This is a genomic window from Tissierella sp. P1, assembly GCF_002266425.1.
Classification (GTDB): Bacteria; Bacillota; Clostridia; order Tissierellales; family Tissierellaceae; genus Tissierella; species Tissierella carlieri.
Map to the genome: position 1 here is coordinate 1 of NZ_NPMN01000016.1, position 103,710 is coordinate 103,710.

General features: G+C 29.5%; 100 protein-coding genes, 1 other RNA gene and 3 pseudogenes. 86 read left to right on the forward strand and 18 right to left on the reverse strand.

Translation table 11 applies throughout. From position 1 onward, the window contains the following. Window positions 1–31: 31 nt before the first annotated feature. Complete coding sequence (locus CIW83_RS24900; RefSeq protein WP_339785766.1) at window positions 32–766, reverse strand: glycine/sarcosine/betaine reductase selenoprotein B family protein; 735 nt, start codon at window positions 764–766, stop codon at window positions 32–34. Window positions 767–972: 206 nt separating this feature from the next. Between CIW83_RS24900 and vanR the strand changes: the two are divergent. From vanR to CIW83_RS12255, 8 genes and pseudogenes are all read left to right on the forward strand, one after another. Next, a pseudogene (gene vanR, locus CIW83_RS12225) lies at window positions 973–1,658 on the forward strand (VanR-ABDEGLN family response regulator transcription factor). Beyond that, a complete protein-coding gene (locus CIW83_RS12230; protein WP_094901568.1) occupies window positions 1,648–2,790 on the forward strand; it encodes a cell wall metabolism sensor histidine kinase WalK in 1,143 nt (380 codons plus the stop codon). Before vanR ends, CIW83_RS12230 begins: the two are co-directional and overlap by 11 nt. Window positions 2,791–2,926: 136 nt before the next feature. Beyond that, window positions 2,927–5,914 carry an insulinase family protein gene (locus tag CIW83_RS12235; protein WP_094901570.1) on the forward strand — a complete coding sequence of 996 codons (2,988 nt, stop codon included), beginning with the start codon at window positions 2,927–2,929 and terminating at the stop codon, window positions 5,912–5,914. Window positions 5,915–6,104: 190 nt separating this feature from the next. Then, window positions 6,105–6,524, forward strand: a complete 420-nt coding sequence (locus tag CIW83_RS24400; protein ID WP_094901572.1) for an N-acetylmuramoyl-L-alanine amidase — start codon at window positions 6,105–6,107, stop codon at window positions 6,522–6,524. Beyond that, window positions 6,520–6,786 carry an N-acetylmuramoyl-L-alanine amidase gene (locus CIW83_RS24405; RefSeq protein ID WP_255374409.1) on the forward strand — a complete coding sequence of 89 codons (267 nt, stop codon included), beginning with the start codon at window positions 6,520–6,522 and terminating at the stop codon, window positions 6,784–6,786. Before CIW83_RS24400 ends, CIW83_RS24405 begins: the two co-directional genes overlap by 5 nt. Window positions 6,787–7,026: 240 nt before the next feature. Then, complete coding sequence (locus CIW83_RS23735) at window positions 7,027–7,692, forward strand: DUF1538 domain-containing protein (protein WP_235601323.1); 666 nt, start codon at window positions 7,027–7,029, stop codon at window positions 7,690–7,692. Beyond that, window positions 7,692–8,498 carry a DUF1538 domain-containing protein gene (locus tag CIW83_RS23740; protein WP_235601310.1) on the forward strand — a complete coding sequence of 269 codons (807 nt, stop codon included), beginning with the start codon at window positions 7,692–7,694 and terminating at the stop codon, window positions 8,496–8,498. Before CIW83_RS23735 ends, CIW83_RS23740 begins: the two co-directional genes overlap by 1 nt. Window position 8,499: 1 nt before the next feature. Then, complete coding sequence (locus CIW83_RS12255; RefSeq protein WP_235601311.1) at window positions 8,500–9,186, forward strand: P-II family nitrogen regulator; 687 nt, start codon at window positions 8,500–8,502, stop codon at window positions 9,184–9,186. A gap of 52 nt (window positions 9,187–9,238) precedes the next feature. On the opposite strand, the gene CIW83_RS12260 is transcribed toward CIW83_RS12255, so the two are convergent. Next, window positions 9,239–9,547 carry a hypothetical protein gene (locus CIW83_RS12260; protein ID WP_094901576.1) on the reverse strand — a complete coding sequence of 103 codons (309 nt, stop codon included), beginning with the start codon at window positions 9,545–9,547 and terminating at the stop codon, window positions 9,239–9,241. 152 nt (window positions 9,548–9,699) lie between these two features. Here CIW83_RS12260 and CIW83_RS12265 point away from each other — a divergent pair, with 152 nt between their 5' ends. The 6 genes from CIW83_RS12265 to CIW83_RS12285 all read left to right on the forward strand — a co-directional run bounded on the left by CIW83_RS12265 (window position 9,700) and on the right by CIW83_RS12285 (window position 16,992). Next, window positions 9,700–10,461, forward strand: a complete 762-nt coding sequence (locus CIW83_RS12265; RefSeq protein WP_094901578.1) for a MerR family transcriptional regulator — start codon at window positions 9,700–9,702, stop codon at window positions 10,459–10,461. A gap of 169 nt (window positions 10,462–10,630) precedes the next feature. Beyond that, window positions 10,631–11,335, forward strand: a complete 705-nt coding sequence (locus tag CIW83_RS12270; RefSeq protein WP_094901580.1) for an ABC transporter ATP-binding protein — start codon at window positions 10,631–10,633, stop codon at window positions 11,333–11,335. Next, on the forward strand, window positions 11,335–12,219 hold the full coding sequence (locus CIW83_RS23020; protein ID WP_201259852.1) for an ABC transporter permease: 885 nt from the start codon (window positions 11,335–11,337) through the stop codon (window positions 12,217–12,219). The genes CIW83_RS12270 and CIW83_RS23020 overlap by 1 nt, the downstream gene beginning before the upstream one ends. After that, window positions 12,158–14,542, forward strand: coding sequence for an ABC transporter permease (locus CIW83_RS12275; RefSeq protein WP_201259853.1), 2,385 nt, complete (start codon window positions 12,158–12,160; stop codon window positions 14,540–14,542). The genes CIW83_RS23020 and CIW83_RS12275 overlap by 62 nt, the downstream gene beginning before the upstream one ends. 110 nt (window positions 14,543–14,652) lie before the next feature. Continuing rightward, window positions 14,653–15,420, forward strand: coding sequence for an Mrp/NBP35 family ATP-binding protein (locus CIW83_RS12280; RefSeq protein ID WP_235601312.1), 768 nt, complete (start codon window positions 14,653–14,655; stop codon window positions 15,418–15,420). Between the two features lie 201 nt (window positions 15,421–15,621). Continuing rightward, on the forward strand, window positions 15,622–16,992 hold the full coding sequence (locus CIW83_RS12285; RefSeq protein ID WP_094901584.1) for a sodium-dependent transporter: 1,371 nt from the start codon (window positions 15,622–15,624) through the stop codon (window positions 16,990–16,992). Window positions 16,993–17,052: 60 nt separating this feature from the next. Here CIW83_RS12285 and CIW83_RS12290 read toward each other — a convergent pair whose 3' ends face one another. Next, window positions 17,053–17,937 carry a LysR family transcriptional regulator gene (locus tag CIW83_RS12290; RefSeq protein WP_094901586.1) on the reverse strand — a complete coding sequence of 295 codons (885 nt, stop codon included), beginning with the start codon at window positions 17,935–17,937 and terminating at the stop codon, window positions 17,053–17,055. A 110-nt stretch (window positions 17,938–18,047) separates the two neighbouring features. Between CIW83_RS12290 and CIW83_RS12295 the strand changes: the two genes are divergently transcribed. The 4 genes from CIW83_RS12295 to CIW83_RS12310 all read left to right on the forward strand — a co-directional run bounded on the left by CIW83_RS12295 (window position 18,048) and on the right by CIW83_RS12310 (window position 21,949). After that, entirely contained in the window at window positions 18,048–19,064 is a 1,017-nt protein-coding gene (locus CIW83_RS12295; RefSeq protein ID WP_094901588.1) for a YeiH family protein, read from the forward strand. Window positions 19,065–19,179: 115 nt separating this feature from the next. Continuing rightward, window positions 19,180–19,455 carry a hypothetical protein gene (locus CIW83_RS12300; protein ID WP_094901590.1) on the forward strand — a complete coding sequence of 92 codons (276 nt, stop codon included), beginning with the start codon at window positions 19,180–19,182 and terminating at the stop codon, window positions 19,453–19,455. Window positions 19,456–19,611: 156 nt separating this feature from the next. Further along, complete coding sequence (locus CIW83_RS12305) at window positions 19,612–20,964, forward strand: MATE family efflux transporter (protein WP_094901592.1); 1,353 nt, start codon at window positions 19,612–19,614, stop codon at window positions 20,962–20,964. A gap of 232 nt (window positions 20,965–21,196) precedes the next feature. Beyond that, window positions 21,197–21,949, forward strand: a complete 753-nt coding sequence (locus CIW83_RS12310; RefSeq protein WP_094901594.1) for an acyl-[acyl-carrier-protein] thioesterase — start codon at window positions 21,197–21,199, stop codon at window positions 21,947–21,949. Between the two features lie 27 nt (window positions 21,950–21,976). On the opposite strand, the gene CIW83_RS12315 is transcribed toward CIW83_RS12310, so the two are convergent. Beyond that, a complete protein-coding gene (locus CIW83_RS12315; RefSeq protein WP_094901596.1) occupies window positions 21,977–22,474 on the reverse strand; it encodes a hypothetical protein in 498 nt (165 codons plus the stop codon). A gap of 230 nt (window positions 22,475–22,704) precedes the next feature. Here CIW83_RS12315 and CIW83_RS12320 point away from each other — a divergent pair, with 230 nt between their 5' ends. The 23 genes and pseudogenes from CIW83_RS12320 (at window position 22,705) to CIW83_RS12425 (ending at window position 43,742) form a co-directional block, all read left to right on the forward strand. Beyond that, window positions 22,705–23,148, forward strand: a complete 444-nt coding sequence (locus CIW83_RS12320; protein WP_235601313.1) for a methylglyoxal synthase — start codon at window positions 22,705–22,707, stop codon at window positions 23,146–23,148. A 241-nt stretch (window positions 23,149–23,389) separates the two neighbouring features. Continuing rightward, a complete protein-coding gene (locus CIW83_RS12325) occupies window positions 23,390–23,587 on the forward strand; it encodes a cold-shock protein (protein ID WP_094901600.1) in 198 nt (65 codons plus the stop codon). A gap of 126 nt (window positions 23,588–23,713) precedes the next feature. Then, entirely contained in the window at window positions 23,714–24,463 is a 750-nt protein-coding gene (locus CIW83_RS12330; RefSeq protein WP_094901602.1) for a peptidylprolyl isomerase, read from the forward strand. A 573-nt stretch (window positions 24,464–25,036) separates the two neighbouring features. Further along, window positions 25,037–26,206: a bis-aminopropyl spermidine synthase family protein gene (locus CIW83_RS12335; RefSeq protein WP_201259854.1), complete on the forward strand. Its 1,170-nt coding sequence runs from the start codon at window positions 25,037–25,039 to the stop codon at window positions 26,204–26,206. A 295-nt stretch (window positions 26,207–26,501) separates the two neighbouring features. Continuing rightward, complete coding sequence (locus tag CIW83_RS12340) at window positions 26,502–27,485, forward strand: RnfABCDGE type electron transport complex subunit D (protein WP_235601314.1); 984 nt, start codon at window positions 26,502–26,504, stop codon at window positions 27,483–27,485. After that, on the forward strand, window positions 27,482–28,087 hold the full coding sequence (locus CIW83_RS12345) for an FMN-binding protein (protein WP_094901604.1): 606 nt from the start codon (window positions 27,482–27,484) through the stop codon (window positions 28,085–28,087). Before CIW83_RS12340 ends, CIW83_RS12345 begins: the two co-directional genes overlap by 4 nt. Window positions 28,088–28,090: 3 nt before the next feature. Next, window positions 28,091–28,729, forward strand: coding sequence for an NADH:ubiquinone reductase (Na(+)-transporting) subunit D (locus CIW83_RS12350; protein ID WP_235601315.1), 639 nt, complete (start codon window positions 28,091–28,093; stop codon window positions 28,727–28,729). Beyond that, a complete protein-coding gene (locus tag CIW83_RS12355; protein WP_235601316.1) occupies window positions 28,726–29,316 on the forward strand; it encodes an NADH:ubiquinone reductase (Na(+)-transporting) subunit E in 591 nt (196 codons plus the stop codon). Before CIW83_RS12350 ends, CIW83_RS12355 begins: the two co-directional genes overlap by 4 nt. Before the next feature lie 14 nt (window positions 29,317–29,330). Next, window positions 29,331–30,434: an NADH:ubiquinone reductase (Na(+)-transporting) subunit F gene (locus CIW83_RS12360; protein ID WP_094901606.1), complete on the forward strand. Its 1,104-nt coding sequence runs from the start codon at window positions 29,331–29,333 to the stop codon at window positions 30,432–30,434. A gap of 106 nt (window positions 30,435–30,540) precedes the next feature. Continuing rightward, window positions 30,541–31,887: a GTP pyrophosphokinase family protein gene (locus CIW83_RS12365; protein WP_094901608.1), complete on the forward strand. Its 1,347-nt coding sequence runs from the start codon at window positions 30,541–30,543 to the stop codon at window positions 31,885–31,887. A gap of 74 nt (window positions 31,888–31,961) precedes the next feature. After that, a complete protein-coding gene (locus CIW83_RS12370) occupies window positions 31,962–33,728 on the forward strand; it encodes a DUF4153 domain-containing protein (RefSeq protein WP_094901610.1) in 1,767 nt (588 codons plus the stop codon). A gap of 54 nt (window positions 33,729–33,782) precedes the next feature. Beyond that, complete coding sequence (locus CIW83_RS12375; RefSeq protein ID WP_094901612.1) at window positions 33,783–34,274, forward strand: ferritin family protein; 492 nt, start codon at window positions 33,783–33,785, stop codon at window positions 34,272–34,274. 153 nt (window positions 34,275–34,427) lie between these two features. After that, window positions 34,428–34,854, forward strand: a pseudogene (msrA, locus tag CIW83_RS12380) (peptide-methionine (S)-S-oxide reductase MsrA). Window positions 34,855–34,902: 48 nt separating this feature from the next. After that, a complete protein-coding gene (locus CIW83_RS12385) occupies window positions 34,903–35,778 on the forward strand; it encodes a radical SAM/SPASM domain-containing protein (RefSeq protein WP_094901725.1) in 876 nt (291 codons plus the stop codon). A gap of 112 nt (window positions 35,779–35,890) precedes the next feature. After that, window positions 35,891–38,218, forward strand: a complete 2,328-nt coding sequence (locus tag CIW83_RS12390) for an anaerobic ribonucleoside triphosphate reductase (protein WP_094901614.1) — start codon at window positions 35,891–35,893, stop codon at window positions 38,216–38,218. Between the two features lie 11 nt (window positions 38,219–38,229). Continuing rightward, window positions 38,230–38,697 (forward strand): anaerobic ribonucleoside-triphosphate reductase activating protein, encoded by a 468-nt coding sequence (gene nrdG, locus CIW83_RS12395; RefSeq protein WP_094901616.1) that lies wholly within the window; start codon window positions 38,230–38,232, stop codon window positions 38,695–38,697. A gap of 116 nt (window positions 38,698–38,813) precedes the next feature. After that, a complete protein-coding gene (locus tag CIW83_RS12400; RefSeq protein WP_094901618.1) occupies window positions 38,814–39,311 on the forward strand; it encodes a GAF domain-containing protein in 498 nt (165 codons plus the stop codon). Window positions 39,312–39,420: 109 nt separating this feature from the next. Beyond that, window positions 39,421–40,644 carry a beta-Ala-His dipeptidase gene (gene pepD / locus CIW83_RS12405; protein ID WP_369819396.1) on the forward strand — a complete coding sequence of 408 codons (1,224 nt, stop codon included), beginning with the start codon at window positions 39,421–39,423 and terminating at the stop codon, window positions 40,642–40,644. Beyond that, window positions 40,590–40,874 carry a M20/M25/M40 family metallo-hydrolase gene (locus tag CIW83_RS24905; RefSeq protein WP_369819397.1) on the forward strand — a complete coding sequence of 95 codons (285 nt, stop codon included), beginning with the start codon at window positions 40,590–40,592 and terminating at the stop codon, window positions 40,872–40,874. The genes pepD and CIW83_RS24905 overlap by 55 nt, the downstream gene beginning before the upstream one ends. Before the next feature lie 87 nt (window positions 40,875–40,961). Beyond that, complete coding sequence (locus CIW83_RS12410; RefSeq protein ID WP_094901620.1) at window positions 40,962–41,372, forward strand: DUF1292 domain-containing protein; 411 nt, start codon at window positions 40,962–40,964, stop codon at window positions 41,370–41,372. Window positions 41,373–41,434: 62 nt separating this feature from the next. After that, window positions 41,435–42,256 (forward strand): Cof-type HAD-IIB family hydrolase, encoded by an 822-nt coding sequence (locus CIW83_RS12415; RefSeq protein ID WP_094901621.1) that lies wholly within the window; start codon window positions 41,435–41,437, stop codon window positions 42,254–42,256. Window positions 42,257–42,272: 16 nt separating this feature from the next. Then, window positions 42,273–43,226, forward strand: coding sequence for a TIGR01212 family radical SAM protein (locus CIW83_RS12420; RefSeq protein ID WP_094901623.1), 954 nt, complete (start codon window positions 42,273–42,275; stop codon window positions 43,224–43,226). Between the two features lie 81 nt (window positions 43,227–43,307). After that, on the forward strand, window positions 43,308–43,742 hold the full coding sequence (locus CIW83_RS12425; RefSeq protein WP_094901625.1) for a hypothetical protein: 435 nt from the start codon (window positions 43,308–43,310) through the stop codon (window positions 43,740–43,742). A 47-nt stretch (window positions 43,743–43,789) separates the two neighbouring features. On the opposite strand, the gene CIW83_RS12430 is transcribed toward CIW83_RS12425, so the two are convergent. Further along, on the reverse strand, window positions 43,790–43,960 hold the full coding sequence (locus tag CIW83_RS12430) for a DUF1540 domain-containing protein (RefSeq protein ID WP_094901627.1): 171 nt from the start codon (window positions 43,958–43,960) through the stop codon (window positions 43,790–43,792). A 131-nt stretch (window positions 43,961–44,091) separates the two neighbouring features. Between CIW83_RS12430 and CIW83_RS12435 the strand changes: the two genes are divergently transcribed. Next, a complete protein-coding gene (locus CIW83_RS12435; RefSeq protein WP_094901727.1) occupies window positions 44,092–44,826 on the forward strand; it encodes a pseudouridine synthase in 735 nt (244 codons plus the stop codon). A 35-nt stretch (window positions 44,827–44,861) separates the two neighbouring features. Next, window positions 44,862–45,416, forward strand: a complete 555-nt coding sequence (locus tag CIW83_RS12440; RefSeq protein ID WP_235601317.1) for a DUF6648 family protein — start codon at window positions 44,862–44,864, stop codon at window positions 45,414–45,416. Window positions 45,417–45,497: 81 nt separating this feature from the next. Here CIW83_RS12440 and CIW83_RS12445 read toward each other — a convergent pair whose 3' ends face one another. Then, a complete protein-coding gene (locus CIW83_RS12445; RefSeq protein ID WP_094901629.1) occupies window positions 45,498–46,085 on the reverse strand; it encodes an endolytic transglycosylase MltG in 588 nt (195 codons plus the stop codon). A gap of 102 nt (window positions 46,086–46,187) precedes the next feature. Between CIW83_RS12445 and CIW83_RS12450 the strand changes: the two genes are divergently transcribed. The 7 genes from CIW83_RS12450 to CIW83_RS12480 all read left to right on the forward strand — a co-directional run bounded on the left by CIW83_RS12450 (window position 46,188) and on the right by CIW83_RS12480 (window position 53,982). After that, window positions 46,188–47,156: an RluA family pseudouridine synthase gene (locus CIW83_RS12450; protein ID WP_094901631.1), complete on the forward strand. Its 969-nt coding sequence runs from the start codon at window positions 46,188–46,190 to the stop codon at window positions 47,154–47,156. 17 nt (window positions 47,157–47,173) lie between these two features. Further along, on the forward strand, window positions 47,174–48,838 hold the full coding sequence (locus tag CIW83_RS12455) for a nucleoside kinase (RefSeq protein WP_094901633.1): 1,665 nt from the start codon (window positions 47,174–47,176) through the stop codon (window positions 48,836–48,838). A 14-nt stretch (window positions 48,839–48,852) separates the two neighbouring features. After that, complete coding sequence (glsA, locus tag CIW83_RS12460) at window positions 48,853–49,767, forward strand: glutaminase A (RefSeq protein ID WP_094901635.1); 915 nt, start codon at window positions 48,853–48,855, stop codon at window positions 49,765–49,767. A 115-nt stretch (window positions 49,768–49,882) separates the two neighbouring features. Continuing rightward, the gene (gene nagZ, locus CIW83_RS12465; protein ID WP_094901637.1) at window positions 49,883–51,109 is read left to right on the forward strand and encodes a beta-N-acetylhexosaminidase; all 1,227 of its coding nucleotides are present in this window, start codon (window positions 49,883–49,885) and stop codon (window positions 51,107–51,109) included. Window positions 51,110–51,131: 22 nt separating this feature from the next. Continuing rightward, window positions 51,132–51,953, forward strand: a complete 822-nt coding sequence (locus CIW83_RS12470; protein WP_094901639.1) for an alpha/beta hydrolase — start codon at window positions 51,132–51,134, stop codon at window positions 51,951–51,953. A gap of 4 nt (window positions 51,954–51,957) precedes the next feature. After that, entirely contained in the window at window positions 51,958–52,161 is a 204-nt protein-coding gene (locus tag CIW83_RS12475; protein ID WP_094901641.1) for a hypothetical protein, read from the forward strand. A 12-nt stretch (window positions 52,162–52,173) separates the two neighbouring features. Next, a complete protein-coding gene (locus CIW83_RS12480) occupies window positions 52,174–53,982 on the forward strand; it encodes a hypothetical protein (RefSeq protein WP_094901643.1) in 1,809 nt (602 codons plus the stop codon). A gap of 3 nt (window positions 53,983–53,985) precedes the next feature. On the opposite strand, the gene CIW83_RS12485 is transcribed toward CIW83_RS12480, so the two are convergent. Continuing rightward, window positions 53,986–55,128, reverse strand: coding sequence for an MFS transporter (locus CIW83_RS12485; protein WP_094901645.1), 1,143 nt, complete (start codon window positions 55,126–55,128; stop codon window positions 53,986–53,988). Window positions 55,129–55,253: 125 nt separating this feature from the next. On the opposite strand from CIW83_RS12485, the gene CIW83_RS12490 reads away from it, so the two are divergent. The 7 genes from CIW83_RS12490 (at window position 55,254) to CIW83_RS12520 (ending at window position 62,468) form a co-directional block, all read left to right on the forward strand. Continuing rightward, window positions 55,254–56,984: an ABC transporter ATP-binding protein gene (locus CIW83_RS12490; protein WP_094901647.1), complete on the forward strand. Its 1,731-nt coding sequence runs from the start codon at window positions 55,254–55,256 to the stop codon at window positions 56,982–56,984. Between the two features lie 60 nt (window positions 56,985–57,044). Continuing rightward, window positions 57,045–57,362: a hypothetical protein gene (locus CIW83_RS12495; protein ID WP_094901649.1), complete on the forward strand. Its 318-nt coding sequence runs from the start codon at window positions 57,045–57,047 to the stop codon at window positions 57,360–57,362. A 336-nt stretch (window positions 57,363–57,698) separates the two neighbouring features. After that, complete coding sequence (locus CIW83_RS12500; RefSeq protein ID WP_094901651.1) at window positions 57,699–58,490, forward strand: polysaccharide deacetylase family protein; 792 nt, start codon at window positions 57,699–57,701, stop codon at window positions 58,488–58,490. A gap of 20 nt (window positions 58,491–58,510) precedes the next feature. Further along, a complete protein-coding gene (locus tag CIW83_RS12505; protein ID WP_094901653.1) occupies window positions 58,511–59,206 on the forward strand; it encodes a response regulator transcription factor in 696 nt (231 codons plus the stop codon). Window positions 59,207–59,250: 44 nt separating this feature from the next. Beyond that, window positions 59,251–60,648, forward strand: a complete 1,398-nt coding sequence (locus CIW83_RS12510; protein WP_094901655.1) for a cell wall metabolism sensor histidine kinase WalK — start codon at window positions 59,251–59,253, stop codon at window positions 60,646–60,648. Then, the gene (locus CIW83_RS12515; RefSeq protein ID WP_094901657.1) at window positions 60,648–62,150 is read left to right on the forward strand and encodes a hypothetical protein; all 1,503 of its coding nucleotides are present in this window, start codon (window positions 60,648–60,650) and stop codon (window positions 62,148–62,150) included. Before CIW83_RS12510 ends, CIW83_RS12515 begins: the two co-directional genes overlap by 1 nt. A gap of 21 nt (window positions 62,151–62,171) precedes the next feature. After that, on the forward strand, window positions 62,172–62,468 hold the full coding sequence (locus CIW83_RS12520) for a hypothetical protein (protein ID WP_094901659.1): 297 nt from the start codon (window positions 62,172–62,174) through the stop codon (window positions 62,466–62,468). Between the two features lie 2 nt (window positions 62,469–62,470). Here CIW83_RS12520 and CIW83_RS12525 read toward each other — a convergent pair whose 3' ends face one another. The 4 genes from CIW83_RS12525 to CIW83_RS12540 all read right to left on the reverse strand — a co-directional run bounded on the left by CIW83_RS12525 (window position 62,471) and on the right by CIW83_RS12540 (window position 64,532). Beyond that, window positions 62,471–63,034, reverse strand: a complete 564-nt coding sequence (locus CIW83_RS12525; protein ID WP_201259855.1) for a glycerol-3-phosphate responsive antiterminator — start codon at window positions 63,032–63,034, stop codon at window positions 62,471–62,473. Between the two features lie 37 nt (window positions 63,035–63,071). Further along, window positions 63,072–63,317 carry a GIY-YIG nuclease family protein gene (locus CIW83_RS12530; protein ID WP_094901662.1) on the reverse strand — a complete coding sequence of 82 codons (246 nt, stop codon included), beginning with the start codon at window positions 63,315–63,317 and terminating at the stop codon, window positions 63,072–63,074. A gap of 10 nt (window positions 63,318–63,327) precedes the next feature. Beyond that, the gene (locus CIW83_RS12535) at window positions 63,328–63,945 is read right to left on the reverse strand and encodes a regulatory protein RecX (protein WP_094901664.1); all 618 of its coding nucleotides are present in this window, start codon (window positions 63,943–63,945) and stop codon (window positions 63,328–63,330) included. A 194-nt stretch (window positions 63,946–64,139) separates the two neighbouring features. Then, on the reverse strand, window positions 64,140–64,532 hold the full coding sequence (locus CIW83_RS12540) for a PspC domain-containing protein (RefSeq protein WP_094901666.1): 393 nt from the start codon (window positions 64,530–64,532) through the stop codon (window positions 64,140–64,142). Between the two features lie 183 nt (window positions 64,533–64,715). Between CIW83_RS12540 and CIW83_RS12545 the strand changes: the two genes are divergently transcribed. The 10 genes and pseudogenes from CIW83_RS12545 (at window position 64,716) to CIW83_RS12575 (ending at window position 74,507) form a co-directional block, all read left to right on the forward strand. Continuing rightward, the gene (locus tag CIW83_RS12545) at window positions 64,716–65,144 is read left to right on the forward strand and encodes an FHA domain-containing protein (RefSeq protein WP_094901668.1); all 429 of its coding nucleotides are present in this window, start codon (window positions 64,716–64,718) and stop codon (window positions 65,142–65,144) included. Between the two features lie 12 nt (window positions 65,145–65,156). Continuing rightward, window positions 65,157–66,404, forward strand: coding sequence for an FtsW/RodA/SpoVE family cell cycle protein (locus CIW83_RS12550; RefSeq protein WP_094901670.1), 1,248 nt, complete (start codon window positions 65,157–65,159; stop codon window positions 66,402–66,404). After that, complete coding sequence (locus CIW83_RS23745; protein WP_235601318.1) at window positions 66,388–66,933, forward strand: hypothetical protein; 546 nt, start codon at window positions 66,388–66,390, stop codon at window positions 66,931–66,933. Before CIW83_RS12550 ends, CIW83_RS23745 begins: the two co-directional genes overlap by 17 nt. Then, window positions 66,897–67,793, forward strand: coding sequence for a penicillin-binding protein 2 (locus tag CIW83_RS23750; protein ID WP_235601319.1), 897 nt, complete (start codon window positions 66,897–66,899; stop codon window positions 67,791–67,793). Before CIW83_RS23745 ends, CIW83_RS23750 begins: the two co-directional genes overlap by 37 nt. A 14-nt stretch (window positions 67,794–67,807) precedes the next feature. Next, window positions 67,808–68,803 (forward strand): M3 family metallopeptidase, encoded by a 996-nt coding sequence (locus CIW83_RS23755; RefSeq protein ID WP_235601320.1) that lies wholly within the window; start codon window positions 67,808–67,810, stop codon window positions 68,801–68,803. 20 nt (window positions 68,804–68,823) lie between these two features. Continuing rightward, window positions 68,824–69,123 (forward strand): M3 family metallopeptidase, encoded by a 300-nt coding sequence (locus CIW83_RS24410; RefSeq protein ID WP_255374408.1) that lies wholly within the window; start codon window positions 68,824–68,826, stop codon window positions 69,121–69,123. A gap of 10 nt (window positions 69,124–69,133) precedes the next feature. Further along, window positions 69,134–69,610: pseudogene (locus tag CIW83_RS24415) on the forward strand (M3 family metallopeptidase); the annotation flags it as partial. Window positions 69,611–69,990: 380 nt separating this feature from the next. Beyond that, the gene (locus CIW83_RS12565; protein ID WP_094901672.1) at window positions 69,991–70,716 is read left to right on the forward strand and encodes a 4'-phosphopantetheinyl transferase family protein; all 726 of its coding nucleotides are present in this window, start codon (window positions 69,991–69,993) and stop codon (window positions 70,714–70,716) included. Window positions 70,717–70,737: 21 nt separating this feature from the next. Continuing rightward, window positions 70,738–71,445 carry an ABC transporter ATP-binding protein gene (locus CIW83_RS12570; RefSeq protein ID WP_094901674.1) on the forward strand — a complete coding sequence of 236 codons (708 nt, stop codon included), beginning with the start codon at window positions 70,738–70,740 and terminating at the stop codon, window positions 71,443–71,445. Then, window positions 71,439–74,507, forward strand: coding sequence for an ABC transporter permease (locus tag CIW83_RS12575; protein ID WP_094901676.1), 3,069 nt, complete (start codon window positions 71,439–71,441; stop codon window positions 74,505–74,507). The genes CIW83_RS12570 and CIW83_RS12575 overlap by 7 nt, the downstream gene beginning before the upstream one ends. Before the next feature lie 265 nt (window positions 74,508–74,772). Here the strand turns inward: CIW83_RS12575 and CIW83_RS12580 are convergent, their stop codons facing one another. Continuing rightward, on the reverse strand, window positions 74,773–75,576 hold the full coding sequence (locus tag CIW83_RS12580) for an NAD(+)/NADH kinase (protein WP_094901731.1): 804 nt from the start codon (window positions 75,574–75,576) through the stop codon (window positions 74,773–74,775). A 112-nt stretch (window positions 75,577–75,688) separates the two neighbouring features. Between CIW83_RS12580 and CIW83_RS12585 the strand changes: the two genes are divergently transcribed. Further along, window positions 75,689–76,591 (forward strand): RluA family pseudouridine synthase, encoded by a 903-nt coding sequence (locus CIW83_RS12585; RefSeq protein ID WP_094901678.1) that lies wholly within the window; start codon window positions 75,689–75,691, stop codon window positions 76,589–76,591. A 3-nt stretch (window positions 76,592–76,594) separates the two neighbouring features. Here the strand turns inward: CIW83_RS12585 and CIW83_RS12590 are convergent, their stop codons facing one another. Further along, window positions 76,595–77,242 (reverse strand): hypothetical protein, encoded by a 648-nt coding sequence (locus CIW83_RS12590; protein ID WP_094901680.1) that lies wholly within the window; start codon window positions 77,240–77,242, stop codon window positions 76,595–76,597. A gap of 128 nt (window positions 77,243–77,370) precedes the next feature. On the opposite strand from CIW83_RS12590, the gene CIW83_RS12595 reads away from it, so the two are divergent. The 3 genes from CIW83_RS12595 (at window position 77,371) to ssrS (ending at window position 79,807) form a co-directional block, all read left to right on the forward strand. Then, on the forward strand, window positions 77,371–77,655 hold the full coding sequence (locus tag CIW83_RS12595; protein ID WP_094901682.1) for a hypothetical protein: 285 nt from the start codon (window positions 77,371–77,373) through the stop codon (window positions 77,653–77,655). A gap of 165 nt (window positions 77,656–77,820) precedes the next feature. Further along, on the forward strand, window positions 77,821–79,566 hold the full coding sequence (locus CIW83_RS12600; RefSeq protein ID WP_094901684.1) for an ATP-dependent metallopeptidase FtsH/Yme1/Tma family protein: 1,746 nt from the start codon (window positions 77,821–77,823) through the stop codon (window positions 79,564–79,566). 64 nt (window positions 79,567–79,630) lie between these two features. Further along, window positions 79,631–79,807, forward strand: a non-coding RNA gene (gene ssrS / locus CIW83_RS12605) — 6S RNA. Window positions 79,808–79,836: 29 nt separating this feature from the next. Here ssrS and CIW83_RS12610 read toward each other — a convergent pair. From CIW83_RS12610 to CIW83_RS12620, 4 genes are all read right to left on the reverse strand, one after another. Next, window positions 79,837–80,637, reverse strand: a complete 801-nt coding sequence (locus tag CIW83_RS12610) for a histidinol-phosphatase HisJ family protein (RefSeq protein WP_094901686.1) — start codon at window positions 80,635–80,637, stop codon at window positions 79,837–79,839. Window positions 80,638–80,704: 67 nt separating this feature from the next. Further along, a complete protein-coding gene (locus CIW83_RS12615; RefSeq protein ID WP_235601321.1) occupies window positions 80,705–82,723 on the reverse strand; it encodes an ABC transporter ATP-binding protein in 2,019 nt (672 codons plus the stop codon). 11 nt (window positions 82,724–82,734) lie between these two features. Then, window positions 82,735–82,923, reverse strand: a complete 189-nt coding sequence (locus tag CIW83_RS23025; RefSeq protein ID WP_201259857.1) for a hypothetical protein — start codon at window positions 82,921–82,923, stop codon at window positions 82,735–82,737. Beyond that, window positions 82,889–84,487, reverse strand: a complete 1,599-nt coding sequence (locus tag CIW83_RS12620; protein ID WP_201259858.1) for an ABC transporter ATP-binding protein — start codon at window positions 84,485–84,487, stop codon at window positions 82,889–82,891. Before CIW83_RS12620 ends, CIW83_RS23025 begins: the two co-directional genes overlap by 35 nt. Window positions 84,488–84,683: 196 nt before the next feature. Between CIW83_RS12620 and CIW83_RS12625 the strand changes: the two genes are divergently transcribed. The 15 genes from CIW83_RS12625 to CIW83_RS23765 all read left to right on the forward strand — a co-directional run bounded on the left by CIW83_RS12625 (window position 84,684) and on the right by CIW83_RS23765 (window position 102,461). After that, window positions 84,684–84,869, forward strand: coding sequence for a hypothetical protein (locus CIW83_RS12625; protein ID WP_094901688.1), 186 nt, complete (start codon window positions 84,684–84,686; stop codon window positions 84,867–84,869). Between the two features lie 107 nt (window positions 84,870–84,976). Then, window positions 84,977–85,369, forward strand: coding sequence for a YtxH domain-containing protein (locus CIW83_RS12630; protein WP_094901690.1), 393 nt, complete (start codon window positions 84,977–84,979; stop codon window positions 85,367–85,369). Window positions 85,370–85,382: 13 nt separating this feature from the next. Further along, window positions 85,383–85,856: a hypothetical protein gene (locus CIW83_RS12635; RefSeq protein WP_094901692.1), complete on the forward strand. Its 474-nt coding sequence runs from the start codon at window positions 85,383–85,385 to the stop codon at window positions 85,854–85,856. Between the two features lie 184 nt (window positions 85,857–86,040). After that, window positions 86,041–86,925, forward strand: coding sequence for a diacylglycerol kinase family protein (locus CIW83_RS12640; RefSeq protein ID WP_094901694.1), 885 nt, complete (start codon window positions 86,041–86,043; stop codon window positions 86,923–86,925). Between the two features lie 42 nt (window positions 86,926–86,967). After that, a complete protein-coding gene (locus CIW83_RS12645; protein WP_094901696.1) occupies window positions 86,968–87,414 on the forward strand; it encodes a MarR family winged helix-turn-helix transcriptional regulator in 447 nt (148 codons plus the stop codon). Window positions 87,415–87,441: 27 nt separating this feature from the next. After that, window positions 87,442–92,820 carry a diguanylate cyclase gene (locus tag CIW83_RS12650; protein ID WP_094901698.1) on the forward strand — a complete coding sequence of 1,793 codons (5,379 nt, stop codon included), beginning with the start codon at window positions 87,442–87,444 and terminating at the stop codon, window positions 92,818–92,820. Window positions 92,821–93,125: 305 nt separating this feature from the next. Beyond that, the gene (hutH, locus tag CIW83_RS12655) at window positions 93,126–94,655 is read left to right on the forward strand and encodes a histidine ammonia-lyase (RefSeq protein ID WP_094901700.1); all 1,530 of its coding nucleotides are present in this window, start codon (window positions 93,126–93,128) and stop codon (window positions 94,653–94,655) included. A 12-nt stretch (window positions 94,656–94,667) separates the two neighbouring features. Beyond that, window positions 94,668–96,695 carry a urocanate hydratase gene (locus CIW83_RS12660; RefSeq protein ID WP_094901702.1) on the forward strand — a complete coding sequence of 676 codons (2,028 nt, stop codon included), beginning with the start codon at window positions 94,668–94,670 and terminating at the stop codon, window positions 96,693–96,695. A 17-nt stretch (window positions 96,696–96,712) separates the two neighbouring features. Continuing rightward, complete coding sequence (ftcD, locus tag CIW83_RS12665; protein ID WP_094901704.1) at window positions 96,713–97,609, forward strand: glutamate formimidoyltransferase; 897 nt, start codon at window positions 96,713–96,715, stop codon at window positions 97,607–97,609. 9 nt (window positions 97,610–97,618) lie between these two features. Next, entirely contained in the window at window positions 97,619–98,887 is a 1,269-nt protein-coding gene (gene hutI / locus CIW83_RS12670) for an imidazolonepropionase (protein WP_094901706.1), read from the forward strand. 89 nt (window positions 98,888–98,976) lie between these two features. Next, window positions 98,977–100,101: a TMEM165/GDT1 family protein gene (locus tag CIW83_RS12675; protein ID WP_094901708.1), complete on the forward strand. Its 1,125-nt coding sequence runs from the start codon at window positions 98,977–98,979 to the stop codon at window positions 100,099–100,101. 72 nt (window positions 100,102–100,173) lie between these two features. Further along, the gene (locus tag CIW83_RS12680) at window positions 100,174–100,632 is read left to right on the forward strand and encodes a chemotaxis protein CheW (protein ID WP_094901710.1); all 459 of its coding nucleotides are present in this window, start codon (window positions 100,174–100,176) and stop codon (window positions 100,630–100,632) included. A gap of 6 nt (window positions 100,633–100,638) precedes the next feature. Further along, a complete protein-coding gene (locus CIW83_RS12685) occupies window positions 100,639–101,799 on the forward strand; it encodes a sensor histidine kinase (RefSeq protein ID WP_094901712.1) in 1,161 nt (386 codons plus the stop codon). A 3-nt stretch (window positions 101,800–101,802) separates the two neighbouring features. Continuing rightward, complete coding sequence (locus CIW83_RS12690) at window positions 101,803–102,318, forward strand: response regulator transcription factor (RefSeq protein WP_235601322.1); 516 nt, start codon at window positions 101,803–101,805, stop codon at window positions 102,316–102,318. Between the two features lie 44 nt (window positions 102,319–102,362). Beyond that, entirely contained in the window at window positions 102,363–102,461 is a 99-nt protein-coding gene (locus CIW83_RS23765; protein WP_235601324.1) for a hypothetical protein, read from the forward strand. Window positions 102,462–102,473: 12 nt separating this feature from the next. Here the strand turns inward: CIW83_RS23765 and CIW83_RS12695 are convergent, their stop codons facing one another. Then, complete coding sequence (locus CIW83_RS12695) at window positions 102,474–103,385, reverse strand: selenium metabolism-associated LysR family transcriptional regulator (protein WP_094901714.1); 912 nt, start codon at window positions 103,383–103,385, stop codon at window positions 102,474–102,476. Window positions 103,386–103,710: the final 325 nt, after the last annotated feature.

Sequence of the window (103,710 nt, forward strand, 5' to 3'; positions counted from 1 at the left end):
CAAGTTAAAAAACTTGTTGCTTTGTTTTTTATTATCTCCATTTATAATCTAATCTAATTAATTCTTCAGGTCCGCCATATATGGCGAAATCGAGTAAATCCTTTACAATTCTTGTCTGTAATTGGGTATCAAAGGCCCTGCCGAAAGTTCTGCCAAGTGGAAATGGTATATGCATCATTCTTGGAGGTCTAACTTTTTCTGCAACCTTAGGTAAATGCATAATTGATGCTGTCCTTATACCACGAGATTCTATCTCCCGCTGAATCAATCCTACAGATTGATGACATATATATCATCCAGGAGATAATAATACTATATCTACATTATCTCCTACTAATATATCAGCTATTTTAGGAGCAGATTCATTGATTAACAGGTCAACTTTAGGAATATAACCCATAAATCCAAAATGACGAGGAGCTACATCCTTAATATATCTTTCATTCCTTAGATTCCTAAGAATTTCTAAAGGAAATACACAATTAATATCTTTTAAAGCTTCTTTTTTATCATAGTGATCATGGGTAATTGTCAAATCATTAGAATCAACATCTCTAGGAATTAATCTAAAGGTATGATCTCCATTGGTATTAAATGGTTTATCTTTTTTGAGATGAACACCTGCAGTAGTTATAAAGGCTACTTTTGAATCCTTTAAAGTTTTGTTTATCTTCGCTATGGGAGGGGAAGAAGTTATACTGCTTACCATAAACTCTGCAACTTTACCAATTATTTTTTGTTTTAAACTTATATTATCTTTTATCATATGAATCTTTCCTTATATTTTATTTTTAGTTAGCTTTATTTATATATACCTTAATGAAAGAAATATAATCCATTACTTAAATGTCACTAATTACCTATATTTATTATTTAATCCATTTAGTTAAATAAATATATGTTATTATATATTTACATATATAAATAAAAATAGGTTTAAAATAAAATTATTAACTATGAAAGGAGTAAAATATGAATATATTGGTTGTAGATGATGAAAAGGAAATTGCGGACTTAGTAGAGCTGTATTTGAAAAATGAAAACTACAGTGTACATAAATTTTATGATGCAGGAGATGCTTTAAAGTGTATAGAAAGTGTACCCCTTGATCTTGCTATACTTGACGTTATGATGCCAGACATAGATGGATTTACTATTTGCAAAATTATAAGAGAAAAGCACACTTTTCCAGTGATTATGCTGACCGCAAAGGTGGAAGATATGGATAAAATAACAGGTTTAACTATTGGTGCTGATGATTATATCACAAAACCATTTAACCCATTAGAGCTTATAGCAAGAGTTAAGGCTCAGATTAGACGTTATACGAAATATAGCGGAAATGATAAGCAATCAGATAATATAATTGATTTTTCAGGACTTGTTATCAATAGAAAAACTCATGAATGTACTTTATTCGAAAAGCCTCTTAATCTTACTCCTATTGAATTCTCTATCTTATGGCTACTTTGCGAAAATAGAGGCAGGGTCATAAGTTCTGAAGAAATTTTTGAAAAGGTATGGGGTGAGAAATACCTTGATAATAACAATACTGTAATGGTTCATATACGTAGACTCCGTGAAAAAATGAATGAACCATTTAAAATCCTAAATTTATAAAAACAGTATGGGGAGTTGGATATAAAATTGAAAAATAACTATCAAGAATTAAAGATGAAAATTTTATTCCGAATGTTTGTAAATTTAGGAATAGCAGCAATTTTAGGGTTTATTATATTAAAGGTTTTTATTGATGGTATTCTACAAGATCCATTTGCAAGATTTGTTATTAGAACATGTGAAATTTTGGGATTTAGTAATGCTGATGCATATAATATATATCGGCAGGTTTTTAGGAATAATAAAAAAACCTTATTAACTGTAGGATTTATAATGTTAATTATAATTTTCTTTTATTATACACTTTCTAAAGTGACCAGATATTTAAATCAAATAGCAGATGCAGTAGATCGAATTATCGATGAGGATGAAAGTATAATTCTTCTTCCAAATGAACTTAAACCAATGGAGGATAAATTAAATCAAATAAAATTAACATTGAAACAGCGAGAAGCTGAAGCAAAAGAGGCGGAGCAGAGAAAAAATGATCTTGTAGTATATTTAGCACATGATTTGAAAACTCCGCTTACATCGGTTATTGGTTATTTAAATCTACTCCATGATGAGAAACAAATCTCTGAGGAGTTAAGAATGAAATATTTATCTATAGCTCTTGAAAAAGCAGACCGTTTAGAGGATTTGATTAATGAATTTTTTGAAATCACGAGATTTAATATGCAGAATATAATTTTGGAAAAAACTAATGTAAATCTTGCAAGAATGATGGAGCAATTAGTTGATGAAATGTACCCTTTAATGAGTGAGAAAGAACTTCATGTGAAATTAAACTTAATAGATAATATTTCCATTGTTGGTGATAGTGACAAACTTGCTAGGGTATTTGATAATCTACTTAAAAATGCAATTAGTTATAGTTTTATATCCAGTGAAATCAAGATAATTGTGGAAGAAATTATAGAAGGAGTAAATATTAAAATAAAGAATAATGGAAAACCAATTCCTTCACATAAATTGGATGGGATTTTTGAAAAGTTTTATCGCCTTGATACTGCGAGAACATCTAGAACAGGTGGTGCAGGTCTTGGACTTGCCATAGCAAAAGAAATTGTAGAACTTCATGGGGGGCAAATTAAAGTTGAAAGTTGTGAGGAATATACAGAGTTTACTGTATTTCTACCAATTGAAAATAAAGTTAAATATGAAATGTAAGAAAAATTTAAGGTTTTCTAAATATTATATTAATAAATGTAGGTTTCAAACTTGATAAAGTATTATTATCTAGTTTGAAACTTTTTGATTTCAACAGATTAGATAATTTAAATTTATTAAATAGGAGGAATTTTATATGCTCAGAAAGCCAAAGTTAATTTCTTTAACTTTAATATTTAGTATTATTTTTTCATATTTTCTTTCTTCTTCAGTTATCGCTGAAAAAGAGAATATTAGTCACGGGTTTAAAATCATATCGTCAAAGAAGGTTGATGATATAAAATCTACCATAATTACATATGAACATATAAAATCAGGTGCTCAGTTAATTCATATGAAAAACAATGATGATCAAAAATTCTTTTCCATTAATTTTAAAACTCCTCCCACTGATAATACAGGAGTAAACCATATTATAGAACATAGTGTCTTATGCGGATCTAAAAATTATCCTGTTAAACAGCCTATTGTTCAAATGCTTAATAGATCTATGGGTAAACTTATAACTGCATCTACTTCTCAAGATTATACATCCTATACAGCCGATAGTACTAACCAGAAAGACCTTGAGAATTTGATTAATGTTTTTTTAGATGGGATTTTTTATCCTAATATGCTAGAAGAACCCAATATATTTAAGTCAGAAGGATGGAGTTATGAATTGGATTCTAAAGAATCAGACTTTAGAATTAATGGAATTGCATATAATGAAATGAAAAATATGTACTCTGATCCAGGAATTTTATTAATGAAAGCCATAAAAGAATCCTTATTTCCAGATACTTCATACAAATGGGAATCAGGTGGATTTCCCGAAGAAATACCCTCTTTAACAAGAGAGAAATTTATACAGACATATAAAGAGTATTATAAACCATCAAACTCCCTTATTTTCTTATATGGAAATATTGATACAGATAGGATATTAAAGCTTATAAATGATAATTATCTAAGTAAATTTGATAAAGAAAAGATAGATATTTCTATATCTTATCAAAAACCATTTGAACTCCCTAAAACATTTGCAGTAGAATATAGTATTCCAAAAGAATCTGATTCTAAAAATAAGACAAATATATCTTATAATTATGTAGTAAGTAATTTCTCAGATAAAGAAACAGTGATAGGTTTTCAAATTTTAAATGAGCTTTTAATGGGAGATAAATTTTCTCCTTTAAGAAAAGCTCTTGAAGACAGTTCTCTTAGTGACATGGTATTCTCTGATTTTAGAGCTAATGGCATCCAGCCAACTTATGGAATTTATATCAGTGATACAGAAGAAGAAAATAAAGATAAAATTAAAAAGATAATAGATGACACTCTGTTAAAGATAACGCGGGAAGGATTTAAAGAAGAAGATATAAATAAAGTGCTGGATTTCATTGAAAGAAGAATAATATCTAACCCAAATGTTGATCCCTTTTATTTCAGTATGAGAATGACGGAATCATGGGTTTATGGAGAAAAATCACCTAAATTCCTAGAAAACAAGGATGTTTTTGATAAAGTTAAGCAAAAGATAAAAAGTGGTTATCTAGAAAAACTTATTGTAGATTATCTTCTTGAAAATAATCATTCATCTACTGTAATATTAAAACCTGTTAAAGGCCTTGAAGATAAAAATACTATGGAACTTAAAGAAAAACTAGCTAAATATAAGTCAAATTTATCTGATGCAGAAATAAATAGTCTTGTAAATCAAACTAAAGAGTTAAGACAGTGGGCAGATACTCCAGACTCACAGGAAGATTTATCTGAATTACCATATTTATCTAAGGAAGATATAGATATAAAAGTTAGTGATTTTCCCACAGAAGTAAAAGAAATAGACAAAGTAAAAGTTTTATATCATCCTGTTCCTTTAGATGAAGCATCATATATAACTTTTTATTTTGACACAAAGTCTATACCACAGGATAAGTTATCCTATATTAATCTTTTATCTTCAATTCTTAATGATATGGATAATGATATAGTAAGATTCTTTGTACCAAGATTTTACAGTATACCTAATAACTCTAAAATTGGTTTAAATATGCAAGCTTCTTTAGTCAAGCTTTCTAATGAAAATATTTCAAATTCATTAAAATCATTTGGAGAAATAATGAGTTCCATTAATTTTAATGATAAAGATCGTATAAAAAATATTATTCGCGAAGAGAAATTGAATTTAGATATGGATTATAAAGATTACTCTTATATGGAATATATCAGCTGGGATAAAATGAATAGTTATTTAACCGAAAATGACAGATATGTTTCAAAGATAGTAAGTCTTGATTATTATAAATTTATATATGATCTTGATAAAAATTTTGATGAGAGATGGGATGAGACTCAAGAAAATCTTTTAGAATTAAAAAAACATATATTTAATCAAGATACTATGGTAATAAGCTTTTTGGGAGATGCAAAAGGATATAATAGTCTTGTTGAAAATATCCCTAATTTAATAGACAGTATGGATGGTTCAAAATATCCTATAGCAAAATATGAATTTCTTTCTAATAATAAGAATGAGGGTATAATAATGCCTATTAATCTTCAATATGTATTTAAGGGTGGGAATTTTATAGAAGAAGGATATAAATATAGTCCTAAAATGAAAGTTCTTGAGAAAATCATAAGTAGTGAATATCTATGGAATGAAATAAGAGTCAAAAGAGGAGCTTATGGAACTGGAGTTAAAATAAGTGAAGATGGTAAAGTTATATTTTATTCAACTCAAGATCCTAATATAAAAGAGACAATGGAAGTATTTGATGGGGTAGCAGATTTTATAAGAAATTTTAAAGCGACAGAGCAAGAAATGATAAATCATATAATCGGGACTATAACAAATGTTCAAAGTGAGATGAATCCTTTTGGAAAGTTAACTCCTAGTCTAGAAGTTGTTCTTGAGGATGAACTATATTTTTCTGGAGTTACCAAAAATGATATAAGGAGAATGTATGAAGAAATAATAAATACTACAGATGAAGATATAAGAGGTTTTGCCGATATGATAGAAAAAATATTAAAACAAAATTATATATCTGTTGTAGGAGGAGAACAGAAGATAAAAGAAAATAAGAATTTATTTGAAAGTATAAAGACCTTTGAAAACATGATACAATCTAAGTAATAAACTAAAAGTAGTAATATATTATTATAATAATGAAGGAATGGGAGATAAAACAATAATATCTGCCATTCCTTCTAAAAAATTAGTTGACTTTTGGACAAGCAAAGATTAACTAGCTATCAGTTTGATATTGCTGAAGAGTCTTGTCTATTTAAATAAAATATTAGCAATATTCTTGGAGGAAAGACAGATGATATTTAGAAGAATTAGAGCAATTTTTTTGATAATAATATTAATACTTATCTTTTTCAATATATTTCAAAGATTTTCTTTTCTAAAAGGAGATTTTATTTCATCAAAAAAAGTAATAGTTATAGATCCTGGACATGGAGGAAAAGATTCTGGCACTATTAGTGTTAACAACCATTATGAAAAAGATATAAATTTAGAAATAGCTAAAAAATTATATGAAAAACTTATGTCTATGGATTATAAAGTTATTTTAACTAGGGAGACGGATGAATTCGTAGATAACAATTATAGAGCAGATATGGCAAATGAGAAAAAGGCTAGGATATTTGTTAGTATTCATGGCAATGCTATAGAAAATAATAATAGTATAAACGGGATTCAAGTATTATATTACCCAAATAGAAAAAGCACTAATTAATGATTCCAATAATGATGTGCTGGCACAGATTATGTTAGATGAATTAGTAAAAGGTACTGGAGCTACTGACAAAGGTATTATAGGTAGAGAAGATTTAATAGTTTTAAATCAGACTAAAATGCCGGCTATAATAGTTGAATATGGTTTTTTATCCAATGAAAATGAAGAGAAACTTTTGTTAAATGATTCTTATCAAGATAAGGTAGTAGATTCTATAGTAAATGGATTGGAATATTATTTAAGTCTAAATCCAGAAAAATAGAAAAATTAAATTAATGAGTGGTAAAATTAAAAATAAAACTATATATGGAATAACAATGGGGTCATTAGTGATTAATGTCCCTATTGTTTCAATTAAAATACTATTTTTGGCAATCCTTTTATTAAAAAAATCTTAGAGAAACGAAAGAAAAGGTTTACATAGAAATAAATTATATACTATAATATATATGAACTAAAAAATATATATTATATACAGAAAGGATGCTGATACTATTTGAACATGTTGACTCAAAAATTGAAAGAGGTTACATTAGCTGTGTTACCAATTACTATTCTGGTGCTGATTTTGAACTTCACCATAGCTCCAATAGGAGCAAATTTAATGTGGAAGTTTATAGTTGGAGCAATATTTATTATATTTGGTTTAGCAATATTTTTGTTTGGTGCTGAACTAGGAATACAATCTATAGGTACTTTAATGGGTTCATCTCTAACAAGGACTAAAAATATATGGCTAATTATAATATTTGGATTCATTCTTGGATTTTTTATAAATGTTGCAGAACCTGATTTGTTAGTACTGGCAAGACAAGTAAGTGACGTGACTTCTGGAGTATTATCACAGACAAGTATTGTAATTGTAGTTTCAATAGGAGTAGGTGTATTAGTTGCTGTTGGATTATCAAGGATTGTATTTAATATTCCATTACACAAACTTTTAACACTATTATATAGTATAATATTTTTTCTAGTAATCTTATCACCTAAAGAATTTCTAGGAATAGCGTTTGATTCAGGTGGAGCCACAACAGGCTCAATGACAGTACCATTCATTTTGGCACTAGGTTTAGGTGTATCTTCCACTCAGGGGGGAAAAGCATCTGAAGAATCAAGCTTTGGATTAGTTGGTATAGCATCTGCTGGTCCTATGATGCAGTCCTCATAATGAGCCTGTTCTCAGGCATAAAATCTCTAACAGGAAGTTTACCTTATCATTCTGTTAATACAAATGGTATATTAGCTTCCTTCATACATGAAATACCAGTGATATCAATGGAAGTTATAATGGCGATGATTCCATTATTATTCTTATTTTTTATATTTCAAATTATATTTTTTAAACTATCTAAAAAACAACTTTATAAGATTTTAAAAGGTTTGCTTTATACTTTTATAGGCTTTGTATTATTCTTAACTGGAGTAAATGCAGGATTTATGGAGGCAGGATCTGCTATAGGGCATGCTGCTGCATCTCTTGATAAGGACTGGATTGTTATAGCAATAGGCTTTGTTCTCGGATTTGCAGTAATATTTGCAGAACCAGCAGTATATGTATTAAATGAACAGATTGAAGAAGTTACAAGTGGGCATATTAAAAAGAAAGTAATCTTATATACATTATCAATAGGAGTTGCAATTGCGGTATCACTTTCTATGATAAGGATATTAATCCCCAGTATTAAATTATGGCATTTTCTTGTGCCAGGATATCTATTAGCAATAGCATTGTCTTATTTTACACCTAAACTATTTGTAGGTATTGCCTTTGACTCAGGTGGAGTAGCTTCTGGTCCAATGACCGCTACTTTTATATTGGCATTTGCTCAAGGTGTAGCAGAAGCAATAGAGGGTGCGGATGTATTAATGGATGCCTTTGGTGTAATTGCCATGGTAGCATTGACGCCTTTAATTGCTATACAAATATTAGGTCTAATATATGAACGCAAGGCTGGAAAAAAGGAGTTGAACTAAATTGGAACTAGATATGATTAATAAAGAATTAGTTTTATCTGTTGTTATAGTAAACTTAGGCAATGGAAGTAAAATTCTAAAGGAAGCAAAAAAAATTGGTGTAGCAGGAGGGACTATTTTTCTAGGAAGAGGAACAGTTAAAAATCATATTTTAGAAATATTGGGACTTGACGAAGTAAAGAAAGAAATAGTGTTAATGGTTTCAGAAGATAAACTTGAGGATCAGATTCATGAAGTCTTAACTGAAAAATTTCATTTAAATAAACCTAATCATGGAATAATCTTCTCTTTACCTGTAAAGAAGGTTTTAGGTGTAAAAAGTTATGGCAAGTCTGATATGGACCTGAGAATAGGAGGAAAAGATGATATGGAATATGAAGTGATTTTTACTATAGTAGAGAGAGGACTTGGAGAAGAAGTTGTAGATGCTGCTACTTTAGCAGGAGCCAGAGGGGCAACTATTATTAATGCGAGAGGTTCAGGCATACATGAAAATATTATGTTCTTTTCCATGAATATTGAACCGGAGAAAGAAATAGTTATGACAATAGTTGAAAGAGAAAAATCAGATAATATAATAAAGTCTATAAAAGAAGCTATGCATCTTGATGAACCAGGTAAGGGCATAATGTTTGTTATGGATGTTAATAAAACCTCAGGATTATTTAGACACGATAATTTAAATTAAATATTAAAGCTAGTTAGGAAATCTTATATTTTCCTAACTAGCTTTAATATATTTAACCAAGAAATTCGGGCTCCTCAATAATGTCAGATCGCGCTGCCTTTTGAACAATTGTAAAATGAATGTTATTATTACTATGTAAGTCATAGGGATATATTGCACCACAATTTCTGCATTCAATATATTCATTACTATTTAATAATTCTCTATTATCAAATAAAAAGGGTAATGCTTCATCTTTATCACTTAAATTCTTTGTCAAAGGTGTTTCTAATTTGTATGTATATAAATAAGTAGCTTCCCTCTTAATTTCAAAATAGACTCCTTTACATTCGGTACATACTAAATATTCATTAGTATCCATAATTCACATCCCTTTCTAAGATATCAAGATTTAGTTTTAGGTTATTTAATATTATTAACTTTATTGAGATTATATATTACAGAAATAAAGGATAACTATTGACATTGACGTAACGTAAAGGTGTATAGTAAACTTGTAAGGAGGTGAATGAAATGGAATATACAGTGCAAAGGTTGGCTAATCTAGCAGGAATTAGCAGTAGAACACTTAGATATTATGATGAGATAGGAATTCTTAAGCCGGCAAGAATTAATTCATCAGGATATCGAATATATAGTAATAAAGAAGTTGATAGATTACAACAGATATTATTCTATAGAGAATTAGATATGGATTTAGAGAGTATAAAAAAGATAGTGACATCAGTTTCTTTTGACGAATCCTCTGCACTTATACAACATCGTGAAAAACTCCTTCAAAAAAGAAATCAAATAGATTTGTTAATAGCTAATGTAGAGAAGACTATAGCATTAAAAGAAGGGAGAATTAAAATGAGTGATAAAGAAAAGTTTGAAGGTTTTAAACAAAAAATGATTAGTGATAATGAAGAGAGGTTTGGAAAAGAAGCTAGAGAGAAATATGGAGATGAGCAAGTAGATAAATCAAATAAAATGCTAAGAAACATGACTGAAGAACAATATAAAGAGTTACAGAAACTTGGTTCTAATGTGATAGAGACATTAAAATTAGCATATGATACTAAGAATCCAGGAGGAGAACTAGCACAAAAAGCAGTAGATTTACATCGTCAGTGGCTAAGTTATTTCTGGGATTCTTATACTAAAGAAGCACATGCTAATCTTGCTCAAATGTATGTTGAGGATGAAAGATTTAAAGAATATTATGATAAGGAGCAGCCAGGGCTAGCGGAATTTTTAAGAGATGCAGTTTCTATCTATGCTAATATGATTTAAAATAATAAGATGAAAAAAGCGATTATTTAAATTAATCGCTTTTTCTTTTGCAAATTATGGTTAACATATTAGTAAAATATGATAAACTCTATATTATAAATATCTTTATTATTAAATCTAGTATTTTAAAAATAAAAAATATACATCATTAGTTAAGGAGTAGACAAAGATGGAAAAATATATTGAATTTCAAAATGTAAGAAAATTATATCAAATGGGAGAAGTGAAAATAGAAGCTCTATCTGGAGCAAATTTTTCCATTGACAAAGGGGAGTTTGTTGTTATAGCAGGAGCTAGTGGGGCAGGAAAAAGCACAATACTAAATATATTGGGAGGTATGGATACAGCAACATCTGGAAAGGTCGTAGTAGATAAAAGAGAAATAAGTTCTTTTTCAAATAAGGAACTTATAACCTATAGAAGACATGATATAGGTTTTGTATTTCAGTTTTATAATCTAGTTCAAAATTTAACAGCTATTGAAAATGTAGAACTTGCAACTCAAATATGTAATAATCCTTTAAATACAGAAGAAGTATTAGATGCAGTAGGATTAAATGACAGGAAGAAAAACTTTCCTGCCCAGTTATCAGGAGGTGAACAGCAGAGAGTGGCTATTGCACGGGCATTGGCTAAAAACCCGAAGCTACTTTTATGTGATGAACCAACGGGAGCATTAGACTATAATACAGGAAAGTCTATATTAAAACTTCTACAAGATACTTGTAGAGAGAGAGGGATGACCGTAGTCGTGATAACTCATAACTTAGCTATAACTCCAATGGGAGATAAAGTTATAAGAGTTAAAAATGGTATGATAGAAAGTCAAACCATAAATAGCAATCCTATTTCAGTAGAAAGGATTGAATGGTAGTGAAAAAAACTGCACTAACAAAAGATGTTTTAAGGGATATCAAAAAGTCATTAGGTAGATTTATATCTATTGTAGCAATTATAGCTTTGGGAGTGGCATTTTTTTCAGGCGTTAAAATTGCTCCAGAAGATATGGAATATACAGCTGATAAATATTATGATGAGTACAATTTAATGGATATAAGAGTAGTGTCAACTTTAGGTTTAACTAAAGATGATCTAAGTGAAATAAGTAAAATTAAAGGTGTAAAAGAAAGCTTTGGAACCTACACTATTGATGCATTGGCAGAATATAAGGAGAAAGAAGTTGTACTCAGAGTACATGGATTTTCATCGGAACAACAGATAAATGGTGTGAAATTAGTAAAGGGAAGGTTGCCGGAGAAATCTAATGAATGTGTAATTGAAGCAGGGAAAGAGAATTTCTTGAGAGTACCTATAGGCTCTAAAATCAAACTATTTTCTGGAAAAGAAGAACCTTTATCTGATAGTCTAAAAAATACTGAATTTATAGTAGTAGGTGCTGTTCAGACTCCATACTATTTATCCTTCGAAAAAGGCAGCAGTAATATTGGGAATGGGCAAGTAAGAGATTTCATTATGATTCCTCAAGAAAACTTTATATTAGATATATATACAGATATATATATTACTGTGGAAGGTGCCAGGGAACTGAATTCATATAAAGATGAATATTTTGATGTAATCAATCCAATTACAGATAAGGTAAAGGAACTAGCCAAAGATAGAGAACAAATAAGATATAGAGAAATTTTATCAGAGGCAGAAGACAAGATAACAGAAGGTAAAAAAGAATACTTTGATGAAAAAGCTAAAGCTGAAAGAAAAATTAATGGAAGCTTTAGAGGAAATAGAGAATGCTAAAAAAGACATAGGTAATGGTGAAAAAGAACTTAAAGATAATGAAAGGAAGTTTAATTTATCTATTAAAGAAGGTAAAGAAAAGATTGAATTAGCAGAAAAGGAATTATTAATAGGGGAAGAGGAGTACAGAAAAGGGCTCGAAGCTTTTAATGAAAAAAAATCATTAGCTGAAGAAGGTTTCAAAAAAGCTGAAGAAGAAATAAAAAAAGGAGAGGAAAGTATAACTCTATTAGAAGGAAAGATAGCACAAATTAATGATGCTCTAAAAAATCCTTTATTGCCAAAGGAAGAAAAGGAAAAACTAAACATAGATTTACAAACTACATTGGGGATTTTAGCTAAGACGAAAGAAGCTGTAGATAATGGAAAGAAAGATTTGGCTAAAAATAAAAAGGAACTTATAAAAGGTGAGGAAGAACTTAATCAAAGTAAAAATTTATTAGCTTCTTCAAGGGGAAAATTAGAGAATGAAAAGTTAAATCTTATAAAAGGTGAAAAAGAAGGGCTTTTAGAGATTAAAAAGGCTAAAGAAAAATTAGATAAAGGAAAAATAGATTTGGCAAAGGGAGAAAAAGAATATAATGATTCAAAGGAAAAAGTAGACGAAGAATTAAGAAAGGCATGGGAAAAAATTGAGGATGGAGAAAAAGAGATAAAGAAAATTGAAAAGGGGAAATGGTATGTATTAAATAGAAAATCTCATTATTCATATGTAGATTATGGTGGGGCTGCGGATCGTATTGATGCCATATCTAAAGTATTTCCAGTTTTCTTTGCTTTGGTTGCGGCATTAGTATGTTTGACTACTATGACGAGGATGGTAGATGAGCAAAGGATAAATATAGGAACTTTAAAGGCTTTAGGTTATGGGAGATGGGATATAGCCTTTAAATACATCTTTTATGCTTTAGCCGCAACAATATTAGGATGTATAATAGGAATTGGAATAGGATATACATTATTTCCAACTGTTATTTTCAATGCCTATGGAATAATGTATATATTACCATCTATAACTCTTAGATTTAATGTAAGTTTAGCCACTTTTATATCTTTAGGGGCTATAGGATTGACTACTACTACTGCATTTCTTGCTTGTAATAATGAGTTAAGAGAAAATCCAGCATCTCTAATGAGGCCAAAGGCTCCGAAGTTAGGGAAAAGAATACTCCTTGAAAATATACCTTTCATTTGGAACAGATTTAACTTTAGTTATAAAGTAACTATTAGAAATATATTTCGATATAAAAGACGATTTTTTATGACTGTATTTGGAATAGCAGGTTGTACTGCTTTAATGCTTACAGCATTTGGAATAAGAGATTCTATTAAAACTGTAGTAGATAGGCAATATGGAGTGTTATTTACCTATGATATGACTGTAGGATTAGAAACTGAGGGGATAAAACATCTAGAGAATAATGATAAGATAAAGTCTTATGAACTTATTTCAAAGGAAAGTGGAGCTCTAGATTCAGGTAGCTTAAAAAAAGATATATCAATAATTATCCCAAAGGATATAACAAATATAGATAATTTTATTCATTTGCAAAGACGTAAGGATGAAAAGGAAATTGACATAGAAGAAAAGGGAGTGGTAATTACCGAGCAGGTGAGTAAAAGCCTAAATGTAGATATAGGAGATGAAATAACCCTAATTAACAATGAAGATGATAAGGCTAAAGTAAGAATAACTGGGATTACAGAAAACTATACATTTAATTATGTATATTTATCTCCCAATTATTATGATGAAATATTTCAAAAAGAAGTAAAATTCAATGAAGCTATTGGAATTCTATCTGATACTTCTAAAGAATTTGAAGATAAATTATCAAGAGAATTGATAAAAAAAGAAGGCATTTCTAGTGTTAGTTTTAATACTTCAATTAAGGAAAATTTTGAAGATACTATTAAAAGTTTAAACTATGTAGTTTTAGTTATGATTATTTCCGCTGGAGCTTTAGCTTTTGTAGTTTTATATAATTTAACTAATGTCAATATATCTGAAAGAATAAGAGAAATTGCAACTATAAAGGTTTTAGGATTTTATGATAATGAGGTATCAGTATATATCTATAGAGAAAACACAATATTGACTATTATTGGAGCTTTAGCAGGTCTCGTTATGGGAATATTTTTGCATAAGTTTATAATGACAACAGTTGAAATGGAAAATATAATGTTTGGATTAAAATTAGAATTAAAAAGCTATATTTTCTCAATACTATTAACCTTAATTTTTGCAATTCTTGTAAATCTTGCAATGTATTATAAACTTAAGAATGTAGAGATGGTAGAATCATTAAAATCTGTGGATTAGAAATGTTTACTAGGATATAATAAATAAATTAACTGAGAAAGGAGACTATTATGGCAAATTGCAACAATTGTCCATCCAAAAGTTCCTGTTCAAAACCTAAGGATGGCTGTATGATAGAGAACAATCCATTAAATAAGATAAATAAAGTAATAGGTGTAATGAGTGGAAAAGGTGGAGTGGGAAAATCTACTGTATCTGTTTTAATAGCTAAGGAATTGAGGAAAAAAGGGTACAAGGTAGGAATCCTTGATGCTGATATTACAGGGCCAAGTATTCCAAGATTACTTGATATTAAAGATGCAGAGGTAGAATCTACGGAGAATTTTCTTTATCCAGTAGAGACTGAGGATGGGATTAAAGTTATGTCCTTTAATTTACTGATGGAAGATGAAAATCAACCTGTTATATGGAGAGGACCGATTATTTCAACGACTGTTAGACAGTTTTGGACAGATGTATTATGGGAGGAATTAGATTATCTTATTATTGATATGCCACCAGGAACAGGAGATGTAGCATTGACTGTAATGGATTCAATACCAATTAATGGACTGATAATGGTATCAATACCCCAAGATATGGTTTCAATGATAGTAGCAAAGGCAGTAAATATGGCTAGGAAAATGAATATAAGCATAATAGGTGTTATACAAAATATGAGTTATGTCTTATGTCCAAATTGTAATGAAAAGATAAAAATATATGATACAGAAAATATAAATGAATTTTTAGAAGATATGAATCTAAAGCTTCTGGGAGAGATTCCTATGGTCAAGGAAATAAGCAATATTTCTAATAATAGCTACGAAGATTCAGATAAAATTATAGATAAAATTTTTAATCCAATATTGGAAAATATTATAAAATCTATAGAATAAAAACAACAGAAAAGATTAGCCCTTAATGGAAAGATAATAATTATACCATTAAGGGCTTTAGAATTTATATTTTGGAGTTAAACTTTGATAAAAAATAAACTTACAGAATAGTCTAAATATTCGTTTACTTTAATGCTTAAATGTAGTATAATCATTTAAACTCATAAATATAATATAAAAAAATATTAAAGGAGGGATATTATGGACAACAAGGTTAAAAGCCAAGAAGAAAGAGGATCGTGGGGATCAAGTTTTGGTTTTATTATGGCGGCAGCAGGTTCAGCAGTAGGACTAGGCAATTTATGGAAGTTTCCATATTTAGCAGGTAAAAATGGTGGTGCCGTGTTTGTCGTGGTATATCTACTGATAGTTGTATTAGTAGGATTTACTATGATGCTAGGAGAAATGATCATAGGAAGAAAAACAAACCTTGACCCTTATGGAGCATACAAAAAGCTAAATAAAAACTGGGGTTTTCTAGGTTTCATCGGAATTTTAACTGCATTTTTAATTTTGTCTTATTATAGTGTAGTTGGTGGTTGGGTTATTAAATATATTGTTGCAACTTTATTAGGAAGTATAGCATCAGATAAGGCTACATATTTTACTGGATTCACTGGAGCATCTGTAGAGCCTCTAATATATCATGGAATATTTATGTTACTAACTGTAGCCATAGTTTTTAAAGGTATATCCGCGGGAATCGAAAAGGCAAGTAAAGTGATGATGCCAGCATTATTTGTTATGCTTATTATAGTAGCTGTAAGATCTATAACTCTTGATGGAGCCTCAGCAGGACTTTCTTATTATTTAAAGCCTGATTTTAGCAAATTTAATGCAAGGGTTTTAGTTGATGCTTTAGGGCAGGTATTCTTCTCATTATCATTAGGTATGGGCGCGCTGATTACCTATGGTAGTTATCTAAAAGGTGATGAAAATTTAGAGAAAAATGCTTTAATAATACCTGGACTTGATACGGCAGTAGCACTATTAGCAGGTTTTGCTGTTCTTCCAGCAGTGTTTGCTTTTGGATTTGAACCAGGTCAAGGTCCTGGACTTATGTTTGTAACATTGCCGGCAGTATTTGAAGCTATGCCTTTAGGAACCGTATTTGGGGTGATTTTCTTTGTATTAGTCTTCTTTGCAGCTCTTACGTCTTCTATTTCACTGCTAGAAGTAGCTGTATCATATGGAATTGATCAGCGTAAATGGTCTAGGAATAAGGCTGTAACCATATTTGCATCTCTTATGTTTATAATTGGCATATTTGCTTCTTTATCCATGGGGCCTATGGCTGATTTTCATATTCCATTATTCAATAAAGGAGTTTTTGATACTTTAGACTTCTTTACATCTAATATATTAATGCCTGTAGGTGGATTTTTAATGGCAATATTCATAGGATATATTTGGGGTGTAGATGAGGCTATTGCTGAGGTGAAGAAGAGCCCAGGAGTAAGCTTTAAGCTTGAAAAATTCTGGACTATACTCATCAAGTATGTAGCACCAGTCGCCATATTTATAGTATTACTAAGTTCTCTGGGTTTGTTAGATAGATTTTTAGGTAATTAATTTAGATTAGGTATATATAAAAAGCTAGAATAAAAGATCCTCTTGTTCTAGCTTTTATATTTATCTAATTGAAATAAAATAGTTAAACCAATCAAGATATTCTTTATGATGTAGACTATCTTTTAAAAATACAAAATTAAACTCTCTTTCCACATCAAAGTCTTTTAAATCTATTTTTATAAGACTGCCATCACTAAGCTCTCTTTTAACGGCTTCCTTATATAAAAATGTAATTCCTAAATTTTCTATTACTAATTCTTTTATCATGCTCATATTTCCGATTTGAGTTATTTTTTTGAAATTTTTCATTGTAATATTATGTTCATATAAAATCTGTTCAAAAATATCTCTTGTTCCAGAACCTTTCTCTCTAAGGATTAACCGCTCCTCAAAAATATCTTGAAAGGAAATATTTTTGCTTGCAAAAGGATGATTAGGAGAACATACTCCTATAAAAGGTTCAGTAGAAAAAAACATTGAATTATATTCCGACTTATCAAAATGACCTTCTAATATAGCAAAATCGATTTTTCCATCTCGTAATTTTTCTAGCAGAATTTTCGTGTTGCCAACTTCCATTGTAACGTTGATATGTGGAAAATCAGATATTAATTTTATAAGTAAATTAGACATTGTATATTCACCAATAGTTAAAGTTGAACCAAAAGTTATAGGATAATTATTAATTTTAGGAGTGGTCAACATAAGCCTAAGTCTATCAGAACTTGCTTGCATTGCAAGAGTAAAATTATAGAGTATTTTTCCAGCTTCCGTTAATTCTAGACTTTTGCCAGCGTAGTGGAATAACTTTACATTATAATTATCCTCCAAGTATTTAATATGTTGTGATACAGCTGGTTGCGTGATATGCAAAATCTCAGCAGTTTTAGTATAATTTAATACTTTGCATAATGTTAGGAAAGTCTTTAATCTAAAATCAATCATTATATCCTCCATATATAAACTTAACTTATTGATATATAATAAATCATAATTTGATTTTATACTAATGTAGCAATAGAATCAATAGTATAAAATAAAGGGAGGTAAATGATATGAAGTTTATCAAAAAGTATTCAGCAGGAATTTTATTAACAGTTATTCTAGCTTATGTATCAATGTTCATTAGTGATCTTATCCCAGGAAAACTCATTAGTGCAGGGGTTTTTTCTTTACTTTTAGGCATGGCAATTAATCCGATTATATCAAATTATAATATTTTAAATGATGGAATGAGTTTTGTTTCTAAAAAGGTGTTAAGATTAGCTATTATTTTAATGGGCGCAACTCTAAGTTTTTCTCAAGTATTTGAAGTTGGAAAGTATTCGCTAATTGTTATGACATTTACGTTATTTGCTGCATTTGCAGGTGGATATTATTTGGGGAAATTATTTAACATGAATTGGAAGCTTTCTGGGCTTATTTCAGCAGGTACTGGAATATGTGGAGGTTCTGCAGTTGCAGCAATTGCACCCACTATAGATGCAGAGGTAAATGATATCGCCTATGCAATTTCTGCTACCTTTATATTTGATATAGTTATGGTGGTATTATTTCCAATAGCAGGAAGGTATTTTGGAATGAGTAATTTAGGGTATGGATTGTGGACAGGAACTGCTGTAAATGATACATCATCTGTTGTAGCAGCAGGATATGCATTTTCAGATGCAGCTGGAAACTTTTCATTAATAGTTAAACTTACAAGAACATTATCTATAGTACCCGCAGTATTAGTATTCTCATTTATTAACGAGAGATTAAACTCTAAGTATAATATAAGTAGCACGAAAAAAGAGAAAATTGACCTAAAAAAGATATTTCCATGGTTTATTGTGATATTTTTGGTTATGGTTGGCGTAAAAAGTCTAGGGATTATCTCTGCTTCAGCTAGTACTAAAATCTCTACTGTAAGCAAATTTTTTATGGTCATGTCTTTAGGAGCAATTGGATTAAAAACGAACTTTAAAGAAGTATCAAAATCTGGGTTTTTACCAATGTTACATGGCTTTATTATTTCTCTTCTTGTTGTAGTAGTATCATTTATGGTACAAATGTTTATGGGACAGATTTAAATCAATAAACAATTTTTTATATATAAAAAGTAACATAAAAAACTCCTTTATAGAAAAGATATTATAAAGGAGTTTTAATTTAGCTTCTAAAATAACGACAATGGAGGTTATAAAAATGTTATTTAATAATATTATCGAAAAAAGGATTGTTAAAGATGGAGTTCATAGATCTGTATTAGAAATGCCAGCAGATGATTATAATAAGGTATATAATGGACAGTATAGTGAAAAAATAGCCTTAGAGATTATAAATCATCACTTTGAAAGAAGAGGAGATGATGGAAGACCTACTGATATTCAAATTGAGCATGAGGATAATAGTAATATGGTAAAAATTTATGCAAATGTAAATTATTTAGGAAATGATCATACAAGATATGGTAGGAGATAATAAATAATGGTACTCATTAAGTTGAGTACCATTATTTATTAGTATTCATTTGGCGGAATTAAGTATATTCAATTTAGAATAAATATTGTATAATGAAATAATGGTATTATCTAAATATAATACATTTATTTAACATTATATTATCGGAGGTCATAAATGAAGCAATTTTGGAAGGATAAGAAATTCTTAAAGGATATGCTGGTAATAGCAATTCCAATCGCATTACAAAATTTGATAACTTCTTCGCTAAATATGGTGGATACTTTAATGATATCTGAATTAGGTAAATCAAGTATAGCAGCAGTAGGTTTAGCAAATCAACTATTCTTTTTTTACTCTTTAATTATTTTTGGAATTAATAGTGGTTCTTCAATATTTATATCTCAATTTTGGGGTAAAAATGATACAGAAAATATTAAAAGAGTATTAGGGTTAGCAGTGAGTCTAAGTGCCTTATCTGGATTAATTTTTACCATGGTGGCTTTCTTCTGTCCAGAGATAGTTATGAGATTTTTTATTAAGGAAGAAATAGTAGTTAGGCTAGGAAGTGATTATTTACGAATAGTTTCTTTGTCATATATAATTACTGGTATAAGCTTTGCTTTCAGTATAGCATCTAGAAGTATTGGACAGCCTAAAATGCCTATGATTGTTTCAGCTATATCATTTATAACTAATACAATATTTAATTATTTACTTATTTTTGGACATTTTGGTTTTCCGGAATTGGGAGTAAAAGGAGCGGCTTATGGAACATTAATTGCGAGAATCGTTGAAATTAGTTTTATTCTTTATTTTGTATATACAGGTATAAAACCTCTAGCTGCTACTCTAAGGGAATTAACAGATTGGACAAAAGAATTTGTTAACAGATATCTAAAGACTACTTACCCTGTGATAATTAATGAAACATTTTGGGCATTGGGACAAGTTATGTATTCTGCAGCTTATGCTAGAATGGGAGCAGAAGCAACTGCTGCAGTGCAAGTTGCAAGTACTATTCAAAATATTTTTTTTGTAATGGTAAGAGGATTAGCTAATGCTTGTACTGTTATGGTTGGTAATAAAATTGGTGCTGGAGATGAAGAAGAGGCATATAATTATGCAATTCAATTTTTAACTATGTCAACTATAGCAGGATTGGCCTTAGGGGTGATTTTAGGTTTAACACCTGACTTAACTTTAAAATTATTTAGAAATTTGGAATTAGATGTGTACAATTTATCTAGAAAATTATTAATGGTTGCAGGAATATTTTATTTTATAAGAACATTTAATTCTACATTGATTGTAGGAGTCCTCAGAGGTGGAGGGGATACTAGTTTTTCTATGTATCTTGAAATGGGAGCTGTATGGTTAATAGGAGTTCCTTTAGCATTTATTGGAGTTTTATTATTAAAGTTACCTGTTTATATTGTTTTTATATTAGTTTCCTTTGAAGAAATAGTTAAGGCTGTTATAGGTTTACCAAGAGTTAAATCTAAAAAATGGATTAGAAATGTAACATAAAAATGGCCTTTTATAGGCTGTTTTTTATAAGGAATAGGAAATTTCTACTTTTTAATTACATTTCTCCTAATTTAAACTTAGCTTTGAATATGCTCTAAGAAAGGCTTTATTAATATATTAGTGATTTGATAGAAGTACTTCTTACAAAACATGAAATTTGACATTCTATTTTATACATAAGAGTTATGATATATAATATAATTATTGGTATATTTAAAGGAGTGATAGATTAATGTCTAAATATAGAAAAATGTTTCAGATACCATATTATGATGCAGATAAATACAGACGAGCTACGCCTATAGCAATACTTACATATTTGGGTGAGACATCGGGGGCTCATACAGATCATATTGGATTTGGTGTTGATAAGCTACAAGCTCTAAACTATGGCTGGATGCTAAATAGATGGAAGGTTAAAATCCACAGATATCCAAATGTGAAAGAAAATATAACAATTGAGACTTGGACTTCTAGGGTCGATAAATTTTATGCTACTAGAGAATTTATTATATACGATGAAAAAGCTATAGAAATAGGAAGGGCATCTACGGTTTGGATATTTTTAAATATGGAAAAAAAGAGACCTATTAGAGTACCAGTTGAATTTATTGAAGCAATCAATCCCATAGAAGAGAAAACCTTTGATGATTTTTATGATTTCAAAAAAGAGATAAAAATAGAAGAATACATTGATTTTCATGTGAGAAGATCAGATATTGATTACAATAATCATGTAAATAATACTAAATATCTTTCTTGGATGCTGGAAACTATCCCTGAATATATTTATGAAAACTATATGCTAGATGAATTTGAAATTTTGTATAAAAAAGAAACTACCTATGGTAATACCATATTATCTGGAAGTAATGAAATAAATAAATCAGATGATTTACATAAATACTTCCATAATATTTTAGATAAGGATAATAAAGACAACCATTCCATGGGTGTAACTAAGTGGAAAAATATAAATAAATAAGTTAGGTGATATCACCTAACTTATTTATTATCCTTCAAAATCTACTTTTATTATCTTCCCTTTTTCATCTAAGTTCATTTTTGTGATTTTAGTTAATTTTGGTACATTATCAATCTTGGCACATTCTACAAGATGATATATTTTAGAAGTATCTCCTGTTAGTTTATAAACATCTTTTAATAATTTTAGAATTGAATAAGGATGTTCAGGTTCTTTTAGAGTTACAAATGATGTGTTTGGTTTTGCCATGGCTTCACCAATTAATTTTTCAAAATCCAAATTATCTAGGCCCGGAATAAGAAAATATTCAACATCACTATTTAAATCTTCAAACCCTTTTACTTGAACTGATGTAAAACTACCTTTTGCTACTGCCATTAGAGTAGCCATCAATGGTCTTATACCTGCTGATCTATGTCCAGATACAATAACAGATTCTTTTTTAGCAATAGCTTCTTCAATATAGTTACCTTCTGCTTCGGTCATAAATTCTTGTGTTACATACTTTTGAATCATAGAGTTCATTTAAAACGCTCCTTTGTTTATTGAATTTTATTAAATTTGAATAACGATGTAAGAGATATTCACATCATTATAATAACACTAAAGAATAGTAAAATAAAGTTTTGTTATATTTTAGTCAAAACTAAGTGAATTACTCTATATAATTTTGCCCAAATTAATGATAAAATAGGTATACTATATTTAAAATAAAAATTTAATATTAAATGTATTAAGTTTGAGGGGTGCTAATGATGAAAATAAGAATGGAAAAGCAAAAAAATATAGCTCTTATTGCTCATGATAATAAGAAAGATGATCTGATAGATTGGGTAAAAGAAAATAGAGAGATTTTATCAAAACACTTTTTATGTGGTACAGGAACTACTTCCAGGCGAATATCAGATAGTACAGATTTACCAGTGAAAGCTTTTAAATCTGGTCCGTTGGGTGGAGATCAGCAAATAGGAGCTCGTATTGTTGAGGGGAAAATTGATATGGTAATTTTTTTCTGGGATCCCTTGGAAGCTCAGCCTCATGATCCAGATGTGAAAGCCTTACTTCGAATTGCTGTTTTATATGATATACCTATAGCAACCAATAGGTCGTCTGCAGATTATATACTATCTTCACCATTAATGGATGAGGAATATATGAGGGAAATAGTTGATTTTTCCAATTTGAGAATACCAAAATAGTTTGAAAATTTATTATGGTATTAAGACAAATTAAGCTCTAGATTTGTTAAAAAAGATATAAAATGTAGTTGCAATCTATCTTAGAGTGTGTTAAGATTAGGGTGTAGCTTTAATTCGGAAGTAAATAATCAATACACAATAATTTCTACAGGTTCAGAATTTTATCTGCATATAGTAAAGAAATTTTATTGTTGGTATTTTTACAAAGAATTAAAGAAATAAAATTTCGGAGGTATATGCAATGAAAGGTACAGTAAAATGGTTTAATGCAGAAAAAGGATTTGGATTTATTACTACTGAAGAAGGAAACGATGTATTCGCTCACTTCTCACAAATCAACAAAGAAGGATTCAAAACTTTAGAAGAAGGTCAAGAAGTTGAATTCAACGTTGTAGAAGGCGCTAAAGGTCTACAAGCTGAAAACATCACTATTCTATAGTAAATGGATACTCACAACCTCTTAAAGATATATCTTTAAGAGGTTTTATATTATTGAAGATAAAAGATTTATTGATTATTTAGAACAGGGAGATGTATTAAAAATTTAAATAAAAGGAGAATACATATGAGTGAAAAGAGAGTTCTTGCAGTAGTTAATGGTAAAGAGATAACAGAGGATACTGTACTTAGATTCCTTAATGATTTGGGGCCTCAAATGGCAATGCAGTTTCAATCGCCGGAAGGCATTAAAAGGGTAGTAGATGAGTTAGTAAATCAGGAATTAATATATTTGAATGCTCTAGAAAATGGCTTGGATAAAAAAGAAGATTTCACTAAAGAACTAGAAAGGTTGAAAGAGGGATTACTTAAACAATATGCCCTAAATAATATTTTATCTGAAATCACGGTAACAGAGGGAGAGATATTAGATTTTTATAATCAAAACAAAAATAATTTTCATAAACCTGAAACTGTAGTTGCTAGTCATATTTTAGTAGATAATGAAGAAAAAGCTAAAGATATTATAAAAGAGATAAATGAAGGTCTTTCTTTTGAAGACGCTGCGATAAATTATTCATCATGTCCTTCTAAAGAGCAAGGAGGAAACTTAGGTGAATTTACTAAAGGACAAATGGTTCCAGAGTTTGAAACAGCAGCTTTTAATATGGAAGTAGATACTATCTCAGAGCCAGTAAAAACTCAGTTTGGGTATCATATAATCAAATTAACAGCCAAGAATAAAGAAACTATGAGCACATTTGATGAAGTTAAGGCTCAAATAACTGATCAAGTACTTGGAATGAAGCAACAACAAGCTTATTTGGATAAGACAAATGAATTAAAACAAAAATATAAAGTAGTAAATAATATGTAAATATAATAAAGAAAATTATTGTAAAAAACTAAAAAGATTATATGAAAAATCATATTTATAATTGTTATATATTTATATATATGCTATAATGTAAATTGTAGTAAATAAATTATAGAAACAAGTAAGGGAGAGAAGTTGATGTCAGCGTTTGTTCTTAACTAAATCAACTAAATAGTTGAATCTTAAAAAACTTTAACCTAGAAGTGTTTAGGTTTATTTGTTGACGGTTTTTTAAGAGTAAGTTAGGAACACGGAAATCATTAGACCTTATGATATATTGTAAAAACCGTGCTTTTGTACGGTTTTTTTATGCCCAAAATTATTATATATTCTCTTATAGTCATAATAGTAATATACTTTCTTTTAATTACTATTGTTATTTTATAATTAAAGAGGATATTAGTTCTTGGTGTATATTTTAAGTTATAAAAAGGCTGTAGTGACACTTTGTGTTGCTATGGTCTTTTTTGTTGAAGTTTCTATTTTACTTTTAAATATTAGTTTGAATATAACCGTCATGAGTAGTTTCTACCTTAGTCCTGTAGAACTTAATATATTATATGGAGGGTTATAATGATGTTTAATTATATAGAAGAAGTAAATAAAAATATAAAAATAGAAGAAGGAAAAAATGTTATAGAGAACATATTAATAAATATATATTTTAAAGAGGGAATTTCTACTAAAGAATTGGGAAGAAATATGCTTTTACCCATCCCAATAGTTGCTGCCATAAAGAAAGAGTTTATAAAGAGAAAAATACTTATTCAAGATAGAGGAATAAGACTTACTTCAGAAGGGAAAGCGTTTATAGAAGATGAATTGGGATTTAAGAATATAAATAAAAACTTATATATTAAACTATTGACAGAACCGTGGAAAGATCATAAGGAGATTATTGAAATAAGAGAAGAATTAAATATAATTTTTAAAAATCGTCCTCAGGTAGATGTTACTATTGATCAATCAAAGTGTAGTATAGATACAGCAATTAAAAGAGCAGTATTATGTATTAAAAATCATACGTTAATAGGAAAAAAGATTTTATGCATAGGTGATGATGATTTAGTTAGTATAGCTATAGGATTTTTATTGAGAAAGCTTTACAAAACTTCTATAAAATATAAGACTTCCATTACAGTAATGGATATAGATAAAAGGATTATTAACTATATAAATAATATAGCTATAGAAGAAAATCTTCCTATCAAATGTGAATATATAGATTTTAGAAAAGAACTATCAAAAGATTTTAAAAAGCAGTTTGATTGTTTTTTTACAGATCCTCCTTATACTCTTGAGGGAATGAACTTATTTCTTTCAAGGGGAATAGAAGCTTTAAATGATGAAAGTGGACTTTTTATATATCTTTCCTATGCTCATAAATCTCCAGATTTTGAGTTAGATATGCAAAAGAACTTTTTGAAAATGGGTCTTGTAGTTTCAGAGATAATAACTAGATTTAACACCTATGAAGGAGCAGAAATAATTGGTAATATAGGGCAGATGATAATTCTTAAAACCACTAATAATAGTAAAGCATTAGTGGGGAACTCTTATGAAGGAGCTATCTATACTGGAGAACTTAGGGCCACGGCACGTCTATATAAATGTAAAAAATGTGGAGAGATGCTGAAGGTAGGAAGTTTAGAGAAATTTAGAACCATAGAAGAATTAAAGCTGAAAAGATGCTCTAAATGTAATAGCCAAGTTTTTGAGTTGATAGATAAAAGAAGTATTTAAGTATGTTTATATATTTAATATAATTTTATATATTAGAAAGAGCTAGAAACTATAAAGGCTAATAAGATTATAATTAAGATATTATTTAAAATAAATATAAGTTAAAATATTTGAAAATCCATAGGTGCTTTGTGTTGTATGCCTATGGATTTTCTATAAGTATGCCGTATTTTTAGAACTTATTCTAAATAATATAGTATCTTTATTATCAATATAGTTAACAAATGTTATTTTATCAAAATATTGGGAATATATCATACTATATATTAACTCATTAAAATATGGAGGTGTTATTTTGAACTTAAAGAATTTCTCAAAGTATTTTATTAAACAAAAGATGATGCGAACAGTTATTATTTCTTTAATACCTATAATATTTGCATCAATCTATTTTTTCGGATGGAGAACTTTGATACTTTTAGGAATCGTTACAGTTGCTGGAGTAACTACAGAATGGATATTTGAAAAAAAATATAATAGAAAAGTATCAGAGGCAGTATTTGTTAGTTGTATTTTATACACATTGACATTGCCTCCTACTACGCCATATTGGATAGCAGTAACAGGGATTATATTTGGTATTTTATTTGCAAAAGAAGTATTCGGAGGTTTTGGAAAAAATGTTTTTAATCCGGCTTTAGTTGCTAGAGCATTTGTATATGTGTGTTTCCCAACCCCTTTGACTATAGAATGGTCAAAAGCAGCTTTAGGTTTTCCAGGAGGATTAGGTACCTATATAACTGAAGGAGTAGAGGCAGTATCCCAAGCGACGCCTATGCTATTATTTAGAGATACGGGAAAAATAGCCTCTTTAATGGACCTAGTCATTGGAAATGTTTCTGGGTCTATGGGAGAAACATCTGCTGTTTTAATAGTGTTAGCTGGTATTTACTTAATTTATAAGAAGGTTGCTTCTTGGCAAATAATGGCTGGTGTTTTAATCGGATTTACAGGTCTAAGTAGTATCCTCTATGCATTAGGTAATAGTCAGATTCCTAATCCTATTTTTGGTATACTTGCTGGAGGATTATTATTTGGTACTGTATTTATGGCAACGGATCCTATATCAGCTCCGAAGACAAAGGAAGGAAAATGGATATATGGTATTCTTATAGGTATAGTTACTGTAATTATAAGGGGATATGCATTATTTGCTGGTGGTATGATGTTTGCAATACTGATAGCTAATACCTTTGCACCGATAATTGATGAGGGAGTCAATGCTTATAAGAAATACAGAAAAGAATCAAAGGCTAAAAAGGAAGAGGTGGCAATATGAAGAAATCTTTTAGTTTTCCAATAATTTTCATGATTATTATTACTGCTTTTTTCACTTTTATATTAGCTTTTTTAAATTATAGTACTGCTGATAAAATTGCATTTAATCAAGAAATTGAGTTAAGTAGGAAACTTCTATATATTTTTGATATTGAGCCACTATCTGAAAATCCCAATGACATTAATGAAGCTTTTATGGAAAATATAGGCTCTATACCGTTTGGTGATGATTCTATGTACGTATATTATGATAAGAATCAAGAAATCCTAGGATATGCTGTACCCATAAATGGCTCTGGTCTATGGGGAAGTATAGAAGGATATGTTGGAATTTCGGCCGACTATTCAACAATTCTTGGGCTAGATTTTACTTCTCATAGTGAAACACCGGGATTAGGTGGTAGAATATCGGAGGATTGGTATAAAGAACAATTCAGAGGAATTGATATAACAGGATCACAGAATGGAAATTATATTATATATAAGCCAGCGCCTGGAGGAAATGTAGATGCTATAGCTGGTGCAACTTTGACTTCAAAATCTGTGAGTAAATTCTTAAATGAAGACATAGATAATTTCATTAAAGAGAGAAAGGGGGAATAGGAAATGATAGGAGATAGCCCTAAAAAAATATTTAAGATGGGACTATGGGAAGATAATCCAGTACTAGTTCAAATAATAGGCATATGTTCAGCACTAGCTGTAACCAATCTTATGTTAAATTCATTAATTATGGGAGTAGGATTAATTTTTGTCACTGCATTATCATCTTTTACGGTATCATTAATTAGATCATTTACTCCAAAACATATTAGAATGATGGTACAGGTACTTATAATAGCAGCCTATGTAATTATAGTTGATATTTTCTTAAAAGCATATATGCCTGAAATGAGTAAAGCTTTAGGACCTTATGTAGGGTTAATCATTACAAACTGTATAATAATGGGTAGAGCAGAAGCGTATGCACAAAAGAACCCTCCAATACCTTCATTTTTGGATGGAGTAGCCTCGGGATTAGGCTATACCTTAGTTCTATTAACTATAGCATTTTTTAGAGAGTTATTAGGTTTTGGTACGATATTTGGTATTCAAGTATTAGGGGAATGGTGGACACCTTGGACTATTATGATAATGCCGCCAGCCGCCTTTTTTATCCTAGCAGTTATCATTTGGATAACTAAAACTATTCAAGAAAAAGAGAAAAAACAAGATGAGAAGAAAGGTCAGGTGGTTAGCTCATGATAGAACTTAATCCTTTCATCATATTCTTTGCGGCAATATTTACAAATAATATGATATTTAGTAATTTCTTAGGTATGTGTTCATATATAGCGGTTTCAAGGGAAATTCCTACTTCCCTTGGGCTTGGCCAAGCTGTTACATTTGTTCTGGCCTGTACTACAATAATAAATTATCTTATATATCATTATGTTTTGGTGCCATTACATTTAGATTACTTAAGATTTATAGTTTTTATTGTTAGTATAGCAGCATTTGTGCAACTATTAGAGATGATTGTAGAAAGATACCTTCCAAATCTATATTATGCATTGGGTATATTTCTACCATTAATAACTGTTAATTGTGCCATTTTAGGAGTTTCATTATTTATGATAATTCGTAACTATAACTTTCTTCAATCAATTGGTTTTAGCATCGGGTCTGGAATTGGATGGACTTTAGCCATAGTGGCCTTAGCTGGTATACGTAAAAAGATAAAGAAAGGATCTATTCCTAAAGGACTGGAAGGCCCAGGTATAACTTTAATTATTACTGGATTAATGGCATTGGCTTTTATAGGCTTTTCAGGCATAGTCCAAATTCAATAAGGAGGGCAAAAAATATGAATGAAATAATTATAACAACAGCTGCTGTTACAGGTATATCGGCTATATTCGCTTTTTTGCTTACTCTTGCTGATAGAACCATAGGGAACTATGGTGAAGTAAAATTAGTTATAAATGAAGATAAAGAATATACCGTTAATGGAGGATCTTCTCTATTATCCACATTAATTGATGAAAAGATTTTTATTCCCTCTGCTTGCGGAGGGAAGGGAACCTGTGGATATTGTAAAGTAAAAGTTCTTGATGGAGGAGGACCTGTTTTACCAACAGAAACCCCTTTTCTAACAGATGAGGAATTAAAAGACAATGTTAGACTTTCTTGTCAATGTAAGGTAAAACAAAATATTAAAATTCAGATACCGGAAGAGTTATTTAACGTAAAAGAGTATTTTGCAACAGTAGAAGAGATTGAAGATATGACTTCCGTAATTAAGAGATTGAAAATCAAACTACCTGAAGGAGAAGAAATTAATTTTAAACCAGGACAGTTTATTCAGCTTAAAGCACCACTTTATGAAGGTAATGATGAAGAAGTTTATAGAGCTTATTCTATAGCTTCTTCTCCAGGGGATAAGAGTTATATTGAGCTATTTATTGGATATGTGCCTGGAGGAAAATGTACTACTTATGTACACAAATATTTAAAAGTGGGAGATACTGTCCAAATTAATGGTCCTTATGGAGATTTCTATTTCCACGATGATAATGATAGAGAAGTTATATTAGTTGCAGCTGGTACAGGAATTGCACCTATACTTTCTATACTTAAACATATGAAAGAATATAAGATAAATAGAAAGGCAAGATTTTATTTTGGTGCAAAAACTCCAGATGATTTATTTTTACTAGATTATTTTAGGGAATTAGAAGAAAAACTATATGATTTTAAATTTATACCTACTTTATCAAGGATAACAGAAGAACATCACTGGGCTGGAGAAAGAGGTAGAGTTAATAATGCTATAGATAAGTATCTGGATAATTCAGACAATAAAGAAGCTTATCTTTGTGGAAATCCAGGTATGATAGACTCTATGGTGAGTGCTCTTATGGAAAAAGGTTTACCTGAAGAATTAATATATTTTGATAAATTTGATTAAGAGAAATCCAAGGGATTTCTCTTTTTTATGGACTAATATCTTATTTTTTATGATATAATTAAATGGTATATATTATATATACAAAAAATCCTTAGGGGGATAGAGAATGAAACTTGAATTGTTTGACTTTATAGATGAAACTTTAGCACTTATAGAAGAAAGAAAAGAAAGTATAGAAAATGTTGCTAATTCTTTAGAAAAATTTTTTACAGATAGTTTTTTTATAAAGGATCATTTTTTAAATGTCAATTACAGAATTAAATCTCCAGAGAGTTTAAGAGAAAAAATACTTAGGCATAATTTCTACATAAAGTATAAAACACCAGAGAATTTATTAAATAATTTATCTGACTTAATAGGTTTTAGAATTGAATGTAGATTTATTGAAGATGAAAATAAAATTTATAAAGATATTATGAAACTATTTGATATAAAATGTGAAAATGGCTTTTATACAAATCCTTTGAATTCTAATATTATGTTACAATTAGACGAAAAACAACCTCAGAAGCAAAAGAATGGATTTGAAATATATAAAATTGATGGGAAGTATTGTAAAGATGGTACTTGTATCAACTTTGAACTTCAGATAAAATCTTTAGTAAATGTTTTCTGGGGAGAAATTGACCATAGAATACTCTATAAGAATTTTAATTATATGTTAACTGAAGACTTTTTTAGGGATATCATGTCTTCAATAAAAGATAATTTATCTATGATTGATAGGCAGTTAATGCTTGTCTATAATCATCTTAATGGAATGGATGCAAGTAATTCTTTAACAAAAAAAGTACAATTACAAGCATTGTTATCAAAGATTATTCATGATATATATATAGTTAAGATAAGACAGGAAATTGGATTTGTTGTAGATTTTAAAAAGTCTACAGATGTGATTGTAAATTATATATTCATGAAAGGTGGACCTGAGGAATCAGAAAATTATAGTGTGAATTTCCTTCGAATATTAAATAGACTGAATGATATAGGAAAAAATGATATATCCTTTAATAGATATATAAATTTTGAAAGGGAAATTTTTTTCAATGATGATTTTACAAGAAAAATTGGGAGTAGTATCCTAGAAATAATAAATAAAGATTTTAGGTGGAATTTATTTTTTAGGATAATATTTGAAATAGAAGAAGGGAATAATGCAGAAGATTTTGAAGGGTTTATGATATTTATTAGATATAGATTCCATGAGAATTTGATGATGATATTAGAGAATAAAAATATAGAAGAATCTCAAAAAGAAGAAATAGTTACTTGTGTATTGGAGACTATTGCCACTACTTTCTCGAAAGAAGTTGATGTTGATTTCTTAAGTGATTGCAGCATTAAATCTTTGAATTATAATATTGGAAAACTCTTTACAGATATACATTCATTTGATGACTGGATAGAGAGAAAAGAGGGAATATTAGATGTAATATTAAACCATGATTTCTAAAGTATTTGATTTTTTCAAATACTTTTTTTCTTGTTGGGTAAATATATACTATATAGTAGAAAGGAGTTGATATCATGAAGAGTTTTGATAGGGTAAAATCAACTTTAATAAGTATAAGGAAGAGTATCAAAAGATTTCCAATAACAGTAGCAATATCTACAGTTTTGACTATACTTTTAATTTATATGAATGAAAGTCATTTAACTGGAGATGATCAGGAAATATTAGAAAAAATTAATTTAGTAATAGGGCTAGGAATTCCTTTTTCTCTATGTATTGGGTTACTAATAGAGAGGTTTTTTGAAAAGAAAAAAATAATTTCAATATTATTATATAGCATTGGCACTGGAATTTTGATATTATATTATTTTGTATTCATAAAAAATTATGGAATGGTATCTATGTCTAGATATCTAGCGACTATGTTATTTCTAATATTAGCATCTTTGTATATACCAAGGATAGGAAAAAAGAATGATTATGAATATTATGTAATGGATATATGGTCTAGTTTTGCTTTGACTTTTGTATATTCATTTGTTCTATACTTTGGTATAGTAGGAATATTCTTTACTATAGATCAACTTTTCGATGTAAATATCAAGGGAGAATTTTATTACTATATGTTTTTAATAGTATCCTTGATATTTGCAGTATCTTTATTTCTATCTAAATTGCCATCTGCTGATGAAGAATATCATATGACTGAATATACTAAATCCCTAAAGATACTTTTAGTATATATAGTTATTCCTTTAGTGACCGTATATACTGCTATACTCTATGTTTATTTTGGAAAGATACTCATAACGAAAGAATGGCCTAGGGGATTGGTGTCTCATCTAGTATTATGGTACTCAACTTTATCAGTAGGAGTAATATTTTTAATTACTCCAATATTAGAAGAAAATAAGGTTGCAAAATTGTTCAAAGTATTATTTCCTAAGATAATATTACCTGTACTTTTTATGATGTTTATGTCAATCTATCAAAGGATAGCACAATATGGTATAACTGAAAATAGATATTATGTAGTAGTTCTTGGATTATGGATATTGGGAGTAATGTTATATTTTTCATTTAAAAAACCTTTGAGAAATATTGTTATACCTATTAGTTTATCTTTTATTATATTTAGTTCTGTATATGGGCCAATAAGTAGTTTTGCTATTTCAAAATTTAGTCAGAACAAGAGACTTGAGAGTTTACTAGCTAGAAATAATATGTTAAGTAATGGAGAGATAATTAGAAATAGTGAAATAACCTTAGAAGATAAAAGACAAATCAGTAATATAATAAGCTATTTTCATTCAAATCATAAGTTGAAGGATATTAAGGTATTACCAAAGGATTTTGATTTAGACAAGATGGAGACTGTGATGGGATTTAAATATGAGCCTTATTATTCATTTCCATATGAGCAAAATCGATATTTTTATTATGGAACTCATAATGCAGAAGATGCTGTTGATATTAAAGGTTATGATTATTATGTACACATGAATTCATGGAATGAAAATAAAAGAGAAGTTGCTGGATTGATTTTACAATATGATAGATTAAAAAATGCTTTGATTATATCTAAAGACGATAGAATTATATTAGAACAGGATATGATTGAGTTTGTAAAAGATATATATGAAAAACAAGAGGCAAAGGCTACAGATGAAAATAACAATATGATGAATTATGAAGATATGAGTTATGGAGTGGCAGTTCGTAGTGATGTGGAGAATATTGAGATTAAATTTATATTTAATGAAATTAACGGTAGAGTAGATGAAAATAATAATATAGTGATTCAAAGTATAGATTTTATTTTGTTGATTAGTAATAAGTGATATAGTTTTAAAATTGGGTAAGTATAAAGAGAATATTGAAGGGAGATGAGATAAATGTATAAAGAAGAACTAGATATAATTAGCCAGGCTATTCTAAATGAGGTTGAAGGATATGAATTTTATAGAATGGCAGCAAATCAAGCTGGAACAAGTGAAAGTGAAGAAGCATTTTTGGAGTTAGCTAATGAGGAATTAAAACATGTTGAATATTTAAAGGCATTATTTAATAAAATTAAAGATAATAAGGATGATGATATAAAATTAGCTTTAGAAGCAACACCTCCTTCTCCAGATATTTATAATTGGAAGAAGGTTGATAAAGAATATAACTCATTAGCCATGTCTGTTTTTGGTATAGGAATTCAGATGGAGAAATCATCGATAGAATTTTATGAAGCTGCTAAATCAAAAACTAGATTTGATGAAGCTAGAAAACTTTTTGACTTATTGATTAAATGGGAAAAAGTACATCTTGAACAATTTACTGAGCAGTATAATAAGCACAAGACAGACTGGTGGACTAATCAAGGATTTGCTCCATTTTAGTAAATTTTATACAGGGGTTAACCCTGTATTTTTTATGAAATTAGTAGTATAATACTATTGTTATGAAAATACAGTATTATAAAATTATATTGGAGGAAAAATATGAAAGAGATATATTTAGCAGGTGGATGTTTTTGGGGCGTAGAAGAATATATGTCGAGAATAGATGGTATAGTAGAAACCAGAGTAGGCTATGCAAATGGCATTAAAGAAAATCCAACCTATAAAGAAGTATGTACAGGAACTACTGGTCATGCTGAAACGACTTATGTTAAATATGATGAGAGCATTATCTCTTTAGAAGAATTGTTAAATAGATTCTGGCAAATAATAGATCCAACTATACTTAACAGGCAAGGTCCTGATATAGGTAATCAATATAGAACTGGAATTTATTATGTTGATAGTCAGGATATAAATGTTATAAATAAAACTTTAGAAGAACAAAAAAGCTAAATATGATAAATCCATAGTAACAGAGATTATACCATTGAAATCTTTTTATGATGCTGAGGAATATCACCAAGATTATTTAAAGAAGAATCCGGGTGGTTATTGTCATATAGATTTAAGCAGATAGAACTGAATCCCTTAGGGGATTCTTTTAATGTATATTGGAGTTGAGATAATGAAAAGGTTTAAGAAAGTATATATAGAAATAACAAATGTTTGTAATCTTCAATGCTATTTTTGCCCTAAAACTAATAGGCAGCAAAGATTTCTTGGACTTTCTGAATTCTCTTATGTATTAGATGAAATAAGAGAATTTACTGATTACGTTTATTTTCATGTAAAAGGTGAACCTCTTTTACATCCGAATATAGACGAATTTTTAGATATATCCTATGATAAGGAGGTTAAAGTAAATATCACAACAAACGGTACTTTGCTTTCCAAGGTAAAAGAAAAATTAATCCATAAGCCCGCCCTTAGGCAAATTAATATTTCACTACATAGCTTTGATGGAAATAACAATATTAATAGCAAAGAAAAATATCTAGATAATATATTTGAATTTATTGAATTAGCTAAAGAAGATAAATCTTTAATAATAGCATTAAGACTTTGGAATTTGACAGGTGATAATTTATTTAATAAAGAAGTAAATAGAAACAAAGAAATTTTAAATAGAATAGAAACTGAGTTTAAACTGCCATTTAAGATTGAAGATGTGATAAATCCCAAAAGAGGGATTAAGATAGATGATAGAATATATTTAAATCAGGATTCAGAGTTTATATGGCCTGATTTAAAAAATCAAGAGTTTGGTAATAAAGGATATTGTTACGGACTAAGAGATCAAATAGGAATTTTAGTTGATGGTACTGTAATACCTTGCTGCCTAGACGGGGAAGGGAAAATATCGTTAGGCAATATCTTTAAAACAAGATTAAGTGAAATTATATCTGGAGAAAGAGCCACAAGGATCTATAACGGATTTTCTAGGAGAGTAGTTGTTGAAGAAATGTGTAGAAAATGCGGATTCAGAACTCGTTTTAATTGATAACTTTAAGTTAAATATTTAATTATTATACAAAAGGTTGACACAATATATAGAGGTTTGTTAAAATAGAATAACAATATATAGAGTTTCAAGAAGATAAGGGGGATTTTGATTGATTACTAAAATTAGGAAAAGGGATGGTAGAGAAGTTCCTTTTAATATCGAGAAGATTTCTAATGCGATTTTTAAAGCAGCTCGGGCTGCTGGTGGTCATGATTATAATACATCTATGGCTTTGGCCGAAAAGGTTATAGCTGTTGCTGATGAAAAATTTCGAGGTACAGTACCTGGAGTAGAGGATTTACAAGATATTGTTGAAAAAATTCTCATTGAGTCAGGGCATGCTAAAACTGCTAAAGAGTACATATTATATAGAGCAGAAAGAAACAAAGTAAGAGAAATGAATACTAGACTTATGAAGGTTTTTGAAGATTTAACATTTAAGGAAGCTAAGGATGTTGATATAAAAAGAGAAAATGCAAATATAGATGGGGATACACCTATGGGAACTATGCTAAAGTATGGTTCTGAATCTGCTAAGCAATTTTATGACTTATTTGTTCTAAATCCAAATCATTCAAAGGCTCATAAAGAAGGAGATATTCATATACATGATTTAGATTTCCTTACATTAACTACTACTTGTTGTCAGATTGATATAGTGAAATTATTTGATAAAGGTTTTTGTACCGGACATGGTTTTTTGAGAGAGCCAAAAGATATACAATCCTATGCAGCTCTAGCTTGTATTGCCATACAGTCAAATCAAAATGATCAGCATGGAGGGCAATCTATACCTAATTTTGATTATGGGATGGCACCTGGGGTTAGAAAAACTTATATTAAACAATATAGACAAAATTTAAGAAAAGCTATTGAATTATTAGTGGAGGATACAGATTTAGATGATAATTTAGATAATGTATTTAAAATTTTAGAAGAAGAATATAAACTATTACCAACTTTAAGTAGCAGTGAGCAATATAAAGAGAAGGAAGCTGAATATTTAAAAGAATTATTGAGTGATGAAGAGATTGTTGAAAAGATTCAAAAATTTGCCGAGAGAAATAGTTATAGGGATACAGATAAAAGAACTTTTCAAGCTATGGAAGCTTTGATTCATAATTTAAATACTATGCATTCTAGAGCAGGAGCTCAAATTCCGTTTAGTTCCATTAATTATGGAACAGATACATCAGTGGAAGGTAGAATGGTAATTAAAAATTTATTATTGACAACTGAAGAAGGCTTAGGAAATGGAGAGACACCTATATTTCCGATACAAATTTTTAAAGTAAAAGAAGGAATTAATTATAATAAAGAGGATATAAATTATGATTTATTTAAATTAGCATGCAAAGTAAGTTCAAAGAGATTATTTCCAAATTTTTCATTTATAGATGCACCCTTTAATCTCAAGTACTATAAAGAAGGATACCCAGAGACAGAAGTAGCCTATATGGGATGTAGGACTAGAGTTATAGGAAATGTGTATGACCCGTCTAGAGAAATTGTAAATGGTAGGGGAAATCTAAGTTTTACTACTATAAATTTACCAAGATTAGGTCTTGAGAATAAAGGTGATATAGGTAGATTCTATAAAAGATTAGATCAAACCATTGACCTAGTAATAGAACAATTGATAGAAAGATTTGAGATTCAAGCTAGTAAAAAAGTAAGTAATTATCCTTTCCTTATGGGGCAAGGAGTTTGGATTGATTCTGACAAGTTATCAAGAGATGATAAGATAAGAGAAATATTAAAACATGGGACATTATCAATCGGATTCATAGGTTTAGCAGAATGCTTAAAAGCTTTAGTAGGCAGCCATCATGGTGAAAGTAAGGAAGCTCAAGCTCTTGGTTTGGGCATAGTTAAACATATTAGAGATAGGATGGATGATATTAGTAAGCAATATAAGATGAATTTTACTTTGATAGGAACTCCTGCAGAAGGTACAGCAGGTAGGTTCGTTAAAATGGATAGGGAAATATATGGGAATATAGAGGGTGTTACTGCAAGAGAATATTATACAAATAGCTTCCATGTTCCAGTTTACCATAAGATTAAAGCAATAGATAAGATAAATATCGAAGCACCATATCATGAATTAACAAATGCTGGACATATAACTTATGTAGAGTTAGATGGAGATCCTTCTTATAATTTAGATGCATTTGAAAAGATCGTTAGAGCTATGAAAGAGGCCGGCATTGGGTATGGCTCTATTAATCATCCTGTAGATAGAGATCCGGTATGTGGATATACAGGTATCATAGGAGATGTATGTCCTCAATGTGGAAGAGAAGAAGGAACTATTAAATTTGAGAGAATTCGTCGTATAACAGGATATTTAGTAGGTACTCTTGATAGATTTAATGATGCAAAGAAAGCTGAGGAAAGGGACAGAGTAAAACATTTTTCTTGTTCTAATAGATAAGGGGTAGTAGGATGGAGAAAATAAGAATAGCAGGAATAGAAGAGGAATCCATTGTAGATGGTCCAGGGATTAGATTTGTAATATTTACTCAGGGATGTAATCATCAGTGTATTGGCTGCCATAATCCCGAGACACATTCCTTTGATGGAGGAGAACTAGTGGATATAGATAGTATAGTAAATATGATAAAGGAAAATCCGTTACTAGATGGAATTACCATCAGTGGCGGAGAACCTTTTGAGCAATCATTGGAATGTAGTATCTTAGCTAAAAAAGTTAAAGTTTTAGGATTAAGCGTAGTTACCTATACGGGATACACCTTTGAAGAGATACTTCGTAACAAGAAATTTAGAGATTTATTATTACAAACAGATTTATTGATTGATGGTAAGTTTGACATATCTGAAAAATCTATGATGCTACAGTTTAGAGGTTCAACAAATCAAAGAATAATAGATGTAAAAAAATATTTAGGATGATGGGAGGATTAGGAACGACGCAGGTCGTTCTTTTCCTTTTTTAGGATTATTTTTATTGTTAAAACATAATATATTTGATAATATAATGTAAAGAAATGTTTCGAGGGGTGAAATATATGTTTAAATTAGATGCTATTAAGGATATGAATCAAGAGGAAAGATTAAAATATATGCTAATACTTGTAAAAGGGCAACTTAGCTCAGAAAAAGATGATTTAGCTAATATATCTAATGTAACAGGTATAATAATGGCCTGCATAGAGAGATTAAACTGGGCAGGATTTTATATATTGAGGGATGATGAGTTGGTATTAGGACCATTCCAAGGTTTACCTGCTTGTAACAGAATAGCTATAGGTAAAGGAGTTTGTGGAAGAGCAGTAGAAACTAAGGAGTTACAATTAGTATCAGATGTTCATTTATTTCCGGGTCATATTGCATGTGATTCTGCTTCAAATTCAGAACTTGTTGTTCCATTAATAAAAGATAATAAAGTTTATGGAGTACTAGATTTAGATAGTCCGGTAAAAAACAGATTTACTAAGATAGAAGAGGAATATTTTATTAAACTTGTTGAGATATTAAATCAAAATATTGATTGGGATAATATATAGGTTTAACTAAATGAAAGTTTAAACATTATTGACATTGGTAAAAATTATAATACTATATGAAATTAGGGAGAATTTAAATCTTAATAATAATGCAGAAAGGATGATAAAATTGAGAATATTAGAAGGTCTTAAACCAGAACGTGTAATGTATTATTTTGAAGAAATATCTAAAATACCTCGTTGTTCTTACGATGAAAAAAGAATAAGTGACTACTTAGCTAAGATAGGAAATGATTTAGGTTTAGAGGTTATTCAGGATGAGGCATTAAATATAATAATAAAAAAGCCAGCATCTAAGGGTTATGAAAATAGTCCTATCGTGGTGCTACAAGGTCATATGGATATGGTTGGTGAAAAGACTGAGGAGTCAAACCATGATTTTTCAAAAGATCCAATTAAGCTCGAATTAGATGGAGATTATATTGTGTCAAGGGAAACTACTCTTGGGGCTGATAACGGTATTGCAGTAGCCATGGCTTTAGCTATATTAGAGTCAAAAGAAATTTCCCATCCCCAATTAGAAGTACTAATTACATCCAATGAAGAGTCGGGTATGAGTGGAGCGGCAGCATTAGATCCAAATAATATAGAAGGTAAGATTTTAATAAATATTGACTCCGAAGAGGAAGGAACAATTCTAGTTAGTTGTGCAGGCGGAGAAAGAAATATAATAACTATTCCAATAGAGTGGAATAAATTATCTGATAATAAGGAATTATATGAGTTAATAGTCACTGGGTTAAAAGGTGGACATTCAGGAATGGAAATTCATAAAGGTAGAGGAAATGCTAATAAAATAATTGGAAGAATATTAGATGTAATGAATAGAAAAGTAGATATAGATTTATGCTATATAGAAGGCGGATCTAAATCTAATGCTATCCCTAGATATGCAAAGGCTATTATTTCTATTCCAAATGATATTATTGAGGAAACTAAGATTCTAATTTCTAAAATAGAAAAGGATTTAAGGTTTGAATTAAATTCCTCTGATAAAGATATTACACTAGTATTAGAGAAAGCAAAAGAAGATAAAAGCAAAGTGTTTTCTAACGAAACTAAGACTGGAGTAATTACTTCCTTAATGCTTTTACCTAATGGAGTTCAAACTATGAGTATGGATATAGAAGGATTAGTAGAAAGCTCTAACAATGTAGGAGTCATAAAGACTATGGAAAATGATATAACTATTGAATCAGCCATGAGATCCTCAGTAGGGACATTGAAAAACCATATTTCAAATCAAATAAGGTTATTAGCTGAAACTGTTGGAGCACAGTGGAGAGTTCTTCTGCCTATCCAGCTTGGGAATATAATAAAGATTCTTATATAAGAGATATATTCAAAGGAGCATATAAAGAGGTTTATGGAAAGGATATAAATATTGCTGCTATTCATGCAGGTCTTGAATGTGGATTATTCAAAGAAAAATTTGGAGATATGGATATGGTATCCTTTGGTCCAAATATGTACGGAGTACATGCACCTGGAGAAAAACTTAGTATTTCTTCTACAGAAAGGACATACAATCTATTATTGAAAGTATTAGAGAGAATTCAATAATTTTCTAAAATATATATGTACTTCTATAGTTAAATAGGGTATCATTAGCATATAATTAATTAAATATAATTGCAAAGGAGAATGAATATGGATAATAAGAAAGATGAAACTTTTGAATACAATGATGAGCATTGCGGAGGATGTGGATGTGGATGCGACTGTAGTGATGATCATGAATATGAAGATTTTGAGCTTGAAGATATGGATGGAGACGATATAATCTATCTTACTTTAGATGATGATACTGAATTAGAATGCAGTGTTTTAGGTATATTTGAGGTTGAAGATGTTGAATATATTGCCTTGTTACCTTTAGGAGAAGAAGAAGTATTGCTTTATAAATATATTGAGCTTGAAAATGATGAATTTGATCTATTACCAATTGAAGATGAGGAAGAATTTGCAACTGTATCAGAGGCTTTCGAAGCTTTATTTTTAGATGATGAAGATTTTGTAGAATATGAAAACTATGATGAGTTAGAAGACGATAAGGAATAGTCTTATGAGAGCGCTTTGCCATTTTGGCGAAGTGCTTTTATGCAATTTAGGGGGGACAGCAATTGTATAAACTAATAGCAATTGATCTAGATGGAACATTGCTAGATGATAAAAAAGAGATATCAAAAGAAAATTTGGATACTATTAGTGAATTAATTGAAAAAGGATATGAAGTGGTGATAGCCACTGGAAGAAGATATTGGTCTGCAAAGGAATTAACTAAAGGCATAGATAGACATATGACAATTTTGGCTAATAACGGTAACATAGTTAGGAATTCCAAGGACGATAAGATTATATTTGCAAGATACCTTAATATAGAAGACTTTAAGATAATTATTGAAGAAGGAAATAGAAGAAATCTTCATCCTATTATTCATATAGATGGTTATGAAGAAGGGATAGATATAATAATTGAATCTGACAAGGAATATTATAACTATATAGGACAGGATAATAGATTTAAGAAGGTAAACAGTTATTTAGAAATAGAAGACGATAAAATATTAGCAGTAGTTTATGGAGAATCTAAAGACGCACTTTATCCATTTTATGAGTATATAAAGGATAAATATGCTGATTCTTATAACGCTCATATAATGGAGAATATCAAATTCGCAGAAACCATGCTGGAAATAATGAATCCTATTGGAACCAAATGGCTTAGCTTAGTTGAATATGCCAATAAATTAAATATTAAACCTGAAGAAATAATTGCAATTGGTGATGATAATAATGATTTAGAGATGATAAAAAATTCAGGTCTTGGTATAGCAATGAAAAATGGTAGTTTATTGGTAAAATCTGTAGCAGAAATAATTACAGAAAAAGATAATAATGAATCAGGTGTTGCTTTTGAGCTAAAGAGGGTATTAAATATATAAAGAAAGGAGGAAAAAATTGAATCAAATAACAGTATATAATACCTATTCAAAATACTTAAATGATAAATATGGTGAAAAGGTATATAAATTACCTATAAGCTTACCTTTAACTTGTCCAAATAGAGACGGTACTGTTGGTAAGGGAGGATGTATATTTTGTGGAGAAGAGGGAGGTTCTTTTGAGAATCTATCATCTTCAATATCAATAAGAGAGCAATTAATAAGAAATAAAGAATATATTGGCAACAAGTATAAGGCCAAAAAATTTATAGCCTATTTTCAAAATTTTACAAATACTTATTTACCTTTTGAAAATTTTAAAGATTGTATAGATGGGGCTTTAATAGATGATATAGTTGAAATATCTATTTCAACTAGACCAGACTGTATAAATGATAAATATTTAGAATATTTATCTAATGTGAAAAAAGAGTATAATATAGATATAACTATTGAGTTAGGATTGCAAACAGTAAATTATTTGACTTTAAAAAAAATTAATAGGGGTCACACCTTAGGGGAATATATAGATGCAAGCATGAGAATTAAAAAATATAATCTCAGAAACTGCACCCATATAATCTTAAACCTTCCATGGGATAATGATATTGATGTAGTTGAAAATGCAAAAATATTATCGGCTTTAGGTATAGAGGAGATAAAACTTCATGCTCTATATATTGTGGATGGAACTGCTTTAGGAAATTTATATAAGAAAGAAGAAATATCTTTAATATCTAAAGACGAGTATATTGAAAGAGTAATTTTATTTTTAGAACATCTTGATCCTAGTATTATAATTCAAAGAGTTATAGGAAGGGCTCCAGAAGAAAATTCATTATTTGTTAATTGGAATGAATCTTGGTGGAGGATTAGAGATGAGATAGTATCTATTATGGAATCGAGACATTCTAGACAGGGCATCAAGTTTGATTACTTAAATGGAAAAGGAATAAAAAAATTCAAATAATTTGTAAAATAAAAGAGGAAATTCTAAACTTATATAGAATATATAATATAACAAATAAAAGAAAGGTAGAGGTGGTTAGTCATGGTTAAGTTAATTTTAGGTGAAAAAGGTTCTGGTAAAACAAAATGGTTAATTGACAACGCTAACAAGGATATGAAGGAAGGCAATGGTAATATTGCTTTTATTGATGTGGATGACGACCATATATTTACTTTAAATTATAATGTGAGACTAATTAATGCCATGGAATTCAATATATTAGATGTTGAATCATTCTATGGCTTTTTGTGTGGCTTAATTGGAATGGACTATGATGTGGAAAAAATCTATGTAGATAGTATATACAAGATAATAAAATTAGATATTCCAAAACTAGAAAAACTGGTAAGGGATCTAAATATAATATGTGAGAAATTTGAAATGGAGTTCTTTATAAACGTGGATTATACTATAGAGCAAATACCAGATAATTTAAAGGAGTATTGTATAGAATTAGAAGCAGAATATGCAGTATAAGATAAAAGGCAGGAGTGATTCCTGCCTTTTATAAGTACTTATTTTATTTATCTCATACTATTATCGGGTTGGAATGTAGCACAATCAGTTTCTGATGATGATGAAGCGTTTCTTGGACGTATTTCAATTTGACCAGCTGTACAAAGGTCTCCATTTTTATAGTAGTGGCAAGTGTTTACTACACATTTTACTCCTTCAGTAATATTTTCTTTGTGCATAATAATCTCCTTTCAAAAAGTATTTTTCACAATATTAGTTTTTCTAATTTAAAAAAAATTATTCTTTAGAGGAGTTTAAATAAAATATAAAATAGGTTAAAATATTGATATTAGATAGGAAAGGTGATAGAATGTCAAAAAAAGAAAGACTTGATAAGATACTTGCTAATATGGGATATGGTAGTAGAAAAGATGTAAAAAAGTTTATAAAAGATGGTAGAGTGAAGGTAAATAATTCTATTATTTTAGATAATGAATTTAAAGTAAGCCCATACGAAGATGAAATTTTTTTGGGTGATGAAGAGGTTTTATATAGAGAATATATATACATTATGATGAATAAGCCTCAAGGTCTTGTTTCTTCTACAGATGATCCAAGAACTAGAACTGTAATAGATTTACTTCAAAGACAGCACTTAATTTATAAGCCTTTTCCAGTAGGGAGATTAGATAAGGATACAGAAGGATTGTTGATGATAAGCAATGATGGAAAACTGGCCCATGAATTATTATCTCCAAAAAAAGGTGTAAATAAAAAATATTATGTGCAAGTAGACGGATATGTAGAAGATAAATATATTGAAGTCTTTAAAGACGGAGTTACTTTGGATGATGGATATAAAACCTTACCAGCAGATTTAGAGATAATAAATGCTGATATTATATCTAAAGTATATCTAACTATACAAGAAGGTAAATTTCATCAGGTTAAAAGAATGTTTGAAAGTATTGGTATGAAAGTTTTATTTTTAAAGAGAGTTTCCATGGGACCTTTAAATTTAGATGAATCCTTGAGTCCAGGAGAGTATAGAGAACTAACAGAAAACGAGATAAATTTATTAAAAAGTCATATAAATGTGATATAATATAACTAAAAATTAAATTAGATAGGGTGTGTAGTTTGAATTTTTATATAAAAAAAAGGGGCAATTTTGAAACGTTTTTTGATAATAGATCTGCCATAATAGTTAAATTTGAAAACGGAGATATAACAAAAAAACAATTTTTAGAATATAATTATGATTTAGTAATGAAGATGAATTTGAAACCTTTTTTGAGGATAGATAGTTATGAGATGGGAATGTATAATTATCAGTATTATAATGTTTTAGCTAAATATTTTAATATGCTAGCAAAAGAAGTAAAAAATACTAGAAAACATCAAAAATATTATAATTACTATTTAAATAAAGGAAATAATTATTATCATGAAAAAGATAAAGCAGCTCTTAGCTTACTTAAGTACTTAGAATTTAAAGGAGTAGAAGCATATTATATTAATGTTAATTCAAAACTCCTAAGAGATAAGCTTTATGAAATTGTACTTCTTGATTATAAGGAAGCAATATTTCATTCGAAAGCGATTTGGCTATTAGACATACTAAAAAAAGAAGGAGTATTTATAGAAGAGAAAAAAGTATCTTTAATAGATGAGTATATTAATGAAACCTATTAAATTAAAAGCTTTTATTAAAGTATTATAGATAGTTTTCTTGGAATCTTACTGAAGTTAAATTCTTTTTATAAGATGAAAACTTTAAAATGGACTATAAAAAATAAAAGTCTTCATAAAAAGACTTTTATTTTTATCCGCAATTAATTTTACTATATCTTCTACTGAACTGCCAATCTTAATATCATAATCACCAGATTTCAATTTAGTATCCAGTTTTAATTCTTGAGCTTTTTGAACAAAATCAGTTTTACTAACAAGACCATTTGATTCTAGAATGCTTCCGATTTTAGATGGCAAAGAGCCAGATGGTATGGTAATTTTAACAACTTTACCATCATTAGAATCTTCTACACTATCATTAGAATCTTGAGGAGGATTTTCCACCTTGGTATTGCCTTCATTGTTATCTTTAGGCTCATTATCTTGATTTTCGTCATTGGGTTCTTCAATATCTTGATCTTCATTATCTATTGAAGAATCAGGTTTCTTATCTTCATTATCTTCAATAACAACATCATTCTTAGGTGGTACATCTAGTGCATCCTTTGCAAATAGAAGGTCAAGTCTCCAACCTATGACAAGAACTACAATGCCTATAATGCCAATCATTATTATGTAGTCTATTGAATCATATAGCATGTCCTTTATTCCTTCAAGAAAATTTTTCATATCTTCACCTCTCTAAAGAACTTTTGTAAAAATTTAGGTTTTAATTCCAGAATAGTGTATAATATAATTATAACATAAGATTTTAGAAAAGGTGAGAAAACTTTGAGAGAAATAATAGTAGATAAAAATGAAAGTGAACAGAGACTAGATAGATTTTTAAAGAAATACTTAGCAGAAGCACCTCAAGGATTTGTATATAAGATGATCAGAAAGAAGAATATAAAGGTGAATGATGCTAAGGCTCAACCAGAAACTACCATTTATGAAGGTGATAGAATTCAACTTTATTTATCAGAGGAAACCATAGATAAATTTATTGCAATAAAAGGAGAAATAAAATCAAAGTTAGTGCCTAATATTATATACGAAGATGATAATATCATATTGATAAATAAACCAGTAGGGATACTATCTCATGGTGCATCTAAAGAATTTGAAGAAAATATAGTAGATAGTATGATTTCTTACTTGATTGAAAAGGGTGATTTTATACCTAGAGTTCAGAAGACTTTTACTCCTTCTATATGTAATAGATTAGATAGAAATACTTCTGGTATAATAATAGGAGCTAAGAACTACCAGTCATTAAAAGCTATAAATGAAGCGATAAAAGAGGGAAAAGTAAGAAGGTTTTATAAAACCATAGTTAAAGGAAATATAAGAAAAGAATTTACAGCTGAAGGTTATCTATCAAAGGACGAAGATAAAAACAAAGTAGCAGTTCATGAAGATGATTACGAAGGTTCAAAAAAAATCACAACTGTTATAAAACCATTGAAAAATAAAAATGGATACTCTTTACTTGAAATTGAGTTAATTACAGGAAGAACTCATCAGATAAGAGGACATCTATCTTCATTAGGCTATCCAGTAATTGGAGATAGAAAATATGGGGATAGGGAAATTAATAGAAAGTTTAATAAAGAATATTCTTTAGATAATCAATGGCTCCATGGATATAAAGTAGAATTCAATGGACTATATGATGAATTTGAGTATTTAAACCATAAGGTTTTTATTGGTGACTTGACTGGAAAAGCAGAAGAGATAGAAAGAGATTTATTTGAGTAATTATTGGGGGTGTAAAGATGACTTACAAACTTAAATTACATGTAGAAGGAATGGGAGAATTATTAGTAGAAAAGGGAGCGACTTTGAGAGATGTGGCTAGAAAAGTTTTTAAGGAAGACTATAAGAAATATTTAGGTGCTAAAGTGAATAATGAAGTTTTCAATTTAGGCAAAATAGTTGAAGAAGATATGAATATAATTTTTCTGGATATTAATGATGTGGATGGATATAGAATATATACTAAAACTATATCTGCTGTATTTATAATGGCATGCAAAGAATTATTTCCTGAAAGGGCTGTAAGAATAGAACATTTCTTAGGTGAAGGACTTTATGTGACTTTTGAAAAAAGTTATTCAATAACTTTTAAAGAAGTAGAACAAATACAAGAAAAAATGAAAGAAATAGTTCAAGATGATCTTCCAATACTACGTGAGAAAATGTCTAAAGATAAGGCTATAAAACTTTTTAAAGAATATAATTACTATGATAAGATAAGACTTTTTAACACTTTAGACAGAGAGGAAGTAGATGTATATAATATAGGAGACCATAGAGATACATATCACGGTTTTTTAGCTCCATCCACAGGATATGTAGAGATTTTCAAGCTTAAATACTATTATCCAGGAGTTTTAATTATGTTTCCTAGTATGAACTCTAATTATCAAATACCTGAATTTAAGGAACTCAAGAAATTATCTAAGGTATTTAAGGAAGCAAATGATTGGGGAGATATACTGGATTTAGCATATGTAGGTTCTTTAAATGAAAAGATTATAGATGGTGGTATAGCTGAGGTAATCAGAATATCTGAGGCACTTCATGAAAAAAAGATTGCCAATATTGCAGATAGAATTTGTGAGGATGAAGACATTCATCTGATTTTAATAGCAGGACCATCTTCTTCGGGAAAAACCACTTTTTCAAAAAGATTAGAGGTTCAATTAAAGGTAAATGGAAAAAGACCAGTATCTATTTCTGTAGATGATTACTTTGTTGACAGGGAAAAAACACCATTAAATGAAGATGGTACTTATGATTTTGAAAATATTAATGCAATAGATTTAGATAAGTTAAATGAAGATTTGGTAAAATTAATTGAGGGAGAAGAAGTTGAGCTACCTAAGTTTAATTTTATTACAGGTAAACGTGAGAAATCAGGGAAAATAGTTAAAGTAGATAAGGATCATCCTATAATTGTTGAAGGGATTCATAGTTTAAATCCTAAAATGACTAGTTATATTCCAGAAAAAAATAAATATAAGATTTATATTTCAGCTTTGACTCAGCTTAATATAGATGCACATAATCGTATTCCTACGACTGATACAAGGCTTATTAGAAGAATCGTTAGAGATATAAAATATAGAGGAAATGATGCCATCCGTACTTTGGAATTGTGGTCTGGAGTAAGGAAAGGAGAAGAAAGATATATTTTCCCATTCCAAGAAGAAGCTGATATAATGTTTGATTCCACCTTGGTTTATGAGTTAGCAGTTCTTAAAAAGCATATAAAGCCACTTTTAGAAGAAATAAATAGTGCTAGTATTTATTATGGAGAAGCAAAAAAATTACTTAAATTCTTAGAATATTTTAGAGATATTGAAGATGAAAGCATAATACCACAAAACTCTATTCTAAGAGAGTTCATAGGAAAAACTTATTTTGATGTTCACTAGATGAGGGGGATAAAATGGAAGATTTATTATCAAAGATTATTGAAAAAAATAGATATTTAATATCCAAAGGGGCAGTAGCAGATTATATACCAGCATTATCTAAAGTTAATCCTAATAACATAGGGGTTTGCCTTATGGATGTTGATGGAAATATTTATAAGGCTGGAAACTATGATGTAAAATTTACTATTCAAAGTATATCTAAAATCATGAGTCTCATGTTAGCTTTAATAGATAATGGTGAGGATAAGGTATTTAAAAAAATCGATTATGAGCCTACTGAAGAGCCTTTTAATACATTATTTAAACTAGATTTTCCTCATACGGTGAAACCTTCCAATCCAATGATAAATTCAGGTGCCATAGTTACAACATCTTTGATCAAAGGTAAGGGAGAAGAACGTTTTAATAGGCTGTTAAATTTTATTAGAACAGTGACAGAGAATTCAAGTATATCCTATAACGAAGAAGTATATTTATCGGAAAAGGATACAGGGCATAAGAACAGAGCTATGGCTTATCTTATGAGGGCTAGGGGATTTATAGATGGCGATGTAGAAGAAATATTAGATGTATATTTTAAACAATGTTCTATAGAAATAACAACAGTTGATATTGCTAAGATAGGACTATTTTTAGCTAATAGGTGTAAGCTGCTTGAACAGAGTATTAAAGTATGTGATGCTAGAATAGCGTCAATAGTAACAGCAATAATGGCTACATGTGGCATGTATAATTTTAGTGGGGAATATGCTGCAACAGTAGGAATCCCATCAAAGAGTGGGGTAGGTGGAGGTATATTAGGAACAATACCATATAAAATGGGTATTGGTGTATTTAGTCCAACATTAGACCAATATGGTAATTCCATAGTTGGATATGGAATTATGAGAGATCTATCTAAAGAATTAAATTTAAATATATTTTAGAGAGATAGATGGAGGGACAAAATCCCTCCATTTGATTTTATTTATTGTTTTCATACTTATTGTAAATAAGGTGAAACTATAATAAAATTAATATAACATAAGAAAAGGTGATTGCATGAGGCTGAAAGTAATAACATTTATATTATTAATATCCGTTATCTTTATAGGAGGTTGCAAGCAAGAAAATTTAAATTTAGATGAATCAGATATAGAGATACCTAACAATAATAATGAAGAAGTAGTGGACTCTATAGAAGATAAAGTTAAATCTATGTCCCTAGAGGAAAAAATAGGCCAGCTAATGATTGTTGGTTTTGACGGAATAGGTATTAATGAAGAAATTGTTAGATCTATTGAAGATTTTAAGGTTGGAGGATTTATATTATTTGCAAGGAATATAGTAGATGAGAATCAAACTCTAAAACTCCTTAATGACATTAAGGATGCAAATACCAATAATGATATACCTTTATTTTTATCTATTGATGAAGAGGGGGGAAAAGTCAGTAGATTACCTAAGTCATTTGCAAAGTTACCAGAGGCTATGAAAATAGGAAAGAAAAATGACAAAGACATTTCTTATAGAACTGGTAATATATTGGGTCAGAGGGTCAGTGCTTTAGGTTTCAATGTAAATTTTGCACCCGTGTTAGATATTAATTCTAATCCTAAGAATCCAGTAATCGGAAATCGAGCTTTTGGTACTACCATAGATCAAGTAGTCAATAATGGGTTAGAGGTAATGAATGGTATACGTGATATAGGAGTAATTCCTGCTGTGAAGCATTTTCCAGGGCATGGAGATACTGAGGTAGACTCACATGTGAAATTACCCCGAGTGGATAAAACTATAGAAGAGTTAAAAACATTTGAACTGATACCATTTATTGAAGCTATTAAAGAAAATGTAGATATGGTAATGGTAGCTCATATACTATATCCAGAGATAGATAAAGAATATCCTGCTACTATGTCTTCAAGGATAATTGAAGGCGTTCTAAGAGAGGAATTAAACTATGATGGAGTAATAGTATCTGACGATATGACTATGGGTGCAATAGTGCAGAATTATACATTAGAGGACGGAGTATTATCATTTATTAAGGCAGGAGGAGATATAGCTTTAGTCTGTCACGGAAAAGATAACCAGGGAAAAGTATTTGAAAAAATAAAAGAAGCTATAGAAACTGGAGAGATAAGTCAGGAAGATATAGATGAGAAAGTTTATAGAATTTTAAAGCTTAAAGAAAAGTATAAATTAGAAGATAAGGAGACTGACAAGATAAGCCTAAAAATATTAAATCATGATACTATAGAACTAATTGAAGAGATTAATAAATAGCCATATAAAAGGGGTGTCCTAAATGGAAAATTATTTAAAGCTTAGAGATGGCATAGAATTATTCTACAGGAAAGATGTTGTAGAATCACCTAAAGCAATAGTACTTATTAATCATGGATTCGCAGAGCATTTAGTAAGATATGATTATATTACACAAAGCCTAAATTATGAAGGATATAGTGTATATCGATATGATTTAAGAGGACATGGGAGAACTAAATCTATACTGGGTCATGTAAATTCTTATGAGGACTTTATATTAGATTGTGATGAAATGGTAGAGTTAATTAAGAGGGAAAACAATGATTTGTCTATTTTTATGCTTGGACACAGTATGGGTGGATTTATTACATGTCTATATGGATTAAACTATCCTAATAAACTAAAGGGACAAATATTTTCAGGTGCTGCAGTTAATACCTTACCAAAGGCTCAAGGATATAGGTCATATTTATATGAGTTTTTGAATTTATTTGTAAAAAAAATGAGAATAAAAAGCCCTATAACAAAAGATATCTGCAGGGATGAAAATGTTGTGACAGATTATACAAAAGATCCTCTAATATTAAAAGATGCCACATTAAATTTCTATGTACAATTTTTAGTAAAAGGAAGGAAGTATATTAACAAAAATATTCAAAGGTATAACTATCCATGTCTAATTCTTCACGGAGGAGCAGATAAAATAGTACCTAAAGAAGTAGCTATATATCTTTACAGTAGCATATCATCGAAGGATAAAGAGATAAAGATATATGATGATCTATATCATGAGATCTTAAATGAAAAAGAAAAAAGCCAAGTAATGGATAATATAATATCTTGGTTAAATCATAGGGGGTAATACATTGTTGATCGGAATAGTTTTTTTATCAATAAGTATATTTATTTATATAAAAGAAAACTACGATATAGATAATGTGGGGGAAGAAAGAGTTTTTAGCAAGAAAAAAGACATTGTTGAAGATGGAAATTACAGATATAGGATACTAATAAGTATCTTCTCCTTAGTACTAGGAATATTTAGAATTCTAAGTTCAATTATATATTAAGGTGGATTTTTTATGATGAAAAAAATAATAAAATTTATAATATTAATTTCAATAATATTAATACCTAATATTGTATTTGCAGAGGACGTAAATTCTATTCTATTAATAGTTGACGAACTTTCAATAGAAACGATAGAAGAATTATATTTAGAACAATATAGTATTGGTTTTGTAAATTTAAAGACTAGGCCACCCTATTCAGAAGAGGGATTATTCTTATCTATAAATACAGGAAGAAAGCTAAGTATAAAGAATTTTGGGAAAAAGGATAAAAAGATAGATTATTTAAGTGATATTTTGAAAAAAGAAAATGTTTCATATATCGGAGAAGGAAAAGGTAATCTTATAATTGGAAATAGAGAGGGGATAGTTGATTATAGTGAGGATTCTATAATATATAGTTTAAATTGGCTAGTAGAAAAAACTGACAATTTACTAAATAAATCAGATGTATTAGTATTAGAATATGATCTGAAACAAGGGCATAATAGAATAGAGATTTTAAATCAATATTTAAATCATTATAAAAATGAGCAAATAATTGTTTTGCCTAAAGCTGTAGCGACGGAAGATAAATATTTGTTGAATAAATATCTTGTTCCAATTATTCATATTAATAAGGGAAACCACGGTTTATTGACAAGTTCATCTACTAAAAGAGAAGGATTTATTGCATTGGAAGACATTTCAGCTCAGATAAAGGAGACATATGGTTATAAAAAGAAAATTGATATAGGAAAACCTTTTAAATCCATAGAATCAGATAATCCTAAGAAAGAGATTGAAGATATATACAAAAAGAATATGAATTTATTGATTGCTGCATACCTCTTTCATGGACTTATCTATTTTGTTCAAGTATTACTTGGAGTATGGATATTAAAAGCTAAAAAAATAGAGAAGTGGTTATATACTATTTATTCCTTTGTATCTACAAATATTTTCACATCACTATTACTTGGATTGTTTGAATTTCATAAAAATATTTTTATCTATTTAATCATTAATTTATTAATTTCTTATTTAATTACTAGACTTATTATAAAAAGAAAACTAGATTTAGTGAAGCTAATAAGTATATTCACTTATGCTTTAGTAGTTTTTGGGACTTGTTTATATCCAAAGATGATTTATAATTCATATATTGGATTTAATAATTTAGTATATGGAGCTAGGTATTATGGATTAAATAATGGAATCATGGGAGTATTATTAGTTACTTCTATATTGAGTTTTTTTAGCATAACAAAATCAATAGAAAGTGATAATTTAAAAAGATTTATTGGATTATTTATTTTTATAATTAATATGATAACATTATCTACATACTTTGGAGCTAATACTGGTGGATTTATAACATCTGTTGTATTATTTGGACTTATGATTTATAGATTATTTTTCTCTAATAAAGAAATAAGGAGATATTTATTTTTATTCTTTTTAATAGGAATATTTATATTTAGTTTAAATATAATATTTGATGATTTCACAGGAGAGAATACCCATGCATTTGGATTTTTCTATAGATTAAAGGAAAACGGAATCAGTGAATTGATATCCTTGGCATCCTTTAAGGCTAAGGAACTCTTTAAATTAACAATATTACCACCATTCTCTATAGTATTGATTTTTCAGGCTATTATACTTAATAAATTAAGAAGAATTATAAGAGATACTAAAGAAATAAAAGAAGAAGCAATGATAATTTTCATCACTTCTTTAGTTGGCTTTGCATTAAATGATACGGGAGTTATAACACTTATTTATATGATTCATTATCTAGTCTTAGATATAATAAGCAATAGATTAAAGATTGAATAATAGTTATTCTTTTATGTCAAGCTTTGATATAATGATTATTGCTAAAATCGAGGAAATAGCTGCTATACTTAGGACAAGTTTAAATCCGCCTAAGGTATAGATAAGAGGGCCTATTATACTGTAAAATGTTATAGTAAGAGCATTTACAGTATAGAATAAACTCATAAAGGTTCCTCTTTTTTCTGGGATAATTTCAGATGCCAATGCTTGGTAGGAAGTCCATCCTCCGTCTAATCCAAAAGAAAATAATGTTACAAAACTCAATACCAGTGGCAAAGAACTAAAATATGTAATAGGTATTATAGCTAACACCATTAAAACAAATAAACCTTTGGATAATTTATATTTCCCCAACTTATCAGAAAAAATGGCTGAAAAAAGAATGCCAGCAATAGTCCCGAGGGCTATGAATGTGTACGCAATACCAATATTTACTTGAGAAAGATTAAAATTGTTTGAGAGGTAGATGCTCAAGTAATTCAGTATTAGAGATGGAGCGGTTAGTAATAAAAATACAGTAAGAAGCATCTTTTTAGCTATAGGATTTTTTAGTAAAGATAAAAATTCTTTCTTATCTACTTTTACATCATGAGATTTTTTAGTTTCAGGCAAATTAATTAAAAGTATTAGAGAAAGTGTGCCTACAATAGCTAATGGAATATATATTATAGCTAAATTGTTATATTTACTAACTAAATAGGTAGCATAAATTGGGCTAAAAAGTATGGCTGAGCCAAAGGCAGTCCTGAGTAGTCCGGAAGCTTTCCCACGATTTTCATAAGATATAAATTCAGATATGTAAGATAGGTTTGTTCCACTTATAGAAAAATATGCAAATCCGATGAAGATTCTTGCAAAAGCAAATATATATGACGATCTTGCGAATCCGCCAATAGTAGAACCAATAATAAATAATATTAAAGATATAACTAGACTTTTTTTCTTACCATATTTATCTGCGAAAACACCTAGATAAGGAACGAGAAATCCAACAGCAGAATAGCCCAAGTTAAAAAGCATTACCATACCTTCATTAATGGAAAAATGCTTTGCTAGGAAAGGGGCAAGTGGTCCAATTACACCCATTTCTATAGCTATTATTATTTGAATTAAAAATGTAGTTGAAAACATTAGAATACTATTCATTTTGACCTCCAATTTGTAGTTGTTAATTAATATATAATATAATACAATTGAAAAAAAAGCAAAACTATTATATAATATTCGTGACTCGAAATATTATACTATAAAGGTTAAGGGGGAGTGATTATTTGCTTAGAAGATTTATATCTTATTACAAGCCACACAAAAGATTGTTTTTTATAGATATGTTTTTTGCATTGCTTATATCTATATCTGATCTTGTTTTTCCAGTCTTCACTAGAAAAATGATAAATGAAATTATACCAGAGGGCAGAATGGATCTTCTTGTAAGATGGACGATTATAATGACTATTTTATTTGTCCTTAGATATATAAGTAACTATATAGTTTCTTATTGGGGACATTTGCTGGGAGTTAGAATTGAACATGATATGAGAAGAGATATATTTACTCATCTGCAGTCGTTACCTTTCAGTTACTATGACAATAATAAAACGGGTCACATAATGTCTAGAATAGTCAATGATTTAAGAGACATAACAGAACTTGCTCATCATGGTCCAGAAGATTTATTTATATCTTTGGTAATGTTGTTAGGTTCATTCATTGTACTGATTAGAATTGAATGGAAACTTACTTTAGTATTATTTTCTGCTATACCTATTATAATATGGTTTGTTATATCTAAAAGAAATAGAATGTCAAATTCTTTTAGAGAGGTAAGAAAGAAAATTGCAAATGTAAATTCTCAACTTGAAAATAGTATTTCAGGGGTTAGAGTTGCAAAATCATTTACTAATGAAGATTATGAGATTGAAAAGTTTAATGAAGGGAATCTTAGTTTTAGTAATGCTAGAAAAGAATCATATAAAGTTATGGCTGAGTTTGCATCAGGAATAGGAATAATGTCAAGTATTCTTAATCTGTTGGTGATAAGCCTTGGAGGATACTTTGTATATAAAGATATAATTAATATAGGAGACCTTTTTTCCTTTACACTCTACGTCAATTTCTTTATGCAGCCAATTAGGAGGCTATCTGAATTCTCACAACAACTTCAAGATGGTATGACAGGCTTCGAGAGATTCGTTGAGATCATGGATATAGAACCAGATATTATCGATAGAGAAAATGCAATGGAACTAAAAGACGTTAAAGGAGATATAGAATTTAATAATGTATCCTTTAGTTATAACAATGGTAAGAATACAATTCTTTCTAATATGAATTTGTCTATTGATGCAGGAAAAACTGTAGCTTTGGTTGGTCCATCAGGTGCAGGCAAGACTACTTTATGCCATCTTATTCCGCGATTCTATGAAATAGAAGAGGGAGAAATTCTATTAGATAATATAGATATTAGAGATATAAAAATTAAAGATTTGAGAAAAAAAATAGGACTTGTTCAACAAGATGTATTTTTATTTACAGGTACCATTCGTGATAATATAATATATGGTGATCCAGAAGCCAGCGATGAAGATGTTATAGAAGCTGCTAAGAAAGCAAGTATACACGATTTTATCATATCTTTACCAGAGGGATATGATACCTTTATAGGTGAAAAGGGCGTTAAGTTATCTGGAGGTCAAAAACAAAGGATTTCAATTGCAAGATTATTTTTAAAGAATCCTCCTATATTGGTATTAGACGAAGCCACATCTGCACTAGATAATGAAACTGAGATAATGATCCAAAAATCTTTAGAGGATTTGTCTAAGGGAAGAACTACATTAGTAATTGCTCATAGATTGTCAACAATAAAAAATGCAGATGAGATTCTAGTGTTAACTGCAGATGGAATCGCAGAGCAAGGAAGCCATGAAAATTTAATAGAAAAAGATGGTTTATATGCTAAGCTATATAAATCTCAATTTAAGGATTTAATGCAAGAATAAGTATCAAAAGCACCTCCCTTATCATATTATATTAGAGGAATATAAAGGGGAGGTGTTTTTATGCATTATGATTATCCAGAACTATATTACAGAATCTATCCTAAGGTTATATCAGCAGTGAATGAGCATTTAGATGATAATTGTTCTATGGAAAAGATTACAAGAGAACAAATGGAAAAGATGGTGGATGATATATATATAAAAATGGTACATGAATATCCAGAAATACATGAAGATCCATATGAAAGAAAGTATAGAGGGAGGGTTAGGGCAGAACAAAGACCATTTTTTGGAAGAAGCAGAATTACTAGGGATTTAATAACAATTTTACTAATCTCTGAATTATTCAGGAGAAACAGAAGCTTTTTTCCACTATAATAAATAGGCTGAAAACAGCCTATTTTAGTTTGAATATTGATTTTCTGGAAATATATATACATAAGAATAGATAATGTAAAATCTTTGTAACTATTTATTAATTTGTTTGTAACCAATAGAATTAATATTTATAATATGCTAGAATTAAACATAAGACAGAAAAGGATATAGGGGGGACATAAATGAAAAAACATAAAAAATCCTTTATTATAAAGAAAAGGTATATTTTTTTGCTTGCTATTATATTTTTTTTAATTTGGCAGTATATCAGTAAAGATTTTTTGCAATTCAACTAATGCAGTTGCAGCCGTTAGTGTAGCAGACACTTTAAATATAATGGGCCCAAACAATCCCGTTAGTATAGTTTTGGATGGGGAAATTAGACAAATTGAGGAAGAAAGATTGAGAGCAGAGGCAGAAAGAATAGCAGAAGAAAAGAGAATAGCAGAAGAGAAAAGAATTGCAGAAGAAAAGAGAATTAAAGAAGAAAAAACTAAAACGGAGGAACAAAAAATAGTAAATGAAGAAGCAAAAAAGGGGAAAATTGCTTATTTAACTTTTGATGATGGACCATCAAAGCAAATTACACCTGCAATTTTAGATATATTGGCTGATTATGATATCAAAGCTACATTTTTTATTTTAGGAAAAATGGCTAATATGAATCAAGATGTCCTAAAGAGAGTTTACGAAGAAGGTCATTCTATTGGACATCATTCTTATAGTCATAAATATAGTTATATATATAAAAATATTGATAACTTCTTAGGTGAGATTAATTCTACAGATAAAGTATTGAAAGAAGTTTTGGGAGAGGACTTTGAAACGAAATTACTAAGATTGCCAGGAGGGTCCTTTGAAAAACATAAACAAAAATTTTTAAAAGCAGCTACGGATAAAGGATATAAAAATTATAATTGGAATGCATTAAATGGCGATGCAGAAGGAATAGATTTACCAAAAAATAAATTAATAAATAGATTGAAGGCTACAGCAAAGGGAAAAAAAGAAATCATTATATTAATGCATGATTCTGATTCCAAAAAAACAACCGTTGAGGCTTTACCTGAAATAATTGATTATCTTATAGAAGAAGGATATGAATTTAGAGTACTGGATCAAGATTAAAATTAAGGATGTGATTTTTAATGAGTAAATCAATTCTTGTAGTAGAAGATGAATCATCTATAAGGAAGTTTGTAAGAATAAACCTTGAAAGGAATGGTTTCAAGGTACTGGAAGCAGGAAGTGGAGAAGAGGGAATAGAGATTGCAAGAAATGAAAAAGTGGATATAGTTATTTTAAATCTTATGTTACCAGGAATTGATGGTTTTGAAGTATGCAAAGTTCTACGAGAAGAGTTACCAAACTTAGGTATAATAATGTTAACTGCTAAATCTCAGGATGTAGATAAGATTATGGGGTTGGAGTATGGAACTGATGATTATATGACCAAGCCTTTTAATCCTACAGAGTTAATTTTAAGAGTAAAATCTTTAACGAGAAGAATAGAATCGTCAGAAAATATAAATGAAGACACTATATTGGTTTCTGAACCTTTTAAAATAGATACCTACTCCCGTAAGTTTTATAAAGAAAATTGTGAAATAGAGCTTACTCCTACTGAATATGCTATAGCCAAACTTTTTGTGGAAAATTCGGGAAAAGCTTTCAAAAGGGATGAAATATTAAACTTGGTATGGGGTTATGATTTTGTAGGTGATTCTAAAATTGTAGACGTAAATATTAGAAGACTTAGATCTAAGATAGAAGATGATTCTAGTAATCCCAATTTTATTGAAACTGTTTGGGGAATAGGATATAGATGGAAGATTAGAAGCTAGAATTTTGGCAAATTAACATTAGGTTAAGATTAGAGGAATGATTAATGAGAAAAAGTATAAAGACTAGATTAGTTAAAAGTTTCATGCTGATTATTATTATAACCGTGGTTATTTTAGAGGTTGTATTAATAAATGGTATGAAAGACTATTATTATAAAAATATTGAGGATATACTTAGCAATCAGATAGAGTTTTCTATAGACTATTATTTACGATATTTTTCTTTAGATAGATTAGAAGATATAGTCATAGACGATATAGATGTATTCTGGCAACATACAACAGCACAGGTTCAGATACTTAACTCTGATGGAAAACTCATAATGGATTCTTTAGGGGTTACAAATGATAATTCAAACTTATATCCAGATATAAAAAAGGCAATAAATGGAGAAAAAGGAGTTTGGGTAGGAAATGTAAACTATTATAATAGTCCAGTAATGTCTGTTTCAGCAGCAATAAAAGATCAAGATAGAGTCATAGGAATTATCAGATTTATTACTTCTCTCAAGGAAACTAATGGAGTAATAAGATTTATTTCTTTTTTGTTGCTAGGTATGGGTGTTATAGTCGTTTTTATTTCTGGTATGGTAAGTGTTTTTCTTGCTAATTCTATAATACGGCCACTTCAGGAGGTAACGAGAGTTGCAGAAAAAATGGCTGATGGACAATTAAAAGTGAGAAGTGATATTGAACTAGAAGATGAAATTGGTAGACTATCAGATACGCTAAACTATATGGCAGAGGAATTGGTTAAGAAAGAACAGATTAAGAATGATTTTATATCTTCGGTATCACATGAACTTCGTACTCCACTTACATCTATAAAGGGGTGGGCAGCTACATTAAAATGTGAAGATTTTGGTGGAAATGAAATTATGTTAGATGGACTTGAAATCATTGAAAAAGAAAGTGATAGACTAAGTATTATGGTAGAAGAACTTTTAGATTTTTCTAGATTTGTTTCTGGAAGGATAAAGCTGGAAAATGATGAATTTCAGATAAAAGATACAATTGAAATGATAGGAAAACAACTAACACCTAGAGCAGTAAATAATAGGATTGAATTTATTATAAATATAGATCAAAGTCTTGGATATATGCTTGGAGATGAAAATAGAATAAAGCAGGTACTCATCAATCTATTAGATAATGCTTTTAAATTTACATCTGAAGATGGAAAAGTTATTTTAAATGCATATAAAGAAAATGATATTTTAGTATTAGAAGTAAAAGATAATGGAGTTGGTATATCTGAAGAAGATTTGCCAAAGGTGAAGGAAAAGTTTTACAAAGGGAAAAACAGTAAATCTCATAGTGGCATCGGATTATCTATTTGTGATGAAATTGTTAAGCTTCATAATGGCACCATGGAAATATTATCTAATATAAACGAAGGAACTAGAGTAATAGTAAGATTGCCATTGAGGGAGGTCAGCTAATGAGAAAAGTATATTTAATTATATCTATTATAATATTATTCATTTTTTCGACTTCCTGTAGTATTAATAAATTTGAGACTAAGGATAGAATAAAGGCTCCAGAAAATAATCTGCCTCCTATACAGGGTAAATGGATTATAGAGAAAGCTATCGATAGTCCTTATAAAAAAGGAAGCATAGGAGATTCAGAGTCTTTAATTAATAAGGAGGCTTTGTTTCATAAATCTGCTACAGTAATAGGTGAAGATTATGTAGAAGAGCCTACCTATAAACTAAAGAATGTGAAACTTGCCGATTACTTATTGTATAAATATAAAGTGTCTCCTGAAGAATTAAATCTCTCTGAAGAGGAAGCTGAGATAATAACTATATTAGGTAATAATCAATATTATGAGTTTATTAGATATAGTGATAATGAAATGATTACCTTCGTTGAAGATAGATTTTACTTTTTAAAGAAAAGTGTTGATCAAATAAGTAAAGAAGAAATTGATAGATATATAAATATTGAGAAAAGTATTATGAGAATTTCCAATGCGGAAGAAGTAGATATATTACGTTCTGGAATTCTTCTAGGGATAAAGTCTTATTCCTATGATGAAGTGAATCAAACTGATGGATGGAAATATAAGACCATTTGGATCAGAACCAACAATCGTAATATAGCTTCTGCATATGAAATGAATAATTTATTAGTGCCTAGAAAAAAAGGTTTTTGGTTTGTAGAGGTGAAAAGAGAGGATATAGATAATTCTGTAAATGATAAGATTAGAGCAACGCAAAAAGGAAAATTTAAAGAGGGATTTCTTGATGATTCGGCTTCACTTCTTATAACAGCTTCCTTAAATCCTAAGGCAAAAGGGTTATATCCATCTATACTTAAAAATATTTTATATATTGGTAATGATTATATTTCTACAGAATTAATTGATTTATCAAATGACAAAAGAACTTTACAGGTTTACCCAATTGATTATTTAAACGATGAAAAAGGAATTAAAGTTTCAGATATAATTGGTGAGGAAGGGCTAAGGGTTTTTAAAGAAGGTGCTCAAAGTATAGTTAAAACTAATTCTAATATACTTTTAAATGAAGAGAGTTTTGGATTAGCGAGAAGAAATGGATATTGGATTATGAAGGGCCGAATAAATTATCAGAGTGAAGGTGAAGAATTTTATAAGGATTATAATATAAAGACAATTCCTCCTAAGGAATTAGTAAATTATGATGAGTTGGCCATACCATGGAATGTTATAAAATCTAAAGTGCCTGAAGCTATAGATGCTTATACCTCACCCAATGAAGATATAATTATTATTGTAACAAGAAATAATTTATTAATATATTCAATTAATAATCATGAAATATCTCAAAAGGAATTAGGAAGGATTAAAATAGATAACTCAGAAACCATTATAATGGCAGAATGGGCTACAGGTAGATATACTATGCTATGGGAAGAGGAATTTTTAAAGAATGAAGCTGAGGCGGTAGAATACTAATATAGAGATGGGGGATGAATCATGAAAGAATTAATCGTTCACTTAGAATTCGCAAAAATATTAGGAGTGTTTGCATTAGGAGCAATAGTTATTACTTTTATAACCTATCTTATTTCTAAAAAAAATAGGGCTATAAAATATATTCCAGGATTCATCCTGATTTTAATAGGAATATATAATCTATTTTATGTAGGTGTAGATTCTTCAACATTGGGGGATGTTAATAGATTATTGGTCGTTGTAACTACAATGATTGCTGGATTTATTGGATTATCCACAGGGCTTATTATTGGGATATTTAAAAAGGGCAGAGAATAAATTTATATATACCAAACATCTTTACAAGATGCAGATACAGCTATAGCTCCAGCATCTAGACTAGAATCTAAATCATATTTATCCGTAATTAAACCACTGGCGATTACGGATATTTTTGTTTCTTTAATAACCTTTTTTATTATTTTTGGCATTATTCCAGGAAGTATTTCAATAGCATTTGGTCGTGTTTTTTTTATGGAGGATATGGAATTTTCTAGAGAACATGAGTTAGGTATAAATAATCTTTGTATAGTGAATACCCCCATATCCTTACTTAATTTCACTAAATTGTTCTTTTCTGTTATTATTCCGTCAGGAGATATATTTTTAATTATATATTCCAAACCCCAAGTATCTTTGGAAAAACCATCTATAGAGTCTATATGTATATATAAACCCTTATTTTTTGAACTTATTCTATAAGATATTTCTTTCAAGTTAAATATATTTCCTGATAGAAGAAATATTATTTCACAGGGAGAATCTAAGGCATCATCTAATTTATCTAAATTTTGTACTGCTGCAATTATAGGATTCTTTGATACTCTATCAAAAAAATGAATCATTATATCACCTCTAAAATCTTGTGATTCAACTATATAATTAATTATAATCGCTAATAAGCTTTAATTTTTGGGACCTTGAAAGCTGCTTGATAGCATATTCTCTTCTTTGTGCTTCTATTTTATTATCAAATTTTTCGAAATATACTAGTTCAACTGGCAATCTTGCCCTAGTGTACTTGGAAGCTTTACCTAAATTATGCATATATATTCTTTTATTTAAATCTACAGTCCAGCCTGTATAAAGAGTATTGTCCTTACATCGTAAGATATACACGTAGCACAAATTAAATCACCTAATCCTTCAGGATTTCTTTCATAACTTTAGATATAATATCATAGGAATACCCTTTTCTCTGTAGGAAACCACTGAGTTTTCTATAGATGCTATTACGATCCTCTTTTTTATAAGAGGATAGTTTTTTCAATGCTAAATTCATTGCTGATTCATATTGTTCATCATAGTCAAGAATAAGAAGATCATCAATGATATTTTTTGGTATTCCTTTCAAGATTAGTTCATACCTTATTCTTTCAGGGCCAAATTTACTTAAATTTATTTTATCTCTAATGAATGATTCGGTGAAGGTTTTATCATCTAAATAACGATTTTCTCTACAATAATTCATTGCATTTTTGATATAAGAATCCTCAAAATTTTTACGCTTAAGGGCATTATACATTTCTTTTTCTGATCGTTGTCTATATGACAGTAAATTGAGTGCATAATTTAAAACTTTATTTTGTTCTTCAGATTGAAGAACGTCTTTAATGAAATCATCATCTACTTCCATGCCGACTTCTAATTTATGTTTGAATCTTAATTCTTCTGCTATTCCTATGGAGAAAACATCATCTACGTAAATATTAACTCTATTTTTATTTCTTTGTGGTTCAATACTAGTAATTTTCATAATAACTCCTTTTGCTAAAATAATAATATTCTCACATTATATGCCATAAATATAAGTATTAGTAAAAAGTCTTGGTATACCAAGACTTTTTATGACCCATAGGAAAGTTTCTACAAATCCTTTTCAAATTTTAACTTTTCTACAGGTTTCAAAACAGGCTTACTTAATTTATTCATTTTGGATATAAGCCTTTTTTATTTATCTCTTTGATTAATCAAGATATATATGCCCAATAATATTAATAGAACTGGCCAAAACCTCCATAAACTTGCGAGCCTTATGGTAAACCAAGGAAATAGTATCTTAGCTAACAAGAAACTACCCCATATTATTAATCCACCGCCTATTAAAAGAGGAGTATTATTGCGAAGTTTTTCATTATAATCATCACTATGAATAATTCCATCATCTTCAGGTATAACAAAGCTACATATTAGATAAACTACAAATGTAGTGCCAAAAGATGGTAATCCAAGTAATACCCAGACAACACGTACTATAGTAGGATCAATATTAAAATATTCTCCTAAACCACCACAAACACCAGAAAAAACCCTGTTACTTTTAGAACGTTTTAATTTGTTCAAATTAACACCCCCATTTTTGCTTTTATAATATCTTATCAGATTTTCACTATTGTTTAAATAGTAGTTGCTAAAATTATTAATAATATTAGCAATATATTTAGAATGTATAGGTTTAAAATAATTCACAATGGACAAAGTTTGTGATAACATAGTTAAATAGAGAGAATTTTGGAGGAATAGTTTATGTACAATATATTAGCCATATTATTTAAATATATATTTATTGTAATTATATATTTATTCATCTTTAGTATTATTAGACTTATTTATTTAGATATAAGAGGCATGGAAGGAATATCTTCTGATGAAAAAGTATATCTGAAACTAATTAATAGAAAAGATTCTTTACCATTTAAGATAAAAGAATATTACTCTATTGATGATTCTATTTCTTTAGGTAGACACGGGGATAATAATATTGTAGTAAAGGATCCCTTTGTTTCAAAGAGACATTTTCAGATAATAGAAGATGAAGGAGATTATTATCTAGAAGATTTAAATAGTGCTAATGGCACTTATTTAAATGGGGATAAGATTTTTGATGTAGCAAGACTAAATGACGGAGATATTATTAGAATTGGACAGATAGAATTTCTATTTGTGAATAGATGATAGGAGAATATTATGTTTAAAAAAGTAATTAGGGGGAAATCCCCAAGAAATTTATTATTTATTTTTGAAATTTTAGCTTTATCTTTATTATTAGTCTATCAAGGAGAAAAAATTGATAGATTAACATTAGGGACAGGTATAGGATTGATATTAATAATATATTTATCAAATTATATATTAGCTAAGGTTTCTACTGGTGACAACTATATATTCTTAATTGTTACTATGCTAATATCCATAGGAATTATAATGATATATAGGATTGATGAAGGGTTAGGTATTAAACAATTAATATGGTTATCAACTGGTATATTTGTGTTTTTTATAACCTATTTTATATTGAAGTATATTAGAGGATGGAAAAATTGGATATATCTTTATACAGCAGGATCCTATGTTCTTTTTTTGATAACATTTATATTTGGAAGTAGAAAAAAAGGTGCTATAAACTGGGTCAACTTAGGAAAAGTTGCTTTTCAACCAGCCGAAATTACAAAACTCTTGCTTATTTTTATATTAGCAGCTTATTACTCTAATATTTCAAAATGGAAAGAAAAGAAATACTCGTCTTATTATTTAATGGGAGTTGTATATTCATTTATTATATTATTATTTTTGCAAAGAGATTTAGGCACAGCTCTAGTTTTTTATGCAATATTTATTGCAATACAATTTATCTATGAGGAGGACAGAAAGCTAATCTTTTATAATATTGGTCTTTTTACTATAGGAGGTATATTGGGATATACATTATTTGACCATGTTAAAATTAGATTTCAAGCCTGGTTGAATCCTTGGAAATATATAGAGAGGCAAGGTTATCAGATAACACAGTCCTTATTTGCTATTGCTGAAGGTGGCTTCTTTGGTAGGGGATTAGGTCTAGGTCATCCAGAGTTTATTCCAGTAGTATACACAGATTTTATTTTTTCAGCTATTTGTGAGGAAATGGGAATTTTTACTGGCATAGGTATAATAATGCTATTTATGATTTTAGTATACAGAGGGTTTAAGATTGGAATATCTCAAGAGAATCCATTTTATAAAATCTTGGCTTTAGGCATCAGTATTTTATTTGGAATTCAGTCATTTATTATCTTAGGCGGCGTACTTAAGATGATACCTTTAACAGGATTAACTTTACCATTTGTTAGCTATGGAGGTAGTTCTATATTATCAAGTTTTATTGCTTTAGGAATACTTCAAATATGTTCTGAGGAAATAGAAATTAAGGAGGACAAGGATGAACAAGGAGAATAAAAGAGTAATTTTTGTCTTAGTAGGATTCTGCTTAATGTTTATATCTTTAATAGTATATATTAGTTATTTTCAAGTCTTTAGAGCAGAAGCAATAAAGAATAATAGCTATAACAAAAGACTATGGATTAACGAAGAATCAATATTAAGAGGCTCAATACTAGATCGAAATGGAAGAACATTAGCATATAGTGAAAAAAAAGGTGATGTATATAATAGATACTATTTATATGAGAGATTATATAGCCATATAATAGGTTATAGTTATAGAGAATATGGAAAAGCAGGTTTAGAGCTTCAATATAATAACACCTTATTAAATATAAATGAAAATGCTGCTATAAATGAAATAAAAAATATTGTTGCACCAACAACTGAAGGAAATTCAATTAAATTAACTATAGATCATGATCTACAGACTAAGGCTAGAGCATTGCTAAAGGGAAAGAAGGGGTCAATTGTTGCTATGAACCTACTACAGGAGAAGTATATGCAATGGTTAGTCTTCCAGATTTTGATGCATCAAATTTAAAAGAGGACTGGAAGGAAATAACAGAAAACCCAGACAGTCCACTTATAAATAGAGCTACTCAGGGATTATATGCTCCTGGATCTACATTTAAGATTATAACTACTATTGCTGCCTTAAATACGGCGAATCTAGATAAATCTTATGAATGTACAGGTAGTACCAATATTAATGGGTATGTATTTAAGGACTATCAAGGAAAGGCACATGGCAATATTGATTTAAAGCAGGCTTTAGTTAAATCATGTAACACATATTTTACTGAAAAGGCAATTGAAATAGGGAAAGATAAAATAGGAAATGTGGCAGAGAAATTTATGATAAATAATGACATTCCATTTGATTTACCTATCAAAAACTCTCAATTCCCTTTCAGAGAAAATTTAGGTAAAACAGATATTGCGGCCGCAGCTATAGGCCAAGGCAAATTATTAGTTACACCACTGAACATGGCATTAATAGCTTCTGGTATAGCAAATGGAGGTCAGGTAGTCAAACCTATTCTTGTTAAAGAGATTATATCTAAAAATGATAAGATATTAAGAAGAAATACAACTGAAATTTTATCTCAAGGAACAGATTCTATTATAGCCAATGAAGTTAAGGATATGATGGTAGAGGTAATAAAATCTGGAACAGGAACAAATGCAAGAATAAAAAATGTAAAGGTGGCAGGGAAGACAGGAACAGCTGAAAATTCTTCAGGTAAATCTCATGCATGGTTTGTTGGCTTTGCACCAGCAGATGATCCAAAGGTTGCAGTTGCGGTGATATTGGAAGAAGAAGGATCAACTGGAGGTAAATCTGCAGCACCTATAGCTAGGGATATTATGTTACATGTAATAAATAATATCAATGAATAAGGGGAGGTAATAAGATGACAAGTAAAAATGAAATACTTGAGAGAAAAGATATTCCAAATGAAAAAAAGTGGGATATAGAGTCTATGTTTGCTGATTTTAGCGAATGGGAAAAATCATATAATAATGCCAAAGAAATGGCTAAAAATTTTGAATCCTATAAGGAAAAAGTAGTTTCTAGCAGTGAAAATCTTTATAATGTGTTAAATGATATGGGGGATTTATATAGAATAACAGAACAGCTATATTCCTATGCACATATGAAATTAGATGAAGATACTAGAGAAGGAAACTCTCAGGCCCTATCTGATAAAGGATTGGGGTTATATGTAGAAGTGGGAGAAAAGACTTCCTATGTAGTACCAGAAATATTAACATTAGATTTAGCTACATTAGAAAAATATTATGAAGAAAAACCTGAATTAGAGTTGTATAAAAAGCATATTGACGATATTATGAGGCAAAAAGAACATGTACTTTCTGCTAGAGAAGAATCTATATTAGCTCAAATGGGGGAGGTGGCTAATTCACCTCAGAAAATATTCTCCATGTTAAATAATGCAGATATTAAATTTCCTACAATAAAAGATGAAGAGGGTAAAGATGTAGAGGTAACTCATGGTAATTTTATTCCACTTATGGAATCAAAAGATAGGGATGTGAGGAAGAGAGCATTTGAAGCTTTATATACTACTTATAAAGGATTTAAGAATACCTTTGCAGCTTCGCTAAATGGAGATTTGAAAAAGAATATATTTAATGCTACTGTGAGAAATTATAAATCAAGTAGGGAAGCATCCTTAGATCAAAACAATGTATCCTTATCTGTCTATGATAATTTAATTAAGTCCATTCATAATAATTTAGATAGTATGTATAAGTATATGGCAATTAGAAAAAGAGCTTTAGGAGTGGAAGAACTTCATATGTATGACTTATATACTCCAATAGTCAAGGATGTAGATTTAAAAATACCATATGAGGAAGGCGTAGAATTAGTAAAAAAAGCTTAGTTCCTTTAGGCGGAGAATATATGGAAGTGGTAGAGGAAGGATTTAGTTCAAGGTGGATAGATGTATATGAAAATAGAGGGAAAAGATCTGGTGCATATTCAGGTGGTTCCTATGATTCTAAACCATTTATCTTATTAAATTACCATGATACATTGGACAATGTATTTACAGTGGCTCATGAATTAGGACATTCCATTCATAGCTATTTCACAAGAAAGACACAACCTTATATTTATGGAGATTATTCCATATTTGTAGCCGAAGTTGCGTCCACTGCAAATGAAGCTTTACTTATGGATTACATGTTAAAAAAATGTTAAAGATAAAAATGAAAAATTATATTTATTAAATCATTATTTGGAAAGTTTTAGAACTACAGTATTTAGACAAACTATGTTTGCAGAATTTGAGAAAACAATAAATGAATATCTTGAAGATGGCGGAGCATTGACTGCTGATTATCTATGTGAGACTTATAAGAAAATAAATGAATTATATTACGGACCAGATGTAGTGGTAGATGACGAAATTGCAATGGAATGGGCAAGAATACCTCATTTTTACTATAACTACTACGTATTCCAATATGCAACAGGTTATTCAGCAGCAGTTGCATTATCTGAAAAGATATTAGAAGAAGGAAAACCAGCAGTAGATAGATATATAAACTTCTTAAAGAGTGGAAGCTCAGATTATCCATTAAATGTACTAAAAGCAGCAGGAGTAGATATGACTACAGAAGAACCAGTAAATAATGCAATGAAGTTATTTAGTAAATTAGTTGATGAGATGGATAAGTTGATATAATTTTAAATTTAATATAAAACCAACTAAGATAAAGAGGTCTTAGTTGGTTTTTATGTATTTAAGATAGAAAAACGTCGAAAGATGACAGAAGGTTATGAAAAAGTATCGTTGGATATATATAAGGCAAATGATATAATTTAGACAGATACAGTCTTGCTATTAAATTGACTTTATAATATTTTAGGACAAGCTGATAAACTAATATATCTAAGAAATAGTTCTTTTGCAATAAAATATAATGTTATTGAATAAATTATTGTATTTCTCTCTGGGAATCTTTTATATTTTAGTCTTTCATTTGATTTTTAGCAATAGTTGCAAGAGCCAGAGACAATAATCCTACATATTTTCTTACATAATTAATAAATTGCCACATTATTATGTCGATTAGAAGTTTAAATATAAAAGTAGATTCTGTTATTCAAAGGACAGATGTCTATATTCAACAATTGTCAGAATGCAGTTCAACAATATGTATTTGTTCTGTTGATTATCCTACTGCAAGAGCATGTAATTTATCAGACCTGAGAAAGATTGAGCATGAACAGGGGCGCCGTGCAGCATATTTAGCATGTGAAAATTTGATTGGAAGAGGAGGAAGAGATGCACATATTGATATAAAAAATGGCATTTTCGGAGAGCCTGTGGTTATTTCTGATAACAGTATACCTTTGCATGTAACCATTTCTCATTCAAGGGCGGTCGGAGTAGCTATAGATTCTAAATTAGATGGATTTATAGGAATAGATATAGAATCTACGAATAGGGAGCATAAGCGAGCTTTGGAATATATTTCAACTGAAAAAGAACGTCAATTTTTTATTGATCAAGAAATGCCTACGCTAATATGTTGGACTGTGAAGGAAGCGCTTTCAAAGGTTTTGAAAACTGGTTTTCTAACGTCTACTGAAATATTTGACATTAATAAAACAAAAATCGAGAATGATATGATTGTATGTGAATTTAGGTATTTTAGTCAATTTGAGGCACTTTCGATTTGGGGTGGTAGTCTTTGTCTTTCAATGGTATTTCCGAAAAAACGGCGTCCTGAAGTTGATGCTACTTCAATTAGGAAATACCTGCGATCAATTTCAATTTTAGAGTAATTTTATAGGGGAGTATGATATATGAGTTATTTTTTGAAGTTAAATAATGTAGTTAAGTATTATGGTGAGGGTGAAAGCCGTATGAAGGTTCTAAACGGGATCAATATTGCATTGGAAAAAAGAAAAATTTGTGCGATTCTTGGTCCGAGTGGGTCAGGAAAATCTACTCTATTGAATGTTATCGGTGGTCTGGACAGTGTTGATAAAGGAAGTATTATAATTGACGAAAAAACAGATATAACAAAGTTAAAACGAAAAGAAATTGCACAGTACCGTAGAGGTTATTTAGGATTTATATTTCAGTTCTATAATTTGATTCCTAACTTGACGGTTCGAGAAAATATTCAAGTTTGTGAATATCTGGCAAGTAATCCATTATCTTTGGATGAATTGATTGAAACTATAGGCATGGCTGAGCATCAGAATAAATTTCCTTCACAGTTATCAGGAGGCCAGCAGCAGAGATGTGCTATTGCTAGATCATTGATTAAGAATCCAGAATTATTATTATGTGATGAACCGACTGGTGCCCTAGATTCGAAATCAGCTAAAGATGTTCTCGTGTTGATTGAAAACGTAAACAAGAAATATGGAACAACAGTATTACTGGTAACTCATAATGTTGATATCGAACAGATGGCACATATGATTATTCGTATGAAAGACGGAACTATAGTTAGTTCAATTGAAAATAGTAACAGAAAAAATGCTAAGGATATTGAATGGTAGGGTGGCTTATGATACTTAATAAAAAGATTTTCCGAGAATTGAAAAATAATATTGTGCGATATGCTACCTTCTTTTTTTTGCTGGTATTTGGTATCGTTCTAATTGTAGGGATGGTTGCAAGTAGTGATAGTATCATTAATACGGTAAAGCTGACTAATGAGACATCTAATGTAGAATCAGGAGAGTTTTCACTTTACGTCCAGCTGTCGAATGAAAATATTAATGAGCTGAGTAAGCATGGTGTCAATATTGAGAAGGCATTTTACATTGATGTTAATATGGAAGACGGTTCGGTTTTACGGATTTTCCAGAATCGTAAAAATATTAATCTGTTGAATATTGCTAGTGGGAAGCAAGCAATAAAAAATAAAGAGATTGTAGTAGAAAAGCATTATGCTGCAAGTCATGGGCTAGATGTTGGCAGCAGCATTAATATACTGAATATGACTTATACAGTGACAGGAACTGGCAGTGTGCCAGATTATTGCTTTGTTAAGAAAAATTTGTCGGACATCACTTCGGATACATCCAAATTTAGTGTTGCATTTGTTACTGATGAAGCATTCACTGAAATAACCTTAATGACAAGTAATATTGTCTATAACTATAGTTACACACTTTCAGGTGATTACAATAACAGTGATCTTCTGGATTATCTTTTGTCTGTAGAATATGACAAATATGCTTCTAAAGATGAAACATATCAGGCAATGAGAGAAGATGCCGAAGATGAGATTTTAAAGTTTACAGATCCGTTATCTGATCTTGAACAGGGAGCATCTAATCTTTCTGATGGAATATATAAATTTGGTGATGCAACGTTAGAAATCACATCTGGGGCAAATAAACTTAAAGAAGGATTTGATGAATATTCGGAAAAGGTAGATAGATTCAACAGTGGATTAAAAGTGCTCTCTAATGGTCTTGATGATTTGCATACTGGAACAAGTCAGCTGAATGACAGTTATGCATATTTGTCACACAATGGAACTACATTGAGTAAATTAGCTGATAATATGCTTTTAACAATGCTTGCAAACATTGAAGGTAATTTGAATACTCAGGGATATGATGTACAACTGACTGAATCTGATTATAAAGAGACCTTTAGTGGAATTTATTCTTTGATAGGAACTGATTCTCCTCAATGGAAAAAATTGAGTGAATTTGAGGCGTTACTTGACAATTTTTATGCTCTTAAACAATCAATTTCTGAGTATACTGATGGTGTATCGAAAGCCTATGATTCATTATCTAAACTGAATTCAGTAACAGGGTCTTTAGCGGACGGAGGGGATAGGCTTAATAGTTCGTCTGAGTTGCTACAGGATGCTATGAGACAATTGAATGAAGGTACTAGCAGTATTAGTGAGGCAATGGCAGAGATAAATGACAAGATAACTGAACTGGAAGATGGTTCTAAAGAATTGTATGGAGGTATACAGGAAGTTACTCAAACCGTTAAAGACTATATCAATGATGAATATGACATTGATAGAATTAATTTGACTAGTTTCATAGAAAATGAAAACAATACGAGAATTAATGGATACAAGGAGGATACGCTCATTAACAGAAATGCTGCTATAGCTGTGGGTGTCATATTCTTTATTCTTATTTCATATGTTCTATCGGTTTTTTCTGTACATATTATTGAGAGTGAAAGAAATCAGATTGGCACTCTTTACGCAATGGGGTATATACAAAAAGAACTTACAAAGCATTACATGATTCTTCCCGTAAGCATTACCATTGTAGGTTCCATAATAGGTACAGTTGTTGGATATTTAACGATTCCTTACTTTGCATTAAGCAGTGTAGGATTTTATTCATATGCTGACTTGATATTGTCATATCCATACTACATTTTTATATATTCAATTGTTGTTCCGGTTTTGATTGCATATATAGTTAATGTTATTATAATACGTAAAAAATTATCCGCAGAACCACTCAGCCTGATTCGTGGTACAGACTTGAACAGGCATAACCAGAATGTGCAGGTCAATCTGAAACATATGAACTTTGTAAACAAATTCCGTATTAGACAGGTTATCAGAGAGTCAAGAATTATGGGTATTCTATTTGGCGGATTACTTATTGCGATTTTTCTTCTTGTATTTTCATTTTGCATTTACTGTAGTATATCAGATTATGCCGAAAGGATTACTAATGGTGTTAATTACAATTATATGTATCTGTTAAAATCTTCATTGTATGATATACCAGAGGAAGGTGAATCAGTATATATAGAGGAACTAAGTTATGAAATGAGTGGTATGAAATTTGATGTAACGATTATGGGTATTGAAGAGGACAGTAAATATTTCGATTTCAAATTAGGAAATAAGCATAATGATGTTGTGATTTCTGATTCTGTTGCAATGAAATTCAAACTAAAAATTGGAGATAAGTTTATTTTGTCTGAAGGTTTAACTAATAAGAATTATGCATTTACTGTATCTGGAGAGACTAATTATGCAAACAGTCTCTACATTTTCATGGATATATCTGAAATGCATGAACTCTTCGGTACCAATGAGAATTATAAAAATATTATCCTTTCAGATGTACCATTAGATATAGATGAAAAATACGTTCAGTCTGTTATAAAGTCCGATGATATCAAAGAAACAGCAGATTCATTTGTTTCTTTAATGACTACTACTATTGGAATGCTCCTAATAGTATCAATAGTATTATTTGTCATTGTTACCTTCATATTGATGAAAAATGTTATTGAACGTTCAACATTCAGTATATCGCTATTAAAGGTATTCGGCTATACAGAAAATGAGGTAAGCAAGCTTTACATACGGAGTTTACTCTATATAGTTTTGCTAGCAGCTGCCATAGGTATCCCATTAAGTAAACTCATTTTGAATAGCTTGTATCCTGCATTAGTTATTAATTTTAATTCTGGAATGAAAACAGTATTAACACTTCCGGCACTTACATGTATTATCGTTCTTATATTAGTTTCATATGCAGTGGTAGTTCTATTACTGCAAGAACGACTGAAGAAAGTGTCGTTAGCAGAAGTTCTGAAGGCAAGGGAATAATAAGGAGGTATGCTGCCTGGAGATATGTAGAGGTTATAGAGAAAATATAATATTTTATGTCTTGCAAAATATTTTCAAATGGAATAGAATACATTTTTATAATTAGAAGGGCAAAAGAAAGCCAAAGTGAACTTCTGTGAAGTTTACTTTGGCAATTTTTCTCTGATAAATTTATCAGATAACTCAGAATTAGGGTTGGTTTTCAGTTTTGCTCTTACGGTTCCTACAAATGGTATATAAAAGGTTTTTTATTTTAAGGTCACTTCTATAGAAACTTGCTCTTTAAATTATCCCAGTACATATTCTTATCGAAGTTCAATTTTTTAATAGTTTTATCAGAAATCTTCAAATCGATACTAGTGATGTTATTGTATTTGAATTCAACTCCATCATTGATGACTAAAATTGAATTTTCATATCTAAGTTCTGGTTTAATAGATATAATTATATCTCCCGGCACCACTGCACTATTTGGCAGAGATCTATAAGCCTTAGAACTAATAGGTGATAGAGGAGTAAGTTGTAGTGTTTTTAGTGATGGATATATTATACTTCCACCACTGGAAAAATTGTAGGCAGTACTACCTACGGGTGTTGATATAATAACCCCATCGCCACTAAATTTCTCTAAATGATTACCATCTATAAATATTTCTAGATGAACTACCTTGGATTTAATTCCTTTAATAACTATTTCATTTACACCAGTGAGAAAAAAGCATTTGTTTTTAGTACATATTTTTGCATTTACTAACGAAATCTCTTCGACAACATAATCCTTATTTATATATTTATCAATAAATTCATCAATATTTCCAGGTAATATTTCTTGAAAAAAACCTAAATGACCAGTATTTATTCCTACAAAAGGAATACTAGGGAATTTATTGCGATGTACTGCTCTTAGAAATGCACCATCACCACCAACGCATATATTAAGCTCCGCATTGTCGCTATAATTCTCTGGTATATGGAAACCTTTATATTTAAGCTTTTCTGATAAAAGCTGGGATGTTTTCTTTGATTCAAAATTATAATTTGAAATAATATTAATTATTCTATTATCTATGGTATTCACAAATTGACCCCCTAAACGGTTTTTATCTTTAAAATTAAATAAAATTTGATATAATTAGTTTACCAATATTATATAATAAAGATAAGAAAATTTGGAGGAAATTATGAATTTATTTAAAGAAAATGAAAATATTGTTGTTTTTAAAGCTGATAAAGATGGACTAGATTTAGAGGAATTCCTCTCTAGTAATGATATTTCAGGACGATTATTTAGAAAGTTATACAAAGGAAAGCAAATATATGTAAATGGTAAATTTAAAAGAAAAGGATTAATTCTTGAAAAAGGTGATTTAGTATCTATATATATGGAAAACGAAGATGAGAATACAACACCAGAAAAAATGGAGATAGATATTATTTATGAGGATTTTGATCTTCTGATTTTAAATAAACAACCAAATATAGTGGTACATCCAACAAAGTCTCATCAAGAAAATACTTTATCCAATGGAATATCATATTATTTTAAAGAAAAAGGTATAAAGAAGAAGATAAGATTTGTAAATAGACTAGATATGAATACTACTGGAATTTTAATTGTAGCAAAGAATCCTTTTGCACATCAGCAAATGGCTTTGCAGTTTGAATCAAATGAAGTGGAAAAAAAGTATCAGGCAATAGTATCTGGTATTGTAGAAAAAAATGAAGATTATATAGATTTACCTATCGGAAGAGAGGAAGAGAAAAGTGTTAAAAAAGTAGTGACAGAAAATGGACAAAAGGCTTTGACTAAATATACTGTAATTGAAAAATATAAAGATGCATCATTACTTGATGTGCAGATATTTACAGGGAGATCTCATCAGATTAGAGTTCATTTAAATCATATTGGCCATCCAATAATAGGAGATGTTCTATATAATGAAGAAAGTCCTTATATAGATAGGCAAGCTTTGCATTCATATTATTTAAAAATAAAACATCCTAGAACAAAAAAAGATATAGAATTTATCGCCTCTCTACCTGAGGATATGAAAAGACTAATTAACCACCTAAAGAATAAGTAAAACTTATTCTTTAGGTGGTTTTTCTATTATTTCTATTTTCTTATCTTCCTTACTATTTTCTTGCTTTGGTGAGTTTAAGACTTTCATTATTTCCATCATTTTACCCATTTCTTTAAGTTTATCATTATTTTTTTGACTATCGTTACCCAGCATAGGTGCAAGCATACTCATTAACTGAGTAGGATCTTTTGAAGTATCTTGATTACCCATAAGAGATGATAACATTGAAAACATTTTTTTATACTTATCCATGTTTAGTATCAAATCCATCATAGTTCCAAGGTTAGTTACTTCTGGTCTTGGAACTTCTTTCTGTATAGTATGCATAATTTTATTTAGCCTATCTTTAGTATTATCTACAGATATTGGTTCTTTAATATACTGATACTCATCATTTTGCATAAAATCAACTAATTCATTTATCTTTATAAGGCGTTCAGTAAATAATATTGATTTATTTATCAAAGGTATGTAATGCTCAGGAAAGTATGCCCCCACCTTTTTTACTATCTTAATCTTTTCTAATGTATACTTAGGGTCAATTTCAATGTTGTTTATAAAATTTCCTAAGGTTTGCAGACTAGCGAATTCATTGCCTTGATTCTTTCCAATTATTAAAAGAAATATAAATATTAATAACTTATTATCCAAAATTAGCCCCCCTGACTCTAGGTATAATATTCATTATATGCAAAAGCAAATTAATAGTTGCACTATGATTTAGTAATATATTTATTTTATCTTTCATAAATTATGATATAAGAAAGGGAGGTATGAAAATGAAAGATAAGAAAATCAAAAAGATGATTGACAATATCGGGGAGTATAATCCTAGTGATGCAGAACTTTCAATGATTGGAAATCTTGCAGATAAGTATATGGATAAATCAGATGAGGATATATTTGTAGAGATTATTAGAGTAAAATCTGAGATGGAAGATCAAATGAGTGAAGAACAATTTGCTACAATATTGGAGAAGCTGGAAAGCATCAGACCTATGTTGAGCGAGGAACAAAATACCAAATTGGATAAAATATTAGAAATGTTAGATAAAAATAAGTAAGAGAAATAAGGGGCCTCCATATATGGGAAGGTCCCTTATTTTATAGCGAATAGGAAAATTCTGCTTTAATCCCTCTTATCAAAATTAACAAATCAAGGAAATAGACATATGGCTAAGATGGTGTTATAATTTAATAGATATTATGTAAACCGAAGGAGTGGTGTTATGGAGATAAATAAAAAAATGAAAATCATCATATCTATAGCTATTTCTATTGTTATATTATCTACTGGATTATTATATATAAAAAATAAAAATAAAGTGGAGGAAATGCCTTATACTTTATTTTTAACTCATGTACAAAAAGGTCTAGTAGAGGAAGTTAAATTATCGAATAATGGGAAGATTGAGATAAAACTTAAAAATGGAAAAGTTGCAATTACTGATAATCCAAGAACTGAAAAATTTAAGGAAGAATTATTACTATATGATGTTAAGGTAGTAGAAAAGGATGGTAATTTGAATCAAGCTATACCTATGCTTTTGTTAGTTTCAGTAATGGGCTTTACGATATTCTACTTAAATAGAAATATGTCTAAGCAAGCGGAAAAAGAAATGTCTAATATGTCAAAGGTAACTACAGATTATTCATCTAGGAGAATTACATTTGATGATGTAGCAGGTAATGAAGAAGCTAAAGAATCTTTAATGGATATGGTTGATTTTATCAAAAATCCAGAGATATATAATAAGTTTGGTGCAAGATTACCTAGAGGTGTTCTTTTATACGGGGCTCCTGGTACAGGAAAGACACTTTTAGCAAAAGCTATGGCCGGTGAAGCGGGAGTTCCATTTTATGCTGTGTCAGGTTCAGACTTTGTACAAGTATATGCAGGACTTGGAGCTAGCCGTATAAGAGAGTTATTTAAAAAGGCTAAAGAAGCAGGAAAATCTGTTATATTTATTGATGAAATAGATTCTCTTGGAAAGAAGAGAAAGTCTGGAGATCATCCTTCTGGTAGTGAAGAAGGGGATAGAACATTAAATGCACTCTTGACGGAGATGTCAGGTTTCAAGGAAAATGAGGGAATTATTGTAGTAGCAGCGACCAATAGAATAGATATACTAGATGAAGCATTACTTAGACCTGGAAGATTTGATAGACAAGTGGAGGTTTCTCTCCCTGATGTAAATGGAAGATATGAAATACTTAAGCTACACAGCAGAAACAAACCTATTTCTAAAAAAGTAGATTTAAAAAAAGTTGCATTAGAAACTATCTATTTTAGTGGTGCCAAACTTGAAAATTTAATGAATGAATCTGCTATTATTGCCGTAAAAGAAAAATCAAAAGAAATTACCATGGATCATATAAATAAAGCATATTATTCAGTATTAGTTGGGGAGGAGAAAAAAGATAGATCCTCTATAGATATTAAGGATAAGGAAATCACAGCTTACCATGAGGCAGGACATGCTCTAATGGCGAAACTAATAGCTAAAGATAATAGGGTTACTAAAGTGAGTATAATACCTAGCACAAAGGGCATGGGAGGATTCAGCTTAAATATTCCTCCAGATAAGATGTATCAAACAAAGAAAGATATATTATCCAATATTATGATTGCCCTTGGAGGAAGAGCGGCGGAAGAAATAATATTTGGAAAAGAAGAAATAACAACTGGAGCATCTTCAGATTTGGAGAAAGCTACTAATATGACTTTATCCATGATTGGAGTATTCGGAATGGATGAAATAGTTGGATTATTAAACTATAACGTTTTATCCAGTAGAAACTTGGATGATGGAAGGTTATTAAATAGGGCTAAGGAGATACTAGAGAAGCTTTATTTAGATACTATTAATATATTAAATAGTAATATGAATAGCTTACAATCCTTAGCAGAAAATCTTATAGAAAAAGAAGTATTATCTGAAGATGAAATTAACAAAATACTAATTAGAGCATAGAAAAGAATAAAATCTTTAGTTTGCTTGAAAAAACGTAATAAAAGATGTATAATAATATTATAAGAATTTTCTGCGGTGTGCGTTATCTCTGATAATTCAACCGACATAACAGACACGGGAGTCTGCGTTTAATATTGGATAACAAGCCTCCTTAGAGAGGACGTTAGAAGATATTAACAGGAAACCCCCCTTTATTAAGGCGGGTGTGAATTAGCTGAGTTGACGGCATTGTGGGTGAAAATCCTCTTAAAGCTAGCTTTAAGAGGATTTTTAGATAATATTTATAGGGTATTTTTTTCTCTCTTTAAATATATGAATATATTTAAAGCCTACTTCTTTAAGCATTTTTTCTACAGTTCTATATTCATATCCTATATTTTCGGGGGTATGAGAATCTGATCCTATGGTTATTATTTCACCACCTAATTCTTTGTATAACTTCAATATCTGAATTTTAGGATGGAAATAACCTAATCCATATCTCACTCCTGCAGTATTTATTTCAATACCTTTACCATTTTCTATTAGAAGTTTCAAGATACATTCTATAGGATAGTAATAATCGTCATATTTTGGGATAGAAGAATAATCTTCAAAATATCTGTCTATATAATCTAGATGTCCCAAGACATCAAAGTTATTAAAGTTTTTTATGCAATAATACATATCCTTATAGTATTCTTCCAAAGCGTTTATAGGTTCAACACCTTTAGTAAAATTATCAGCATGAATATCTAGCTTATTTACTGAATGAATTGACATTAACACGAAATCAAAATCATTAGATTCAATAAACTTATTGTATCTTTCAAGTAGGTGAGGTTGAATTCCAATCTCTACTCCTGCAAGTATTTCAATATCCTTCATATACTTATACTTTACTTGTCTAATGTTTTTAAAATAATCAGAAGTTCTAAAAACAAAATCAATTCTTTGAGCAGTGGAATCAAAATCAACATGATCGGTAAAACAAATACTTTTCATATTTTTATCAATTGCTGTTACTACCATATCTTCCATGGATGTTTTTGAATCAATGGAATATTCACTATGAAGATGAAAATCATACATTTGTTTAACACTCCTAAACATTTATTGTCTAACATATTCTACTAAAAAACTACTAAGTAGTAAAGAGTCATTGGCTGAAGTCCTCTTTATACTGAAGTTTATATAAATCATAATACATTCCTTCCTTAGATAATAGTTCCTGATGCGTCCCAACTTCTTTAATAACACCTTTGCTAAGAACTATGATCTTATCTGCATGTTGTATAGTTGATAACCTATGAGCAACGGCAATGCTAGTTCTACCTTTGATTAATTTTTCTAAGGCATCTTGAATTAATAGTTCTGTTTCTGTATCTATACTAGAAGTTGCTTCATCTAATATCAATATACTAGGATTATAAGCTAAAGTTCTTGCAAAAGCAAGAAGCTGTCTTTCACCAGAAGATAATGTTGAACCTCTCTCCATCACAGGTTCTTTATATTTAAGTGGCAATTTATTTATAAAATAGTCTGCATTTACATATTTTGATACTTCTATTATCCTATCGTCAGGGATTTCAAAGTTATTTAGTCTAATATTATCTTCTATTGTTCCAGTGAAAAGAAATACATCTTGTAATACTACACCTATATTTTTGCGAAGCTGAAATTTATCATATTCTTTAATATTAATATCATCTATTAATATCTCACCTCTTTGTATATCATAGAATCTAGTTATAAGGTTGATAATAGATGATTTTCCTGCTCCAGTTGCTCCTACAAAAGCCACAGTATCTCCAGGATTTATTATAAAGCTAACATCCTTCAAAACCCAATTTTCACCTTCATATGCAAACCACACATTTTTAAATTCAATTTTACCTTTAATATTATTAGGGATAAATGGATTAATGGGATTTTCAATTATAGTATTATCGTCAAGTATAGTGAAAATCCTTTCACTTGAGGCCATAGCAGACTGAAGTATATTATATTTTTCGGTTAAATCAAGTATTGGCTCAAAAAATCTTTGTAGATAATCTATAAAAGCATATAATACTCCAAACTCTAAAGCGTTTGAAACAACTTGTCCCCCTCCATAATATATAATAGTAGCTATACCTAATGAACGGATTACTTCAATAGACGGTCTAAAAATAGCAAACAAAGTGATTTCTTTCTTTGCTGTTTTCAGATAATCAGTATTAATCTCATCAAATTGAGTAGAGATTTTATCCTCTCTCTTAAATATTTGTATAATTCTCATTCCAGTTATATTTTCATTCAAAGTAGAATTGATTTTAGCTAGCTGTGCTCGACCTAATCTGTAAATTACTCTAATCTTTTTCCTAAATATTATTGAGGCTATTAAAATCAAAGGCAGCAGAGTAAGGGAAAGCAACGCTAAGGTCAAATCCATTTTTATCATAACAAAAACAATACCTATGAGGATAAATATATCTTTAAAGAGATTTACTAAAACTGAAGTATACATTTCGTTTAAGGTTTCTGTATCATTTGTTACTCTAGTAACAAGTCTTCCGATTGGATTTTTATCAAAATAAGAAATGGAAAGACTTTGAATATGTGAAAATATTTCTTGTCTTATATTAAACACTATCTTTTGTGAAGTATAATTAAGTATAAGCACTTGAAAATAATTTAAAGCAAAAGCTAATATTATGGATATTATAAATATGGCTGATATTTTATTTATGCCTTTAATATCTATTTCTCTAAAGTCTGTATATGATTCATTATCTAAATGCATTCTATCTTCTATTATTTCACTATTATAATCTCCAAGGTAATACTCTCCATTCTCTTTTATTATATTAACAACAGGATAAGAATTAAAATTAACTCTTTCTTCTATATCTATGGAATCAAGTCTAACATATTTTTTATTATTGAAAATTATACCTTTATGGGGATCATTTATTTCCATTTCATACATAGGTTTTTTATATCCTGTAATATAATCATCAATAGTAATTTTGAGGAGATAAGGTCTTAAAAGCTCTAAAGCTGTAATTCCAATCATCATAATAATAGCTAAGAGAAGGTATAGAAAATAAGGTTTTGCATATTGTAAAAGTCGTTTCATTAACCTTGAGTCATAGGCCTTTCCCATTATTTCATCATCTTTATATTCATTACTCAATTTTTTCCCTCCTAATCATTAACTATTTTTTCCTCTAATAATTGTTTTTCATATAAATCTGAATATAACCCATTAAGAGATATAAGAAAATCATGTGTTCCTCTTTCAGCAATTTCACCATCAGCTAAGAAGATAATTTCATCACAATTTTTCACTGTAGATATTCTATGGCTTATAATAATAGTAGTTCTTGTATTCATAAAATTTTTCAAATTTTTTAATTATTTTCTCTTCTGTTTGAGTATCTACACTAGATAAACTATCATCTAAAATAAGTACAGAAGGTTCTTTAATTATAGCCCGTGCAATAGAAGTTCTTTGTTTTTGGCCTCCAGATAGGGTGACACCTCTTTCTCCTAAAATTGTTTGAAAATCATTTGGAAATTCTAGAATATTATCATATACTTCAGCTAATATAGCTGCATGAATAACCCTATCATGTGAAATTGAATTTTCAAATGAAAACCCAATATTTTCTTCTATAGTAGTAGAAAATAAAAAGTTATCTTGCGGAACATATCCTATATTTTCTCTAAGGGATTTTAAGGATAGATTCTTAATATCTATGTCATCAAATAAAATCTTACCTTTATGAATGTCGTAAAGCCTTAGCAGCAAACTTACAATTGTTGATTTACCGCTACCAGTTCTACCGATTATTGCTAGTGATTTTCCTTGTTCTACAGTAAAATTTATATTCCTAAGAGCATAACTATTAGCTCCAGGATATTTAAAGCTAACCTCTTGGAATTCAACTTTTCCTTTTGATTTATTTAATTTAATAGCATCTTCAACATCAGAAATATCTGGTTTCTCATCTAGAATAGAATTGATCCTATCCATAGAAGCAGCTCCTCTTTGTAAAACATTTATAACCCAACCTAAAGCCATCATTGGCCATACTAACAAGCCCAAATATGAGTTAAAGGCAATAAAGTCTCCCAAAGAAATTCTATTTAGTATTACTTCTTTGCCTCCATAAAATATTACTAAAAGAAAGCTAATTGAAGATATAAACTGGATAAATGGGTGGAATGTTCCAGATATTTTAACTAAATCTATATTTTTATTCAAATTGTCCTTATTTACCCTAGAAAACTTTTCTAATTCAAGCTCTTCTTGTACAAAAGATTTAACGACCCGGATACCAGAAAAACTTTCTTGGGTAGTGTCTGTAAGGTCAGAAAAGGCCTCTTGAACTATTTTGAAACGCTTATGAATAATTTTACCAAATTTGCTAACTACAATAATGATAAACGGTAAGGTAAATAGAGCTATGGAAGTTAGTCTAAGATTTGTAGTTTTTATCATCATAATAAGAGATAGAATTATCATAAAACCAGAATCAACAATCATTATTGTTCCTTGTCCAATAGCCATTCGCACTGCATTAACATCATTTGTTACATGAGCCATTAAATCTCCAGTTTTGTGAGTATTGAAATAGTTAGGTGAAAGTGTTAATAAGTGATTAAAGATTTTTTTTCTTAAATAATATTCAAGTTCACGAGAAGTGCCCAAAATATATATTCTCCAAAAAAATCTTCCAGCTGCTATGACTGTTCCAGTCAGTATAATTAAACATACATACTTTGTAATTCCCTTAGAATTTAACAAGTTATTTTCAAAATCATTTGTTAAATTCCTGAATATTTGTGGAACTATTAGCTGAACAGAATCTATAATTATAAGCCAAATGATTCCAATTAGATAATTCCACTTATGCTTTGAAAAAAAGTTTTTTAAAGAAAGAAAGGCTTTCATATGGTCTCAATTCTCCTTTTGTTAATATTTATCAAGCATTTCGACACTCAAAATAAATCGTATAGTATCTATTATAAATGAAACTACAATAAATTAAAGTATTAAATAAAATATTTTATATAAAAGTATAAAATAGATAATACTGTGAAACAATTAATCATATAGAACTATTAATTTAAATTTAGGAGGGATTATTTTGGAATTAACTACAAAAGAAATTGTTAAAAAGATGATATTAGATTCACAAGAAATGGTCAGAGATTATGAAGTACACTCAAAAAAAGTAAATGATAGTGAAATAGCAGATCTATTTAAAAAATTTGCAGAAGAGTGTGGCTATCAGGCAGCAGAATTGCAAAAGATATTAAAGGATAAGTTTTAAATAAGATTAATAAATAGAATATTTTAGTTTAAATTTGATTATAAAATGTCTTTTAGGGTAAAAGACAATTATGAAAATCACAGAATAATTATAAAGGGGAGATTTAAATGATAAACAAGTTTATCGAAGAAAAAAAAAGAAAAGCTGAGAGAGAAAAGAAAATTGAAACTGCAAAAAATGTAGCAGTAGGTACTGCAATTGGTACTGCAATTGGAGCAGCAGCAGGATTATTATTTGCTCCTAAATCTGGGAAAGAAACTAGAGAAGATATATCTCAAAAATCAAAAGAAGTAGCTGAAAATGTTAAAACTATAGTAAATGAACAAATTGAAGCTACTAAAGAATTACAGGATAAGGTTAAGTCTGAGATCAAACAGGCATATGAAGGAATAAAAGAAAAGAAAAATGAATTAGTTAATGACGTTGAAGGAGAGATTGAAGAAGAAATAGAGGAAATAGTGGAAGAAGATATTAACGAAGATGAAAGTGAATCCTATTAAGGGGGCGTAGATAATGACTGCCACCCTTACTATTCAGGATTTATTTAAACTAATACTTTTTTTATTAGGCATTGGTGCGCTGACATACTTAATACTTGTGTTAAAGAATATAAATAAACTAATGAGTCAGATAAATATTGTAGCTGAAGCAAATGAAAAGAACATTAATGATACACTTGAGCAATTACCTTCAATAAGTAAAAATTTAACTTCAATTACTAAAAGTACTGATAGTGCTATAAAGGATTTAACACCAGAAATAAATGGTTTAGTACAAAATATAAATGGCATATCAGGAAAAGTAAATTCTATTACTGACTCCATTGATAGTACAACCCATAAAGTATCTGAGACTCTTGATTCGGTAACTGATAGCATATCTGAAACAGCATATGCTTTTCAATACAATATAAAAAATATAGATAGTTATATTAAGTTGATTGTTGAGATAATAGAAACCATAAAAAATGCTATAAAGAAGAAGTGAGAATCCTAAGATTTGGATTCTTATTTTTTTAAGCATAAATTCTGTGGTTGAAGCTAAAAATTGAAAATTGAAAATTCTTTTACAATTATTATATTGCTGGTATAATAGGATATAATGTTATATAATTAGGCGATTTGATATTAAATTTATATAGATTATTTTATATGATGAGAGGCTGATTTTTATGAAGAAAATAAAAGTGATTTTTAATCCGTCTTCAGGAAGACAATCTATGGAAAGACGGGTAGATCGTTTATGTAAATTGTTATTAGATGATGGATATTTAATTAGCAAGTTTATTACACAAAAAAAGGACGATGCCATGATTGAAACTATGAAAGCATGCAAGGAAGATTGGGATATCATAGTTGCTAGTGGTGGTGACGGTACAGTAAATGAAGTGGCTAAAGGTATTGCGAATAGCGAGAGAAAAATACCGGTTGCCATTTTATCTTCAGGAACTGTTAATGATTTTGCTAATTACATGAAAATTCCCAAAAATATTATGGATTTTTATGATATGATTAAGAGGGAAAACACAATAGATGTGGATTTAGGAAAGGTTAATAGTGAATATTTTGTAAATGTAGCGGCAGGTGGACTTTTAACTAATGTAGGATACCAAGTTTTACCAGAGACTAAAATGGTATTGGGAAGAATGGCTTATTATATAGAGGGGTTGAAAGAGATAACCCTACAGAATTTTGAACCAATAAAATTAAGTGTGGAAAGCGAAGAGTGTTCTTTAGATGAAGAAGTATTGTTATTTCTCATATCCAACAGCTCATCTATTGGAGGTTTTAAAAAATTAGCACCAAAAGCAGATGTCCTAGATGGACTGTTAGATATAGTGATTGTAAAAAAATCAGGAGTTCAAGACTTAGCCAATATTTTTATTAATATATTTAGTGGTGATCATATTAATCATCCAAATGTTGTATATTTTAAGTCAAAGAGTGTGAGATTAGATACTAGGGAGAAAGTGTCTATCGATATAGATGGTGAATATGGTGGTAAACTTCCTGCCACTTTTGAGATTGTACCGAAGGCCTTTAGAATTATAGTCTAAACAAAACTAGACTATTTTGAAAAGATAAAGAGGAGGATACAAATGAACGAAAATGTAAGCTGTGAAAATGTAGCTAATATAGAAAAATATCTAAGAAAAGTAGATTATATCATAAGGAGAAAAGGGAGAGAAATATTATCTGACTTTAATATTACTGTACCTCAATTTTCAGCTTTACAGATTCTTATAAACCAAGGGAATATGACAATTGGAGAATTAAGCCAGAAAATGGCTTTGGCATGTAGCACTATTACAGATCTTATTGATCGCATGGAAAAAGCGGAGTTAGTAGTAAGAAAAAAAGATGAGAAAGATAAAAGGGTTGTAAGAGTAGAGGTATTACCTAACGGTTATGATATTTTGGAAAAAGTGTTAAATAAGCGTATTGACTTCTTATCAGGAAAGTTAAGTAATTTTAGTGATGATGATAAAAATAGATTACACTTGGGATTAAAAGCCTTATATGAGGCAATGAAGGATGAATCATAAGATTAGATGTAAAAAAGAGGGGATAACATGAAAATTGTCGACAATAGATATAAGATTGAAAAGGTTTTAGAGGATACGTTATATTTTGAGACGTATAAAGTATCTGATCTATGGGAAGACGATAAAATTCAATTGATGAAGCTTTATCACTTTGATGTTCAAAGAGAATTAATAAATTATTTTATCGACAATTTTATTTATTTATCAAACATTAATCATAAGCATATATTGTCTAGTGAAAAGTTTAACCTAGTTAAGACAATAGATACTAAAAAGGTAAATATGTTGTTATATTATTCTATATCTGAATATATTCATAGTCCTAGATTAAGTGATATAAAAGAAGAGCTAAGTTTGGAAGAAAAGCTTAAAGTTCTATTAGATATTATAGCAACAATCGATTTTTTACATTTTAGAGGTTTCACATACAAATTATTAAATCCTTCAGAAATATTTATAACTAGAGATAGAAGTATAAAACTTACGGATTTAGCTACTATTGTTGAAAAAAGATACAATTCTCATTATGATGATTTAACAAGATATTTCATATCTCCCGAAGCGTTAATAAATAGGGATGAAAATGATAAAAAAGTAGATTATTTTTCATTAGGTGTGTTAATTAAATATTTATTACTACAGGATTTTCTAGTTGATGATGTAGACTCATTTGTATATAATGAGGAAGGTATTTTAACTACAGAACAAAAACAAAAGCTAAGTAATATTATTAAACAACTTACTAAGAGAGATTTCATTACAAGAGATGTAAACCTATTGGAGATTATAGATGAAATAAATAATATTTTTAGCCTAAATCATTCCTATGATTTAATAGAAAGCAGAAGTTCTTTATCCTTTAATAATAAAATCATTGGTAGGGAGAAAGAAATTCATAAGTCCATGTTAATAGATGATGATATAGTAAATGGAACTAATAGATATAAAGGTTTAGTTGTAAATGCCGATTTTGGAGTCGGAAAGTCAAGATTCCTCAGTGAAATATCTCATAGATTAAGACTAAAAGGTAGAGATGTGTATTTTATTGGGATACATGAAAGTATAAGTAATGATTTACTAGATATGTCAAACATATTAAAACAATCTATGAAGGATACACCATCTGAACTTATAGAGAAATATAGAAATGAGTTGTCACGAATACTTCCAGAGTTAAGATTAAATATTGATGAAGGCATAGATACTGATTTAAATCAAAAAACAGAAAGATTTAGGTTATATAATAGAATTGCAAATTATTTTACGGAGCTTTCTAAAGAGAAGATAATATATATTATTATTGATGATATACAGAAATGCAACAGTAATTTTGTAATGCTTTTAGATTATCTAATTAAAAACGTTAAAGGAAATAATGTGTTTTTTATTTTTTCTTTTGAAGGAAGTCATGGAGAAGAAACTACTTTAGTTAAAGAGAAAATAAATGAGTGGAAAATGGATTCATATGTAATGGATATGGAACTGCATAAGCTTGGATTAGAAGAAATTGGATTTATGGTTAAGAATATATTAGGTATGTCTCGTATACCACACAATTTAGCATCAGTCTTATATAAAGAAAGTCAAGGAAATCCCAGACATATAGAATATATTATTAAGCATTTATATAATATAGGAGAATTTTATATTAACATTGATGGCAAATGGCATAGAAAAGGTGATAGTTATTCAGATTTGTACTTTCCAACTGATTTTGATGATGCCTTTAAAAAACAGCTAGATATTATTAAAAAGAATTATTTTGATGTATTTAAAGTAATGGCAATATTTGATGATGTACTGCATAAAAAGATATTGATGAATATGTTAGATATAGAACAAAGTAAGCTGGAAAAAGATTTAGATGAGTTAACTAGTTTAAAGCTTATCGATGAAAGGTTAGCAGACTGGGGATATAGTTATAGTATAAATAGTAGTGAACTAAAGAAGTTAGTATATTATGAAATTCCTCAGGATGAAAAAGAAAATTTGCATAGAAAGGCATCTAAGATTATTCAGGATTTTTACGGTGATGATCTAGATCTAGTATTAGAAGAATTAATATATCATTTAATTAAATCTAATCAATCTGAGAAAGCTCTAAATATAATTCTAGGAGGTTTTGAGAAACTAGAAAATAGGTATAGTACTTATGCCAGATTATTGCTTGAGAAAGCATATAATATAGCAAAGGATAGTAAAGGCACAATTAAACTAAAGATTCTAGAGAAATTAGTAGACATATACTCTTTGAAGGGTGAAACGGAAAAAGGAGACGCCTATTTAGAAGACTATCAGAAGGAAGCAGGAAGGTTAAGTGATTTTAAACATATAATTAAAGGCATGTCTATTACTGTAGATAATTATTATCGAAAAGGACAAAACCATTTGGCGTTTAAATATATTGAAGATATAGAAAAAATATCTACAGAAAATCATATAATTGAGGGTAATATTATAGCTTTATCTTTAAGAGCTAGAATAGGTATAAGTAATGGGGAGCTAAAAGAAACAGAAGAACTCTTATATAAGGCTATTACTTTATCTGAAACTTATGAAATTAAGACATATTTAGGTACTATATATAACCGTTTAGGATTAATTAAAGCTTTAAGTGGAAATATAAAGGAAGCTATAGAGAATTATGAAAAGAGTATTCTATATCATCAAGAAACCGATAGCCTAGTAGAAGCTACTAGACCGATTAATAACATTGGTACTATATATGCAGACCATTATGCAAATAATGAGAAAGCAATGGAGAATTATAGAAGAGGTCTAGGAATTGCAACTAAATTCGGTGTCCAAGAAGTAGAAATAATTTTTCTAAACAATATTGCTGAACTATATATGAGGAATTACGAGTTTGAGAAAGCACTTAAATATATGAAGGAAGTTAAAAAAGGTGCTATAGAATTACAGGACTTAAATGGAATTTTAATATCTAATATTAATATGGGTATTATATATTTAGCTACTTCTGAATATAACAATGCTTCTGAATGTTATGCATATTTAAAAGAAATATTTGAAACTAAGCAAATTTTAGACTTAGAGCTCAACGTTGGTTATCATAATTTTCTGGGAGAATTTTATGGATATATGGGACAATGGGAAAAAGGTATAGAAGAGTCGCAAGTTGCTGGAGATTTATGTAAGGAATTTAATGCTAGAGAATATTTAAAGGCACAGTGTAGAATAATTTATTTCAAATTTTTTAATGAATCTTATTTTAATAAGGATGAGATAGAAAAAATTAGAGAGTTATATAGGAAAACAGAACTAATACAGGAACGAAAAAAAGCATTGCTTTACTTTTCTATAATCAGTATTTTATGCGGAGATATTGATTATGCATTAGACTTACTCGAAGAAGATTCTAACTTAATAAATTTAACAAAAGTAGAATTTTTAGATATTATGAGAGAAGTCATATTATATATTATTGACTCTACAGACAAATCCATTGAAGATTTAATTTTTGTTGAAGAAAAAAAGGTACAAGATAATCTATTTTCCTCAAGGCTATTTTTAAATATAGTAATTGGGTTTAAGTTGTATTGTAAAAGAAAATATAAGCAGGCTATTAAATATTTAGTAGAAGCATTAGATATTATCTATAGGTTATCTTTGAAGATATATGACGTAAACTTTAAATTTAGTTATATTAAAAGTAGAAAGGGAGACTTAATAAAAGAGAGAATCTTTACGGCCGTAGAAAAAGAATATGCTTGCCAATTGGACTATCTTCCTTTAGAGAGCATAAGTGACGAAAATATATATGAATATTTTGATATAACTCCAATTATCGATGGAATAGGTAGTGAAGAATTTGTAAGGATTACACAATTAGAATATTATGGTGAAGCTTTAGATATTAAAAACACAGAAAATTTAATATCTAAACTCAGTGATAATTTTAGATATAATCTTGATTTAATATTGTCTTATTTGGGGAAGGAATCTTTTGCAAAAAGAGGATTTATTTTAAGCTATAATGAGAAAAAGAAAGAATATGAAATAATTTCATCTCTAGATAAAAAATTTGATTATAAAATCAATGAGGGTATTTTAAATTTAGCAGATAGATCTAAGAGGGGAATTTTAATAAATAGCAATTTTAGTATGGCTTATAATCAAAGATATAGAGAGTTTTTATCAAATGACATTAAAGGTATAATGTGCGTGCCAATAATTATATTTGAAGAAGAAAATGAAAAAAAAGTTGATAGAAGGAAATATTCTTCAGATGAAAGTATAACTCAAGGTTATATCTACTTAGAAACGGATAAGGTTTTCAATAGATTTGATATTGATAGACTTCAATTGATTAGAAATCTTTCTTATCTAATATTTATTAACTTGGAAAATAATAAGCTAAGGTTAATGGCAACAACTGATAAGCTTACTAGTACATTTACTAGAAAGTATTATGAAGCAAAATTTGACCAACTTATCAGTAAAACTAAGTCTAACAATGGGAACTTCTCTATTTTGATGCTAGACATTGATAAATTTAAAAATGTAAATGATAACTATGGGCATAGAAAGGGAGATGAAATTTTAGCCTCAATAGGAAATGCTCTAAAATCAACGATTAGGGGCACTGATATTGTAGCTCGATATGGTGGCGAAGAATTTATCGTATTGCTTAAAAATACAACGGAAGAAGAGGCATATAATATTGCTGAAAAAGTGCGAAAAAATATAGAGTCTTTAAAAATTCAAGGAATAGATCACCCTGTTACTGTAAGTATAGGTATATCTCTTTATCCGCAACATAGTCAATTTAAGGAGGATTTAATTGAAAAGGCTGACCAAGCTTTATACCATGCAAAGGAGACAGGTAGGAATAAAGCTATTTTATGGAATGCCCAAATGGATAATACGATAAATAGAGTTGATAAGCTTGCTGGAATTCTAACAGGTAGCATGGATGAAGATAATAGAAATATTTTAGCCCTTATGGATATTATTGAGTTAATTAGAGAGAATCGCGATATTAAAGGAAAAACATTTACGTTTTTAGGAAGATTATTAGAGACCATAGATGCGGAATGGGCAACTATGATGATTATTGAAAAGAATAAAGATGCAAAAAAATATTTTACTCGGGCTAGATTTGATGATGATTGGGTAGAAACTCCTCCTTTAAATCATAAGATTATTGATAGAGTAATAGATAGTAAAAAAGGAGAATTTTTAATAGATTGGGATAATATAGACAATGTTGATTCTTTATCTGGATTGCCCAATTGGCAATCAATTATAGTATTACCATTAATAAAGGATGAAGGAGTAAAAGGTATTCTATATATTTCCACTTCTTTGAAGAATAAAGAGTTTGATTTTAATAGCTTTAATCTATCTAAGAACTTTGGCAATATATTTGCGTCTATAGTTTAATAAAAGAAGAGTTAGTAGAATAAGGAGGATTGTTTTACAACCCATAGGAAAATTCAAATTGAAATAGGATGGAATTTTCCTATAGATTATAAAAAATATTTACTATTTTATACTATATTATGATATAATTAATTAAAGGTTTAGAAAAATTTCCATCATTAAAAAGTAGGGGAGATTATGTCTAAGAATTTATTTACTTTAAGAAAATCTATTAAATTAAAAAACCACAGATAATTCTGTGGTTTTTTTATGCACTTTAGTTAGGTAGTGAAATATATTAATGAATTTAAATGGAGGGGGATATTATGGGAAAAGTATTTATTAATGGCAATGGTTTAACCTTGGAAGAATTTATAAGGGTGGTAAGATTAGGAGTAGAAGTAGAATTGTCTAAAGAGGCAGTTGCTAGGGTAGAAAAAGCTAGGGCCTTAGTTGATAAATTCGTAGACGAAAATAAGGTTGTCTATGGTATAACTACAGGCTTTGGAAAATTCAGCGATGTAGTTATCACTGGAGAAGAAACGAAAATATTACAAAGGAACCTTATTATAAGTCATGCTTGTGGGGTAGGGAATCCTTTAGATGAAGATATAGTTAGGGGTATTATGCTACTTAGAGCAAATGCATTGTCTAAAGGTTTCTCTGGTATAAGACTATCTACACTAAATACTTTAGTTGAAATGTTAAATAAAGGAGTACATCCAATTATACCTGAAAAGGGATCTCTTGGAGCTAGTGGAGATTTAGCGCCACTATCTCATATGGTATTAGTTATGATAGGAGAAGGAGAAGCTATATATCAAGGAAAGAGAATGTCTGGCAAGGAAGCTATGGAAAAGGCAGAAATACCAACTATTGAATTAACTTCTAAGGAAGGATTAGCTCTGATTAATGGAACTCAAGTCATGACATCAATTGGTGCCTTAACAATATATGATACTATTATGTTAAGTAAGACAGCTGATATAGCAGCTTCTTTAACAATAGAAGCTTTAAATGGTATAGTAGATGCGTTTGATTCCAGAGTTCATAGTGTAAGGGCTCATGAAGGTCAAGCAAATACAGGAAAAAATTTATTAGCTTTATTAGAGAAAAGTTCAATGGTGACTCGCCAAGGAGAATTAAGAGTGCAGGATGCATATTCTTTAAGGTGTATACCTCAAATACATGGTGGCAGCAAAGATTGTTTTGAATATGTAAGAGAAAAGATTGAGATCGAAATGAATTCTGCCACAGATAATCCTTTAATATTTGTTGAAGAGGAAGAAGTAATTTCAGGTGGTAATTTCCATGGGCAGCCAATGGCCTTAAGCTTTGATTTTTTAGGTATAGGGTTATCTGAATTAGCTAATTTGTCTGAAAGGAGACTCGAAAGATTAGTAAATCCTTCTTTAAGTAATGGCTTGCCAGCATTTTTAGTTAATAAAGGTGGACTTAATTCGGGATTCATGATAGTTCAATATTCAGCAGCATCTTTGGTGTCAGAAAATAAGGTGTTGGCACATCCAGCCAGTGTAGATTCTATACCATCATCTGCTAACCAAGAAGATCATGTATCTATGGGAACCATTGCTGCAAGAAAGGCTAGAGAAATAATGGGAAATGTGAGAAAAGTTCTAGCTATGGAAATTTTAGCTGCTTGTCAAGCAATTGATTTAAGAGGAAATAAAGGATTAGGAAAAGGAACTAAAATAGCTTATAATGTAATAAGAGATAGTGTCAAGTTTATGGAAGATGATAGAGTTATGTCTTTAGATATAAACAAATGCGAAGATATAATTAAATCTGAAAATATGGTAAATGCTGTTGAGAAAGAAATTGGAAGATTATTATAAGGGGGAGATTTTATGATTAAGAATTTGCAAATTTCTGAGGCTATGACTATCAAGTTAGGAAATGAATTGCCACTTATGCCTAATTTTGAAGCTGGAATACGAAGGGCTCCAAAGAGAGAATTAAGCTTGACTCAAAGAGAAATAGAAATTGCACTTAAAAATGCCCTAAGATATATACCAGAAGAATTACATGAAGTATTAGCACCAGAGTTTTTAGATGAGTTGTTTACCCATGGAAGAATTTATGGTTATAGATATAGGCCAGAAGGTAATATTAAGGGTAAACCAATAGATGAGTATAGAGGTAAATGCATCGAAGGAAAAGCTTTTCAAGTAATGATTGATAACAACCTTGACTTTGATGTAGCATTATATCCATATGAATTAGTTACCTATGGAGAAACTGGGCAAGTCTGTCAAAATTGGATGCAATATAGATTGATTAAGAAGTATTTGGAGGAATTGACTGATGAGCAGACGCTAGTAGTTGCATCAGGTCATCCAGTTGGATTATTTAAGTCATCTACAACAAGTCCTAGAGTGATTATTACAAACGCACTTATGATAGGAGCTTTTGATGATCAGGAACATTGGATTAAAGCACAGGCAATGGGAGTTGCAAACTATGGACAAATGACAGCAGGAGGTTGGATGTATATTGGACCTCAAGGAATTGTTCATGGAACTTACAATTCCATATTGAATGCAGGCAGAATGAAACTTGGAGTAAAGGAAGATGGTGACTTAAGAGGTCATATGTTTGTAAGTTCTGGATTAGGTGGTATGAGTGGAGCTCAAGGTAAAGCTACCAAAATAGCAAATGGTGTGGGAATTATAGCAGAAGTAGATTTTTCTAGAATACAGACTAGACTAAATCAAGGCTGGATAGATAAATCTTTTGATGATTTAGAAAAATTATTTGAATATGCTCATGAATCAATGACTAAAAAAGAAGCTGTGGCGATTGCATACCATGGTAATATTGTAGATTTGCTGGAATATGCAGTAGATAATCATATTAATATAGAGCTATTATCAGATCAAACTTCATGTCACGCTCCTTATGATGGAGGATATTGTCCTCAAGGATTAACCTTTGAAGAAAGAACAGAAATGATAGAAAAGGATAAATCAAGATTTATTAAATTAGTAAATGAATCTTTGATACATCATTTTGAATTAATTAAGAAGCTAGTAGAAAGAGGAACATATTTCTTTGACTATGGAAATAGCTTTATGAAAGCCGTTTATGATGCAGGAGCAAAAGATATTTCTAAAAATGGAATAGATGAATCAGAAGGATTCATATTCCCATCTTATGTAGAAGATATAATGGGACCTATGTTATTTGACTACGGATATGGACCTTTTAGATGGGTTTGTTTAAGTGGAAAGCATGAGGATTTAATTAAAACAGATAAAGCAGCCATGGAATGTATAGATCCGAATAGAAGAGGTCAAGACAGGGACAATTATATATGGATAAGAGATGCAGAAGCCAATGGGCTTGTTGTAGGCACTCAGGCTAGAATTTTATATCAAGATGCACTAGGTAGAACTGAAATAGCGCTAAAATTTAATGAAATGGTAAGAAATAAAGAGGTGGGTCCTATAATGTTAGGTAGAGACCATCATGACACAGGGGGTACAGATTCACCATTTAGAGAGACTGCTAATATTAAGGATGGTAGTAATATTATGGCAGATATGGCTACACAATGTTTTGCAGGTAATGCAGCTAGAGGAATGAGCCTTATTGCACTTCACAATGGTGGAGGAGTAGGTATAGGGAAATCAATTAATGGTGGATTTGGGATGGTATTAGATGGATCTGAAAGAGTTGATAATATCCTTAAAACTTCAATGCCATGGGATGTAATGGGTGGAGTTGCAAGAAGAGCTTGGGCTAGAAATGAAAATTCAATATCTACTTGTATAGAATATAATAATAAATTTAAAGATACAGACCATATTACAATTCCATATGTAGCGGATAATGATTTAGTTAAAAAGTTAGTGGAAGATAAATTGAAAAATTAATCATAGGGGGATATAAAATGGCTAGAATTATTCAATGTGTACCTAATTTTAGTGAAGGAAGAAATAAAGATATTATAGAAAAAATAGTTGAAGAAATTAGGATAATTGAAGATGTTAAACTACTAGATTATTCTATGGATAAGGATCATAATCGTACAGTTGTTACTTTTATTGGTGAACCTGAGAAAGTAATAGATGCGGCTTTTAATGCATGCAAGGTAGCATCCGAGCTAATAGATATGAGAAGTCACACAGGAGAACATCCTAGAATGGGTGCAACAGACGTTATACCACTTATTCCAATATCAGATGTTACTATGGAAGAATGTGTTGAGCTATCAAAAAAGTTAGGGAAAAGAATAGGAGAAGAACTTAATATTTCGGTATATTTATATGAGAAATCAGCGGAATCTTTAAGCCGTGAGAACTTAGCCGATGTAAGACGAGGTCAATATGAAGGGATGGCAGATAAATTAAAGGAAAAAGATTGGGTCCCAGACTTTGGACCAATTGAATTAAACGAAAAGTCAGGTGTTACAGCAGTAGGAGCAAGGATGCCTTTAGTAGCATTTAATGTAAATCTAGGAACAAATGACATTAGTGTGGCTAAAAACATTGCAAAATCCATAAGAGGTGCGGCAGGAGGATTTAAATATTGTAAGGCATTAGGAATAGAAATCAAAGAAAGAAATATTGTACAAGTAACTATGAATATGGTAGACTATACTAAAACACCGCTGTTTAGAGTGTTTGATGTAATAGAGAGAGAAGCTAGAAGATATGGAGTAAATGTTATAGGGAGCGAAATAATAGGATTACTTCCTATGGCGGCAATGATTGATGTAGCGGATTACTATTTAAGACTAGAGAACTTTGACCACGGGCAAATTTTAGAAAAAAGAATGATGGAATAAGGTGATAGAATGAAAGCTACTTTAGTTATAAAGAATGTGGATAATTTAATAACTTTAAAAGGAGAAAATAAACCTAGAGTTAAAGAATCATTAAAAGATATAGGAATAATAAAAAATGGTATAATAGCTTTAAATGGTGAGAAAATAATTTATGTAGGAGAGGGTGAATTACCATCAGATATTATTGTAGATGGGGATACTGTAATATTAAATGGTATTGGTAAAACTGTAACCCCAGGATTAGTAGATTCTCATACTCATCTGGTACATGGTGGATCTAGAGAAAATGAATTAGCTATGAAGTTAAAAGGGGTACCATACTTGGATATATTAGCAGCAGGTGGAGGTATTCACTCTACAGTTAAGTCGACAAAAGGAGCCACATTTGAAGAGTTGTGTAATCAAGCAAAAAAAAGTTTAGATACTATGCTTAAGTTTGGAGTAACAACGATTGAAGCAAAGAGTGGATACGGGATAGACGATTTTGACACTGAATTGAAACAATTAGAAGTAGCAAATAAGTTGAATGAAGATCATCATGTTGATGTTGTTTCAACATTTATGGGGGCCCATGCTGTGCCCAAAGACTATATAGATAATCCAGATGAATTTGTAGATATTATTATTAAAGATATGATACCGGAAGTAGCTAGAAGAAAGTTAGCGAAGTTCTGTGATGTATTTTGTGAAGAAGGTGTTTTCACAATAGACCAATCTAGAAAGATTTTGCTTGCCGCTAGGGAATATGGTATGGAGCCTAAGCTGCATGCTGATGAAATTGAGCCATTAGGCGGAGCGGAATTGTCAGCAGAAATAGGATGTATCACGGCAGATCACTTGATAGCAGCTAGTGATATTGGAATTGAGCAAATGGCTAAGAGTGGTGTGATAGCAAATTTACTTCCTGGCACTAGCTTTAATTTACAAACTGGAAAATTTGCTAGAGCTAGAAAAATGGTGGAAGCAGGAGTTCCCATAGCTTTATCTACAGACTATAATCCTGGAAGCTGTCCTACAGAAAATTTACAGCTTATAATGAGTTTTGGTTCATTGATTATGAAATTGACTCCAGAAGAAGTAATTACAGCTGTAACTATAAATGGAGCTGCAGCTTTAGGATTAGAAGAAGAAATTGGAAGTCTTGAAATAGGAAAACGAGGAGATATAGTAATGTTTGATTCACCAAATTTAGAATATATTATATATCATTTTGGAATAAACCATGTTGATACAGTAGTTAAAAAAGGTAAGATTGCATATAAAAATAATACAATATAACTATTCTAATTAAATAACTAAGACTTTTAGCTTGTTGAAATCGTAATAACAAGCTAAAAGTTTTTTCATTATGGGAGGAAGAAATCTGAATGATAAAAGAATTGTTTAGAGCATTTTTATTAGTTTTTGCTGCTGAAATGGGAGATAAGACTCAGATAATAGCTATGACTTTTGCGACCCAGTATAAGGTAAAGGAAGTAATTTTAGGTGTCATATTTGGAGTTGTATTAAATCATGGAATTGCTATTATATTAGGTCGTTTTATTTCTAAGGTAGTTCCAATGAATTTAATACAAATAATTGCTGGAATTATGTTTGTTATTTTTGGTATAATGGCTTTAAAAGATGATGAAATAGATGAAGCTGAGAATAAAAAGGCTTTCAGTCCAATTATAACAGTGGCACTAGCTTTTTTTATTGGAGAATTAGGTGATAAAACTCAATTAACAGCAATGACATTATCAACAGAAGGAAATTATCCTATTTTTATATTAATGGGAACAACGTTAGGTATGGTCGCTACATCTGGACTTGGTATATTTATAGGCAGTAAAATTGGGGAAAAGATACCAGAGGTTGCTATTAAAATTGTTTCTTCTATAGTTTTTGTATTCTTTGGAAGTTTAAAACTATTAAATACAATTCCAAAAGACTATATAAATATTGTTAATATTATATTATACTTATTGTTATTATTAATTGTTGAATTTGTTTTAATAAGAAAGCTACTTACAAATAGAAAGAATAAAGTCAGTTCTCCTATGAAGGAAGTAGCCTCGAAGCTTTATAATCAGACAAGAGTTCTTAAAGAAACTTTAGATAGTATTTGTTTGGGAGAAGAGAAATGTGGAAAGTGTATAGGGGCAACTTGTCTGATAGGATATACTAGATTTATACTGGAAGAAGCAAGGGAAAATGGAAATTACTATCAAGCTTCTATAATTGATATAGACTCTTTGATTAAAAAGGGATATGATAATAATAAGATTATAGAGGCTCTAAGTATGATAATAATAGATTCCATAAACAACGGTTGGGATACCAATAAAAGTTTCGTAGTTAATAAAATTAGGAACTCCTTAGAAGCAATTATTTTTGGAGAAGATTTAAATGTTGATGTGAATTTTAAAGAATATTTAGAAGAAGCTAAAAAGAAAAATAGTAAATATGGAGTAGTTTTAGAGCAAAAAATTTACGAAACTTTGTATAAATAGTATTTTATATTTATTAATTATATAAATAATTAAAATAAAGTATATTTTGTAAAAAAAAAGGAGGTATATTCTATGGCTGAAAATCAATATGTGGTTTTTAAACTTGGAAAAGGTGAATTTGGTATTGACATAATGAATGTAAAAGAAATTGGTCCATATGAGGAATCTATTTCTCTGCCAAATACACCATCATTTATTGAAGGGGTTATAAATTATAGAGGAAGCGTTATACCGATTATTAATTTAAAAAAGAGGTTGTCATTAGGACAAGCTGAGGTGACGAAAGATACTAGAATTATAGTTATTAGCTTAGATGAGAAAGAAATTGGATTTATAGTAGATGAAGCTTCTCAAACAGTTTGGGTAAATGATGAACAAATAGATCCTGCCCCTTCATTTATAAGTGGTGTTGATAAGAAATATATAACAGGTGTAGGGAAATTAGATGAAAAAAGGCTTTTAATTCTAATAGACCTAAAGAAAATATTATCAAAGGATGAGATAGAAGAAATACAAAATTTAGAGGTTTAGTATATTATGGGATCACAACAAATAAGTATCAAAAGATTAAATGAAATATTAGAGGCTACTATTGATTCCATAAAAGGGACTAAGGATGAAATTTTTGAGATTGTTAGCCATTCAAGATTAGAATGTAAAAGACTGGAGGATGAACTTAAGTCTTTACAGGTTAAGATTCAGGATACACTTGCTCAAGTAGGGAGATTAGAGGACCTTGATAAAAGAAGTCGTGGGAATCTATCTAATAAGAGCAAGAATTTTCATTTATTTAGTGAAAATGATATAAAAGATGCTTATGAACTGGCTAATGGAATTAGAGTAGAGCTTTTATTAAAGAGAGAAGAAGAAAAAAACTTGATAGAGAGAAGAAAGGAAATAGAGCTTAGGCTAAAGAGCTCCTATGAAGTATATAAAAAGGCAGAAAATATTAATAAACAAATAACCGTAGCTACAGAGTATTTAATGGGAAATGCGGGCAATATAGCAGCAACTGTAGATGAGCTGAGTAAGAAACATTATTTAAGTATTAAAATTATAGAAGCACAAGAAGAAGAGAGGAGTAGGGTAGCCAGGGATATACATGATGGACCAGCTCAATCTTTAGCAAATGTTATAGTAAAAGCTGAGTTATGTGAAAGATTATTAGATGTAGATAAGGATAGGGCTAAAAATGAGCTTCATAATTTAAAATGGGTTATTAGAGGAACTTTAAAAGATGTAAGAAAGATAATATATGATTTGAGACCTATGTCTTTAGATGATCTTGGACTTATTCCTACATTAGAAAGATATATATCTATTTTTGAAGAAGATACTGGAATAAAGGTAAGTCTTAAGACATATGGCTCTTTTAGTGATTTAGAATCTGCTATACAAATAGCTATCTTTAGAATTACTCAAGAATCTTTAAGCAATATTAGAAAACATTCTAAAGCGAAATCTACTTCTATTATAATTGAAAAATCTTTAACTAAGATTAATTTATCTATTATAGATGATGGTATAGGATTTGATCCAGAAAGCTATAGAAAAGAATCCAATTCAGTATCAGGAGGATTTGGATTGATGAGTATAAAAGAAAGAGTTGAGTTGCTAAATGGGAACCTCCACATAACATCTTCTTCAAATTTGGGAACTAAAATAAGCTTATTCATACCTTTGAATGAGGAGGACTAAACAATGAAGGATAAAATTATTAAGGTTATAATTGCGGATGACCACGCATTAATAAGAGAAGGAATAAAACAAATATTAGAATTGGAAAATGATATAGTCGTTATTGGACAAGCAAGTAATGGTGAAGAAGCTTTTACAATGGCTACAGAATTAGATCCAGATATAATACTATTAGACATAAATATGCCTAAATTAAATGGAATAGAAACCCTTAGGAAATTTAAAGATATGGGAATAACATCGAAGGTAATTATTCTTACTATACATGAAGACAAGGAATATATTTTAAAGACATTAAAGTTAGGCGCAAATGGATATATGTTGAAAGATTCAAATGCAGATAGTTTAATTAAAGGAATTAGAGATGTAGCAAAAGGAGAGAAGTATATACAACCTAGTGTGGCAGATTTAGTTAGCAGATCTTCTAACTATGATGAATATTTCAATATTAGTATTGATAAAATCAATTCACTAACAAAAAGAGAGTATGAAGTACTTATTTTAATTGCTGAAGGTTGAACAATAAAGACATTGCTGATAGATTATATATTAGTGAAAAAACTGTGAAAAACCATGTGTCGAATATCTTTAAAAAGCTTGATTTAAATGATAGGGTTCAGGCTGCAATATTTGCATATAAAAATAATATAAAAAAATTATAAAGACCAGACGAATTATATCTTCTGGTCTTTTACAAATTCTAATATATAATTTTTAAAAGCTTCGCTAAGGGGGGATAGCTGTCTACTCTTATGAAAAGCAAAATAAAATTTTCTGATAAATTCCAAGTCTTCAACATAGAAAACTTTATATTTTTCAAGTATCAGATCATTTTGAACAGCTTTTTCGGATAGGAAACTAATACCTATACCAAGAGAAACTAGTTCTTTAATTGCTTCTGTGTCTTCAACATAAGCAGCTATATTTAATTTGCTAATAGGAAGCTTAGCTTTTTCAAATATATTCTCAACTAAGGCCCTAGTACCAGAACCTTCTTCCCTAAACATGATTTTTTCTCTAAATAATACATCCTTTTCTATATAAGAAAAATTATCACCAGGAAACTTAGGAGAGTTAGGAGTGATTAAAACTAACCTGTCCTCCATTAAATCAATATACTTAAGATTGTTTGAAGAGAATTTAGCTCCTAGAATTCCAAAATCAGTTTCTCCATCTAAAATTCCTCTCACAACTTTTTTAGAATCCTTATCACCTACAGTAAATGAAACATCAGGATAATGATTTAAAAAGTTTTTAATTATAGTTGGTAGCAGATATTTTCTAGGAACAGAACTTGAATATATGTGCAAATGACCTTGAATTTTTCCTTGATAAGAAGCTAAATCAAATTTTGCCATTTCACAAGAATTTAATATATTAATGGCATATTTATATAATAAATTGCCTGCATCGGTCAATGTGATTTTCTTTCCAAATCTATTAATTAATAAGGTACCAAGTTCTTTCTCTAAATTTTGAATATGATTAGTCACAGTAGGTTGAGTAATAAAAAGCTTTTCAGCTGCTTTAGAAAAACTCTTTAATTTCGCAACTTCAACAAATGTTTCTAATTGTCTAAAATCCATTCTATCACCTCTCTCAAATTATTACTCCAACTCTATTGTAACAAATAATAGGTATAAATCTACAATTATTCTAACAAATATATAAAGAAATTTACAATACAAAATATCTATAAGACAAACTGTAACCATTGGTTTAAGTAATATAAGAGTATTTTTTTATAAAACTAAATAATATGTTTAAATTGCTGTTGACAAAGTAATAAAAACAGTGTATAGTTATATATTGTCAGCGCCAAGTTCTTTAAGACTATTAGTGAAAAAAATCAACAAAATGATTTAAAAAAAGTTTTAAAAAACAGTTGACAGCAAGCGGAAAGTTTGCTAT

Coding starts and splice junctions, on each gene's coding strand:
- CIW83_RS12235 (WP_094901570.1), top strand. CDS start 2,927: ATGCTCAGAAAGCCAAAGTTAATTTCTTTAACTTTAATATTTAGTATT.
- CIW83_RS24400 (WP_094901572.1), top strand. CDS start 6,105: ATGATATTTAGAAGAATTAGAGCAATTTTTTTGATAATAATATTAATA.
- CIW83_RS23735 (WP_235601323.1), top strand. CDS start 7,027: ATGTTGACTCAAAAATTGAAAGAGGTTACATTAGCTGTGTTACCAATT.
- CIW83_RS23740 (WP_235601310.1), top strand. CDS start 7,692: ATGAGCCTGTTCTCAGGCATAAAATCTCTAACAGGAAGTTTACCTTAT.
- CIW83_RS12260 (WP_094901576.1), bottom strand. CDS start 9,547: ATGGATACTAATGAATATTTAGTATGTACCGAATGTAAAGGAGTCTAT.
- CIW83_RS12265 (WP_094901578.1), top strand. CDS start 9,700: ATGGAATATACAGTGCAAAGGTTGGCTAATCTAGCAGGAATTAGCAGT.
- CIW83_RS12270 (WP_094901580.1), top strand. CDS start 10,631: ATGGAAAAATATATTGAATTTCAAAATGTAAGAAAATTATATCAAATG.
- CIW83_RS12275 (WP_201259853.1), top strand. CDS start 12,158: ATGAAAAAGCTAAAGCTGAAAGAAAAATTAATGGAAGCTTTAGAGGAA.
- CIW83_RS12280 (WP_235601312.1), top strand. CDS start 14,653: ATGATAGAGAACAATCCATTAAATAAGATAAATAAAGTAATAGGTGTA.
- CIW83_RS12285 (WP_094901584.1), top strand. CDS start 15,622: ATGGACAACAAGGTTAAAAGCCAAGAAGAAAGAGGATCGTGGGGATCA.
- CIW83_RS12290 (WP_094901586.1), bottom strand. CDS start 17,937: ATGATTGATTTTAGATTAAAGACTTTCCTAACATTATGCAAAGTATTA.
- CIW83_RS12295 (WP_094901588.1), top strand. CDS start 18,048: ATGAAGTTTATCAAAAAGTATTCAGCAGGAATTTTATTAACAGTTATT.
- CIW83_RS12300 (WP_094901590.1), top strand. CDS start 19,180: ATGTTATTTAATAATATTATCGAAAAAAGGATTGTTAAAGATGGAGTT.
- CIW83_RS12305 (WP_094901592.1), top strand. CDS start 19,612: ATGAAGCAATTTTGGAAGGATAAGAAATTCTTAAAGGATATGCTGGTA.
- CIW83_RS12310 (WP_094901594.1), top strand. CDS start 21,197: ATGTCTAAATATAGAAAAATGTTTCAGATACCATATTATGATGCAGAT.
- CIW83_RS12315 (WP_094901596.1), bottom strand. CDS start 22,474: ATGAACTCTATGATTCAAAAGTATGTAACACAAGAATTTATGACCGAA.
- CIW83_RS12320 (WP_235601313.1), top strand. CDS start 22,705: ATGAAAATAAGAATGGAAAAGCAAAAAAATATAGCTCTTATTGCTCAT.
- CIW83_RS12325 (WP_094901600.1), top strand. CDS start 23,390: ATGAAAGGTACAGTAAAATGGTTTAATGCAGAAAAAGGATTTGGATTT.
- CIW83_RS12330 (WP_094901602.1), top strand. CDS start 23,714: ATGAGTGAAAAGAGAGTTCTTGCAGTAGTTAATGGTAAAGAGATAACA.
- CIW83_RS12335 (WP_201259854.1), top strand. CDS start 25,037: ATGATGTTTAATTATATAGAAGAAGTAAATAAAAATATAAAAATAGAA.
- CIW83_RS12345 (WP_094901604.1), top strand. CDS start 27,482: ATGAAGAAATCTTTTAGTTTTCCAATAATTTTCATGATTATTATTACT.
- CIW83_RS12350 (WP_235601315.1), top strand. CDS start 28,091: ATGATAGGAGATAGCCCTAAAAAAATATTTAAGATGGGACTATGGGAA.
- CIW83_RS12355 (WP_235601316.1), top strand. CDS start 28,726: ATGATAGAACTTAATCCTTTCATCATATTCTTTGCGGCAATATTTACA.
- CIW83_RS12360 (WP_094901606.1), top strand. CDS start 29,331: ATGAATGAAATAATTATAACAACAGCTGCTGTTACAGGTATATCGGCT.
- CIW83_RS12365 (WP_094901608.1), top strand. CDS start 30,541: ATGAAACTTGAATTGTTTGACTTTATAGATGAAACTTTAGCACTTATA.
- CIW83_RS12370 (WP_094901610.1), top strand. CDS start 31,962: ATGAAGAGTTTTGATAGGGTAAAATCAACTTTAATAAGTATAAGGAAG.
- CIW83_RS12375 (WP_094901612.1), top strand. CDS start 33,783: ATGTATAAAGAAGAACTAGATATAATTAGCCAGGCTATTCTAAATGAG.
- CIW83_RS12385 (WP_094901725.1), top strand. CDS start 34,903: ATGAAAAGGTTTAAGAAAGTATATATAGAAATAACAAATGTTTGTAAT.
- nrdG (WP_094901616.1), top strand. CDS start 38,230: ATGGAGAAAATAAGAATAGCAGGAATAGAAGAGGAATCCATTGTAGAT.
- CIW83_RS12400 (WP_094901618.1), top strand. CDS start 38,814: ATGTTTAAATTAGATGCTATTAAGGATATGAATCAAGAGGAAAGATTA.
- CIW83_RS12410 (WP_094901620.1), top strand. CDS start 40,962: ATGGATAATAAGAAAGATGAAACTTTTGAATACAATGATGAGCATTGC.
- CIW83_RS12425 (WP_094901625.1), top strand. CDS start 43,308: ATGGTTAAGTTAATTTTAGGTGAAAAAGGTTCTGGTAAAACAAAATGG.
- CIW83_RS12430 (WP_094901627.1), bottom strand. CDS start 43,960: ATGCACAAAGAAAATATTACTGAAGGAGTAAAATGTGTAGTAAACACT.
- CIW83_RS12435 (WP_094901727.1), top strand. CDS start 44,092: ATGTCAAAAAAAGAAAGACTTGATAAGATACTTGCTAATATGGGATAT.
- CIW83_RS12445 (WP_094901629.1), bottom strand. CDS start 46,085: ATGAAAAATTTTCTTGAAGGAATAAAGGACATGCTATATGATTCAATA.
- CIW83_RS12455 (WP_094901633.1), top strand. CDS start 47,174: ATGACTTACAAACTTAAATTACATGTAGAAGGAATGGGAGAATTATTA.
- glsA (WP_094901635.1), top strand. CDS start 48,853: ATGGAAGATTTATTATCAAAGATTATTGAAAAAAATAGATATTTAATA.
- nagZ (WP_094901637.1), top strand. CDS start 49,883: ATGAGGCTGAAAGTAATAACATTTATATTATTAATATCCGTTATCTTT.
- CIW83_RS12470 (WP_094901639.1), top strand. CDS start 51,132: ATGGAAAATTATTTAAAGCTTAGAGATGGCATAGAATTATTCTACAGG.
- CIW83_RS12480 (WP_094901643.1), top strand. CDS start 52,174: ATGATGAAAAAAATAATAAAATTTATAATATTAATTTCAATAATATTA.
- CIW83_RS12485 (WP_094901645.1), bottom strand. CDS start 55,128: ATGAATAGTATTCTAATGTTTTCAACTACATTTTTAATTCAAATAATA.
- CIW83_RS12495 (WP_094901649.1), top strand. CDS start 57,045: ATGCATTATGATTATCCAGAACTATATTACAGAATCTATCCTAAGGTT.
- CIW83_RS12500 (WP_094901651.1), top strand. CDS start 57,699: ATGGGCCCAAACAATCCCGTTAGTATAGTTTTGGATGGGGAAATTAGA.
- CIW83_RS12505 (WP_094901653.1), top strand. CDS start 58,511: ATGAGTAAATCAATTCTTGTAGTAGAAGATGAATCATCTATAAGGAAG.
- CIW83_RS12510 (WP_094901655.1), top strand. CDS start 59,251: ATGAGAAAAAGTATAAAGACTAGATTAGTTAAAAGTTTCATGCTGATT.
- CIW83_RS12515 (WP_094901657.1), top strand. CDS start 60,648: ATGAGAAAAGTATATTTAATTATATCTATTATAATATTATTCATTTTT.
- CIW83_RS12520 (WP_094901659.1), top strand. CDS start 62,172: ATGAAAGAATTAATCGTTCACTTAGAATTCGCAAAAATATTAGGAGTG.
- CIW83_RS12525 (WP_201259855.1), bottom strand. CDS start 63,034: ATGATTCATTTTTTTGATAGAGTATCAAAGAATCCTATAATTGCAGCA.
- CIW83_RS12535 (WP_094901664.1), bottom strand. CDS start 63,945: ATGAAAATTACTAGTATTGAACCACAAAGAAATAAAAATAGAGTTAAT.
- CIW83_RS12545 (WP_094901668.1), top strand. CDS start 64,716: ATGTACAATATATTAGCCATATTATTTAAATATATATTTATTGTAATT.
- CIW83_RS12550 (WP_094901670.1), top strand. CDS start 65,157: ATGTTTAAAAAAGTAATTAGGGGGAAATCCCCAAGAAATTTATTATTT.
- CIW83_RS23745 (WP_235601318.1), top strand. CDS start 66,388: ATGAACAAGGAGAATAAAAGAGTAATTTTTGTCTTAGTAGGATTCTGC.
- CIW83_RS23750 (WP_235601319.1), top strand. CDS start 66,897: ATGGTTAGTCTTCCAGATTTTGATGCATCAAATTTAAAAGAGGACTGG.
- CIW83_RS23755 (WP_235601320.1), top strand. CDS start 67,808: ATGACAAGTAAAAATGAAATACTTGAGAGAAAAGATATTCCAAATGAA.
- CIW83_RS24410 (WP_255374408.1), top strand. CDS start 68,824: ATGGAAGTGGTAGAGGAAGGATTTAGTTCAAGGTGGATAGATGTATAT.
- CIW83_RS12565 (WP_094901672.1), top strand. CDS start 69,991: ATGTCGATTAGAAGTTTAAATATAAAAGTAGATTCTGTTATTCAAAGG.
- CIW83_RS12570 (WP_094901674.1), top strand. CDS start 70,738: ATGAGTTATTTTTTGAAGTTAAATAATGTAGTTAAGTATTATGGTGAG.
- CIW83_RS12575 (WP_094901676.1), top strand. CDS start 71,439: ATGGTAGGGTGGCTTATGATACTTAATAAAAAGATTTTCCGAGAATTG.
- CIW83_RS12585 (WP_094901678.1), top strand. CDS start 75,689: ATGAATTTATTTAAAGAAAATGAAAATATTGTTGTTTTTAAAGCTGAT.
- CIW83_RS12595 (WP_094901682.1), top strand. CDS start 77,371: ATGAAAGATAAGAAAATCAAAAAGATGATTGACAATATCGGGGAGTAT.
- CIW83_RS12600 (WP_094901684.1), top strand. CDS start 77,821: ATGGAGATAAATAAAAAAATGAAAATCATCATATCTATAGCTATTTCT.
- CIW83_RS12610 (WP_094901686.1), bottom strand. CDS start 80,637: ATGTATGATTTTCATCTTCATAGTGAATATTCCATTGATTCAAAAACA.
- CIW83_RS23025 (WP_201259857.1), bottom strand. CDS start 82,923: ATGAATACAAGAACTACTATTATTATAAGCCATAGAATATCTACAGTG.
- CIW83_RS12620 (WP_201259858.1), bottom strand. CDS start 84,487: ATGAAAGCCTTTCTTTCTTTAAAAAACTTTTTTTCAAAGCATAAGTGG.
- CIW83_RS12630 (WP_094901690.1), top strand. CDS start 84,977: ATGATAAACAAGTTTATCGAAGAAAAAAAAAGAAAAGCTGAGAGAGAA.
- CIW83_RS12635 (WP_094901692.1), top strand. CDS start 85,383: ATGACTGCCACCCTTACTATTCAGGATTTATTTAAACTAATACTTTTT.
- CIW83_RS12640 (WP_094901694.1), top strand. CDS start 86,041: ATGAAGAAAATAAAAGTGATTTTTAATCCGTCTTCAGGAAGACAATCT.
- CIW83_RS12645 (WP_094901696.1), top strand. CDS start 86,968: ATGAACGAAAATGTAAGCTGTGAAAATGTAGCTAATATAGAAAAATAT.
- CIW83_RS12650 (WP_094901698.1), top strand. CDS start 87,442: ATGAAAATTGTCGACAATAGATATAAGATTGAAAAGGTTTTAGAGGAT.
- hutH (WP_094901700.1), top strand. CDS start 93,126: ATGGGAAAAGTATTTATTAATGGCAATGGTTTAACCTTGGAAGAATTT.
- CIW83_RS12660 (WP_094901702.1), top strand. CDS start 94,668: ATGATTAAGAATTTGCAAATTTCTGAGGCTATGACTATCAAGTTAGGA.
- ftcD (WP_094901704.1), top strand. CDS start 96,713: ATGGCTAGAATTATTCAATGTGTACCTAATTTTAGTGAAGGAAGAAAT.
- hutI (WP_094901706.1), top strand. CDS start 97,619: ATGAAAGCTACTTTAGTTATAAAGAATGTGGATAATTTAATAACTTTA.
- CIW83_RS12675 (WP_094901708.1), top strand. CDS start 98,977: ATGATAAAAGAATTGTTTAGAGCATTTTTATTAGTTTTTGCTGCTGAA.
- CIW83_RS12680 (WP_094901710.1), top strand. CDS start 100,174: ATGGCTGAAAATCAATATGTGGTTTTTAAACTTGGAAAAGGTGAATTT.
- CIW83_RS12685 (WP_094901712.1), top strand. CDS start 100,639: ATGGGATCACAACAAATAAGTATCAAAAGATTAAATGAAATATTAGAG.
- CIW83_RS12690 (WP_235601322.1), top strand. CDS start 101,803: ATGAAGGATAAAATTATTAAGGTTATAATTGCGGATGACCACGCATTA.
- CIW83_RS12695 (WP_094901714.1), bottom strand. CDS start 103,385: ATGGATTTTAGACAATTAGAAACATTTGTTGAAGTTGCGAAATTAAAG.